The sequence below is a fragment of the Pseudoalteromonas piscicida genome (assembly GCF_000238315.3).
GTDB lineage: Bacteria > Pseudomonadota > Gammaproteobacteria > Enterobacterales > Alteromonadaceae > Pseudoalteromonas > Pseudoalteromonas piscicida.
This window is the reverse complement of the sequence record NZ_CP011924.1, coordinates 2,452,385-2,542,500: the sequence shown is the minus strand read 5'-3', so window position 1 is coordinate 2,542,500 and position 90,116 is coordinate 2,452,385. Positions and strand designations below refer to the sequence as shown.

71 protein-coding genes, 30 tRNA genes, 2 rRNA genes, 1 pseudogene and 1 other annotated feature (2 of these 105 running past the window's edge) are annotated in these 90,116 nt (G+C 43.6%); of the genes and pseudogenes, 58 read left to right on the top strand and 46 right to left on the bottom strand.

The window, feature by feature from the left end:
- Positions 1-327, top strand: a sequence feature (23S ribosomal RNA rRNA prediction is too short); it begins 40 nt to the left of the window's first position.
- Between the two features lie 467 nt (positions 328-794).
- Together PPIS_RS11835 and rrf are read left to right on the top strand one after the other, a co-directional pair.
- Positions 795-3,678: ribosomal RNA gene (locus tag PPIS_RS11835) — 23S ribosomal RNA — on the top strand.
- A gap of 115 nt (positions 3,679-3,793) precedes the next feature.
- Positions 3,794-3,907, top strand: a 5S ribosomal RNA gene (gene rrf / locus PPIS_RS11830).
- Between the two features lie 374 nt (positions 3,908-4,281).
- Here rrf and purU read toward each other — a convergent pair.
- Together purU and PPIS_RS11820 are read right to left on the bottom strand one after the other, a co-directional pair.
- On the bottom strand, positions 4,282-5,112 hold the full coding sequence (gene purU / locus PPIS_RS11825; protein ID WP_010378732.1) for a formyltetrahydrofolate deformylase: 831 nt from the start codon (positions 5,110-5,112) through the stop codon (positions 4,282-4,284).
- Between the two features lie 117 nt (positions 5,113-5,229).
- Positions 5,230-8,655: a PAS domain-containing hybrid sensor histidine kinase/response regulator gene (locus PPIS_RS11820; protein ID WP_010378734.1), complete on the bottom strand. Its 3,426-nt coding sequence runs from the start codon at positions 8,653-8,655 to the stop codon at positions 5,230-5,232.
- A 410-nt stretch (positions 8,656-9,065) separates the two neighbouring features.
- Between PPIS_RS11820 and PPIS_RS11815 the strand changes: the two genes are divergently transcribed.
- The 12 genes from PPIS_RS11815 to PPIS_RS11755 all read left to right on the top strand — a co-directional run bounded on the left by PPIS_RS11815 (position 9,066) and on the right by PPIS_RS11755 (position 24,032).
- Positions 9,066-9,329: a DUF4212 domain-containing protein gene (locus PPIS_RS11815; protein ID WP_010378736.1), complete on the top strand. Its 264-nt coding sequence runs from the start codon at positions 9,066-9,068 to the stop codon at positions 9,327-9,329.
- A gap of 11 nt (positions 9,330-9,340) precedes the next feature.
- Positions 9,341-11,065, top strand: coding sequence for a sodium:solute symporter family protein (locus tag PPIS_RS11810; protein ID WP_010378738.1), 1,725 nt, complete (start codon positions 9,341-9,343; stop codon positions 11,063-11,065).
- Between the two features lie 90 nt (positions 11,066-11,155).
- Positions 11,156-12,994, top strand: coding sequence for a DUF294 nucleotidyltransferase-like domain-containing protein (locus PPIS_RS11805; RefSeq protein WP_010378741.1), 1,839 nt, complete (start codon positions 11,156-11,158; stop codon positions 12,992-12,994).
- Between the two features lie 3 nt (positions 12,995-12,997).
- Positions 12,998-13,615 (top strand): 3'-5' exonuclease, encoded by a 618-nt coding sequence (locus PPIS_RS11800; protein WP_010378743.1) that lies wholly within the window; start codon positions 12,998-13,000, stop codon positions 13,613-13,615.
- Between the two features lie 109 nt (positions 13,616-13,724).
- Positions 13,725-14,735: an erythrose-4-phosphate dehydrogenase gene (epd, locus tag PPIS_RS11795; RefSeq protein WP_010378745.1), complete on the top strand. Its 1,011-nt coding sequence runs from the start codon at positions 13,725-13,727 to the stop codon at positions 14,733-14,735.
- A gap of 127 nt (positions 14,736-14,862) precedes the next feature.
- On the top strand, positions 14,863-16,041 hold the full coding sequence (locus tag PPIS_RS11790) for a phosphoglycerate kinase (RefSeq protein WP_010378747.1): 1,179 nt from the start codon (positions 14,863-14,865) through the stop codon (positions 16,039-16,041).
- A 198-nt stretch (positions 16,042-16,239) separates the two neighbouring features.
- Entirely contained in the window at positions 16,240-17,304 is a 1,065-nt protein-coding gene (gene fba, locus PPIS_RS11785; RefSeq protein ID WP_010378749.1) for a class II fructose-bisphosphate aldolase, read from the top strand.
- A 530-nt stretch (positions 17,305-17,834) separates the two neighbouring features.
- Positions 17,835-18,788, top strand: coding sequence for a porin (locus PPIS_RS11775; RefSeq protein WP_010378752.1), 954 nt, complete (start codon positions 17,835-17,837; stop codon positions 18,786-18,788).
- 295 nt (positions 18,789-19,083) lie between these two features.
- Positions 19,084-19,773, top strand: a complete 690-nt coding sequence (phoB, locus tag PPIS_RS11770) for a phosphate regulon transcriptional regulator PhoB (RefSeq protein ID WP_010378755.1) — start codon at positions 19,084-19,086, stop codon at positions 19,771-19,773.
- Positions 19,774-19,824: 51 nt separating this feature from the next.
- Complete coding sequence (gene phoR / locus PPIS_RS11765) at positions 19,825-21,153, top strand: phosphate regulon sensor histidine kinase PhoR (RefSeq protein ID WP_010378759.1); 1,329 nt, start codon at positions 19,825-19,827, stop codon at positions 21,151-21,153.
- A gap of 77 nt (positions 21,154-21,230) precedes the next feature.
- Positions 21,231-22,199, top strand: a complete 969-nt coding sequence (locus tag PPIS_RS11760; RefSeq protein ID WP_010378762.1) for a PstS family phosphate ABC transporter substrate-binding protein — start codon at positions 21,231-21,233, stop codon at positions 22,197-22,199.
- Between the two features lie 210 nt (positions 22,200-22,409).
- Positions 22,410-24,032 (top strand): methyl-accepting chemotaxis protein, encoded by a 1,623-nt coding sequence (locus PPIS_RS11755; RefSeq protein ID WP_010378764.1) that lies wholly within the window; start codon positions 22,410-22,412, stop codon positions 24,030-24,032.
- 77 nt (positions 24,033-24,109) lie between these two features.
- Here PPIS_RS11755 and PPIS_RS11750 read toward each other — a convergent pair whose 3' ends face one another.
- From PPIS_RS11750 to sfsA, 10 genes are all read right to left on the bottom strand, one after another.
- On the bottom strand, positions 24,110-24,517 hold the full coding sequence (locus PPIS_RS11750; protein WP_010378767.1) for a type 2 periplasmic-binding domain-containing protein: 408 nt from the start codon (positions 24,515-24,517) through the stop codon (positions 24,110-24,112).
- Positions 24,518-24,528: 11 nt separating this feature from the next.
- Entirely contained in the window at positions 24,529-25,722 is a 1,194-nt protein-coding gene (locus PPIS_RS11745; protein WP_010378770.1) for a porin, read from the bottom strand.
- A gap of 331 nt (positions 25,723-26,053) precedes the next feature.
- Positions 26,054-26,284 (bottom strand): hypothetical protein, encoded by a 231-nt coding sequence (locus PPIS_RS11740; protein WP_010378773.1) that lies wholly within the window; start codon positions 26,282-26,284, stop codon positions 26,054-26,056.
- Positions 26,285-26,293: 9 nt separating this feature from the next.
- Complete coding sequence (panC, locus tag PPIS_RS11735) at positions 26,294-27,142, bottom strand: pantoate--beta-alanine ligase (RefSeq protein ID WP_010378775.1); 849 nt, start codon at positions 27,140-27,142, stop codon at positions 26,294-26,296.
- Positions 27,143-27,227: 85 nt separating this feature from the next.
- On the bottom strand, positions 27,228-28,022 hold the full coding sequence (panB, locus tag PPIS_RS11730; protein WP_010378777.1) for a 3-methyl-2-oxobutanoate hydroxymethyltransferase: 795 nt from the start codon (positions 28,020-28,022) through the stop codon (positions 27,228-27,230).
- Positions 28,023-28,042: 20 nt separating this feature from the next.
- Positions 28,043-28,525, bottom strand: coding sequence for a 2-amino-4-hydroxy-6-hydroxymethyldihydropteridine diphosphokinase (folK, locus tag PPIS_RS11725; protein ID WP_010378779.1), 483 nt, complete (start codon positions 28,523-28,525; stop codon positions 28,043-28,045).
- A complete protein-coding gene (gene pcnB, locus PPIS_RS11720) occupies positions 28,526-29,842 on the bottom strand; it encodes a polynucleotide adenylyltransferase PcnB (protein ID WP_010378782.1) in 1,317 nt (438 codons plus the stop codon).
- A 173-nt stretch (positions 29,843-30,015) separates the two neighbouring features.
- Positions 30,016-30,963, bottom strand: coding sequence for a tRNA glutamyl-Q(34) synthetase GluQRS (gene gluQRS, locus PPIS_RS11715; RefSeq protein WP_010378784.1), 948 nt, complete (start codon positions 30,961-30,963; stop codon positions 30,016-30,018).
- Positions 30,964-30,973: 10 nt separating this feature from the next.
- Positions 30,974-31,417 carry an RNA polymerase-binding protein DksA gene (gene dksA, locus PPIS_RS11710; protein WP_010378786.1) on the bottom strand — a complete coding sequence of 148 codons (444 nt, stop codon included), beginning with the start codon at positions 31,415-31,417 and terminating at the stop codon, positions 30,974-30,976.
- A gap of 173 nt (positions 31,418-31,590) precedes the next feature.
- A complete protein-coding gene (gene sfsA / locus PPIS_RS11705; RefSeq protein WP_010378787.1) occupies positions 31,591-32,310 on the bottom strand; it encodes a DNA/RNA nuclease SfsA in 720 nt (239 codons plus the stop codon).
- A 76-nt stretch (positions 32,311-32,386) separates the two neighbouring features.
- On the opposite strand from sfsA, the gene pepB reads away from it, so the two are divergent.
- Complete coding sequence (gene pepB / locus PPIS_RS11700) at positions 32,387-33,682, top strand: aminopeptidase PepB (RefSeq protein WP_010378789.1); 1,296 nt, start codon at positions 32,387-32,389, stop codon at positions 33,680-33,682.
- Positions 33,683-33,742: 60 nt separating this feature from the next.
- Here pepB and PPIS_RS11695 read toward each other — a convergent pair whose 3' ends face one another.
- Positions 33,743-34,162 carry a CBS domain-containing protein gene (locus tag PPIS_RS11695; RefSeq protein WP_010378791.1) on the bottom strand — a complete coding sequence of 140 codons (420 nt, stop codon included), beginning with the start codon at positions 34,160-34,162 and terminating at the stop codon, positions 33,743-33,745.
- 137 nt (positions 34,163-34,299) lie between these two features.
- Between PPIS_RS11695 and PPIS_RS11690 the strand changes: the two genes are divergently transcribed.
- Positions 34,300-34,953: a DUF2987 domain-containing protein gene (locus tag PPIS_RS11690; protein WP_010378793.1), complete on the top strand. Its 654-nt coding sequence runs from the start codon at positions 34,300-34,302 to the stop codon at positions 34,951-34,953.
- 21 nt (positions 34,954-34,974) lie between these two features.
- Here the strand turns inward: PPIS_RS11690 and PPIS_RS11685 are convergent, their stop codons facing one another.
- The 5 genes from PPIS_RS11685 to gpmM all read right to left on the bottom strand — a co-directional run bounded on the left by PPIS_RS11685 (position 34,975) and on the right by gpmM (position 40,233).
- Positions 34,975-35,448 carry a GNAT family N-acetyltransferase gene (locus tag PPIS_RS11685; RefSeq protein ID WP_010378795.1) on the bottom strand — a complete coding sequence of 158 codons (474 nt, stop codon included), beginning with the start codon at positions 35,446-35,448 and terminating at the stop codon, positions 34,975-34,977.
- Between the two features lie 9 nt (positions 35,449-35,457).
- The gene (locus PPIS_RS11680; protein ID WP_010378797.1) at positions 35,458-36,201 is read right to left on the bottom strand and encodes a divergent polysaccharide deacetylase family protein; all 744 of its coding nucleotides are present in this window, start codon (positions 36,199-36,201) and stop codon (positions 35,458-35,460) included.
- An 82-nt stretch (positions 36,202-36,283) separates the two neighbouring features.
- Positions 36,284-37,495: a S41 family peptidase gene (locus tag PPIS_RS11675; protein WP_010378798.1), complete on the bottom strand. Its 1,212-nt coding sequence runs from the start codon at positions 37,493-37,495 to the stop codon at positions 36,284-36,286.
- A gap of 38 nt (positions 37,496-37,533) precedes the next feature.
- The gene (locus tag PPIS_RS11670; RefSeq protein ID WP_010378802.1) at positions 37,534-38,679 is read right to left on the bottom strand and encodes a murein hydrolase activator EnvC family protein; all 1,146 of its coding nucleotides are present in this window, start codon (positions 38,677-38,679) and stop codon (positions 37,534-37,536) included.
- A gap of 12 nt (positions 38,680-38,691) precedes the next feature.
- On the bottom strand, positions 38,692-40,233 hold the full coding sequence (gene gpmM / locus PPIS_RS11665) for a 2,3-bisphosphoglycerate-independent phosphoglycerate mutase (protein ID WP_010378803.1): 1,542 nt from the start codon (positions 40,231-40,233) through the stop codon (positions 38,692-38,694).
- Between the two features lie 277 nt (positions 40,234-40,510).
- On the opposite strand from gpmM, the gene PPIS_RS11660 reads away from it, so the two are divergent.
- The 5 genes from PPIS_RS11660 (at position 40,511) to PPIS_RS11640 (ending at position 43,329) form a co-directional block, all read left to right on the top strand.
- A complete protein-coding gene (locus PPIS_RS11660) occupies positions 40,511-40,942 on the top strand; it encodes a rhodanese-like domain-containing protein (protein WP_010378806.1) in 432 nt (143 codons plus the stop codon).
- 12 nt (positions 40,943-40,954) lie between these two features.
- A complete protein-coding gene (gene grxC, locus PPIS_RS11655) occupies positions 40,955-41,212 on the top strand; it encodes a glutaredoxin 3 (RefSeq protein WP_010378807.1) in 258 nt (85 codons plus the stop codon).
- A gap of 83 nt (positions 41,213-41,295) precedes the next feature.
- Entirely contained in the window at positions 41,296-41,784 is a 489-nt protein-coding gene (gene secB, locus PPIS_RS11650; protein WP_010378810.1) for a protein-export chaperone SecB, read from the top strand.
- Between the two features lie 3 nt (positions 41,785-41,787).
- Positions 41,788-42,795, top strand: a complete 1,008-nt coding sequence (gpsA, locus tag PPIS_RS11645; RefSeq protein ID WP_010378813.1) for an NAD(P)H-dependent glycerol-3-phosphate dehydrogenase — start codon at positions 41,788-41,790, stop codon at positions 42,793-42,795.
- A gap of 96 nt (positions 42,796-42,891) precedes the next feature.
- Positions 42,892-43,329 carry an energy transducer TonB gene (locus PPIS_RS11640; RefSeq protein WP_010378815.1) on the top strand — a complete coding sequence of 146 codons (438 nt, stop codon included), beginning with the start codon at positions 42,892-42,894 and terminating at the stop codon, positions 43,327-43,329.
- Between the two features lie 54 nt (positions 43,330-43,383).
- On the opposite strand, the gene PPIS_RS11635 is transcribed toward PPIS_RS11640, so the two are convergent.
- A complete protein-coding gene (locus PPIS_RS11635; protein ID WP_010378819.1) occupies positions 43,384-43,680 on the bottom strand; it encodes a hypothetical protein in 297 nt (98 codons plus the stop codon).
- Positions 43,681-43,807: 127 nt separating this feature from the next.
- Between PPIS_RS11635 and PPIS_RS11630 the strand changes: the two genes are divergently transcribed.
- From PPIS_RS11630 to msrB, 6 genes are all read left to right on the top strand, one after another.
- Complete coding sequence (locus PPIS_RS11630) at positions 43,808-44,542, top strand: TrmH family RNA methyltransferase (RefSeq protein WP_010378822.1); 735 nt, start codon at positions 43,808-43,810, stop codon at positions 44,540-44,542.
- A 64-nt stretch (positions 44,543-44,606) separates the two neighbouring features.
- Positions 44,607-47,996 carry an AAA family ATPase gene (locus tag PPIS_RS11625; protein WP_010378824.1) on the top strand — a complete coding sequence of 1,130 codons (3,390 nt, stop codon included), beginning with the start codon at positions 44,607-44,609 and terminating at the stop codon, positions 47,994-47,996.
- Positions 47,997-48,014: 18 nt separating this feature from the next.
- Positions 48,015-48,740 (top strand): cell division protein ZipA, encoded by a 726-nt coding sequence (zipA, locus tag PPIS_RS11620; protein WP_010378826.1) that lies wholly within the window; start codon positions 48,015-48,017, stop codon positions 48,738-48,740.
- A 66-nt stretch (positions 48,741-48,806) separates the two neighbouring features.
- Positions 48,807-50,825: an NAD-dependent DNA ligase LigA gene (gene ligA / locus PPIS_RS11615; protein ID WP_010378828.1), complete on the top strand. Its 2,019-nt coding sequence runs from the start codon at positions 48,807-48,809 to the stop codon at positions 50,823-50,825.
- A 4-nt stretch (positions 50,826-50,829) separates the two neighbouring features.
- Positions 50,830-51,342 carry a DUF2919 domain-containing protein gene (locus PPIS_RS11610; protein ID WP_010378830.1) on the top strand — a complete coding sequence of 171 codons (513 nt, stop codon included), beginning with the start codon at positions 50,830-50,832 and terminating at the stop codon, positions 51,340-51,342.
- A 1-nt stretch (position 51,343) separates the two neighbouring features.
- Positions 51,344-51,784 (top strand): peptide-methionine (R)-S-oxide reductase MsrB, encoded by a 441-nt coding sequence (msrB, locus tag PPIS_RS11605; protein WP_010378832.1) that lies wholly within the window; start codon positions 51,344-51,346, stop codon positions 51,782-51,784.
- A gap of 23 nt (positions 51,785-51,807) precedes the next feature.
- On the opposite strand, the gene PPIS_RS11600 is transcribed toward msrB, so the two are convergent.
- The 16 genes from PPIS_RS11600 to PPIS_RS11525 form a co-directional block, all read right to left on the bottom strand.
- The gene (locus PPIS_RS11600) at positions 51,808-53,439 is read right to left on the bottom strand and encodes a response regulator (protein WP_010378834.1); all 1,632 of its coding nucleotides are present in this window, start codon (positions 53,437-53,439) and stop codon (positions 51,808-51,810) included.
- Between the two features lie 388 nt (positions 53,440-53,827).
- Positions 53,828-53,903 (bottom strand) — tRNA-Val (locus tag PPIS_RS11595).
- Between the two features lie 65 nt (positions 53,904-53,968).
- Positions 53,969-54,044, bottom strand: a tRNA-Val gene (locus PPIS_RS11590).
- Positions 54,045-54,109: 65 nt separating this feature from the next.
- A tRNA-Val gene (locus PPIS_RS11585) sits at positions 54,110-54,185 on the bottom strand.
- A gap of 65 nt (positions 54,186-54,250) precedes the next feature.
- Positions 54,251-54,326: transfer RNA gene (locus PPIS_RS11580), tRNA-Val, on the bottom strand.
- 65 nt (positions 54,327-54,391) lie between these two features.
- A tRNA-Val gene (locus tag PPIS_RS11575) sits at positions 54,392-54,467 on the bottom strand.
- A gap of 65 nt (positions 54,468-54,532) precedes the next feature.
- A tRNA-Val gene (locus PPIS_RS11570) sits at positions 54,533-54,608 on the bottom strand.
- Between the two features lie 65 nt (positions 54,609-54,673).
- Positions 54,674-54,749, bottom strand: a tRNA-Val gene (locus tag PPIS_RS11565).
- A 65-nt stretch (positions 54,750-54,814) separates the two neighbouring features.
- Positions 54,815-54,890: transfer RNA gene (locus PPIS_RS11560), tRNA-Val, on the bottom strand.
- Between the two features lie 65 nt (positions 54,891-54,955).
- Positions 54,956-55,031, bottom strand: a tRNA-Val gene (locus PPIS_RS11555).
- A gap of 65 nt (positions 55,032-55,096) precedes the next feature.
- Positions 55,097-55,172 (bottom strand) — tRNA-Val (locus PPIS_RS11550).
- 65 nt (positions 55,173-55,237) lie between these two features.
- A tRNA-Val gene (locus PPIS_RS11545) sits at positions 55,238-55,313 on the bottom strand.
- A gap of 65 nt (positions 55,314-55,378) precedes the next feature.
- Positions 55,379-55,454: transfer RNA gene (locus tag PPIS_RS11540), tRNA-Val, on the bottom strand.
- A 65-nt stretch (positions 55,455-55,519) separates the two neighbouring features.
- Positions 55,520-55,595, bottom strand: a tRNA-Val gene (locus tag PPIS_RS11535).
- Positions 55,596-55,660: 65 nt separating this feature from the next.
- Positions 55,661-55,736 (bottom strand) — tRNA-Val (locus tag PPIS_RS11530).
- Between the two features lie 65 nt (positions 55,737-55,801).
- Positions 55,802-55,877: transfer RNA gene (locus PPIS_RS11525), tRNA-Val, on the bottom strand.
- Between the two features lie 519 nt (positions 55,878-56,396).
- Between PPIS_RS11525 and PPIS_RS11520 the strand changes: the two genes are divergently transcribed.
- The 16 genes from PPIS_RS11520 to PPIS_RS11445 all read left to right on the top strand — a co-directional run bounded on the left by PPIS_RS11520 (position 56,397) and on the right by PPIS_RS11445 (position 60,556).
- A tRNA-Ala gene (locus PPIS_RS11520) sits at positions 56,397-56,472 on the top strand.
- Positions 56,473-56,547: 75 nt separating this feature from the next.
- Positions 56,548-56,623: transfer RNA gene (locus PPIS_RS11515), tRNA-Glu, on the top strand.
- Between the two features lie 160 nt (positions 56,624-56,783).
- Positions 56,784-56,859, top strand: a tRNA-Glu gene (locus PPIS_RS11510).
- Between the two features lie 160 nt (positions 56,860-57,019).
- Positions 57,020-57,095 (top strand) — tRNA-Glu (locus tag PPIS_RS11505).
- A 69-nt stretch (positions 57,096-57,164) separates the two neighbouring features.
- Positions 57,165-57,239, top strand: a tRNA-Glu gene (locus PPIS_RS11500).
- 69 nt (positions 57,240-57,308) lie between these two features.
- Positions 57,309-57,383: transfer RNA gene (locus tag PPIS_RS11495), tRNA-Glu, on the top strand.
- 69 nt (positions 57,384-57,452) lie between these two features.
- A tRNA-Glu gene (locus PPIS_RS11490) sits at positions 57,453-57,527 on the top strand.
- A gap of 69 nt (positions 57,528-57,596) precedes the next feature.
- Positions 57,597-57,671 (top strand) — tRNA-Glu (locus tag PPIS_RS11485).
- Between the two features lie 69 nt (positions 57,672-57,740).
- Positions 57,741-57,815, top strand: a tRNA-Glu gene (locus tag PPIS_RS11480).
- Positions 57,816-57,884: 69 nt separating this feature from the next.
- Positions 57,885-57,959: transfer RNA gene (locus tag PPIS_RS11475), tRNA-Glu, on the top strand.
- 69 nt (positions 57,960-58,028) lie between these two features.
- Positions 58,029-58,103: transfer RNA gene (locus PPIS_RS11470), tRNA-Glu, on the top strand.
- A 69-nt stretch (positions 58,104-58,172) separates the two neighbouring features.
- Positions 58,173-58,247, top strand: a tRNA-Glu gene (locus PPIS_RS11465).
- A 69-nt stretch (positions 58,248-58,316) separates the two neighbouring features.
- Positions 58,317-58,391: transfer RNA gene (locus tag PPIS_RS11460), tRNA-Glu, on the top strand.
- Between the two features lie 69 nt (positions 58,392-58,460).
- Positions 58,461-58,535, top strand: a tRNA-Glu gene (locus PPIS_RS11455).
- A 69-nt stretch (positions 58,536-58,604) separates the two neighbouring features.
- Positions 58,605-58,679, top strand: a tRNA-Glu gene (locus PPIS_RS11450).
- A 287-nt stretch (positions 58,680-58,966) separates the two neighbouring features.
- Positions 58,967-60,556, top strand: a complete 1,590-nt coding sequence (locus tag PPIS_RS11445) for a methyl-accepting chemotaxis protein (protein WP_010379415.1) — start codon at positions 58,967-58,969, stop codon at positions 60,554-60,556.
- A gap of 195 nt (positions 60,557-60,751) precedes the next feature.
- Here PPIS_RS11445 and folE2 read toward each other — a convergent pair whose 3' ends face one another.
- Entirely contained in the window at positions 60,752-61,672 is a 921-nt protein-coding gene (gene folE2, locus PPIS_RS11440; RefSeq protein ID WP_010379414.1) for a GTP cyclohydrolase FolE2, read from the bottom strand.
- 321 nt (positions 61,673-61,993) lie between these two features.
- On the opposite strand from folE2, the gene arcB reads away from it, so the two are divergent.
- Complete coding sequence (gene arcB, locus PPIS_RS11435; RefSeq protein ID WP_010379412.1) at positions 61,994-64,312, top strand: aerobic respiration two-component sensor histidine kinase ArcB; 2,319 nt, start codon at positions 61,994-61,996, stop codon at positions 64,310-64,312.
- Positions 64,313-64,321: 9 nt separating this feature from the next.
- Here the strand turns inward: arcB and arcA are convergent, their stop codons facing one another.
- The 5 genes from arcA to trmB all read right to left on the bottom strand — a co-directional run bounded on the left by arcA (position 64,322) and on the right by trmB (position 69,288).
- Positions 64,322-65,041 (bottom strand): two-component system response regulator ArcA, encoded by a 720-nt coding sequence (gene arcA / locus PPIS_RS11430; RefSeq protein WP_010379411.1) that lies wholly within the window; start codon positions 65,039-65,041, stop codon positions 64,322-64,324.
- Positions 65,042-65,148: 107 nt separating this feature from the next.
- Positions 65,149-65,670, bottom strand: a complete 522-nt coding sequence (locus PPIS_RS11425; protein ID WP_010379409.1) for a YfiR family protein — start codon at positions 65,668-65,670, stop codon at positions 65,149-65,151.
- Positions 65,667-67,289: a sensor histidine kinase gene (locus tag PPIS_RS11420; RefSeq protein ID WP_010379408.1), complete on the bottom strand. Its 1,623-nt coding sequence runs from the start codon at positions 67,287-67,289 to the stop codon at positions 65,667-65,669. The genes PPIS_RS11425 and PPIS_RS11420 overlap by 4 nt, the downstream gene beginning before the upstream one ends.
- Positions 67,290-67,453: 164 nt before the next feature.
- Positions 67,454-68,482: a methyltransferase gene (locus PPIS_RS11415; RefSeq protein ID WP_010379406.1), complete on the bottom strand. Its 1,029-nt coding sequence runs from the start codon at positions 68,480-68,482 to the stop codon at positions 67,454-67,456.
- An 80-nt stretch (positions 68,483-68,562) separates the two neighbouring features.
- The gene (trmB, locus tag PPIS_RS11410; protein WP_010379403.1) at positions 68,563-69,288 is read right to left on the bottom strand and encodes a tRNA (guanosine(46)-N7)-methyltransferase TrmB; all 726 of its coding nucleotides are present in this window, start codon (positions 69,286-69,288) and stop codon (positions 68,563-68,565) included.
- Positions 69,289-69,432: 144 nt separating this feature from the next.
- On the opposite strand from trmB, the pseudogene mutY reads away from it, so the two are divergent.
- Both mutY and PPIS_RS11400 read left to right on the top strand, forming a co-directional pair.
- Positions 69,433-70,493: pseudogene (gene mutY, locus PPIS_RS11405) on the top strand (A/G-specific adenine glycosylase).
- A 65-nt stretch (positions 70,494-70,558) separates the two neighbouring features.
- On the top strand, positions 70,559-70,831 hold the full coding sequence (locus PPIS_RS11400; protein ID WP_010379401.1) for an oxidative damage protection protein: 273 nt from the start codon (positions 70,559-70,561) through the stop codon (positions 70,829-70,831).
- A gap of 194 nt (positions 70,832-71,025) precedes the next feature.
- Here PPIS_RS11400 and PPIS_RS11395 read toward each other — a convergent pair whose 3' ends face one another.
- Positions 71,026-72,372, bottom strand: a complete 1,347-nt coding sequence (locus PPIS_RS11395; protein WP_096040876.1) for an IS1182 family transposase — start codon at positions 72,370-72,372, stop codon at positions 71,026-71,028.
- A gap of 124 nt (positions 72,373-72,496) precedes the next feature.
- Positions 72,497-73,468, bottom strand: a complete 972-nt coding sequence (gene ispB, locus PPIS_RS11390) for an octaprenyl diphosphate synthase (RefSeq protein ID WP_010374573.1) — start codon at positions 73,466-73,468, stop codon at positions 72,497-72,499.
- A 417-nt stretch (positions 73,469-73,885) separates the two neighbouring features.
- On the opposite strand from ispB, the gene rplU reads away from it, so the two are divergent.
- The 9 genes from rplU to glsB all read left to right on the top strand — a co-directional run bounded on the left by rplU (position 73,886) and on the right by glsB (position 79,822).
- The gene (rplU, locus tag PPIS_RS11385; protein WP_010374575.1) at positions 73,886-74,197 is read left to right on the top strand and encodes a 50S ribosomal protein L21; all 312 of its coding nucleotides are present in this window, start codon (positions 73,886-73,888) and stop codon (positions 74,195-74,197) included.
- 19 nt (positions 74,198-74,216) lie between these two features.
- Positions 74,217-74,474, top strand: coding sequence for a 50S ribosomal protein L27 (gene rpmA / locus PPIS_RS11380; RefSeq protein ID WP_010374578.1), 258 nt, complete (start codon positions 74,217-74,219; stop codon positions 74,472-74,474).
- 169 nt (positions 74,475-74,643) lie between these two features.
- Positions 74,644-75,801: an Obg family GTPase CgtA gene (gene cgtA, locus PPIS_RS11375; RefSeq protein ID WP_010374580.1), complete on the top strand. Its 1,158-nt coding sequence runs from the start codon at positions 74,644-74,646 to the stop codon at positions 75,799-75,801.
- 378 nt (positions 75,802-76,179) lie between these two features.
- On the top strand, positions 76,180-76,671 hold the full coding sequence (gene folA / locus PPIS_RS11370) for a type 3 dihydrofolate reductase (RefSeq protein WP_026345589.1): 492 nt from the start codon (positions 76,180-76,182) through the stop codon (positions 76,669-76,671).
- A gap of 79 nt (positions 76,672-76,750) precedes the next feature.
- Positions 76,751-77,122 (top strand): DUF3718 domain-containing protein, encoded by a 372-nt coding sequence (locus PPIS_RS11365; protein WP_010374584.1) that lies wholly within the window; start codon positions 76,751-76,753, stop codon positions 77,120-77,122.
- 175 nt (positions 77,123-77,297) lie between these two features.
- Positions 77,298-77,789 (top strand): type 3 dihydrofolate reductase, encoded by a 492-nt coding sequence (gene folA, locus PPIS_RS11360; RefSeq protein WP_026345589.1) that lies wholly within the window; start codon positions 77,298-77,300, stop codon positions 77,787-77,789.
- 79 nt (positions 77,790-77,868) lie between these two features.
- Positions 77,869-78,240 (top strand): DUF3718 domain-containing protein, encoded by a 372-nt coding sequence (locus PPIS_RS11355; RefSeq protein WP_010374584.1) that lies wholly within the window; start codon positions 77,869-77,871, stop codon positions 78,238-78,240.
- Positions 78,241-78,461: 221 nt separating this feature from the next.
- Entirely contained in the window at positions 78,462-78,818 is a 357-nt protein-coding gene (gene hpf, locus PPIS_RS11350) for a ribosome hibernation-promoting factor, HPF/YfiA family (protein WP_010374586.1), read from the top strand.
- 86 nt (positions 78,819-78,904) lie between these two features.
- Positions 78,905-79,822 (top strand): glutaminase B, encoded by a 918-nt coding sequence (glsB, locus tag PPIS_RS11345; protein WP_010374588.1) that lies wholly within the window; start codon positions 78,905-78,907, stop codon positions 79,820-79,822.
- Between the two features lie 83 nt (positions 79,823-79,905).
- On the opposite strand, the gene PPIS_RS11340 is transcribed toward glsB, so the two are convergent.
- Positions 79,906-81,210: an inosine/guanosine kinase gene (locus PPIS_RS11340; RefSeq protein WP_010374590.1), complete on the bottom strand. Its 1,305-nt coding sequence runs from the start codon at positions 81,208-81,210 to the stop codon at positions 79,906-79,908.
- Between the two features lie 259 nt (positions 81,211-81,469).
- Between PPIS_RS11340 and tadA the strand changes: the two genes are divergently transcribed.
- Complete coding sequence (gene tadA, locus PPIS_RS11335) at positions 81,470-81,970, top strand: tRNA adenosine(34) deaminase TadA (protein WP_010374591.1); 501 nt, start codon at positions 81,470-81,472, stop codon at positions 81,968-81,970.
- Here the strand turns inward: tadA and PPIS_RS11330 are convergent.
- Together PPIS_RS11330 and mltF are read right to left on the bottom strand one after the other, a co-directional pair.
- On the bottom strand, positions 81,967-82,149 hold the full coding sequence (locus PPIS_RS11330) for a hypothetical protein (protein ID WP_010374594.1): 183 nt from the start codon (positions 82,147-82,149) through the stop codon (positions 81,967-81,969). The genes tadA and PPIS_RS11330 overlap by 4 nt on opposite strands.
- 129 nt (positions 82,150-82,278) lie before the next feature.
- Positions 82,279-83,709: a membrane-bound lytic murein transglycosylase MltF gene (mltF, locus tag PPIS_RS11325; RefSeq protein ID WP_010374596.1), complete on the bottom strand. Its 1,431-nt coding sequence runs from the start codon at positions 83,707-83,709 to the stop codon at positions 82,279-82,281.
- A 201-nt stretch (positions 83,710-83,910) separates the two neighbouring features.
- Here mltF and purL point away from each other — a divergent pair, with 201 nt between their 5' ends.
- A complete protein-coding gene (gene purL / locus PPIS_RS11320) occupies positions 83,911-87,795 on the top strand; it encodes a phosphoribosylformylglycinamidine synthase (RefSeq protein WP_010374598.1) in 3,885 nt (1,294 codons plus the stop codon).
- A 104-nt stretch (positions 87,796-87,899) separates the two neighbouring features.
- A protein-coding gene (locus PPIS_RS11315) for an intermembrane phospholipid transport protein YdbH family protein (RefSeq protein WP_010374600.1) crosses the window boundary here: on the top strand, positions 87,900-90,116 show its 5' portion. It continues 336 nt past the right edge of the window; only the first 2,217 of its 2,553 coding nucleotides appear in the window; it begins with the start codon at positions 87,900-87,902; its stop codon lies beyond the right edge, outside the window.

Below are 90,116 nucleotides of genomic sequence, written 5' to 3'. Positions count from 1 at the left end.
TGTAGGATAGGTGGGAGGCTTTGAAGCAGAGACGCTAGTTTCTGTGGAGCCGACCTTGAAATACCACCCTTGTAGTGTTGATGTTCTAACTTAGGCCCCTGAATCGGGGTTGAGGACAGTGCCTGGTGGGTAGTTTGACTGGGGCGGTCTCCTCCCAAAGAGTAACGGAGGAGCACGAAGGTTTGCTAAGTACGGTCGGACATCGTACGGTTAGTGTAATGGTAGAAGCAAGCTTAACTGCGAGACAGACACGTCGAGCAGGTACGAAAGTAGGTCATAGTGATCCGGTGGTTCTGAATGGAAGGGCCATCGCTCAACGGATAAGGTCAGCAGTTCGATCCTGCTTAGCTCCACCACTTTACTACTCCTTCTTATAGATAAACACTCTTGCTCAGGTTCAAGTAACTGAGAGTTTTTAACTCTGAGAAGTTATTCTCTTGCTCTTTAAAAATTTGGAAAAGCTGAAAAATTAAATTCTGATAGATAACGTAAAGTTATTTATCGAGTTTTCGAAAGAAAATGCCGATTAATCGTTTTAATGATTAATTAGCGTCTACTTTAGTATTCAATATTAACTTCTGGCGAAGTTAAATCAGTCTTTGATTGACAACGCAATGTGTCATAGAAAAATAAAGCAGTAGCTGACCTTTTTCTATTACGACGTGGATTTCGAGTTTAGACAATGCCGCAGAGAAATTTATCGACGGGAGCATAACGTGTTATGTGACCAAGTAAATTTATCTGATAAAGCAGTATAAACTTGAAAGACCGAGTAAGAGCACTTTGGGTTGTATGGTTAAGTGACTAAGCGTACACGGTGGATGCCTTGGCAGTTGGAGGCGATGAAGGACGTACTAACTTGCGATAAGCCTAGTCAAGCCAGTAAGAGGCGCTTGAGACTAGGATTTCCGAATGGGGAAACCCACCTGCTTGCAGGTATCGTTAACTGAATACATAGGTTAACGAGGCGAACGCGGAGAACTGAAACATCTAAGTACCCGTAGGAAAAGAAATCAACCGAGATTCCGAAAGTAGCGGCGAGCGAAATCGGACCAGCCCTTAAGCTTTAGTGTAGTTAGTGGAACATGCTGGAAAGCATGACGAAACAGGGTGATAGTCCCGTACACAAAAACTTATCTAAAGTGAAATCGAGTAGGTCGGAGCACGTGAAACTTTGACTGAATATGGGGGGACCATCCTCCAAGGCTAAATACTCCCAACTGACCGATAGTGAACCAGTACCGTGAGGGAAAGGCGAAAAGAACCCCTGTGAGGGGAGTGAAATAGAACCTGAAACCGTGTACGTACAAGCAGTAGGAGCCTACTTGTTGGGTGACTGCGTACCTTTTGTATAATGGGTCAGCGACTTATATTCTGTAGCGAGGTTAACCATTTAGGGGAGCCGTAGCGAAAGCGAGTCTTAACTGGGCGCTTAAGTTGCAGGGTATAGACCCGAAACCCGGTGATCTAGCCATGGGCAGGTTGAAGGTTGAGTAACATCAACTGGAGGACCGAACCCACTAACGTTGAAAAGTTAGGGGATGACCTGTGGCTAGGAGTGAAAGGCTAATCAAACCGGGAGATAGCTGGTTCTCCCCGAAATCTATTTAGGTAGAGCCTCGGACGAATACTTACGGGGGTAGAGCACTGTTAAGGCTAGGGGGTCATCCCGACTTACCAACCCTTTGCAAACTCCGAATACCGTAAAGTAATATCCGGGAGACACACGGCGGGTGCTAACGTCCGTCGTGGAGAGGGAAACAACCCAGACCGTCAGCTAAGGTCCCAAAGTGTATGTTAAGTGGGAAACGATGTGGGAAGGCTAAAACAGCTAGGAGGTTGGCTTAGAAGCAGCCACCCTTTAAAGAAAGCGTAATAGCTCACTAGTCGAGTCGGCCTGCGCGGAAGATGTAACGGGGCTAAACATACCACCGAAGCTACGGCTGCGAACTTAGTTCGCGGGGTAGGGGAGCGTTCTGTAAGTGGCTGAAGGTGTGCCGGGAGGCATGCTGGACATATCAGAAGTGCGAATGCTGACATGAGTAACGACAAGAGGAGTGAAAAACTCCTCCGCCGGAAGACCAAGGGTTCCTATCCCATGTTAATCAGGGTAGGGTGAGTCGACCCCTAAGGCGAGGCTGAAGAGCGTAGTCGATGGGAAACGGGTTAATATTCCCGTACTCGGTATGAATGCGATGGGGGGACGGAGCAGGCTAGGCAAGCATGGCGTTGGTTGTCCATGTGAAAGGCTGTAGGCTGGTGACTTAGGAAAATCCGGGTTGCCAAGGCTGAGAGTCGAGACGAGCCACTAAGGTGGTGAAGTTGTTGATGCCCTACTTCCAGGAAAAGCCTCTAAGCTTCAGTTCATACTGAATCGTACCCTAAACCGACACAGGTGGTCAGGTAGAGAATACTAAGGCGCTTGAGAGAACTCGGGTGAAGGAACTAGGCAAAATTGTACCGTAACTTCGGGAGAAGGTACGCTCTTGTTTGTGAAGGACTTGCTCTGTAAGCAAACGAGAGCCGCAGTGACCAGGTGGCTGGGACTGTTTATTAAAAACACAGCACTGTGCAAAATCGTAAGATGACGTATACGGTGTGACACCTGCCCGGTGCCGGAAGGTTAATTGATGGGGTTAGCTTAGGCGAAGCTCTTGATCGAAGCCCCGGTAAACGGCGGCCGTAACTATAACGGTCCTAAGGTAGCGAAATTCCTTGTCGGGTAAGTTCCGACCTGCACGAATGGTGTAACCATGGCCACGCTGTCTCCACCCGAGACTCAGTGAAATTGAAATCGCAGTGAAGATGCTGTGTACCCGCGGCTAGACGGAAAGACCCCGTGAACCTTTACTACAGCTTGGCACTGAACATTGACCCTACATGTGTAGGATAGGTGGGAGGCTTTGAAGCAGAGACGCTAGTTTCTGTGGAGCCGACCTTGAAATACCACCCTTGTAGTGTTGATGTTCTAACTTAGGCCCCTGAATCGGGGTTGAGGACAGTGCCTGGTGGGTAGTTTGACTGGGGCGGTCTCCTCCCAAAGAGTAACGGAGGAGCACGAAGGTTTGCTAAGTACGGTCGGACATCGTACGGTTAGTGTAATGGTAGAAGCAAGCTTAACTGCGAGACAGACACGTCGAGCAGGTACGAAAGTAGGTCATAGTGATCCGGTGGTTCTGAATGGAAGGGCCATCGCTCAACGGATAAAAGGTACTCCGGGGATAACAGGCTGATACCGCCCAAGAGTTCATATCGACGGCGGTGTTTGGCACCTCGATGTCGGCTCATCACATCCTGGGGCTGAAGTCGGTCCCAAGGGTATGGCTGTTCGCCATTTAAAGTGGTACGCGAGCTGGGTTTAGAACGTCGTGAGACAGTTCGGTCCCTATCTGCCGTGGGCGTTTGAGAATTGAGAGGGGCTGCTCCTAGTACGAGAGGACCGGAGTGGACGAACCGCTGGTGTTCGGGTTGTGATGCCAATTGCATTGCCCGGTAGCTACGTTCGGAACTGATAACCGCTGAAAGCATCTAAGCGGGAAGCAGGCCTCGAGATGAGTTCTCACTTTGACTTAGAGTCAACTGAAGGGCCGTTGAAGACTACAACGTTGATAGGCGAGATGTGGAAGTGCTGTGAGGCATTAAGCTAACTCGTACTAATTACCCGTGAGGCTTAACCATACAACGCCAAAGTGGTTTAAGTGACAGAAGTTAATAGACTAAAGTAGACAAAAGAATTTAATAGCTTTTTCCGGATTTACATTGATGAGGGAGACTTCATTGATGAACAGAATTTCCTGGTGACTATAGCGTTTTGGACCCACCTGACCCCATGCCGAACTCAGAAGTGAAACAAAACAGCGTCGATGATAGTGTGGATTACCCATGTGAAAGTAGAACATCGCCAGGGCCAAATAAGAGAAACCCGTTGCAGCAATGCGACGGGTTTTTTGCTGTTTGGGGTATAGGAAACCTCGCAAGCCAATTAAAACCTCTCGAGGTAAACTCGCTCCTACCACAGTATCAGCAAAGGGCAGTATGGTAGGGGGTGGTTTACCCGCCGATGGTTTGCAATGAAAATTTCGACCTAAAAATAGTATGGAACACCCATGTATAACAAAACCCGTTGCAGCAATGCGACGGGTTTTATATTGTTTGGGATATAGAAACCTCACGAGGTGAAATCGCTCCCACCATCAGATACACAGTACTGTGGGAGTCTCTCTTCTTCACGCATCCATGCTGTTCATTTCCTAAGTTGCTAAACTGCGGTTCTGAACTTGATTATGAAAAGACGACAGTTTTATTGCCGTTAATGAAAAGCTTATGCTCGCAGGCTAATTGTAACGCGTTACAAAATACTGTTTTTTCAATGTCTCTACCGATTTTTGCCATCTCTTCAGCATTTTGAGCATGGCTAACTTGTGTGACATTTTGGGCAATAATAGGTCCTTCATCTAATTCATCATTAACAAAGTGAGCGGTAGCGCCAATAATTTTCACGCCACGTTCAAATGCCTGATGGTAAGGTTTTGCACCGATAAAGGCAGGCAAGAATGAGTGGTGAATATTGATAATTTTTCCGTCAAAGCGTGAGACAAATTCCGGTGTTAAGATCCGCATATACTTTGCCAAGCCAACAATATCAGGATCATATTGTTCGATTAAATCGGCCATTGCACTGTCGTGTTCAGCTCTACTCAGCCCTTCATGTGATACTAGATGAAAAGGAATACCAAAGCCTTTAACAAGGGGCTCCAACGTATCATAGTTTGCGATAACTGCTTGTACTTCAATATTGAATGCTTGTTCGTATTGTTTAAGCAACACACCGCCTAAGCAGTGCGCTTCTTTCGTCGCAAGTAGCACTACTTTTGTTCGTTCTTGCCCGTATAGGTTTAACTTGGCGCCAGTTGGTAATGACTGACGAAGTTGTGCCAGAAAGTTATCACTGGGTGTGCCTGTGAGCTCTGTACGCATAAAGAAGCGCTGTCCTTCTTTATCTACAAACTCATTATTGCGCGTGATGTTTAGGTCGTGCTCATGACAAAGGCTAGTGATCTTCGCGATCAGTCCTATGTCATCTTTACACTCTGTTGTTAGTATGTAACTCATTTCCTCATTCCAATTCGTCTAAGCGAACTTTCAGAATACTGCGAATTGGCAGTGAGATAAATGCTTACCGACAAAAAACTTTGCGATTGCTATCGTATTCAACAGCTGTCTGTGTGCTCATCGCCTATGGTTGAGCAGAGCTTTGAGTTTTGCCGGTTTTACTGGCTTAGACAGGTAATGGATCTGCTCACTCTTAGCGGCGACTTTTACTTCTTCATCCCTCACGGCGGTGATTAAAATAGCTGGAACCGTATCTTGCCACACGGTGCGCAGCGATTTGATCAAAGAGATCCCATCACAGTTATCGTTAAGTTGGTAATCCATTAAAATAACATCAGGTGCGGGATTGTGTTTTGCGTAAGCAAGCGCGTCTTCTACTTTGTAAAACAGCTGATAGTGGCAATGCCATTTATCTAGCAAGCTCGCCATGGCTTCTAGATTTTTCGGGTCATCATCAACCGCGATGACATTAAGTTGAGTTTTACTTTGCGGTTTCTGGCTAATATCTTCTTTTACCTGGAGTAAATCCACATTGCCATAGGGTATGTCTATGGCAAAGCGGCTACCTTGATTGACAACTGAATTCACTGAAATTGTGATGGATAAAAGATCGCATAGACGTTTTACAACACCAAGCCCAAGCCCAATACCTTTATTATCACCCGCTTGAATACGATAAAAATCGTTAAATATCTTATTTTGCTCATGGTTTGAAATACCAGGACCGGTATCCCATACTTCAAGCCTCAAACTATGTTTACGGCGTCGACAGGCGATGAGCACTTTGCCACTGTCGGTATATTTAACGGCATTGGAAACCAGATTTTGAATGATCCGGCGTAGGTAAGTGGTGTCGCTGTGCACAATACTGTGGGAGCTTCTCACCTTAAGTTCGAGACCTTTCTCTTTTGAAATGATGGCATACTCATTTGCCAGTGGTAGTAAGATATCGTCAATGTTGAAGTGCCTAGGGGTGGGCTTCATTGCACCTTGCTCTAGTTTTGCAATATCTAAAAGCGCACTCATCAGATGTACGGTAGAGTCTAGGCTATCGGTGAGTTTTTCAAAGTTACCCTGATCTTTACTTATTAAATTGTGGGTATCAATCGCTGCTAAGTATAGGCGTGCGGCATTGAGTGGCTGCAAAATATCATGACTGGCAAGTGCTAAGAAGCGGGTTTTACTCTCATTCGCTTGTTCTGCTTCTTTTTTAGCGGCCATTAACGCCTGCTCTGTTTCGTGACGATTGGCTATTTCCGCTTTAAGATCCATATTAATGGTGCGGATCTCTTGGGTTCTGGCTTCAATACGGTTCTCTAGATCCATATTGATTTCTTCCAGTGCGTTTTGCGTCGCAATATGCGTGGTGATATCTGAAAAACTCGTCACAAACCCGCCTTCAGGCAGCGGGTTTCCCGTCATCTCAAATACTTGGCCATTACGACGGTGGCGAATAAAGTGGTGAGGGGTGCCATTTTTTAGATGTTGAACTCGTTTATCGACGTGTTTATCAATTTCTCCAGGACCGCACTCACCGCGCTCGGCGTTAAAGCGGATCACTTCCTCTATCGGTTGTCCTACTTCTAAGAAGCCGTCTGGGTAGGCGAACATCTCGTGATAACGCCTGTTCCATGCAACCAGTTTTAGATCTTTATCAACAACCGAAATCCCATGGCTTAGATTTTCTAATGAGGTATAAAGTAGGTTTTGGTTGAACTGTAGTGCTTGTGTGGTTTCATCAAAAAAGTTAACCACCTCTTCAAATGCCATTTGGCGACCCGATGACACGGTACGGATCAGAGCTTGGGCAGATGAAGCACCGAGCACCCCCGTGAGTGCGCGCTCGCAGAATGAGATAAATTCAGGGGCTGGGTATGCGTCATTATCTTCTAAAATATTATTTTGAGCATAATGTCCAAGCAGTTGCTGACTGCGCTGAACCCCCAAGAAGGTTTGTAGCAGCACTTTAAAGTCATACACGGTAGCGCGAACTTGTTTATTCAAGCGTTTAGAGAGAGCAGCCTGATCTTTAGGGTTTACGAATGCTGCGGCCTGAATACGGTCGATTAGGCGCTCCTGTGCACCGATAGAAAAGCTAATATAGCAACTAATGTTGGCGAGCAGTGCGAGTAAAGTTCCTCGGGTGATAAGGGTCTGGCGCATTTCATAATCAAGTAATCCACCGGCTTCCAGGATTGGAAACATAAGAAATAGCATCCAGCAGATAAAACCTGCGATGAGCCCCGCATACACGCCATACGCATGACCTTTACGCCAATAAAGTCCACCGACAATCGCAGGCAATAGCTGAGTCACTAATGAGAAGGCGACTAAGCCCATATTCGCGAGTGCTTCACCATGACCAAACCATTGCTGGTACATATATGAAAGTAATAAGATTGCGGCAATAACAAAGCGTCGGACTAAGAGTATTTGACTTTTAAAACTGCTGTTTAGAATGTTCTTCTTAAATTTACGCTTGAACAACAAAGGCAATACCACATCGTTTGATAACATGGTGCTAAGTGTGAGAGTCGCAACGACTATCATGGCCGTTGCCGCTGATAAACCGCCGATAAATACAAATGTAGCGAGGATCGGATGCTCCATCATGATAGGTAAAGCGAGTACGAAACTGTCCGGTGCAGCTCCATAGCCAATGTCGGGGTGGATAGCGGCGGTAGCGATTGGAATGATCATGGCAGCTATCAATAACAGGTAAAGCGTAAATGCCCAGCGTGCGGTTTTTAAGTGTGAAGTATTGTGGTTATCTACTACTACTACATGAAATTGTCGGGGCAAACAGACGATGGCAGCCGCTGCCATAAGCGTTTGTCCAACGAAGTTGAAGTTAAAAAAGTCAAAAGATTGCCAATGTTCGCTCAATGCATCAAATGAGTCTGGAACTTGAGCTAAAGATTGCCATGCAAGCACGGCAACAATACCGAGTGCGAGTAGCTTAACGATAGATTCAAAAGCAACAGCTAACATCAACCCTGAGCGATACTCAGTCACATCTACCTTTCTAGTGCCAAAGAAAATCGCAAATAATGCCATGATCAAGGTACCAGCTAATGCGAGCGCAGTGCCAGACACTTGCTCATCCTGCTGTAATAACAAAAAGCTACTACTCAAGGCTTTGAGCTGGAGCGCAATATATGGAATGGTTGCCAATAGGGCTATCATAGTTACCATGACGGCCGTAGTTTGGCGTTTACCGTATCGTGCTGAAATGAAGTCGGCAATGGTGGTGATATTCTGTTTTTTACTAACCAATATGAGTTTGCGTAAAAAACCCTGACCGAACAAAAACAGTAAAATGGGCCCCAAGAGAATAGGGAAGTAATGCCAGCTACTGGTGGCCGCAGTACCTACCGAGCCGTAATAAGTCCAAGAAGTACAATAAATCCCTAAGGAAAAGGCATAAACAAACGGATGATGACTAATTTTAAGTGCGCGGGGGGTGGTTTTATCTCCCCAGTTGGCGAGCCAAAAAAGTACACCAATATAAGCAGCGGCAACAAGGAGTAAAATGGCAGTCATAATGTTTGTTATAGTTTTTGGTATTAATATCGTCATACTTTAGCAAACAAATGGCACCCATAGTCTAGTTTACTCTATAATTTTATTTGAGATTTATATCTTATTTAAAATCAAAGTGTTAGGGTTTTGTTTGGTGAGTAAAGACGTTCATTCACCATTCAAGTTAGACTAATGTCTTACTGTCGTATCCACTCATTGAAAATACATCTTCATCCAACCTGTTTTGACTTATCTTTTTGTTTATAAAGACTTTTTAATTCTAATGAATATCACGTATCTGCAGTTTACGTAAACGTTAATTTGCCGTTACGACTAAGGTCTCAATTTCAACTTACCAAGCCGTTGCTACTCTCATTAAGGTCTATTAACACAACTTGCTCCATGTTGGAGCGGGTGATAGGAGATTTAAAATGGCTTTTAAAAGTGAAGAACAAGCGAAAGCATATTGGTCAGAAAATCTCGCCTTGATGTTTAAGCTACTCACTATTTGGTTTGTCGTCTCATTTGGATTCGGCATCCTGTTAGTTGATGTGCTCAACGAAGTTCGTTTTTTTGGATTTAAACTCGGATTTTGGTTTTCTCAGCAAGGCGCAATTTATACTTTTGTTGCGTTAATTTTTGTCTACGTTTCAAAAATGAATGCGTTAGATAAAAAATACGGCGTGGATGAGTGAGGAGCTAATCGATGGATGTTCAAATTTTAACTTTTATTATCGTCGGCCTTAGTTTTGCGCTTTATATCGGTATCGCTATCTGGGCGAGAGCTGGGTCCACGAATGAATTCTATGTTGCTGGCGGCGGTGTGCCTCCTGTTGCAAACGGTATGGCAACTGCTGCAGATTGGATGAGTGCAGCGTCCTTTATTTCAATGGCGGGGATTATTTCCTTCGCTGGTTACGACGGCGGTGTTTACCTTATGGGGTGGACCGGCGGTTATGTATTACTTGCCCTGTGTTTAGCACCTTATTTGCGTAAATTTGGTAAGTTCACGGTACCAGATTTTATCGGTGATCGTTACTATTCTCAGGTTGCACGTGTGGTTGCGATCCTGTGTGCTATCTTCATCTGTTTTACCTATATTGCTGGCCAAATGCGTGGTGTTGGTGTGGTGTTTTCTCGTTTCCTCGAAGTGGATATCGAAACGGGCGTTTACATCGGAATGGTGATTGTATTCTTCTACGCGGTACTTGGTGGTATGAAGGGGATCACTTATACACAGGTCGCTCAATATTGTGTACTTGTCTTTGCTTACTTAGTTCCTGCTATTTTCATCTCACTGATGATGACGGGCCATTTACTACCACAAACCGGTTTTGGTGCAACGTTGGTTGATGGCTCGGGCACCTATCTACTCGACAAGCTAGATGGACTCAGTACCGAACTCGGCTTTGCGCAGTACACTGAAGGCTCTAAGAGTATGGTTGATGTGTTCGCTATTACCGCTGCACTTATGGTTGGTACTGCTGGTCTGCCTCATGTAATCGTTCGCTTCTTCACCGTTCCTAGAGTAAAAGACACTCGTATTTCAGCCGCTTGGACCTTAGTGTTTATCGCTATCGTATATACAACTGCACCTGCTGTTGCGTCATTCGCTCGTGTGAATATGATCGACACGATTAACGGTAAAGATGGTAGTGGCACGGTATATGAAGAAGCACCACAGTGGGTGAAAAACTGGGAAAGAACGGGCCTTATCATATTCAATGATAAGAATGGTGACGGCAAAATGCAGTACTCTGCAGGCAAGATTGATGATCCTGCAAGTGCAAACGAAGTGAAGATTGACCGCGATATTATGGTATTGGCGAATCCAGATATTGCGAATCTGCCTGCGTGGGTGATTGCATTGGTCGCTGCGGGTGGTATTGCAGCAGCGCTATCGACAACCGCTGGTTTGCTACTGGTTATTTCAACATCGGTATCACATGATTTGTTGAAGCGTACCATTAAGCCGGATATCAACGATAAACAAGAATTGCTGGTGGCACGCTTAGCAGCGATGGTCGCTATCGCAATCTCGGCGTACTTTGGTATAAACCCACCTGGGTTTGTTGCCTCGGTGGTTGCATTTGCCTTCGGGTTGGCTGCGGCGAGTTTCTTCCCTGCAATTATCATGGGGATATTCTCTAAGCGAATGAATAAAGAAGGTGCGATTGCCGGCATGGTAACGGGTATTGGTTTCACTGCGGCTTATATTATTTACTTTAAGTTTGTCAGCCCTGAGCTAAATGCTCCTGCAAACTGGTTGTTTGGGATTTCTCCTGAAGGGATCGGTATTGTAGGTATGCTAGTGAACTTCGTTGTAGCTGCACTGGTTATGAAGGTAACCGCGGATACACCTGAAGAAGTTAAAGTGATGGTTGATGGGATCCGTAACCCTAAAGGATCTAGCGCTGCTCACGCACACTAAGCAATACTAATCGAATTTGCCCAGCCAGCGTGCTGGGCAAATTTGTTTTTGATAGTGCAAAATTGTAGACGATTAAAAGGACAGTTAGGTATGACGCCAGAAATTCAAGATGTCTTTCAGTTTGTTTATAAACAAGCCCCGTTTTCTGAATTACCCGAAGCGGCTGCCAGCTACTTTTCAAAACACATCGAAATTGTTTACCTTAGCCAGGCGAATCAACAAGATTGGCTTCAAGATGGCAAGCCAAATCTATATTTGCTGCGCTCTGGTGTGGTTGATCTGATCTCTGCTAAAGACGAAGTCATTGGTCGTATGAGTGAGGGAGACTACTTTGGTTATCCTTCTTTATTAACCGGTGATGCCATTCAAAATCGCATCGAAGTTCAAAAAGATGGCTTGGTTTACATTCTCAATGAGCAGAACTTTGATTTTTTGCGCCGAGAATACAAACCTTTTGAGCAATACTTTGTTAGAGCACACGCTAACCGACTACTTTCTTCTCGTTATAAACAGCAAAGCGAAACTTGGTCAGAACGGAAAATATCTGAGCTAATGACTAAAGACGCGGTTACTATCGCGCCGACAGCAAGTATTCGTGAAGCTGCCAAATTGATGAGCCTGCATCGTGTTTCATCAATTATGGTCACGGAGCAAGCGCGCTTGGTTGGCGTTGTGACGGATAGAGATCTGCGTAATCGAGTTCTAGCGCAAGACAAAGATCCTAGCGCTCCACTTGCTGAGATCATGACGGAAAAGCCAAAGCATATCTTTGAAAACAATCGTGTGTTTTCGGCCCTGCATTTAATGCTTAAGCACAATATTCATCATTTGCCAGTGTTAAATGAAGCATATAAACCACTGGGCATGCTGACCAGCACCGATCTGCTGAGACAGCAAAAAAGTGATCCGGTACAACTTATTGGCAGGATCTATAAAGCACAAAATCTTCTGGCTATCAAAAACTGCGCTCAGGAGATCCCGGATCTATTGCGTCAATTTTCCTATCATATTGAAGATATTTCACTGATTGGCAAGCTACTAAGTGGCCTCACTGATGCGCTAACATCAAGATTAATCTATTTATATCAACAGCAGCACGGTGCCGCGCCATGTCGCTTTGCGTGGATCTGTTTTGGCTCTCAGACACGAGAAGAGCAGACCTTACATTCAGATCAAGACAATGGTTTGTTGCTACCAGACAATATCAGCGAAAACGATCGTCGTTACTTTGCTGCTTTAGGCGCGTTTGTCTGTGAGCAACTCAACGAGTGCGGCATTCAATCTTGCCCAGGAAATATCATGGCCAGTAATGCCGATTGCCGTGGCACAGTTGCCCAGTGGACCGCCAAATTTAGCAAGTGGATCTTGTCTCCTACACCAAAAGCGATGCTTAATTGCAAGATCTACTTTGATATGCGTTTTATTGATGGCGCCAGCGATCTCTATGCAACTCTTCGCCAATCTTTGGATCAGATCAGTCGAAACGAGCTGTTTTATGCGGCAATGGCGACAGACATCAACGCAAATTCGGTACCGATCGGGATCTTTCAACAATTTAAGCTGGAAAAAGACAAGAGCAAACATAAGTATTTAGATCTGAAAAAGCGTGGGGTTGCCATTATCAATGATGTGGTTAGGTTGTATGCGCTAAAGGTTGGAGTTGCAAGAGCTAACACTTTAGAGCGCCTAGAGGCACTGACTAAAAGCCCATTGCTTGCTAAGTCGGATATCGACAATCTAAAAGACTGTTGGCGATTCTTAACACAGTTGCGGTTAAAGACCCAAATCAACCGTGAAGGATTACCAGGAAACTGTATAAACCCAGAAAACCTCTCTTCTCTTGAACGCCATCAGCTCAAAGAAGCATTTTATTTAGTAAAACAAGCACAGCAGGCGAGTGCGTTTAAGTTTGCTCGAGGGAGTTTATAAGCAATGAACTGGTTTTCTCACTCAGTTGCTAAGTGGCGCTATAAACATCTGCCGTTTGCGCAAGCCGAGTTGGTGGTGCTAGACCTTGAACTCACCGGGCTTGACCCTAAGCGCCATGAAATTGTGTCGGCTGGTTGGTTGCCAATTAAAAATATGCGGATCCAAGTGAAAGATGCGCAGTATCACTTGAACAGTGAAGTGCGAACGCTTGCACAAAGTCCAGTTTTCCACGGTATTGATAGTAGTCGATTGGCCGAAGGTGAGTCCTTACAAACTTTGTTGCTGGCGCTTCAGCGCGCGCTCCACGGTAAAGTGTTAGTATGTCACAACGTACAGATGGATTGGGCGTTTCTTAAGGCGGCATTTCAGCGCTTTGAGCTAAACGTAAGACCTGCCTTGCTGTTAGATACCATGCAGATAGATAAGCGTCGCGTGTTAAAGCAAGGCTATCCGTTGGCGCAGGATGCATTAACACTAAACGCTTGTAGAATGCGTTATGGTTTACCTCCTCATCAATTGCATGATGCGCTTAGTGATGCTTTAGCGACAGCGGAGCTACTGTTGGCGCAATCTCAGGCCATTTGTGCTGGTGGTAAATGTAAAATTGCGGATTTAACTTGAGTTAAAAAATTGCCCTAGCCCCTTACACATTTCACTCAGGTCGATTACAATAGCGCCATCAAAACGAAGGGGAACTTTCGTACTTGCGACTTCATGGATTTTCAATTTAATGACAATCAAGCTTGCAATTAATGGCTTTGGTCGAATAGGGCGTAATATCGTAAGAGCACTCTATGAGTCAGGTCGTCACCACGAAATACAAATTGTAGCCATCAATGAGTTGGCGGATCCTAAAGGGATCGCGCATCTTCTAAAATACGATACCTCACATGGGCGTTTTGCTTTTCCAGTTTCATTAACAGAATCTTTTTTGGAAGTAGCTGAGGATAAGATCCAGCTATTTTCAGAGCCGGATCCAAGTCACCTGCCTTGGCGTGCGCTGAATGTTGATGTGGTGCTCGATTGCACTGGCGTCTATCATTCTCGTCAGCACGCACTTGCGCATATTCAGGCAGGGGCGAAGAAAGTACTGTTTTCACATCCCGCGGATGCTGATGTTGATGCGACAGTGATCTTCGGTATCAACGAAGAGATACTGTTACCTGAGCACACCATTGTGTCTAACGGCTCATGTACAACAAACTGTATTGTTCCGGTAATTAAAGTGCTAGACGATAAGTTTGGTGTTGAGTCCGGTGCTATTACTACTATTCACGCCTCTATGCATGATCAACAAGTGATTGATGCTTATCACAGTGATTTGCGTCGTACGCGTGCGGCAAGCCAATCGATCATTCCTGTTGATACTAAGCTTGCTCGCGGTATTGAACGTATTTTACCTAAGTTCCAAGGTCGTTTTGAGGCGATCGCGGTACGGGTGCCAACAATCAATGTTACGGCGATGGATCTGAGCGTTACGCTCAATGAAAATGTCACAATTGATGCGGTAAACTCGGTTCTAAAACAGGCCGCTGGTGGTCGTTTAGAAGGGGTGCTGAGCTATACTGAAGAGCCGTTAGTGTCGGTTGATTTTAATCACGATCCACATTCTTGTATTATCGATGGTACGCAAACTCGAGTGAGTCACAAGCGCTTAGTTAAGCTGCTAGTTTGGTGTGATAACGAGTGGGGTTTTGCTAATCGTATGCTTGATACCGCTTGCGTGATGATGCGTGGCTAATCATTTGTTTCAGACGCTGTTATAATCAAATTGTCTGCACAAAATTAAAACAATAATTTAAACCGAGGTGGCAAACGATTGCTGCCTTGTAGATAACAAAATGTATCGTTCTTTAAGGAGATGTCCAATGTCAGTCATTAAGATGGCGGATTTAGATTTAAACGGCAAGCGTGTGTTGATCCGCGAAGACCTAAATGTGCCAATTAAAGATGGCAAAGTCGCGTCGGACGCGCGGATCCGTGCTGCACTACCTAGTATCAAATTAGCACTAGAAAAAGGCGCTAAAGTGATGGTGATGTCTCACCTTGGTCGTCCAACCGAGGGTGAGTATGATGCACAATACTCTATGCAGCCGGTTGTGGATTATCTTAATGATGCGTTATCTCAAGATGTACGTTTAGTGACTGACTATCTTGACGGCGTGGATGTACAAGACAATGAAGTTATCGTATTCGAAAACGTGCGTTTTAACGTTGGCGAGAAGAAAGATGATGAAGTACTTGCGAAAAAACTAGCAGCGCTTTGTGATGTCTACGTGATGGATGCCTTTGGTACTGCGCACCGCGCACAGGCTTCAACACATGGTGTTGGCTTGTACGCTGAGGTAGCTTGTGCAGGTCCATTGCTTGCAGCTGAACTCGACGCGCTTGGCAAAGCACTAGATAATCCAGCTCGTCCTTTGGTGGCCATCGTTGGCGGCTCTAAAGTATCAACCAAACTAACCGTGCTTGATTCATTGTCTAAGGTTGTTGATCAACTCGTGACTGGTGGCGGTATCGCGAATACTTTCATAGCTGCAGCGGGTAACCCTGTTGGTAAGTCGTTGTATGAAGCGGATTTGATCCCTGAAGCGAACAAGCTAGTGGCTGCTGCCAGAGCGAATGACGGCGATATTCCTGTTCCGACTGATGTGGTTGTAGGTAATGAGTTTTCAGAATCTGCAGTTGCTACTATTAAAGATGTAAGCGAAGTTTCAGACGAAGACATGATCTTCGACATCGGTCCTGATACTGCAACTCAGCTTGCTGAGATCATTGCGAGTGCTGGCACTGTGGTTTGGAATGGCCCTGTGGGCGTATTCGAATTTGATCAATTTGGTAATGGTACTGAGGCGATTGCCAATGCCATCGCTAAGTCGTCAGCATTCTCAATTGCTGGTGGTGGCGATACGTTAGCTGCTATCGATAAGTATGGCGTTGAGCAAGATATCTCTTATATTTCTACAGGTGGTGGTGCTTTCCTTGAATTCTTAGAAGGTAAAACGCTTCCTGCGGTCGCTATGCTTGAGCAGCGAGCTAGAGACTAAAATTGATTGAGGTAGCGCTAGGCTGCCTCTTAATATCAGGTAAACATCGCTCTCTCACATACTTGATGTTTGCTTGACGACGCGTAGCGTCTGGTTAGCCAACAAATAAAGTGGTTAACTTCATCAGCGTTGGCTGGTGTAAACATATTATCCGTTCAAACCGATAGCGGTGGCTATCAACAATTGGAGAAAAGCAATATGGCTTTAATCAGTATGCGTCAACTTCTCGATCATGCAGCTGAGCATGGTTATGGCGTTCCGGCATTTAACGTGAATAACCAAGAGCAAATGCGTGCGATCATGGAAGCTGCGGACAAGACAAATAGTCCGGTTATCGTGCAAGGTTCTGCTGGTGCACGCAAATATGCTGGTGCACCATTTATCCGCCACATGATTTTAGCGGCTGTAGAAGAATGGCCTCATATTCCAGTTGTAATGCACCAAGATCATGGTACTTCACCTGCTGTATGTCAGCGTTCTATTCAACTTGGTTTCTCATCAGTCATGATGGACGGCTCTCTAATGGAAGACGGTAAAACGCCTTCAAGCTACGAGTATAATGTGGACGTTACTCGCCGTACCGTTGAAATGGCGCACGCGTGTGGCGTGTCTGTTGAGGGTGAACTAGGTGTACTTGGTTCTCTTGAAACTGGTGAAGCTGGTGAAGAAGACGGTATTGGCGCTGAAGGTAAATTAACAGAAGATCAGCTACTGACAGATCCGGAAGAAGCTGCAGACTTCGTCAAGAAAACCAATGTAGATGCGCTTGCTATTGCATGTGGAACATCACACGGTGCTTATAAATTTACTCGTCCACCAACGGGCGATATTTTAGCAATTAACCGTATCAAAGAAATCCACGCTCGTATTCCTGATACTCACTTAGTAATGCATGGTTCGTCTTCAGTTCCGCAGGACTGGTTAGCAATCATCAATGAGTTTGGTGGTGAAATCCCTGAGACTTACGGTGTACCGGTTGAGCAAATTGTTGAAGGTATTAAATTCGGTGTTCGTAAAGTTAATATCGATACCGATTTACGTTTAGCATCAACAGGTGCTATTCGTCGCCACCTTGCGCAAAACCCAAGCAATTTCGATCCACGCAAATTCTTAGCTGAAGCGACGAAAGCGATGACTGAGATCTGTATTGCGCGCTACGAAGCGTTCGGTACAGCTGGTCAAGCGGCTAAGATCAAGCCAATTTCACTTGATGATATGCACTTGAGATATCTAACAGGTGAGTTAGATCCTAAAGTGAAATAACTTACCGGATCAAAATTTGACTAAGTAAAATTGTGCATCGCACTTTGATACTTCAAAAAGCCTCTGAAATAGAGGCTTTTTTTGTATCTGATCCTTGATTGGAAGCCAATGTTCAATAGGGCTTGCAAGGTGAAAATACACTTGGATCGCCATTTTACTAGCGAAGTAAATAGGGATCAGATCTTTACTAACAAAGATCATTGTTTGACTAAGTGGATATATTTCAAAACCTCAGATCAATAAGTTAGCTTCGCTTAGATCATTTTTATACCAACTTGATCGAGCGTGAAGTAGTAAGAGGTTAGTAAGAAAATGATCTTGGGGACGATCTTGTTAGTAAAAATCTGATCCTGACCGTGGATGATCCCCAGCAGTTAATAAAATACTGATCCCGGAGTCAGTTTCTTGATCTCCAGCTAAAAGTGTCTAACTTTAAAAATACGAGATCTGTTCGCTACCTCCTCTCTGTCTGGCTTCAGAATCTCAAACCTTGTTGTACTGCGCCCAAATACTATCCAAGGTGATCAAAGATGAAAATGAAATACCTACCATTTGTTGCTCTAAGCCTTTGCTCTATGAGTGTTTGTAGTTATGCAAACGAAGCTGTATCTCTATACGGTAGAGCTCATGTCGGTGTACAGAATTCTGATAATGATGGTGACAGCGATACTTCAATTGAAAGTTATAACTCTCGCATGGGATTAAAGGGAGCTGCAAAGCTGCAAGAAGGACTTGAGATTTTTTATAAATATGAATTCCAAGTTGAGATCACGGATCAAGACAAAGATGGTAAGTCAGGTGATAATCTTACAGCACGCTCTCAGTATCTTGGGGTTAAAGGTAGCTATGGTCAGCTCCTGATCGGCCGTGATGATACACCGATGAAAAAGTCGCAAGGCAAAGTGGACTTAATGAATGACTTTTCGGGTGATATTAATTCGTTCTTTGTTGGTGAAAATCGCCTTGGTGACACCGTGCAATATACAACTCCGGCTATTAATCATTTGCAGTTTACAGTGAGTTATATTGCCGACGACAACAGCAAACAAAACGGTGAAGATGGCTTATCTTTGTCGGCAAGTTACGGTGATAGCAAACTCAAGAAAACCAATGTATATGTTGCTGTTGCCCATGATAATAAAGTGGCGGGACAAGACATTAATCGCGTGACGGTACAAGGAAAGCTGGGGGACTTTAAACTCGGTGGTATGTATCAACAGAATGAAGCGATAGATAGCGATGAGGAAATAGACAGTTTTATGGTGAGCGCTGCTTACCAGATTGAGTCATATACCTTACTTGCCCAGTATCAAGATTCGGATGGGGCTGCAGGTAAGCTGAAAGACTCTGGCAATGCAGCCTCAGTAGGTGTGGAAAAAAGTTTAAGTAAACAAGCTCGTATGTATCTTTGGTATTCTAAATTTTCTTTGGATAACAACGAAGATCACAACACGATGGCAGTCACATTGAGATATGACTTCTAATTTACAAGGCGTAAGGCTACTTACAAAAGGCGTGCTGGTTGTGAATTGCAGCGTCGCTTTTGAAGTATAGCTTGGAGGTCTTAGTCCATATTTCGAAAACACTATTTTGAAACCAACGTTTTAGTATAAAGCACCATGAAAATCAGTTGATTATAAATAAATAAGGTATTCCCTTTGTAGCCAAAAAAGAGATTTTTTTGGCTTGTTTTGCGTTTACACGTTACACTTTCATAAAAATGTCACAGTTAGTCATAATAATGACATCAACAACGTCGGTAACGAGAGAACATTGGGAATGTCACGTAAAGTACTTGTAGTTGATGATGAAGCACCTATCAGAGAAATGTTGGTGTTCGTACTAGAGCAAAATGGTTTTCAAGCAATTGAAGCGGAAGACTATGATTCAGCAGTTGCTGCTATGGTAGAGCCTTATCCAGATATGGTGCTACTAGACTGGATGCTGCCAGGAGGCAGTGGTATTCAAATTGCTAAAAAGTTTAAGCAAAGTGAATATACCCGTCAGATCCCAATCATCATGCTAACGGCAAGAGGTGAAGAGGAAGACAAAGTTAAAGGATTAGAGGTTGGTGCGGATGATTATGTGACAAAGCCTTTCTCTCCCAAAGAGCTAATGGCTCGTATCAAAGCGGTAATGCGCCGAGTTTCGCCGACGTCGCTAGAAGAAGCGATAGAAGTTCACGGATTACGTTTAGACCCTATTTCTCACCGAGTGACATCTGCGGGCACTGAGTTAGATATGGGGCCAACAGAGTTTCGTTTATTACATTTCTTCATGACACACCCTGAACGTGTTTATAGCCGTGAACAGCTGTTAGATCACGTATGGGGTACTAACGTGTACGTTGAAGATCGCACTGTAGACGTTCATATTCGTCGCTTACGTAAAGCTATCGCACCGCTTGGTCACGATCGCTTAGTGCAAACCGTACGTGGTGCAGGTTACCGCTTTTCGAGTAAACTGTAATTAGTATTCCAAGAGGAACTGAATTATTTGGTTCCTAAATGGATTTAGTCTATGTATCGAGTGATTGATAAACAGGCGTTAACAAGACGCCTGTTTTTGTATTTCCTACCACTAGCCTTAATTGGCTATTTAGTCAGTGCACCTTTTCTGTTTCTTTTCATCGGTGCTTTCGTCTTATTAGTTTGGCATTACAAACAACTCTATCGTTTGAGCGACTGGCTGCTCAACCAACGTAGTTTTAATCCACCTGAAGGTAAGGGCGCTTGGGAACAAGTGTTTGAAGGGATCTATCAACTTCAGCAACGTAATCGCAAAAAGCGTAATGAACTCGCTGAACTGATCCGACGCTTTCGTGAGGGGGCTGAAGCTATCCCTGACGCTGTCGTTGTACTGCAACAAGATCTCAGTATTGTGTGGTGTAACCAATTAGCCTTGAAAGTGTTAGGTTTGCAATGGCCTACAGATCATGGTCAAAGATTGGATAACCTTATCCGAGACCCTAAATTTGTAAAGTACATGCATGAACATCGCTTTGATGAAGCATTAGAGCTTGAGACTGGGCTTGCACATGAGCAAGTGTTGGAAATACGAGTAATGCCTTATGCCGAACAGCTTATGCTAGTGGCGCGTGATGTTAGCCGACTAAAGCAATTAGAGCAGATGCGCAAAGACTTTGTCGCAAACGTATCTCATGAACTAAGGACGCCCCTAACCGTCATGGCTGGCTACCTAGAGATGATGGATAGCGATAATATGCCACCCCCTGCGATGTGGGCTAAAGCACATGGCACTATGATAGATCAGTGTAAACGGATGGATAGTCTGGTAAATCAACTTCTTTCCTTGTCTCGAATCGAAGGGGCGAGAAAGCAAGACAATGACAAAGCCGTAAATATCCCCGCCATGCTTGATCTCATTCATACCGAAGCGAAGTCACTTAATCAGGAGAAGGGCCATGAGCTCATTTTTGATATTGATCCGACTTTGGATATCAAAGGGGCTGGGGATGAGTTACGTAGTGCTTACTCAAATTTAATTTTTAATGCTATTCATTACACCAAACCCGGTGGGCACATTCATGTACGTTGGTATTTAGAAAACGACTTGCCGACGTTTAGTGTTGTCGATAATGGCGATGGTATCGCGCCTGAACACATTAACCGACTAACTGAACGTTTTTACCGTGTGGATAAAGCACGAAGTCGAAAAACAGGTGGCTCGGGTCTTGGTTTAGCAATTACTAAACATGTGTTGTCTCGCCATGACTCAGCTTTACATATTGAAAGCAAAGTGGGTGAAGGCTCTCGTTTTTGGTTTGCTTTCCCCAAACAAAAGCGAATTTTTATGACAAATGATGAAAGTCATAAAAGTGTAATTTAAGAGTAATTTTATTGTCATTTTATCGCTGCACAATGAGCTGCGTAAAATAACTGGGACCAACAACTGGAGTGACCCCAATGAAATTTAAAAGCTTAGTTGCCGCAATGGGTGTGGCTATTACTACATTAGTTTCTACTCAACTATCTGCTTTAGACGAAAAGTTACCAGAGTATAATAAAACCAGCGGTATCTCAGGAAACTTCTCTTCTGTAGGTTCTGATACGCTTGCCAACATGATGACGTTTTGGGCAGAAGAATATAAAAGAATTTACCCTAACGTAAATATCCAAATCCAAGCTGCTGGTTCTTCTACTGCGCCACCAGCACTAACGGAAGCAACGGCAAACTTCGGCCCAATGAGCCGTAAGATGAAGTCAAAAGAAATTGAAGCTTTTGAAAAGCGTTATGGTTATAAGCCAACAGAAATCCGCGTAGCAATTGATGCGCTGGCGGTATTTGTACACAAAGATAACCCAATTGAAGGCTTAACAATTGAACAGGTTGATTCAATCTTCTCTTCAACACGCAAATGTGGTTCGGCAGCACAGGCAAATCGCTGGAGTGATGTTGGTCTAACGGGTGATTGGGCTGCAAAAGATATTCAGCTTTATGGTCGTAACTCAGTATCTGGTACTTATGGTTACTTCAAGAAAAAAGCACTGTGTAAAGGCGACTTCCGCAATAATGTTAATGAGCAGCCAGGTTCTGCGTCTGTAGTACAGTCTATCTCGTCTTCAGTGAATGCGATTGGTTACTCTGGTATCGGTTATAAAACGTCAGGCGTACGTACCGTACCACTAGCGAAAAAAGGCACGAACTACGTTGATGCAACATTAGAAAATGTGGCACAGGGTAAATACCCACTGTCTCGATTCCTATACCTATATGTGAACAAGCACCCTAATAAAGAATTAGCACCTATCGAGGCTGAATTCTTGAAGATGGTGTTGTCTAAAGAAGGTCAAAAGATTGTTGAGAAAGACGGTTATGTTCCTCTTTCTAGCGAAATGGCGACACGCGAATTGAAAAAGTTAGGTTTACTTTAATCAATTACTCAACCCACTAATTACTTGTTGTTATTGATGCCGCTCATTGAGCGGCATTTTTTTATTTTCACACTTCTATGTTCCCAGATTGAATAATTTGTTTAAATTTTCATCCTCAAGCGGCAAAAAAGCTGGAAATATTCTATATTTAGTTAAAATTTATAATAAATCAGTCGATAATGAACTCGTCTTACTTCAAAAGGTGTATATATGAGTCTAGGTACTGCTTTTGCTGATCTTAGTATCACCAAAAAGATCCACGCAATTACGCTCGTTGCGGTTGTCGCTTTTGTGGTTATCGTGTTTGTTAATTACAACGCTATTAGTTCTAACCAAAGGGCCTTAAATGAATTAGAGGAGCAGACATATAAAATTCTTAACCTCGCCACAGAAAACGCAAATAAGCTGCAGAATTTAGATGAACTATTCACTCAAGCTGTAACCTTCGGGGATGCTGAATTATTAGATAAAGCAAAAGAATATCAACAGCAAATCCAGGCTAACTTGCAAAAAATTGAGTCGGTACAAAGTGGCTTTATGCCCTCAGATAATAGCGACGAACTTGCACAATACGGCAAAATTGCGCAACAAATTGCTGGAGGAATGATAGATGGTACAGCTGATTTTTCCCGTATCCAAGAAGATGCCAAAAAGAAAACTGAAATCTACGAAGGCTTAGTCGCAGATTTTACCAAGGCTAAAACGAACGCGAATGATCGTTTTGTTGAATTACTTCAAAATACCGAAGAGCGCTCAGCAAACGCGCTCACGATAATGTTGATTGTGGCCGTTATTTCTTTACTTGTGCTGGTTTTCTTAGCGGTTGTGATTGCAAGAGGTATTGGTAACTCAGCTAAGGATGCGGCGCAAAATCTGAAACTATTAGCTCAAGGGCAAGGCTCCTTGTCCACCACGCTCAATGTACGCTCTCACGATGAAATTGGCCAAGTATCCATAAACTTCAATGAATTTGTTGCGTTACTAAAAGGGGCGGTTGTCGAGGTGATGAGTGTCGTCGAGCCTTTGATGAAAGACTCAAGTCGTCTTGTTCAGGGGATGGAAAAAGCTGAAGGGGCAACGAATCAACAAACGCACGACGCGGAAGTGGTACGTCAATCTATGGAAGAAATGCGGTTAAGTGTGGGTGATATCTCTCACTCGGCGTCACAGGCGTCTGATGCTGCGCAGCTGGCCGAACAGGAAGTTGAGCAGAGTAAGCGCCAAATTCAGGTGTCAGTTAACGAGTCACAAGCATTAAGTGAAGAAATTAATCATGCAGCAGAGACGATCAATAAGTTAGCTGATGATACGCAGAACGTGACGCAAATCTTAAATGTGATCACATCAATTGCTGAGCAAACCAATTTACTTGCCTTGAATGCTGCGATTGAGGCGGCTCGTGCTGGTGAGCAAGGTCGAGGTTTTGCGGTGGTTGCCGATGAAGTCCGCGAATTAGCCTCAAGAACAGCAAAGTCGACCAACGAGATAAGAGAGCTTTTAAATGTGCTAACAGAAGCGGCAAATCAAGCGGTGAAAGCAATGACAAGTGCAAGCAGTATGGCAATTAATAACGCTGAAGCTGCAGCACAAACCGGGCAGTCGATTGAGCAGATAGCAGCACAAATCCTGTCAATTAATAGCATGAATGGTCAAATTGCTGCGGCAACGGAAGAGCAGACTTCCGTGGCGGCTATGGTAGTAAATAATGTGACATCTATGCACCAGTCTTTCCAAGACACAATGCAAGCGTTGAATGAAGTACAAGACGTTGCAGAGAATCTCCATGTATTGTCCGACAACTTGAAAGATGCAACCTCAAAATTTAGAGTCTAGGACTTTATCAAAGAGAAATCATAAACGATAAATAAAAACAGCCACATTAAGTGGCTGTTTTTATTTGATAAGGAATATTAGTATTTACCTATCACTTTGACGGCACTGGTTACTTTACTTGCATCAATATAACCAATTGCGTCTGCATTGCTCGAAACAAAATCGATTACCGCTTGGTCGCTATCTAGCTTCTTCGGAGGTGTTCCCTTTCCGGTGAATACTAATTTAGACCAATGAGCATTTAGCTGAGAGCTCGATTTACCAATCACTTTGTCGTTAAATTCGTCAAATACAGCATTGCCATCCTGATTCACAGGGGTCGCACTACTACCATCGGCAAATGATTTGCTTTTGCCAAGGAATAACTTTTTGATAGTACCGTCATCCACAGTAGATGCATTTGCTGAGTTCACGATAACAGCAACATCTGCTAAAGTTGCCTGGCTGGCTAACAGTAGCCCTAAGGTCATTATTTTTTTGATCATATTAGCCTCCATTAGAATACTAAATCGATACCGAAGCTCAACAGCTCAACTTTTTGATCTGTTAGCGTGTTATTGAATTGGTTTAGTTCAATTTTGAACGCAGCTGATGGATGGAAGTCATAACGAGCACCAATACTCCACGTTTCTGATTCTGCACGAGCGCCTGCAAGCGCACCATTAACAAGTGTTCTTAAATAAGGTGCATTTGGATTGGTTGGATCGGTCGTGACAGGAATGGTTACACCATTTGGAGCGGTGATGGTGAGTGGGACAGAGTTAAACTCGTCGTTCTCATTCTTATCTTCATTGTGTTCGTAGGTTAGGTGAAGTGTCCACGTATCAATCCGATAACCGATAGATGCATAGTACTGTTGCTGTTTAGCAAGTATGCTGTTGTCTACGTCGAACTGAGTGTATTCTGCATCGAACAAGATATCATTATAGTCGATAGAAATACCAATTGCGGCAAAGTAAGCATCATCTTTGTCGACTGCGATGTCATCCGCTTGTTGAGTTAGTCCATAACCAGTCAACCCCGCTAACAATCCAGATAGTTCAGGACTATTAGCTGCGCTAATGCTCGCTTCGGTAGCAAAGTAGGCCGCACGTGCACTAAACCAATCTCTGCTCAGTGTCCAGTTAATACCGACTGTGTTGTTTAACTCTGCTTCATCTGAGTAGGTGATAGCAACAATGTCGTCATCTACGCTACCTAAAGCCAGCTGTACTGTGCTTTCCCATTCGCCTAATGTTGAGTTGTGGATATAGCTCAATCCATTATAGGTGCTAAAGCTTAGGTTATATACAGATTGAGGTGGTTTAACCCAACGGTATGCATAACCCACATCTAAAAAGTCAGAATAGCGATAGAATGGTATACGCATTTTACCTGCGCTTATCTGTGAAGAATCTGAAATCGCATAGGTTAAGTATGCCCATTCAAACTCGGCATCAAAGTCATTCTGACCACGGCCCACGATCTGTGCTGTGGCAGTTAGACTTTCTTGTAGATCGGCGGAAAGTTGTAGGGCGAATAAGCTACGGTTTTCCATATCAAAATCATTGTCATAGCCATATAGTGTGTCGTCACTATCTAGCGTTTGACCACCAATAATGGAAGCAAAACCATTAATTCTGATTTCAGCGGCGCTGTGAAAACTCACTGTCCCAAGCGCTATCGCTAATGCAATTGCTGACTTTTTCATATTGATCCCCATTTTCTTTGCAAAGAGTCGTGTCGGTAACGCTAATTCAAAGCGCTGATATGAGCACAAAAATAGCGTTACTTTTGTCTTAGAGATTAGAATAAAAACCAGAAATAACAAGTTATTAAGAAAAGTTAGTGCTCACTGCTCACATTATTTAGTAAACCAAGTATTGAGCCAAGTTAAGCTGGTGCTGTACGTCTATCTCATCAGACCAGTTTATTGTATCGCAAAATATTCTAAAAAGGTGAATAAAAAATAACAGCGGGAGTTAGAAAGTGTTTGTATTTAAAAGAATATTAAGGGGTCAAGTTGCTAAAAAAAGAGCAAACTATCCTTTGCTCTCGGTAATTTTTTCAGCCTGTACTTTGCAGGCATTATACTGCTCAATACATTTATCAGTGCATATCTGTAAAGACATTGTCTCTGGTGTGTTTTGCATCTCACAGCTGCGTTCGCATTGATAATTCTGTTGTGCGCACTGATTCAACTCAGGTGAGATAGAGTTACTGCACCCCAATAGGGTGGTAGAAAGTACTAACAAGGCGAACGCATTTTTCATTATTATTCCTTAGACTGTGACTTGAATATTATCAATCAGTCTGACTTTACCGAGAAAAGCTGCGGCAAGAATGACGAGTTGATTATCTTCGAGTGTAGCAGGTTTCAAGCTATCTTTTTGACAAATGTTAAAATAATCCAACTTTAAACCGGCATTATGCAGCATTTCTGTTGCATTTTTTGTTACCTTCGAAAAATCTTTTTCGCCATTTTCTAAAGCGCCAGCTGCTGCTTTTAGCGCTTGAAAGAGTACTTTAGCAGTATCTTTTTCAGATTCAGAGAGGTAACCATTACGTGAACTCATCGCCAGTCCAGAAACTTCTCTTTGAGTCGCAACACCAATCACTTCAACGGGAATAGACAGGTCTTTCACCATTGTTTTGATGACCTGTAACTGTTGAAAGTCTTTCTCACCAAAGCAGGCAAAATCAGGTTGTACTAAGTTAAACAGTTTTGTGACAACCGTTGCAACGCCACGAAAGTGCCCAGGGCGTGTGCCACCGCAGTGTCCTTCGGATACTCCCGGTACATCAACAAAACTTTGCGCATTTAGTCCGTTTGGATATATGGTTTCAACGGTAGGCGTAAACACAATATCGGTTTCTAGTTCTGCAAGGCCTTGCTTGTCTTGCTCAAGCGTACGTGGGTAGCTGTCGAGGTCTTCGTTCGCACCAAATTGCATTGGGTTTACAAAGATACTGACAACGACTTTATCCGCTAGGGTTTTTGCTTTTTCTACTAAGGAAAAATGACCGCGGTGAAGGTTGCCCATCGTTGGTACGAAGGCAATGCTTAATCCTTGTTGGCGCCAAGCTTTAATCTGGCTTCGTAACGATTTAATCTCAGTAACTGATTGCATGTTGTACTCTAACTCAATAATAACAATACCAACTCAAACAAAACGCTTGAATCGGACTTAGCGATAAGTATTGCTCATCGCAAATTTAATTAAATTCGTGATCAGGCCCCGGGAAGTCACCTGATTGCACGTCTGCACAAAACTTTTTCACCGCATCTGGCATGTTGCCGGTTTCGAGCAGGAAGTTCTTCGAAAACTTAGGAATATAGCCTGCGGAAATACCAACTAAGTCGTGCATAACCAAAATTTGGCCATCGGTCTCTTTACCAGCGCCAATACCAATGACCGGAATTGCCACGGCATCGGTAATACGTTTAGCCAATGCTGAAGGCACACATTCAATCACAATCATTTGTGCACCAGCACGTTCTAACGCTTGTGCATCGGCTATCATTTTTTGCGCCTGTGCTTCTTCACGACCTTGAATTTTAAAGCCGCCAAACACGTGCACTGATTGTGGTGTTAAACCTAAATGACCACAAACAGGGATCCCTTGCTGAGTAAGCAGTGCAATGCTGTCGTAAAGCCATTCACCACCTTCAAGCTTAACCATATTAGCACCAGAGCGCATCAAGGTAGCTGCATTCTGACAGGCTGACTGCGGATCTGAATAGCTCATAAAAGGCATATCGGCGATAACGAATAGCTCTTTACTACCAGCTCTGACACAACGGGTGTGATAGGCAATGTTATCCGTGGTAACGGCTAAAGTGTCTTCACCACCTTGTAAAACCATACCCAGAGAATCACCCACTAAGATGACATCTACGCCATTGTCGTGAAATAACTTTGCAAAACTTGCATCGTATGCGGTGAGGGCTGTTATTTTTGTTCCTTCACGCTTCATTTTGGCAAGTGTTGAGACGGAAATTTTTGCCATGGTAAACCCCTTGGATTGGTTTATTTGAGGATTGCTAATCCGTTAAGTGGTAACTTTTGTGTTAAAGAGTCAAGCTCAGTGCCATCAGGTAATTTGAGTTCTGGCGTTATCTCTAATAGTGGATAGACGACAAATTCTCTTTCTTTCAAGCCGTAATGTGGCACCATAAGTCTATCACTGTTAATGGTGTCGGTATTAAAAAGCAGAATATCTAAATCGAGCGTGCGCGGTCCCCAGCGCTCAGCTTTGCGTACACGACCATGTTCAAGCTCTATTTGTTGCAACACATCGAGTAAAGACTCTGCTGTTAATGATGTCGCCAGTTTTGCTACGGCATTCACATAATCAGGTTGATCTTGAGGGCCCATAGGTTTTGAGCCATACAGGCTAGAGTGCTGGACAAGCGAGAGGTCTGGATGGGCGGCGAGCACATCGAGTGCTCGCTGTATTTGTGCCATCGGTTCGGATAGGTTTGCACCCAATCCAATGTACGCAATATTCATTTAATCTTCTTTTGGTTTTCTTTTTGGCTTACGTCTATTATAACGACGCTTAGGTTTGCTTTGGTTACCTAAGTTGCGCACCATGTCTTTTTGGCCGGTGACGTCATTCTTTAGGTAATCAGTCCACCAAGCTGCAAGTTCTTCTTGCTCTTGCTCACCACTTTCAACACGCAATAATAGGAAATCATATGCGGCTTTGAATCTCGGCTGCAAGCTTAGGCGATATGCACGCTGGCCTGAACGTTTATCTAGGCGTTGTTGAATATGCCAGATATCTCGGGCACCTAAAGTAAAGCGTTTAGGCACTGCAACGTGTTTAGCATTTTCAGCAAGGACGTGATTAATGGCTTGCATAAAGGCATCATATTCATTCATACCTTCGGCCGCGAGCGCTTCGCTTTTAGCTAAAATAGGGAACCATAAAAGTGCTGCATAGATAAATGCAGGGGTTACTTTTTTATCCGCGTTGATACGGCTATCCGTATTGGCAAACATTTGCTGAATAAAGCGACGTTCAAAGTCATTATCAGGCTGTGCTAGGATTTTATCGAGCGCGGGGAATAATTGTGCAAATAAGCCGTATTCACGCATTTGAAGAAAATTTTCTTCCGCTTTACCATTTAAAAATAGCTTTAGCGTTTCTTCGAACAAGCGTGCAGCTGGGATGTGCCCAAGTAACGGCGCTAATGCTTTAATTGGAGTGCGGGTCGGGGTAGCAATCTCCATATCCAGTTTAGTTGCAAAGCGGATAGCTCTCAGCATACATACCGGATCTTCGCGATAGCGAGTTTCAGGATCGCCAATCAGCTCAATTTTACGCGCTTTAATGTCAGCAACACCGCCGGCAAAGTCGCGTAAGGTAAAGTCATTGATCGAATAATATAGCGCATTGATAGTAAAGTCGCGGCGCTCGGCGTCTTCTTCAATACTGCCGTAGACATTGTCGCGTAATAGCTGCCCGTGTTCACTGGCTTGACTTGTCGTGGCACAAGAGTCATCACTTTGGTGGTGACCACGCATGGTGGCAACTTCAATAATTTCCCGTCCAAAGACAATGTGCGCAAGACGGAAGCGACGACCTATTAAGCGACAGTTACGGAAGAGCTTTTTGATTTGTTCAGGTGTCGCATTAGTAACGACATCAAAGTCTTTAGGCTCTATTCCTAGCATGATATCGCGTATACAACCACCAACTAGGTAGGCATCATAGCCTCCGTCTTTTAAGCGATAGAGCACTTTGATAGCGTTAGGGCTAAATTGTTTACGAGATATACCATGCTCGCTGCGAGGAATTATCGCAGGTGTCGGGCTGGCCATTTTCACCGTCTCATCGCCTTTTCCAGTTACAAACTGGCGGCAAAAGTTTACAAGCTTGGAAATAATAACTCGTCTCCTGAGCAATCAAGTTTTCTATTCTAGTCGTTGTGAACCACTGCTTTTGTCTTAAAACAGGTCGCATTTAAGGCTCGCTATCATATACTCAAATGAGACTAAATTGAAGTACTTGAAAACAGTGGGCGAAAAGCAAAATCACCATTTTCTAGAGAGTCTAGTTGAATTTCCTGTACTTTAGGAACGCTATCTAGACTAAAAATATCAATAGCGTGAGTCAGTAATGCGTCAACATCTTGATAATTATGGAGAGAATCAACTGGCACATGCAAATAACGCAGCGCGGCATAAAGGGTTGGTAACGGGTTGCGGTTATCAATAGCTGGAGCATGATTCTGCTTAGACAACTTAAATCCGGGCTCTGCGACAGCCAGTGGCACGTGAGCGTACTCAGGTGATGGCTGATTGAGTTGCCGAAATAAACTAATTTGTCTTGCTGTGGGTTCTAGCAGATCGGCACCACGCACGATATGACTAATCTTTTGCTCTATGTCGTCAACGACCACCACCAATTGATAAGCAAATAAGCCGTCGCGGCGTTTAACGATGTAATCTTCATGCGCAATTGCAGGGGGAATGACAACCATGCCTTGTATTGCATCATTAAATTCAGTAACTGGACAGCGCTGCTGTAGGCGCAAAGCATTATCTTGCCAACTTAGCGCTAAAGCTCGGCAATGATTGTTATAAAACCCACCCATTGCTTTAATTTGCTTTCTAGTACATTGACACGCATACACAAGGGAGTCTGATTTTAGTGTCGTCAAATAGGCTTGGTATAGGGCATGGCGCTGCGATTGATAGACAACGTCTTCATCCCAGTAAAGGCCATATGCTTCAAGTGTGGTTAATATATTGTCGGCAGCACCCGCAACTACGCGCGGTGTATCAATGTCTTCGATGCGAACGAGCCATTTACCTTGATTGACTTTTGCATCTAAATAGCTACTCAAAGCGGCCACAAGAGAGCCGAAATGAAGCGGTCCGGAAGGCGAGGGAGCAAATCGACCGCGATAGCTCCCAGTTTGCTTTAAGCTTGGGGACACAGGGCTGAGATTATCCTCTGCCTTGTTGTTTTTCTTTGATTTCTGCGAGAGATTTACAATCAACACAAAGATCAGCTGTTGGACGTGCTTCTAAACGGCGAATGCCGATTTCAATACCGCACGACTCACAAAAGCCGAAGTCATCATCTTCGATAAGTTGAAGTGTTTTCTCAATTTTCTTGATTAGCTTACGCTCGCGGTCGCGAGTACACAGTTCAAGAGAAAACTCTTCTTCTTGCGCTGCACGGTCCACAGGATCAGGAAAGTTTGCCGCTTCGTCTTGCATGTGTGTCTTAGTACGATCTACTTCATTACGTAGATCGGCACGCCATGCTTCTAATATCGCTTTGAAATGAGCACGTTGTGCTTCATTCATGTATTCTTCGCCTGGCTTTTCTTGATAAGGTTCTACACCGGCTTGAGCCAATAACCCTAGTTTTTTCTGGTCTGGCATACCATTCTCCTAAATCCTTAATACATAACCCCAGCTTTCGCCGGCGGGTATAAATAGCAAAATCTTTACCCCTTAGCAAACACTTTTTTGCTGCAAATGTCAGCCACTTTTTCAATGTTTAACTATTTGGGGGAGAAAACTATCACGGCTATATGTGGGCAGCATGAAAAAAGTCAAGCGTAATCAAAAGGAATTTCTTCAATTAATTGTACTTGGTTGTCATCAATATGCGCTCGGTAAGCAATGACTTCTACTCCGTGGGAAATTGCTTCTTTCACTAACGCAGCATATTTTTGATCGATATGACTGGCTGGTTTGACGCAATTAATCCCTGTATGGAGCGCGGCAAACAGTAACACCGCACGGTGACCTTGCTGTTTAATGTGGGTTAATTCTCTAAGATGTTTTTGACCTCTTAAGGTTTCAGCATCAGGGAAAAAACCTTGCTGTTGCTCGAGCAACGTCACCGACTTTACTTCAACGTAGCAGAATTGCGAGGATTGTCCATTTTCGAGGTTGCTCAACAAAATATCAATTCGGCTATTTTCAGCCCTGTATTTCACCTCAGTTTGAAGTGTTTTGTAGCCTTGCAGTTGCGTTATTCTTCCTTGCTCAATGGCCTCAACAGATACTTTATTGGCCACCGCTGTATTTACACAAATAAAATGACCATCATTATCTTGCGTCAGCTCCAACGAATGCATGTACTTTCGTTTGGGGTTATCGCTGGTGGAATAATAGGCTGTAAATCCCGGGTCTGCACAGTTGGTCATTCTACCCGTATTGGCGCAGTGTACGGTGAATTCGTCACCACTTGGGGCGCGTAAATCGACAAGAAAGCGTTTATATCGTTTGAGCAAGGTTGCTTGCTGTAATTGCCTAGAAAACTTCATTGGTCGCTTTAGGTTGGGTGTATTTAGTGGCTAGTGTACACTTAACCACACTTACAAGCACAAGAGTGAAAAGAGAATGTCAGAGAAATTTATTGTACGACTGAGTGAAGACGCAAAACCAGAGTATTTATCTGCTGGTGCTGCATTGTCGTTTGAAAAGGACGGTGCTTTTATCCATTTACAACAAGACGAAACGCTGAAAAATATTCAAAAAGCGGCTCGTAGCATCGCACAACAAGGGATTAAACAAGTTCATCTAGAAGGTGACTTGTGGTGTACTGAATCTCAATGGGCTTTTTATCAAGGTTTTGTGTCACCAAAGGCATTAGATGGTGTGGTGTTTGTTGACAACGACCAGTCAGATCTAAAAGAGCTTGATGCATTAAAAGCGTCGGCAACATGGATGCGTCAGATGATCAACGGCACGGCCGAAGATATTTATCCTGAAAGCCTTGCTGGAAAAGCGGCTGAGTTTATTCAGTCATTGGCACCTGAGCATGTTAGCTATCAAATCATTAAAGGCGACGCGCTGTTGGAGCAGCAATGGATTGGTATCCACGAAGTGGGACGCGGCAGTGAGCGTCCTCCTGTGTTGCTTGAGCTTGACTACAACCCAACAGGTAATGATGACGCACCAGTTAGTGCGGCACTTGTGGGTAAAGGGATCACGTTTGACTCAGGTGGGTACTCGATTAAGCCAAGCGAAGGCATGCTTACGATGAAGTGTGATATGGGTGGTGCGGCAACCGTAACGGCTGGTTTAGCGCTGGCTATTCAACGTGGTTTTGACCGTCGTGTTAAGTTGTTCCTATGTTGTGCTGAGAACCTTATCTCAGGCCATGCCTATAAGTTAGGTGATATTCTTACCTACAAAAATGGTACCACAGTTGAAATCGTAAATACCGATGCAGAGGGTCGCTTGGTGCTTGCTGATGGCTTGATGGCTGCCGGTGAAACAGGCGCAGAGCTTATCATTGATGCCGCGACATTAACGGGCGCCGCGCTCGTTGCTGTAGGCCAAGAGTACAACGCATTATTTGGTTTAGACAAAACACTTGTCGGTGATGTACAGCAGTTCGCGAGTGACGAATTTGAAGCCGCGTGGCCATTGCCTCTAGAAAAGTGGCACCAAAATAACTGTCCATCGCCTTATGCGGATACAGCTAACAGCCGAGCGCAAAAAGGTGGCGGCTTTGGTGGTGCATCAAATGCAGCGGGTTTCCTGTCTCGCTTTGTACCAAACGAAGGTCAAGGTTGGGTGCATATCGACCTTGCGGCTTCTTTCCAAAATAGCGCTAGTGGTCAATGGGCCGCAGGTGCAACGACCTTAGGCATGAGAACCGTAGCGAGAACGCTTCAAGAAAAAGCGTAATCATGCAGTTAGCTGAGTGTATTCCGCGAGACAGTGGAATACACTCGCTTGTTACCACGTTTAAGACAAGAGTGCAGCAGCGAGTCGCACAAAGTCTGATGAAGTCAGTATTCCAACCAATTTGTTTTGCTCGTCTACCACAGGCATACAGCCATGGCGATTATCGACAAAAAAGCGCACCACATCTTGTAGTGATTGGCTTGGGCGCACGCTCGCAAAATCGGTCGCCATAATATCTTGTACTTTTGTTTGCTTTTCTTTTCTGGCAAGCGCATTTGCGCCATAGGTTGCCATTATTCCCATTACCTTGGCGATCATAATCTTTTGCGTGAGCATACCAACTAGGGCTCCTGCTTCGTCAATCACTGGAATGTGACGAACATTTTTTTCTTTCATTAAATTGTGCGCATCTTGCAAGGTATTTTCAGCAATCACTGCGAACGGATCTGGGGTCATTAAATCAGCTACGGTTTGGGTCATCTGCTACTCCTTTTCACTCCATATGCTTATGTTGAGTTTAGCTTGATCTATTTGGCATGTATGGAATTGAGATCAAGTTTTGAACTATTTCTCGAAGAGCTCCTCATATGAAGACAACAATAAGAAAGGATAACCCAATGAAAAAGTTACTGATGTTAGGTGCTGTTGCGAGCTTACTTTGCAACTCTGTTTTCGCCGCTGAGCGAAGTGTTGAATATGGTGAGATTAATCAAATTCTAGATTTAATCGCCAACAAAGCGCAGTCGCAATATATCTTGTCTAAATTTACAGTGGAAGTGAAGCAGCCTGATATCGCGCTTGAGGATGTTAAACTTTGGCTGGAGCAAGATGACAAGATCATTGCCAACGGTATCATAGACAAAGACGGCAATATTGATTTACCTATTCTCCCGCAGTCTCGTGCAGATCAAGTTAATTTAGTGATCAATCAAGAAAAAGGTGCCGTTGCGATTCTGGTCAATACCGATATAGCGCCGTTGACTAAGCAGCAGGTTTTGTATCGCGATTTGTTTATTCTTTTAGAGGATATGGACGCTTTTGTTGAGTTGATGGCAGGTAGCTTGTCTTGGTTTGCTCCAAGCTTTGATGAACTAGAGTTTACATTTACCGAGCCTGCATCAATTCAGTTTGTGGATGCCAAGGGTAAAACCCAAAAGTTTGTGACGGATGATGAGTTTAAGATCCAAATCCCTAATAAGAAAAAGTGGATGAAGCAAAATCCATCCTTGCAATTTAGTGCCTTACCCACGCGGTTTGCGCCCATAGATTAGGGAAGAAAGTTCGTATGCCTGCTAGCAGGCAGGCATACTCTTTTCCATCAGGTAATTAGTTAACACTTCGCCACGAACCGTCACTTGTTGTTCCTTTATCACTTGGAAACCAAAATATTCAAAGAAAGGTTTAGCCGTTTTACTAACATGGGAAAATAAGCGCGTTGTGTTGGTTATTTTGCTGTGTTCTAAGAGTGCGAGCATAAGTGCTTTACCTATGCCTTGGCCTTGATGTTCTGCATGGCAAAAAAAGTGATCAATAAGACCGTCAGCTTGGATATCGGCAAAGCCAACAATTTTACCATTTAGTACGGCGACAAGGGGCTGATTGCTCCTTAATCGGTCTTGCCAGCCTTTATCGACAACGTCGCTATGTGCCCATGCATTAACTTGGCTATTGGAGTAATGCTGTATATTTACCGAGCGTATTGTGTCAAACATAAGCTTGCGTAGCACGGCTTCTTCGCCGTTTTGAAACTGTCTGATGATAATCATTGTTAATCTTTATTCTTGGAGTCTTAATTGTCCGGAAATAGCATGCTGCTCAGCAATTTCTGCAAGTCGTACGTATTTTTGTTCAACCAGTTGAGACACGGGTACCAGTTTGGCATCAATACTTTCAAGCTCAGCTAACTTGGCTGCAAGAAAGGCGGCGGTTTCCTTATATGGGTGCGCAATGATAATAACATGCTCGTGATTATCAAGTAGCTTAAGCATATGTTGCCACTGCTTGTTGAGCGCCTCAGTGGATATATCATTATCTAGAAAGACCTGTCGAGCGACGTTTTTTACGCCGTAAAGGTTGGCCGCATATTGGGCTTGACTGTGGCTAGTGGTACGGCTATCCAAAAAGTATAATCCGCGCTTTTTTAGTATTTCCATTGTCCATTTCATTGGCTCTATTTGTTCGGTTAATGCTGAGCCCATGTGATTATTTACGCCTTTAACCTGAGGTAGCGTCGATAGCGCATTGCCAAGTGTCATTTGCAACTGCCACTTTTCCATATCGATAGTTAATGCGCCCGGGCCAAGGACCTTTTCCGTGTCTTGTGCCTGCATTGGCACATGTAATAAAAGCTCGCGTTGTTGGCGGCTGGCTGCAAAGGCAAATTGTTGAGAAAAAGGGGTGTGGGGCAGGATCGAAAAGGTGATCCCACCCGGTAAAGACAGCAACTCTAAGTCACGTTGGTGATTGCCAATGTCGTCTATAACAATGGCAAACTGTTTTGCTGGCACTGCAAAAGTCATGCAGGTCAGTATTATCCCGATTATTTTTTTTAGCACACAAATTATTATTATAGTTTACAGCCCTACAGGACCGTTTTTTAATTTACTGTGATTGAACTAACGCTAGCGCCTTAGGCCAATGCGAGGCTAGCTGTTCAATACCTGTTGTTTTGATTGATTCTTCACCAGTGATTATAGCGCTTTTATCCAACAGGGAAAGCGCTTGTTTGGTAAAATATACATCGGGCTCTATGCCTTTACCTTCAATTGATGTACCCGCAGGTGTGTAGTATCTCGCTGTCGTTAACTTTAATGCTGTAGTACCATTGCCAATCGGGATCAAGGATTGCACTGAACCTTTACCATAGGAACGTAAGCCAACGACTAAGGCACGTTTATTATCCTTGAGTGCGGCCGCTAAAATCTCGGCAGCTGAAGCGGAATTATTGTTGATTAATACCAAAATAGGCGCACCATTTAAAATATCTCCCCGCTTTGCAATGTAAGCCTGATTGGCGTCATAGAAGCGGCCTTTGGTCGTGACGATTGTGCCACTATCTAAAAAAAGATCTGAGATTGCCACTGCACTATTAAGTGTGCCGCCGGGGTTGTCACGTAAATCAATAACCAGCTTTTTCAATGGACTGCCTAACTGTACTTGTAGTCGGTTTATGTGTCTTGCAACATCATGATAGGTGTGGTGGTTAAAACTGTTGACACTCAAAAAACCGGTACCGTCGTTTAAGAGTTTACTGGCGACACTTTCAATGACTATCTCTTGACGTTTAAGCTCAAGTGCAACTAACTCGTCTTGTCTTAATACCACTAAATTGATGAGGTTTTTATTTGCAGCTTTGAGTAGGGCAGACACTTCTTCTATCGATTTGCCCGCGACATTAGCGCCATTGATTGCGTGGAGTTTATCACCGCTCTCTATTCCTGCTTGAGCTGCAGGTGAGTTGGGCAGGGTATCCAAGATAATCACGTAATTATCTTGCTCTTCGACTTCAATACCAAGCCCTGTGTAGCGCCCATTTGCTGCACTGAAGATGGATTCCAAGTCTTCCTCGTTGAGGTATTTAGAGTAGGGATCTAAATTGTCAAAGAGACTCGACAAGTTGCCCGCGTTGTAGCGACTCAGAGGCAAGTCTTCAACATAATAGGTGTGGATATGATACAGGATTTCATCGATTTCTTGAGCCGAAAACTTTTGTGTAGACGCGTGACTAAAAGCGCTAAAACTTAACAAAAGCAGGAAGCTTAATAATGCAACATAGCGCGCTGCAAGCGCGTAAAAACGGGTTTGTCTATTCATGTGCTGCTCCTCATCAAGGTGCAGCACGGGTTATTCAGTTAACTGGATCTGCACCATTTTATCGGATCTACAGCGCTTCCCTTATGCCGTATTTCAAAGTATAGACCAGGATCTCTTTGTCCGCCGCTTTGTCCTACCAAAGCGATCACTTCACCACTGCGAACTTGATCGCCAACATCGCGAAGCAGTGTTTGAGCGTGGCCGTATAGGCTCATAAAACCATGCCCATGATCAAGCACAATAACCCAGCCAAAGCCATTTAACCAATCTGCATACACAACTTGACCGGGAGCGACACTCGCAATTTCAGCCCCTTCTTTTGCGCCAATGAGGACGCCCTTCCAATTCATGCCTGCATGCTTGCTTTGGCCGAATTTATGCTTAATTCGACCTTTGGCCGGTAAACTCATTTTGCCTTTGAGTTTGGCTAGTCCATCTAAGCGTACTTCGGCTTCTCTTTGTGCCTTGGCAAGCTCTTCTAAAGTTTGGATTAAGGTTTGCTCATTTTCTTTTAAATATGCGATAGCAGAGCGTGTTTCACTGAGTTTGTTATTTAGGTTTGCAAGCTGGTTTTGGCGTTCTTTCTGCGCCTTCTTGAGCGCATCTAAGCGTTCATTCTGATGGTTTTGTAGCGCTTCTAAGCGTGCTTGTGTTCTTGCTAACTCAACTTGAGTCTGTGCCAATTCTTGGCCGATAGATTTGAGCTGTTCAAGTTGTTTAATGCGTGCTTTATTTAGGTAATCATAATAGGCAATGGTGCGCTCGAGCTTTGTTGCATGCTCTTGATTAAGTAACATTCTAGAATAATCATGAGAGCCCGTCATGTAGGCACTTTTTAGCTGAGCCGCAAGGATCTTTTCAAATTTTTTCTTGTCGTTTAACAGCGTGCTTTCTTGCTTTTTAAGTTCGGCCTGCTCGGTTTGGTTTTCTTTGATCCCGATTTCTGTGAGTGAGATAGCTTTGGCACTTTTGGCAATATCAAGTTCGAAGGCTTTGAGCTTTGCTTCGTGACTGTTAATTTCACCGCGCTGCTTTTCTAATGCTTGTTGGCTAGCTTTAAGCTGTTGCTGAACTTCGCTTAAGTCTTGTTTGGTTCTAGATTCGTTGGCAACAGCGGGCGCTGTTGTCATGAGTAACGCCGCACCGAGAAGTGCGGCATAGTGAAATGTCGTTTTTAACGGCATACAGGCAGGCCGTTATTTTAAACGCATAATTGGAGTGCCTGTCATCTCGCTAGGCTGCTCCATACCAAGTAAATGCAGCATCGTTGGTGCAACATCGCTTAGTGCTTTTCCTGCTTGTGGCTCTGCATCACGACCTACATAAATAAATGGTACAGGCTCACTAGTGTGTGCTGTGTGAGCTTGGCCCGTTTTCGGGTTTTGCATTTGCTCAGCATTGCCGTGGTCTGCTGTGATCAGAGCTTCACCACCGGTTTCTTTTAACGCTGCAACCACACGACCGATACACTTATCAACGGCTTCACATGCTTTTACTGCGGCTTCGAATACACCAGAGTGTCCAACCATATCACCATTCGGGTAGTTACAGATAATGACGTCAAACTCACCGCTATGAATGGCTTCAACTAACTTATCCGTTAGCATTTCTGAGTTCATCTCTGGCTGCAAGTCGTAAGTGGCGACTTGTGGAGAAGGAATAAGCTCACGTTTTTCACCTTCAAAGAGATCTTCGCGACCGCCGCTAAAGAAGAAAGTGACATGGGCATATTTTTCCGTTTCTGAAATACGCAGCTGAGTTTTGTTGTGCTTAGCTAGCCATTCACCTAGCACATTTACAAGTGCTTCAGGCGCGAAAGCGATAGGGGCTTTAATGTCGGCAGCGTACTCAGTCATCATAACAAACGCACTTAGGTCCGGTGCTTTGCGTTTTTCGAAGCCATTAAAGTCAGCATCGACAAAAGCACGGGTCATCTGGCGCGCTCGGTCTGCACGGAAGTTCATAAAGATAACCGTATCACCATCATTGATAGTTGCGGCAGGTTGCCCAGCTTCGGTGATCACTGATGCTTTAACAAACTCATCATTTTCATCACGCGCGTAAGCTGCTTGTAGCGCTTCAACGCCATTACGATAAGTAAAATCAGCGTCGCCACTTACCATCAGGTTATAAGCAAACTCGACACGGTCCCAGCGATTGTCACGGTCCATAGCATAGTAGCGACCAATAATAGACGCTAGGCGGCCACAATTGAGTGACTGCATCAAGGCTTCCATTTTCTCAATTGACGCTTGTGCGCTACGAGGTGGTGTATCGCGGCCATCCAAAAATGCGTGCAAATAGACGGTTGCACCGCGCTCAGCCGCTAATTTAATCGCTGCAACAATGTGATCTTCATGACTGTGAACACCACCTGGGCTCAATAATCCCATTAGGTGAACGGCTTTGCCCTTTGCCACTGCTTTGTCGATATTCTCAACCAGAGCTGGATTGTGCTCAAACTCACCATCGTCAATCGCTTTAGTGATCCGCGTGAAGTCTTGATAAACCACACGTCCCGCACCGAGGTTAACGTGGCCAACTTCGGAATTCCCCATTTGTCCATCCGGTAGACCAACATCAAGGCCTGAGCCTGAAATCAAGGTGTGTGGAGCAGAGCGCCATAGTTCATCTAATACTGGGGTATTGGCTGCTAAAATAGCATTGCTCTCGCTTTCTTCGCGATAGCCCCAACCGTCTAAAATCATTAATACCAATGGCTTTTTCTTAGCTGTCATTTGCGCTCCTGAAATCCTGAATTAGGCACGATGTTGATGTCTTATAGCAAACGCTACAAGGTTAGATTTACTAACTTGGGCTGCAGCGCTTCGATAAGCTTGCTCTGGTTGCTGGTAAGTAGAATACCTGTTTTTGTATGAATATTCAGCCCCACAGTGATGAATTATCAACTTTGAGATTGATATTTGCTCATGTTGAACAAGTCTGTTTTGTCGAGAATAAAGCAGGTATACTTGCTGCCACTTTATCGTTTAATAATTTTTGGTTGATAAATTAATGGAACAATACGTTGCGTTTTTAGGTAACCATCCGGTACTTAGCATCATTTGGGTTGTGTTAGCCGCGATGTTAGTGAGTAGTTGGTTTAAAAGTCAGTTTTCTAAAATTAGACAAATTAATCCTCAGCAGTTGACTATGCTTGTTAACCGCCAAGATGGTCAGGTACTCGATATGCGTGCAGCAAAAGAGTTTAACCAAGGTCACATTGCAGGTTCTGAGCAGGTGAATGCGGAAAAACTCAAGCAAAAAGATTTTGCTGGTCTTGAAAAACATAAATCTAAGCCCATTATATTGGTCTGTAACACAGGTATGACGGCATCTGCTGTTGCTGATAACATGCACAAAGCTGGATTCGAGCAAGTGTACGTATTATCAGGTGGTATTGGCGCATGGCAAAGTGCGGGTTTACCAATCTCTAACGGAAAATAACTGAGGTCTATGATGAGCCAAGTCGTAATTTATACCAAAGACTATTGTCCATTTTGTCATCGTGCAAAAGCACTATTAGATGCAAAAGGTGTCACATACACTGAGTATGATATTGGCGCACAGCCTGAGCTTCGTGACGAGATGATCGAAAAAGCCAACGGTGGCTATACCGTGCCACAAATCTTTATCGCTGAGCGCCATATTGGTGGTTGCGACGATATGATGGCGCTTGAAGCGCAAGGCGAACTCGATAAGCTATTACAAGCATAAAATTGATTGAGCTTTGGCTCAGCTTATTTTTTATAATGACTGCTAGGAATTAGCAGGATCACAACAGAATTTAGGAAATTATCATGGCAGAACAAAACCAAGCAGCAGAACAACAACAAGAAGGCGCTCAGTTCAACATTCAACGTATCTACACTAAAGATGTATCGTTTGAAACGCCAAACTCACCAGGTATCTTCCAAAAAGAGTGGGCACCAGAAGTTAAACTAGACATGGACACTCGTTCAGCAAAGCTTGATGACAACGTTTTTGAAGTTGTTCTAGCGCTAACGGTAACGGCAACTATTGGTGAAGAAACTGCATTCCTATGTGAAATCCAACAAGCTGGTATCTTTGCAATTGCAGATCTTGAAGAAATGCAAATGGCACACATGCTAGGCGCATTCTGCCCTAACATTCTATTCCCATATGCGCGTGAAGCGGTAGCTAGCCTAGTTAACCGTGGTACTTTCCCACAGTTAAACCTTGCGCCAGTTAACTTTGACGCATTATTCGCTCAGTATATGCAGCAACGTGCGGCTCAAGCGCAGCCTGAGCAAACTGCTGACGCATAATTGATGAGTACAGCAAAATCAGCTGTAACTGTATTAGGGGCGGGGTCTTATGGCACCGCCCTTGCTATTTGTTTCGCCCGAAATGGTCACCAAGTGACACTGTGGGGACGCAATAGCGAACACGTTGAGGCGCTAGCAGCTGAGCGTAAAAACCAACGTTATCTTCCTGACACCCAGTTTCCAAACACGCTTGAACTTGAGGCCGATTTAGAAACGGCTGTTAAGTCTAGCGAGCGTATTTTGGTGGTTGTGCCAAGTCATGCGTTTGCAGACACCTTGAAGAAGATTAAACCTATGCTACTTGAGAATGCAAAAGTAGCTTGGGCAACCAAGGGGCTGGAACCGAATACTGGGCGATTATTGCAAGAGGTTGCACTGGACGTGTTAGGTGACGATGTGCCGCTGGCGGTGCTAAGTGGACCTACTTTTGCAAAAGAAATGGCAGCAGGGTTACCTACTGCTATTTCAGTGTCTTCGATTTGTGCAAAGTTTCGTGAAGAGCTTGCAGAGCTGTTGCATTGCGGTCGCTCGTTTCGGGTGTATAGCAATGAAGACTTTATTGGTATTCAGCTCGGTGGCGCGGTCAAAAACGTTATCGCAATTGGCGCGGGCATGTCTGACGGCTTTGGTTTTGGTGCCAATGCCAGAACGGCGCTTATTACCCGAGGACTTGCTGAACTTTGTCGTTTAGGATGTGCTTTAGGCGCGCGTTCTGAAACCTTTATGGGTATGGCAGGACTGGGTGACCTGATTCTCACTTGTACGGATAACCAGTCGCGTAATCGCCGCTTTGGTCTTGCACTTGGCTCGGGAAAGTCGGTCGATGAGGCGATGTCGAGTATAGGTCAGGTGGTCGAAGGCTATCGCAATACCAAAGAAGTTTATCTACTTGCCAAACGCACAGGTATTGAAATGCCGATCACCGAGCAGATCTATCTAGTGCTTTATGAGCAAAAAGATGTGAAAGAAGCCGCGATGGCATTGCTTGGTCGCGAAAAGCGAGCTGAGTGAGTTGCCTATGGAAGCCAAAGCAACTATTGCTTTGGTTTTTCAATGAATAAGAAGTAGAGTGGAACCTCTATTTGATAAGTATAAAAAGGAGTATTTATGAAAATTCAATTATTGATTGGTTTGCTGATTTTAGGCAGCTGTTGGGGAGCTGCAGCAAAGACAGTATATGCTGATATAAAGTCAACCCAGTTAAGTCCATCTATAGAAACTTCCATTTGGCAAAAGAAAGGTAATAGCACACCTAAATATCCACTAGCATTAGCAAAGCGCAAGCTTGCTGGATGTACCGTATTCAAGGTGATGATTGGTGCTGATGGCAAAACTGATGATATAGTACAAATTGCTAGCATTCCATCCACAAAATTGGCTAAGCACGCTAAACAACTTATTAAAAGTTGGCAATGGTCTCCTGTTGATACGCAGCACCTTGGGCGAGAAGAAAAGTTGATGAGAATTGATTTTTGCCTGGGCGGTGCCGATTTAGCTGACGCGCAAATGCGTTGTGAAGCTCAAGCTAAATTGGACTGTGAATAAATAAAAATCCGTTAGCTTAAACTTCAAATTAAGTAAATTTGGGGAGTGTGATACTTACTCTCCAAACTTAATGTTATAGCGACGTTTAAACCACAGTAAAAATGGGATTTCAATCACGCTAAATGCGACAATCGTAAACACCACCCAATTACTCTTAAAAAACACTAACGAAAATTCGATATCCTTGCCATAGTACAAACTTCCAGACACAACTAAAGAAACCGCAGTAACCAATAAATCTTGTTTGCTGATACTGGCGAGGCTTTTCTCTTTTAACTTTGGGTAAACGAATACATAGGCCACAAAAAGTAGAATAAAGTTGAGTAAAATAAGCGTTAGCTCAGGTGACATGATTACCTCTATGCCTTGTGTATCATTCGGCACAAGATAACATAATTTCTTAGCTTAATGCCTCATTGAAACGCTTTTTATCTGATACTGAACAGGTATAATGGTAAATCCAACTTTTGAGGTGCACATGATCTCCAAGAATCAACAAAAACTACTTCGTGCTTTAGGGCAAAAAAAATATCGCAAACAACATGGCCTGTATTTAGTACAAGGCGAGAAGAATGTGATTGAGTTAGTTGATGCTGGGTTGGCTGTTGAACAGTTGTTCGCGACCAATGAGTTCATGACAAAGTATAAATCCAAACTCGTTAATATTACCTGTGTAGAAGCAGAAGAGGAAATGCTGAGCAAGGTGAGTACTTTGGTATCAAATAATGCGGCGATAGCGGTCGTTGCAATGTCGCCGGCAGAAGAAATCAATACAGCTGGGTTGGTGTTAGCATTAGATGGAGTCTCAGACCCGGGTAATCTCGGTACCATTATTCGTCTTGCTGATTGGTATGGATTAACGCAGCTTGTGGTAAGCGAAAACTGCGCGGATCAATTTAACCCTAAAGTGATCAGCGCCACCATGGGCTCATTTGTGCGTGTTAATGTGGTAAGAACCGATCTCGAGGCCTTTTTAAAGCAATATCAAGGCGAATGCTATGGAGCATTTCTTGGTGGTGAAAGTGTGCATCAGTGCCAATTTAGTCGTAATGCCGTGTTGGTCATGGGCAGCGAGTCCCATGGTATTAGCGATACCATAGCGGCTCACATCAATAAAAAGGTGACTATTCCTGCGTTTGGCGGTGCTGAGTCATTGAATGTGGCGATGGCTACTGGGATCATTTTGGATAATATTAAACGCTGTCATTGCTAACTCATAGATCTTACTAATGAATTGCCTTATTCTCAAAAGTAACCGCGAACAACAATAATAAGCTATGCGACTGAGTAGCATCAAACTGGCCGGCTTTAAATCTTTCGTAGAGCCAACCAAGATCCCGTTTCCTGACCAGATGACATGTGTGGTTGGGCCAAACGGCTGTGGTAAGTCTAATGTTATTGATGCGGTTCGCTGGGTACTGGGTGAAAGCTCTGCGAAAAATCTCCGTGGCGATGCCATGACGGACGTTATTTTTAACGGTTCGACCAAACGTAAACCTATCTCGCAAGCTTCTGTAGAACTGATTTTTGATAATACTCAAGGCCGGTTGCCCGGCACGTTTGCAGATCGTAATCAAATTGCCATTAAGCGCTTAGTAACGCGAGATGGCCAATCTCTTTATTTTTTAAATGGGAGTAAGTGCCGTAAGCGCGATATCACGGATATCTTTTTGGGTACTGGCCTAGGTCCTCGCAGTTACGCAATTATAGAGCAAGGGATGATCTCTCGCTTGATTGAGAGTAAGCCGCAAGAGTTAAGAGTTTTTTTAGAAGAAGCCGCCGGGATTTCAAAATATAAAGAGCGTAGACGAGAAACCCAAACTCGGATCAAGAGTACCCGCGAAAACATGGAGCGTTTGCTCGATGTTAGGCAAGAGCTACAGAGTCAGCTAGATAAACTGGCACTTCAAGCACAACAGGCGAGCGAATATAAGTCTTTAAAGTCGCAAGAGCGTGACTTAAAGTCTTGGATAGCGATTTTAAAGTGGCAAAGCCTTGAGCAAAAGCAGGCAATCAAAGCCAAAGAAATTGCCAAACTCAATGAAAAATTAGCATTTTTTAATGAAGCTCACAGTGGTCATGACAGCATTTTAGCGACGTTAGAACATGAAATTAAGCATTGCAATGATGGCTATGAGCAAGCACAACATAGCGTGCACCGAATTGAAACCCAGTTGGCAACGCTTGAGCAACAGAAAGTCAATCTAACTGATAAAAAGCGTCAGCTTATTGAGCAGTCTCAAATACTGAAATCACAACAGCAAGAAGTGATTGAGGCGCAAGACGAGCAAGCCGAGTATGTGGCGAGCAGCGCTGAAAAAGTCGCTGAAGTTTCTGAACGACTTGAAATTGCGCTATTGCAACTGGAAGAAATTCAACTCACAAATGAGCAAAGTGACACAGAGCAGGCTCAGTTAGAAGCGCAGTTTAGTGGCGCACAGAAGCAGTACCAACAAATACATGCTCAGGTACAGCAAGGGGCAAGCCAATTAGCGCAACAACAGCAAGCTAAACTGCACATAGACAAGCGTCAGGCTGAACTGCTGGAACAGGCAGACGCGCATCACGCATCTATGTTGGAAAATGACTTGGCTGAAGCTCAGGATGCACATCATCAGCTGGTTCAAGCGATGGCTAAATTACAAAGCCAAGCTGGTAAGTTGCAAGACCAAGAGCAAGCCAATAAAGAGGAAATCTTACTGGCACAGGCTCATGCTCAAAAATCGATCCAGGTGTTACAAGAAGTGCAATCTGAAATAAAAGCGTTATCACGCTGGGCAGAGGAAACATCGGAGGCTTCATCTGCGACTATGTTATCGCAACTTGTTGTCGAGTCTGGGTATGAAGAATGCGTGGAAGCGGCACTGCTTGGGTTGACGCATTTGGTCGTTGAGCAAAGCGAAATGAATACGCTATGGCCCATCGAACTCGAAGTTCCCGTTGATTCCGTCGCGACAAAAATAAGCTCAGGACTATTCCCCAGCTTTTTAACGAAAATAAAATTATGCGCTGAACCTACAGACTTTAAATCGTGTGAACAATTTCTTCTCGGCGTGACGGTCGGTGGCGTTATTGTGGGAGATAACTTCAAGGCCAAGGCGAAAAGCAATGAAGAGAGTGGCGCGTTAAAACGCTATGCCCAATTGCAGTCATGCCAATCTCAGCTTCCTCATTTACAACAACTCACCGAAGAGGCCGAGCAGGCTGTAGCACAAAAACGTATTGCCCTTGAAGACACGCAAGCTGGCTTATTGGAAACACAGCAATGCGTTCACGAAAAGGCCCAAGCAATCGCCAGCCATAAAACCAAAATTGAAATGCTGGATGAGAATCTGAGCATTTGGCGTGAGCAAGGACAGAAAATTCAAGAACAACTTGATGCCATTGCTCAAGAACGAGCTGAGGTCATCGAACAACTTGAACTTTATACTGAACAGCAATTACAACGTGATGAGTTGCTAGCGCAAGCACAACAAACACAACAACTGGCCGAGGCTAAGTTGGCCGAGTTTAAACAACATAGTCAATCTCGACGCGCCGCATTACAAGAAGCACAGCAATTAGTTCATACCACTAAACTTGCATCACAGCAGGCTGAAAGTGAACTACAGCTCAGCAATTCTAAATTTGAACACTTGCAACATCGTCGCGATGAAATAAACCAGCGCATCGAGCAAACACAAGCAGATATTTTGCTTTGTGAAGAGCCGCTCGCGGAGGCGCATGAAGACATTGAATTATTGCTCGCCCAACATCTAGAAGCCAAGGCGCAAAAGCAAACGATGTTGGATACGCTCAACCAAGCCAAGGAAAACCTTTCCCAAAAACAAGCGGCATTAAAAGATGCGCAAGGCGAAGTGGGTAAACTCAATGAGTCTTTGCAACAAGTGAAACTTGAAGAGCAAAGCTTGATGATAAAGGCGCAAGCGGCACTTGAACCTTTGCAGGAGCTTGGCCGGACGCTAAAAGCGGAGCTGGCGCAATTACCTGAGAATGCAAATTTGGGGCAGTATCAAGCTAATTTGAGTCGAGTCAGTAATGATCTTGGCAAGTTAGGGGCTGTGAACTTAGCTGCAATTGAAGAGTTTGAAGAAGCGAAGGCACGTAAAACCTATTTAGATACACAGCTGGATGATCTCACTAATGCGTTAGAAACGTTAGAAGCGGTGATCAGAAAAATTGATAAAGAGACCAAAACCCGCTTCAGCGCCACCTTTAATCAAGTGAATGAAGACTTAGCTGAGCTGTTTCCTAAAGTGTTTGGTGGGGGGAATGCATATCTAGAATTAACTAGCGATGACCTGCTAGAAAGTGGTGTTTCTATCATGGCAAGGCCGCCTGGTAAGAAAAACTCTACAATTCATCTGTTAAGTGGTGGAGAAAAAGCGCTGACCGCATTATCATTGGTGTTTTCAATATTCAGGCTTAATCCAGCCCCATTCTGTATGCTGGATGAAGTAGATGCACCGCTTGATGACGCAAACGTAGGGCGATTTTGTCGTTTGGTTGAAGAGATGTCGCAAACAGTGCAATTTATTTATATCAGTCATAATAAGGTCGCTATGGAAATGGCGGGTAGACTGACGGGGGTAACCATGGCAGAACCCGGGGTGTCGCGTATGGTTGCCGTAGATATAGAACAAGCGGTGCAAATGGCACAGGCATAACAACAAAAAAGGTGAGCAATGGCCACAGAGTTAAGATGGGCATTAATCGTGATCAGTGCGTTGGTCATAGGCGGGTTACTCATACATGGACTTTGGTCTGTTCGTAAGAAGAACAGCGATAAAGCTTCAAAAAAGGAGCCCAATGAACTCAAAGAGCAAACGCCGAGTCACGATAAAGAGCCTGACGAACCTGAAATTGGAGAGATGACCTTTAGTGCGGTGGATGACGAGCCTGCGACTGAGGGCATTTTAGCGACGGAAGAGCCTGAAACTGAGGTGCAAACCGAGAACAGTGGATCTGAAGAGGCTGAGCTTGAAGAGAGTGCAATAGAGCCACAAGACTTTATTATTCTTCACGTTGATATGCCTGAAGGCCTGAAAATGGCAGGTTCAAGGTTGTTACCAACCGTGTTAAGCCTTGGATTTAAATATTCTGATGAGGGCTTCTTCAATCGCCATTTAGAGCCGTCCGGAAACGGTCCTGTGTTATTTAGATTGGTAAACATGTACAACCCAGGTACGTTTGACATCGATAACATGGAACAATTTAGCACAGCTGGCATTAGCCTATTTATGACCTTACCTTGTGAAGGCGATAACTTGGCTGCATTTAATATGCTTCACAGTGCATCGAAAAAACTAGCTGAAGAGTTTGGCGCAACGGTACTTGATAAAGACCGCGAACCGTTAACGGTTGAAGCCGTGCGCGGTTATGTTGAAAAAGTGCGTGAATTCGCCGCTTAATCGCTACTTAGAATCATTTTTAAGCCACTGGCATCTGCTGGTGGCTTTTTACGTTTAGAGGTTTAAATGTCAGACAACATTGAAAGCCAAGTTGCAGCTCTTAGGCAGCAACTCGAAGATTACAATTACCAATATTATGTTCTAGATAACCCAAGTGTGCCTGATGCGGAATATGATCGTGTAATGCGCCAGTTGATGGCGCTTGAGCAGCAGCATCCTGAGTTACAAAGTCCTGATTCCCCATCGCAGAAAGTGGGTGGTGAAGCGCTTAGCAAGTTTGAGCAAGTAACACACAGAGTACCTATGTTGTCGCTTGATAATGCCTTCGACGAGAGTGAATTTACGGCATTTAATCGCCGTCTAAAAGAGCGCCTACTGACAAGTAAAGATGTTACTTTTTGCTGTGAACCAAAGCTCGATGGCTTGGCGGTGTCTATTTTGTATCGTGATAGTGTGCTCGTTCAAGCGGCGACAAGGGGAGACGGTCAAGTTGGGGAAAACATCACTGAGAACGTCAAAACCATTCGCAATATTCCGCTGAAACTGCGTGGAGAACATATTCCGCATGAAGTAGAAGTGCGTGGTGAAGTTTTTATGGATACTGCGGGTTTCATTAAGCTAAATGAAACGGCGCAAGCGAAAGGTGATAAGACCTTTGCAAACCCAAGAAATGCGGCAGCAGGAAGTCTGCGTCAGTTAGACTCAAAAATCACCGCTAAGCGTCCGTTGATGTTTTATGCTTATTCTATGGGCTTGGTTGAAGGCGGTGAGCTGGCCAACGAGCATTATGCGCAGCTACAGCAATTACAAGGTTGGGGATTGCCAATGAGCCCTGAGACAAAGCTTGTCGATAATGCACAGCAAGCTTTGGCTTATTATCAAGATATCATGACGCGCCGTGCTGAGCTTCCCTATGAAATCGACGGCGTAGTGATCAAAGTGAATGATAAAGCGCAGCAAGAGCAGCTTGGCTTTGTTGCTCGCGCGCCGCGCTGGGCGATTGCATTTAAGTTTCCAGCACAAGAAGAGATCACTCAGCTGCTTGATGTTGAGTTTCAGGTTGGTCGTACTGGTGCGATCACGCCCGTTGCACGCTTAGAGCCTGTTTTTGTTGGTGGTGTTACGGTATCGAATGCCACGCTTCATAATGGTGATGAAATTGCGCGTTTAGGTGTAAAGATTGGTGATACCGTTATTGTACGCCGAGCTGGGGATGTGATCCCTCAGGTAACTCAGGTCGTTTTAGATAGGCGTCCAGATGATGCCAAAGAGATTGAGTTCCCAGATACTTGTCCGGTGTGTGATTCTCATGTTGAGCGCGTTGAAGGGGAAGCGGTTGCGCGTTGTACTGGCGGTTTAGTGTGCCGTGCACAACGTAAAGAAGCAATTAAGCACTTTGCATCGAGAAAGGCCCTCGACATAGATGGCCTTGGCGACAAAATAGTTGAGCAGTTAGTTGAGCGCGAGCTAATCAAAACCCCTGCCGATCTGTTTATCTTAAGACAAGGGCATTTTGAGTCTCTTGAACGTATGGGACCAAAGTCTGCTAAAAACTTGGTTGCGGCGCTTGAGGAAGCAAAGCAAACAACGTTAGCCAAATTTTTGTATTCCCTTGGGATCAGAGAAGTTGGTGAAGCGACAGCACAAAACTTGGCAAATCACTTCCTGACGCTTGAAAAAGTGATGGTCGCCTCCATTGATACTCTACAGCAAGTAAGTGATGTTGGTGTTGTTGTTGCGCAGCACATTCATAGCTTTTTTGCCGAGCAGCACAATCAAGAAGTGGTAACTGCATTGATTGAAGTGGGTGTAACTTGGCAAGATGTGGCAGCACCGTCAGAGGATGCACAGCCTTTAGCAGGGCTAACTTATGTGTTGACTGGAACCTTGAGCCAACTGAACCGCAACGATGCTAAAGCGAGATTGCAAGCGCTTGGCGCTAAGGTCGCGGGTAGTGTGTCGAAAAATACGGATGCAGTTTATGCCGGCGAAAAAGCAGGCTCTAAGCTCACTAAGGCACAAGAGCTAGGTGTTGAGGTGTTCGATGAAGAGGCGCTGATCGCACTGTTAAACAAATACGAGTAGTAAAATGAAATCAGTAACACGATACGGCCCTGAATACTGGGATAAATATGGCGTTTATCGTACGCCAATCGCTTTTAATTTAGCGCTGGTCGTGTTGCTCCGCCCGTTGCTTATTTGGGTGTTTTCTGCACTAGCGAGACGCCCAGACTTGGATTTGATGTCGCTATTCTTTGAGTCTAAGTTTCACTTTTTTGTCGCGACAGGGATCGCTTGTATCGCGCTCATACCAACCGTTGTGTTTTCTCTTAGGCGGCCAACAAGCTCTCCAAAGCTCGCAGTCGTCTGGCGTTATATGCGTTTGCCACTTATATTAACAGCGGTACTCGATTTGGCGTGGTTAACCCTGCAAGCTGGGAAAACCCATTATAGTTTTTCTCCTTATATTGCCGTACAAATTGTATTGGTGAGTTGGGTACTTTTATATTTAATTAAAAGTCGCTATCTAAGCTGCTTTTTTGGCGATTGGCCACTTCCTGTTGAAGAGCAAAAAACAGAAGTAAACAAGAGAGAGAATTGAGATGTTAAAGTGGTTAGATATACTAAACTTTGCCAGAAATGGTAATCCTGTTGCTCCTCGCAGAGTTGATAAATCGGACCAGCAATGGCAATCAGAGCTTGCTCCAGAAACTTACATGATCACCAGGAAAAAGGGGACTGAACGCCCGTTTAGCTCACAAAGTTGTCAGCTTTTTGAACCTGGTAAATACTACTGTGTATGCTGTGGCGAGCTGTTATTCGATGCCGAAGAAAAGTTTGATAGTGGCTCTGGTTGGCCCTCGTTTACACAGCCTGCAGCAGTGGAAGCGGTGGCATATCATGGCGATAAGAGCCATGGAATGACGCGCGTCGAAATCACTTGTAATGTGTGTGATAGCCACTTAGGTCACGTATTCCCTGATGGCCCTGAACCAAGTGGACTGCGTTATTGTGTTAATGCCCTTGCAATGGAAAAGAAATAACTCAATTGCGATAAAACAAGTGATTACTCAAAGTCGAGTTTCATTTCATTTAGTTTAGCTTTGAGTTTACCGTAGCGGATCTGCTGTTCACTATCCAACTCAGACTGATTTAGCAAGGTAGTACAACGCTTTGCTAAATTGGAATTAAAAGTACTTCCTGACTTAGCACAACTATCACTCATACATTGCAGTAAATTTAGCGCTATTCCTGAGTTTTTAGGCATAATTCTAAAGGCTTGAGTGAATGCCTCCAAAGCGGTTTCATACTGTCCTTTGTTAAACTGTGTGACCGCATGGTTATTCAGCTCTCTAGGACCCATGGTGATCTCTTTTTTCTCTTGCTGCTGCTGATATAGATAGTGCATTGTGATGGGATCTGCGCTTGAGTTGTGGCGCTCACAGTGGGCAATAACTTGACTAAATAGCTCCTGAGCTTTGTGGTTTAATCCCACCTCATGTAGTGCTTTTGCTTTGTCTAAAGTGGAATCTACCGAGCGAATAACGGGTTCATCTTCTAACTGTTCTAGCAGTTGTTTCGCTTTTTTATGCTCATCTTTTAGATAATGGACGCGGGCGTTGAGGACATCGATTTGCGCTTGGGTTTGTGCGTTTGGAAATTGTTGTTTTAAATCACTCAGGTATTGTTGCGTTTGTCTTGTGAGACGAGTGACTTGGTCTGATTGATCGGTACTCAGAGCAAAATCTATTCCTGCTCGTGCGGCGTTCAAATACACTTCTGGTTTGTCATGGATAGAGTAGCGCGCGAAACTTGCGATATCTTTATGCGCTTTATAGCTGGCTTCATAGTCGTGATTAATTTGCGCAACTCGACCAAGTGACTGTTGCCTATTTATGTTTCTGGGTGCCATCTCAATTGCTTGCTCTAACAATTGTTGGGCATTCTCATATTGATTTAGCTTTATTTCGAGTTTGCTCAATAAATCGAGCGCAGGAAGACGAGTTTCTGGTCGCTCTATTAAGGTTTTCAACATCTTTTGAGCGATAACATCTTCATTGTTGGTAATGAGCGCCTCGACCAAGCCTAGCTTTGCCCATGTAAACTTTTGTAGAGCCAAAACCGACTTGTAAAAAGACTTAGCTTCTTCTAATTGATTGAGCCTGAGTAGAAGTTCTCCTTTTAGCTTTAGGAGTAGGGAAGTGTAGTTATGATCTTTGTTATCTAGTTCTAGATCTAGCGCTTTCAAGGCCTTTGAGTAGTTCTTATCGTCTACAAGCAAGTTTATATGCCTTAAAGCCTGTTTACGCTTTAAAACTCGTTCTATACGGTTTTGTAGTTCTTTTATTGAAAAGGGCTTAACTAAAAAGTCATCAGGTTGGAGTTCAATAATACTATGGACTAACTCGGGGCTAGTTTCAGAAGAAATAAAAATAAAAGCGGTACTTGAGCGAATTAACTGTTTGGAGCGCAACTCTTCATAAAATTGATAGCCATTTTGTTTTTTTGCTAAACCAAAAGAGCATACGATGAGATCAAACTTATTGATGGTACAAAGCTCTTTTGCACTGTCTGCACTTTCTGCAAATTTTAAATTTCTGAAATCTAACTGTTCTAAAGATTGTTTCATATAGCTCAATGCTAATGGTTGATCTTCAACGATTAACATTTTGGCATTTTGAATAGATGGAGCTGACATAGAAACAATTTTTAGACAATGGCTTTGCTTCTAGTCTAGTACTTAGGTGTAGTTTTGAAAACAAAAATTAACTCATTTTTAGTAGGTTAGTCTATTTAGCTTATCCCAACTATTTACTGAGGTTAGTGGCAAAATAGTTAAGGGTATAACAAAAATTTGGGAGGCTTAGTAGAGTAATTAATTAGTTAATCAATGAGAAAAGTGGGTTGTTTCTGTGGACTTAATGGCAGGTTTAAACTTATTCATTTTGATGTGATTTTTGAGTATGTGATAAGTAACAACGACAGTACGGAAAGTGAAGTGGTATACTGAATTTAAAGTTGTGGTTTTAGCCTTGCTTAGGCTTAGTGCGATGTTTTGAATCGACCACTATATCTAGAAAATAAAGTGGTGGGTTGTACTGGACTTGAACCAGTGACCCTCGCCTTGTAAGGGCGATGCTCTCCCAACTGAGCTAACAACCCAAATTGTGTTTCAATTTATACTCTCGAATAGAGTTTAATGTCCAATTCTAATCTAAGAGTAGAAGTGGTGGGTTGTACTGGACTTGAACCAGTGACCCTCGCCTTGTAAGGGCGATACTCTCCCAACTGAGCTAACAACCCAAATTGTGTTTCAATTTATACTCTCGAATAGAGTTTAATGTCCAATTCTAATCTAAGAGTAGAAGTGGTGGGTTGTACTGGACTTGAACCAGTGACCCTCGCCTTGTAAGGGCGATACTCTCCCAACTGAGCTAACAACCCAAATTGTGTTTCAATTTATACTCTCGAATAGAGTTTAATGTCCAATTCTAATCTAAGAGTAGAAGTGGTGGGTTGTACTGGACTTGAACCAGTGACCCTCGCCTTGTAAGGGCGATACTCTCCCAACTGAGCTAACAACCCAAATTGTGTTTCAATTTATACTCTCGAATAGAGTTTAATGTCCAATTCTAATCTAAGAGTAGAAGTGGTGGGTTGTACTGGACTTGAACCAGTGACCCTCGCCTTGTAAGGGCGATACTCTCCCAACTGAGCTAACAACCCAAATTGTGTTTCAATTTATACTCTCGAATAGAGTTTAATGTCCAATTCTAATCTAAGAGTAGAAGTGGTGGGTTGTACTGGACTTGAACCAGTGACCCTCGCCTTGTAAGGGCGATACTCTCCCAACTGAGCTAACAACCCAAATTGTGTTTCAATTTATACTCTCGAATAGAGTTTAATGTCCAATTCTAATCTAAGAGTAGAAGTGGTGGGTTGTACTGGACTTGAACCAGTGACCCTCGCCTTGTAAGGGCGATACTCTCCCAACTGAGCTAACAACCCAAATTGTGTTTCAATTTATACTCTCGAATAGAGTTTAATGTCCAATTCTAATCTAAGAGTAGAAGTGGTGGGTTGTACTGGACTTGAACCAGTGACCCTCGCCTTGTAAGGGCGATACTCTCCCAACTGAGCTAACAACCCAAATTGTGTTTCAATTTATACTCTCGAATAGAGTTTAATGTCCAATTCTAATCTAAGAGTAGAAGTGGTGGGTTGTACTGGACTTGAACCAGTGACCCTCGCCTTGTAAGGGCGATACTCTCCCAACTGAGCTAACAACCCAAATTGTGTTTCAATTTATACTCTCGAATAGAGTTTAATGTCCAATTCTAATCTAAGAGTAGAAGTGGTGGGTTGTACTGGACTTGAACCAGTGACCCTCGCCTTGTAAGGGCGATACTCTCCCAACTGAGCTAACAACCCAAATTGTGTTTCAATTTATACTCTCGAATAGAGTTTAATGTCCAATTCTAATCTAAGAGTAGAAGTGGTGGGTTGTACTGGACTTGAACCAGTGACCCTCGCCTTGTAAGGGCGATACTCTCCCAACTGAGCTAACAACCCAAATTGTGTTTCAATTTATACTCTCGAATAGAGTTTAATGTCCAATTCTAATCTAAGAGTAGAAGTGGTGGGTTGTACTGGACTTGAACCAGTGACCCTCGCCTTGTAAGGGCGATACTCTCCCAACTGAGCTAACAACCCAAATTGTGTTTCAATTTATACTCTCGAATAGAGTTTAATGTCCAATTCTAATCTAAGAGTAGAAGTGGTGGGTTGTACTGGACTTGAACCAGTGACCCTCGCCTTGTAAGGGCGATACTCTCCCAACTGAGCTAACAACCCAAATTGTGTTTCAATTTATACTCTCGAATAGAGTTTAATGTCCAATTCTAATCTAAGAGTAGAAGTGGTGGGTTGTACTGGACTTGAACCAGTGACCCTCGCCTTGTAAGGGCGATACTCTCCCAACTGAGCTAACAACCCAAATTGTGTTTCAATTTATACTCTCGAATAGAGTTTAATGTCCAATTCTAATCTAAGAGTAGAAGTGGTGGGTTGTACTGGACTTGAACCAGTGACCCTCGCCTTGTAAGGGCGATGCTCTCCCAACTGAGCTAACAACCCAAATTGTATTACAACGTCTGCCGTTGTGGGGCGGTATTATAGGTTTAGTTTGAAAAGAGTCAACACTTAACTTTAAAAAACTATGCTGTGTGATGTTTTTATGCTCAATGCTTTAAGCTCTTCATTATAGAAGAGGTGAGGGGGCTTATATTTTTGTCCTAGAACCATCTTATTTTGGGGGAAATAAGTTGCTGTGCTTTGCATGTTATAGCGCGAAATTAAGCAGGGTTGGATACCATTCGGAAAAAGAAAAGAGCCGTAAATCACTCTGGCCTAATTGGATTTAAAACAAAAAGGCAGAGATGCGGTAACTATGCGTTTTAAATTGTGTAATAAATAATCCAATTCAAGGTGTTAGGCTTGCAAAGGGGAGTCATTTGGTTATATTCTACGCTTCTTGATTTAAAATGAATCAGTTAGAAAAAACTTTCATAAAAGTTGTTGACTTTATTTTTGCTCCTGCATAGAATGCGCCCCGCACTCAGCGATACAGGCTAGCAGTTCAGGTCTGACTATTATGGGGCTATAGCTCAGCTGGGAGAGCGCTTGCATGGCATGCAAGAGGTCGACGGTTCGATCCCGTCTAGCTCCACCAATTTATCGTTAGTGCATATGTCCTAGTACATAATTCAAATGGCAACGCCTCGAGTGCGAAGTTGTTTGTTATTGTGTCCCCTTCGTCTAGAGGCCTAGGACACCGCCCTTTCACGGCGGTAACAGGGGTTCGAATCCCCTAGGGGACGCCACTTACTTTGGTAGGTAACTCGGTTAGCAAGAGAATAAACAGCTAAATAAAGTCCTAGTGACACAGAAAACTTTCTGTTTTTGATAGGCCCATTCGCCTCCCAGGCTCGGTCTCGTCTAACACAGAAATAGCAAATCAATGATTTGCAAAACAATTTCTGCGTCCCCTTCGTCTAGAGGCCTAGGACACCGCCCTTTCACGGCGGTAACAGGGGTTCGAATCCCCTAGGGGACGCCACTTACTTCGGTAAGTAACTCGGTTAGCAAGAGATTAAACAGCTAAACAAAGTCCTAGTGACACAGAAAACTTTCTGTTTTTAATAAGGTCATTCGCCTCGCAGGCTCGGTCTCATCTAACACAGAAATAGCAAATCGGTGATTTGCAAAACAATTTCTGCGTCCCCTTCGTCTAGAGGCCTAGGACTCCGCCCTTTCACGGCGGTAACCGGGGGTCGAATCCCCTAGGGGACGCCACTTACTTCGGTAAGTAACTCGGTTAGCAAGAGATTAAACAGCTAAATAAAGTCCTAGTGACACATCCGTGTCCCTTCGTCTAGAGGCCTAGGACTCCGCCCTTTCACGGCGGTAACCGGGGGTCGAATCCCCTAGGGGACGCCACTTACTTCGGTAAGTAACTCGGTTAGCAAGAGATTAAACAGCTAAATAAAGTCCTAGTGACACATCCGTGTCCCTTCGTCTAGAGGCCTAGGACTCCGCCCTTTCACGGCGGTAACCGGGGGTCGAATCCCCTAGGGGACGCCACTTACTTCGGTAAGTAACTCGGTTAGCAAGAGATTAAACAGCTAAATAAAGTCCTAGTGACACATCCGTGTCCCTTCGTCTAGAGGCCTAGGACTCCGCCCTTTCACGGCGGTAACCGGGGGTCGAATCCCCTAGGGGACGCCACTTACTTCGGTAAGTAACTCGGTTAGCAAGAGATTAAACAGCTAAATAAAGTCCTAGTGACACATCCGTGTCCCTTCGTCTAGAGGCCTAGGACTCCGCCCTTTCACGGCGGTAACCGGGGGTCGAATCCCCTAGGGGACGCCACTTACTTCGGTAAGTAACTCGGTTAGCAAGAGATTAAACAGCTAAATAAAGTCCTAGTGACACATCCGTGTCCCTTCGTCTAGAGGCCTAGGACTCCGCCCTTTCACGGCGGTAACCGGGGGTCGAATCCCCTAGGGGACGCCACTTACTTCGGTAAGTAACTCGGTTAGCAAGAGATTAAACAGCTAAATAAAGTCCTAGTGACACATCCGTGTCCCTTCGTCTAGAGGCCTAGGACTCCGCCCTTTCACGGCGGTAACCGGGGGTCGAATCCCCTAGGGGACGCCACTTACTTCGGTAAGTAACTCGGTTAGCAAGAGATTAAACAGCTAAATAAAGTCCTAGTGACACATCCGTGTCCCTTCGTCTAGAGGCCTAGGACTCCGCCCTTTCACGGCGGTAACCGGGGGTCGAATCCCCTAGGGGACGCCACTTACTTCGGTAAGTAACTCGGTTAGCAAGAGATTAAACAGCTAAATAAAGTCCTAGTGACACATCCGTGTCCCTTCGTCTAGAGGCCTAGGACTCCGCCCTTTCACGGCGGTAACCGGGGGTCGAATCCCCTAGGGGACGCCACTTACTTCGGTAAGTAACTCGGTTAGCAAGAGATTAAACAGCTAAATAAAGTCCTAGTGACACATCCGTGTCCCTTCGTCTAGAGGCCTAGGACTCCGCCCTTTCACGGCGGTAACCGGGGGTCGAATCCCCTAGGGGACGCCACTTACTTCGGTAAGTAACTCGGTTAGCAAGAGATTAAACAGCTAAATAAAGTCCTAGTGACACATCCGTGTCCCTTCGTCTAGAGGCCTAGGACTCCGCCCTTTCACGGCGGTAACCGGGGGTCGAATCCCCTAGGGGACGCCACTTACTTCGGTAAGTAACTCGGTTAGCAAGAGATTAAACAGCTAAATAAAGTCCTAGTGACACATCCGTGTCCCTTCGTCTAGAGGCCTAGGACACCGCCCTTTCACGGCGGTAACAGGGGTTCGAATCCCCTAGGGGACGCCACTTACTTTCCATATTCTATTCCTCATCTTATTGATATTTATATTTACCTTTCTTAGTTGTTTAAGCTCAGAACTCTGCTAGCTTTTATATTAACTTTCTGTAGTTCGTTAAGTATTCATACCAATTTTTCTTAATACTTGATCCTTCAAAATAGAACACTTAATTGTGTAAATTGGTATCAAATCATATTTCACTATGATCTCAATCAGTCTTTCGGTGAAATTTCTTACGATTTTTAAGAAAGTAATAATTTATTATCTATTGCCCTTTTTAATCGAGAGCGAGCTATGACAAAAGGTAGAGCTGATTACACAGGAAAAGAGAATGATTATCCAAGTTCTTACAATCTACTTTCAACGACAAACGTAAAAGGTCAGATAAAATATGCGAATTCGCAGTTTTGTGAAGTTGCAGGGTTTTCACTTAGTGAGTTAGAGGGGAAGCCCCATAATATCGTTAGGCATCCAACAATGCCTAAAGCCGCTTTCAAGAACCTATGGGATTATATCGAAGCGGGCAAACCTTGGATGGGAATGGTTAAAAACCGCTGCAAGAATGGCGATCACTATTGGGTTAATGCTTTTGTCACTCCTATTAAAGATGCATCTGGTAAGACTGTCGAATATCAATCAGTGAGGACAAAGCCGAGCCGGGAGGTCGTTAACCGTGCAGAGGAAATCTACACTGATTTAAATAATGGTGTGTCACCAAGTAAATTTACTCGTGCCTCTTGGTCTTTGTCAGCTCAAATGATGGCAATAATCATTGTTTTCTATGCCCTAACCATGTTGATCTCAACTTTATCATCACCTTGGAATTACCTCGCTGAAACTTTGCTTACTCTTGCTGTATTATTTATTACTTATTCTCGCCTTGCTCCAGTGCGGTCGCTCAGCGAAAAGGCAAAAAAAATATACGATAACCCTCTGATGCAAAAAGTGTATCTTAATAAGGTTAATGATGTCGCTTCTATAGAGCTTGCTTTACTCGCTAGAGAATCCGAGCTTCGGGCTGTGCTTGGGCGTGTTAAAGATGCTAGCGCTACCGTTTCAGAGTACGCAACCAAAACGATGCAAGAATGCAAAACGAGTTCTGATATTTTAAATCGACAGCAAGCGCAAACCGGCTCCTTAGCAACAGCCATTAATCAGATGTCGGTGTTGATTGGTGAAATCGCCTCTAATACTAATAATGCAGCGCAGCAATCCGAAGCGGCGCTTGAATCCGTTGTGAAAGGCAACAAAGCCGTTGATGACAATATGGAAAATAATTATGCCTTATCGGAAGAGTTATCTCGCACGCAAAAAGATATAGAAGATCTTAATGCGCAAACAGTTAACATCGAAGGGGTTGTTGACGTGATCCGTGGGATCTCCGAGCAAACCAACTTACTTGCTTTAAATGCCGCTATAGAGGCTGCTCGTGCAGGTGAACAAGGTAGAGGATTTGCGGTTGTTGCTGATGAGGTGAGAGCGCTTGCGCAAAGGACACAAGATTCGACAGCCGAGATTAATGGTATTATTGCCGATCTGAGGCAACGAGCAGAGCGGGCGGTTACTGCCATTCAAAGTGGAGTAGAGCGCTCCTCTGAATGTGTAGTAAAGGCAGAGGGAACGAAAGTGAGCCTTGAAACGATCAACACAATAGTAAATGAAATATCAGGTTTGAACTATCAAATTGCGACATCGACAGAAGAAATGTCGAGTGTTTCTAATGAGCTTAACGCAAATGCAGTGACAATTTCAGGTCTTGCGGATGAGTCTATGGAAAGTGCGCGTAAAACGCATGAAACGATGAAAAATACAGAGCAGGCTTTAGAAAATCAAGAGGTGCTTGTCGAGCAGTTTATTCGAAAATTAAACAGTGCCCACCGTTGAGTAGATAACTTAAAGTAATACAGTACTTACCTTGTTGTGTATGGGAGAAGTGTAATCAGAGCTATCTAGCTCTGATTAATAATAGTAGTAAACGGAGCGGACCTAATACCAATTGCATTAATTCTCCAGCCAATTTGAAGGGGGAGATGCCATATTAGTGCCGTCAAAAATAGCTCTGTTAATTAATTGGTATAATTAAACGCTGTAGCCGTCTTCAACCCCTTTCACAGCATAGGCTACTGCGTCATGAGCATGAAGAGATTCGTAATGGTTTATCTTCACATAGAAATCTAAATAAGTTTGCTGGTTTAGCAATGCTTTTAACTTCCTAGCTGCATCTTCACAAAACATTAGGTTTTGGCCATTTAGGCGCGCAAACTCTTGCTCATCTTCTCGTTTTACGGCGGCTTGAACGGGAGTTTTCAACTCGTTTTCAACCAACTCGATCAGATCTAAAATTTCAAACTCAGCACTATTATCTGTAAGCTTAACTTTTACATTTGCAATCGAGCGCTGAGAATGGGGTGTTGCAACGATCCCTTCTGTGCTACCTAGCCAGTTATGCACACTATGGAAATCTAATTGTTTACCATCGAAAGCTTGTTGGAAAGCGTTTTGGATCAGTTGACGAGACAGTGCTGCCGAACAGGGGCAAGTCGATGAGTAAGCAACGTCAAGCGCCAGTTCTAGCTTGTAAATACCGTTTATCAGCGTCGCATCAAGGGTAATTGGGTATGATTTCCATCCCATTTTTTTACTTAAAAGCGAAGGGCGTCTGATAGGCAATTCAAACTGCAGGGTTACTTTTGCACCTGTACTTAAGTCGCTATGCGTACTTAAAAAGTTATCTAACAACTGCTTTAGAGTTTTTGGTGTAAGTACTTGCTCACAAGAAAGCGTGTCAAGAGCAAGAAAGAGGCGTGACATGTGAATGCCTTTTGCGTCTTCTTTTTGCAAATTAACAAAAGCATCGGCTTTGGCTGTAACAGTAACTTGATTTAGGCCTTTGCTTTCTAATACTAAAGGCAACTCTATGTTACCCATGCCTACCCAGTCTAAAGTTCCTGTTTGTAACGCACTAGCACTGTGTGCAATGTCTGGCATGTTATTTTGCATCGACGCTCTCTTTTCTCACGACTTAAAAAACGGGCATATTACACGAAATCAGATTAAGTTGGGATGGTGAGCTTAAATCTATCCGCACTAAATTAGATGATTTGTGCATTTAGTGATACAGAGTCTCATGTCCGTTATCTATCGTTCTGCTTAGTGTGTATGAAAATGAGTGAATGATCTGACCTCGCAATTTCTATACTCGCTTATTACTAGGGCTTTTGTATAATATTTACTTTGAGGGCTTGAAAAGCAATTCAGTCAGGCTCAAGCGGTAGAATATAAACTTGCCTGACAAGTGTTTAATAATGGTGAAGTAATAATATGACAGAAAATTCGTTTGGCTCATGGGCTCGAATTTTATCAAACTTGGTAGAAAAATACGGTAACAAGCGGGCGTTTGCCATCGCTTATGCTTTTACGCTCTTCGTTGCAGTTATTCTATCTTGCATGTTTTACTATGTTGCATTAGGTGTAGTTGAAATTGTTGATATATCGGCACTCTTTTTCTTAACCGCTGTTATTGCGCCCGCTCTCATCATGATGTCCGTCGCAGCAATGCGAGAGGTACACTCATCTAAGGCCTATTTGGAGTCGGCAACACAACAAGAAAAGATGCTGAATCAAACACTAAAAGACAATATTAATCGTTTAAATAGTGAGATTGACGAGCGTAAAATTGCTTTGCATGCTAAACACCGTGCGATAGATGAATTAAGAAAAGAAATTGCAGAACGTAAAAAGACCCAACAAGAACTTGCGCAGCAAGGTATGTTACTGCGAAGCATTGTTGATTCATCTCCTGATCTGTTCTATTACCGCGATGAAAACGGTGTATTCGCAGGCTGTAACAAGATGTTCGAATTAGTGATGGGCAAAAGCAGTGAAGAACTAATTGGTAAATCAGTCGAACAAATATATTCAGAGCAATATCTTCCAAAAGTACTTGAAACAGATAGCCAGGTATCAGAAACACAGCAACCATTAACACTTGACGTAGAGTATCCTGTTGAAGGCGAACCTCGTTGGTTTGAAATGCGCAAGCTGCCATTTATCAATGATAAAGGTGAATATATAGGCTTGTTGGCCTTTGGCCGTGATATTACTAGTCGTAAAGAAGCCGAGCAGGCGTTAGAAACTGCGTATAAGGATAAAGGTAAGTTTATTGCTACGCTAAGTCATGAATTAAGAACCCCGCTCAATGGTATTGTGGGTCTGACGCGCATGATGTTAGACACCGATCTGACTGCGCAACAAAAAAGCTGGTGTAATACCGTGTTTTCAAGCGCGGAGACGCTTGGCAATATTTTTAACGACATCATTGATTTAGATAAAATTGATAGGGAGCAGCTAGATATAGCAACGGACAGTATCAATGTCTCTGATTTTATAAACGATGTAGTCAACTTTGCAGGTCTAATTGCCGACCAGAAGGGCTTAGAATTTACTATTAATCGTTCTGGAATCTTAGACGTTTATGCGTTACTCGATCCGACACGTCTACGTCAGGTACTCTGGAATCTAATTAATAATGCAGTGAAGTTTACCCACAAGGGGAATGTTACGCTGGAATGCCGCCGCGAGAATCGAGATGATGGACCATGGCTGACAATTAGCGTTATAGATACAGGTATGGGAATATCTGAAGATCAGCTTGAGCGGATCTTTGAGATGTATTACAAGGCTCCTGATGCGTCGGGCAGCAATGCGATTGGCTCGGGCATTGGCCTTGCGGTTACTAAAGCCCTAGTTCAGGCTATGAAAGGAACGATAGCGGTTACTAGCCAAGAAGGTAAGGGGAGTCGTTTTGATGTTGAGATCCCGTTACAGCTATGTAATGCACCGAAAGAACAAAGTTACGCTGGTAGAAGCTTGTACATTTTACTTGTTGAGGATGTGCCGTTAAACGCTGAAATTGCAACAAATCTATTAGAACAGCGAGGGCATGAAGTTATTTGGGCTGAAACTGGCGAGGACGCTCTCTCGTTTGTTGAAACTGAGGATGACCTAGATCTCATTCTTTTGGATATGCAGTTACCAGATATCAATGGTGATGTTGTCGCGCGCCAAATAAGAGAAGACAGCCACTTTGATCACTTACCAATTGTTGCCTTAACTGCAAACGTCAGAAGCGCCAAGCAAGAGCTTGAGGGGATTAATGTCCAGGGAGCTTTGGCCAAACCAATAAATACTACTAAGCTCGACAAAATGCTCGCTGAGTTATTTGGAATTGAGGCACAGAAAAACAAACAAAGTATCGATATTCGAGAAGCGTTATCACAACCTGAGTACTCCGATTTAGATATAGAGACCATTTGCGACTTTGTTGAGTCTATGGGGGCTGCTGCATTTCAAAGAAGCTGTGACCTATTTACTAAGCTCAGTCCTAAGTACTGTCAAGAGCTCAGAGAAGCTGTTGCACAAAATGATATCGAGGAATATGGTGCGGTTGCACATAAAGTTAAAGGTGCTGCTGGTTCGGTAGGGTTGCAACTTGCACAATTACAAGCAAAGAAAATGGAATTAGAATCAGAAGGGAAAGAGGAAGAGACGCTATTGAATTGGGTTTCTGAGTTAGAGGCAAAAATAGAAGAAGGGCAAGAAGCCCTTCATCCATTAATTGCAAAACTCGCTGAAGATTAGTAAAAACGATTATTGAGCGTCGAGTTTACCAATGAAACGGTAACCTTCACCGTGAATTGTACTAATTAATTCAGGCGTATTGTTATCAGTTTCGAAATGCTTACGAATACGACGAATAGTAACGTCAACAGTACGGTCATTTGCACGAAGTTCACGACCAGTCATGTGCTTGATAAGCTGCTCACGGCTAAAGATGCGGCCAGGCGAATCTAGCATTAGACGAAGTGCACGATATTCACCTTTTGGTAGACGCTTCGAGTCACCTGTTGGAGATGTTAAACAGCGACTGTTTTCATCTAACTCCCAACCATTAAAAGTAATAACGCCGTTGCTATCAATTGTTGACTCTTCTGCAGACGTGCCAGTACGAGAGATTAGGTTGCGAGCACGAATTGTTAGTTCACGCGGGTTAAATGGTTTTGTGATGTAATCATCAGCACCAATCTCAAGACCAAGAATGCGGTCAACATCATTGTCACGACCTGTTAGGAAAATAAGGCCGATGTTTTTCTTCTGGCGTAATTCACGCGCCAAAATTAAACCATTTTTACCAGGAAGGTTGATATCCATGATTACAAGGTTTACATCATCATTTGATGTCAACTTGTCATGCATGTCATCGCCATCAATGGCTTCGATTACTTTGTAACCTTCCGCTTCAAATAAACTAACGAGGTTCAGTCGAGTTACGTCTTCATCCTCTACAATTAGAATGACTGGCGTTTGCATTATTAATTAACCTTTTCGGAATATATAATTTACAATGTGTCCGGACTTATATAATAAATCCGAATATTTACGATTATAGGAGCTTATCCAATTGTTAACAAGTAAAATCAGTTGGGATGAAACTTGGATACGGCAAGCAGCCTTGAGCGCACGATGAAGTACTGTTTTTCTAGTGCTTGCTTATTTATATACAGTCGAATTTTGCTCCCTTCTTGGACCAAAGAAGCAATCCCGCCTCTTTCTAAAAACTCAATACTTTCGCCCACGGTCAACATGTTTGACTCTATTGTATCGGTCCAAGCGGACAGTATATCATTTTCGCTAGTTTCATCAATGTATGTGATATCGCAAGCGCTGGAAAGTTCCCTATAGCTCCACGTTTTTTTTGCTTCTACGAGCTCAATGGGTTTACCTCGCACATTTAGCTTTGTTGCACTTTTTAGTTCAGCAGCTGGCCCTGATTCAAGTGAGTAGAAGCAAAATTGAATACTGGTTTTTGTGTTTTCGTCGGGAAACTCGACGAATTTTGCCATCTGATAGAGAAAAGCAGAACGAACCTGATCTGGTGATTTTGCAGTTGTATTTAAGGAGACAAATAAAAGCAAAATAACTAGATTAATCAACCTCATTTTAGATTACCCGACAGAGGAAGAGTTATAATAAATTTAGCACCTTGGCTAAATTCTTCATCTAAAGTGATCGAGCCTCCAAGTGCTTGGGTTACCAAGTTATAAACCAAATGCATACCTAGGCCGCTTCCGCCCTCACCTCTACGAGTTGTGATAAACGGATCGAAGATGCGCTTTTTAATTGCTTTGGGTACACCCATTCCGTTGTCGGCATACTCAATAGCAAGTTGCCCCATTGATGGTTTCACAGTAATTGCAATGCTATTGTTTTGTTGATCTTTAAAACCATGGAGTAAGGAATTGGATATAAGCTGCTCTAATACTTGTTGTAATGGTCCCGCTTTACTTTCGATTGCAAGTCCAGAGTCACAGTCAATAGTCACTTCAGGTTGTTTTGTGGAGAGTTCAGCTCGCATAGATGCTACGACTTCAGTAAGCAGGTTTGACAAATCTATTTGTGAATTCACTTCTAGATCCTGGCTTACGGCAAGGCGCTTAAAGCTAGAAACCAGCTCAGCCGCTCGGTTCAGGTTGCGGTAGATGAGATCAAGATTTTCAATTCCATCGTTAACAAAGCGCTCTAACTGCTTGGAGGTCAGAGACTTTGTTTGAAACGCTTCGCGAATATCGGATAATTTGTCTCTTAACAACGTAGAGCCTGTGATACCCAAACCGATAGGGGTATTTACCTCGTGGGCAACACCTGCCACCATTTGCCCCAGCGAAGCCATTTTCTCGTTCTCGATGATTTGGTTCTGGTATTGATGCATACGCTCTAAAGCGTTCAGCAGTTCTTGGTTAGCCTCTCTCAGCGCAATTGTGCGTTGATTCACTTTTTCTTCCAAGCTCTGGTTGAGCTGTTTTATTTCTTGTTTATCCGCTTTATGACGCTCAAGTTGATTTTCGGTGCGAGCTAACATGATATTTAAGTTATTTGCTAATACGTTTAGTTCAGAAATATTGCTGCCAGGCGCTCTTGCACTGTAATTATGATTTTTTGAAACGTCCTGCAATAGTGCTGAGAGTTCTTCAATTGGCGTCGCTATACGCTTTTGGATCCCCCTTGAAACTAGCAATACGAGGAGGAGTACGAATAAGGTGAGCGCGATATCTACCAAGATTTTTTTATTTATATAGTTTGAGAGCCTTTCTAAGCCACCGCGGACATAAACATAACCTTCAATATTCCCCTCATAAATTACAGGTTTAATCAATTCAATGTAGTCTTCTGAGACCTTCGGGGTTTTTAACTCTTCAATTTGATTAACCTTTAGCGGTACTGGTGGTGTTCGACTGGCGTTGTAACTGGTAAAAAATACAGGACTGTTGGTTACGTCATCCATGGCATAGATATGGATGTTTTTGATGATATCCACTTGTTGAAAAGACTTTAGACGTGCATCTTCAGTTTTTCGATCATCGAATAAAATTGTGATCTGAGAATTGAACGCAACGATGTCGGCTATCATCTCTATTTTATTGATGATCAGTTGTTTTTGCTCTTTTACATCAAGGTAAGTGGAAATAGATATGGATAAAGAGAGGCACAGCGCGGTTACAAGCATCACTGCGCTGATCAATACTTTTCTTATGCTTGTTTTGGTTAATTGCTTACTCATTCTTATTCCAGCTGTATGATCAGCCTTAGCTGCGGCTACAGAGCTTTTGAGATCCAATAACTCATTATAATAAAGTAGAGCAAATCTTTGAAAATGAAAAGATAAAAGGTGGGTTTGAGTTAAGGTTTACTTGATATAAGCAAGTAAACCTTAAGGTTAGTAAACTACTGCGCTTTATAGATGGCGAATTTAGTGTTTTTAGTGACAACTTCAAACTGTTCAAACTGAGCTTCTAAAATAGGTGGGTATTTTAAGAAGCTATTTGCTACTAACTGAATATTAGACTTGGTATCCATATGACGCTTAATGTTATGTAGAAATTGCTCAGCGATGTCATAGTCTGTTGAAAGGCCTGTATGAAATGGTGGATTGCTTAAAATAAGGTTAAATTTACCATTCAATTCACTTAAACCATCACTAAGCAACAAAGTTGCACTAAGGTTGTTTAAAGCTAAAGTCTGCTGTGTGGCAAACAGCGCAAGCGCATTGACATCTAAACAGGTGAATTTAAGTGTTGGGCTGTTCAATAAGGCGTAGCAGGCAATAAGCCCAGCACCGCAGCCAAAATCTAACACTTTACCTTTATAGGGAAGGGTGACATTTTCTAGTAATAGTCGAGTACCAGCATCGAGCTTCCCATGATTAAATACACCAGGCAAACTTGCTGCAGTAAACTCGGTCTTGGCGATACGCACTGAAAATGTCTGTACATAATGGCTTACGTCAAAACTTGGGTTGGCAGTAAGCTGATCAAACTCATACAAAATGCAGTGTTTTGCGCTTTCTAATTTATAACAGTGTGCAGCGTGTTCTTTAAGTTGCTTTTCTGCACTTTTCACCCCACTTTTGTTTTCGCCAACAACGAGTAACCTAGTTTCAGCCGTGCTCAAGTGACGAATATTGTCAAACACCATTTGCGCTTCAGGTTTTGACTTAGGGTAATAATAAATAACTAAATCAATATCTTGCAATTGCGGTAGTTGATGATCTACATAGTTCTTAACATCGGCGATTTTATCGGCGTGAAGGTGGTTTGCAAAATCGAAACTAAACACATGAATTGCCGAACTTGGATTGAGCGCTTTTAATTCACGTAGGAAGCCATCGCGCTGATGGTTAATAACCAGAATATTGTTGGCAATAAGCTCTTCTTCATTACGAAGTAGTAATAAACTCGGGTTGGTAAACTGCAACGCTAGCTCCTAGTGAATGTACTCAAATAGATGGGCAATGAAGCAGCCTGATGAGCCGCTCCATTATAAAGAGGGGTTGTTTAGCTAATACGCTCGAACATTAAGTCCCAAACGCCATGTCCTAAACGATGGCCTCGTTGCTCAAACTTAGTAAGCGGTCTAAAGTCTGGGCGAGGAACATAGTCATTGCTTTGCGACTGGTTTTTATAACCAGGTGCTGCACTCATCACTTCAAGCATATGTTCGGCATAGTTTTCCCAGTCAGTTGCCATATGGAACACACCACCGACTTTAAGCTTTTGGCGTATTTTGTCAGCAAATTCAAGTTGTACAATGCGGCGTTTGTGGTGACGCTTTTTATGCCATGGATCTGGAAAGAATAGCTGTAATTTAGCAAGGCTGCCATCAGCGATACAATCCGCTAAGATTTCAACTGCATCATGTTCAAAAACACGTAAGTTAGTGATGCCTTGCTCATCTGCATCCATCAAACAAGCACCTACACCTGGACGGTGTACTTCTATGCCAATAAAGTTTTGTTGTGGGTTATTTTTTGCCATCTCAACGAGAGATTTACCCATACCAAATCCAATCTCAAGAACGACTTCATTGCTGTTACCAAAAACTTCAGTAAAGTCTAGCAAACCTTGTTGGTGTTCCAGTCCCATTGTTGGCCAGCATTTTTCTAGCGATGCTGCTTGGCCTTTTGTAAGACGTCCTTCACGCTTAACAAAGCTACGCACTTTTCTGATGTACTTGCCTTCTTCCTGCGCCTGTTCGAGCGCACTTTTGCTTGATTCGTTCATGGTCATTTCTATGCTCGTGAAAATGGTCGCACATTATCGTCATTCAGTTGGCAATAAACAAGTATAGAGTGAAATTTTACGTGGTGACTATTAAAGCAATTGTGATTACACTGGCGGCTTTTGTAGCAAGTACTAGTCAAGTTTATGAAAGTTAGCCAGCAACAAGCTAAGTGGTTTGGTGAGCAAGTTGTGTCTTGGTATCACCTTCATGGTAGAAAAACACTGCCGTGGCAACTCGGAAAAACACCGTATAAAGTATGGATTTCTGAGGTGATGTTACAGCAGACTCAAGTCACTACAGTTATTCCTTATTTTGAGCGCTTTATGGCGCGCTTCCCAACGGTAATTGCGTTGGCCGATGCACCGGAAGATGAAGTGTTACACCATTGGACTGGGCTTGGTTATTACGCCAGAGCAAGAAATCTTCATAAAGCTGCAAAGGTGATCAGAGATAGCTATAAGGGTGAATTCCCACAAACATTAGAAGCGGTGATGGACTTACCGGGCATTGGTCGCTCTACCGCAGGTGCGATACTCTCTCTTGCGCTTGGTCAGCATCATCCAATACTCGATGGTAATGTTAAGCGAGTACTGGCTAGGTTTTATATGGTTGAGGGCTGGTACGGAGTAAAGAAGGTCGAAAATCAGTTATGGTCTTTGAGTGATGCCGTCACGCCAAGCGGTGATGTAAGAGCGTTTAATCAGGCTATGATGGATTTAGGTTCAGGCGTATGTACCAGAAGTAAGCCCAACTGTGATGTTTGCCCACTTGTTGAGGAATGTTCAGCGTTCAAAAATAATCGGGTTAAAGAGTTTCCGAACCCTAAACCCAAAAAAGAGAAACCAAAAAAGCGTACTCACCACTTAATTATTAAATGTGATGGTAAAGTGCTGATGGAGAAGCGCCCTTCGAGTGGAATATGGGGGGGTTATTCGGCTTTTTTGAGTTTGCAGAGCAAGATGAGTTAGACGCGTTTATTAAACAGCAAGAACTTAAACTTGAATGTACAAATACACTTGAACCCTTTGTGCATATTTTTACGCATTTTGAGTTAACTATTACCCCCGTGGTTGTAGAAGTAAAAAGCATGCCAGATTGTGTGCATGATCAGCAATTGCTGTGGTTCGATACTCATAATCCACCAGAGGTTGGGCTTGCTGCGCCGACTAAAAAGTTGGTTAAAGTATTAACCGCAATAGGGTAAACTGACGCTATCACTGGTGCTGACTCTCATTGAGTGCACGATTAAAATTGAAGAGGTAGATACTCATGGCACGTACGGTATTTTGTCAAAAGTTACAAAAGGAAGCGCCTGGACTGGATTTTCAACTGTATCCAGGAGAAGTTGGTGAACGTATATTTAATAACATCTCTAAAGAAGCTTGGCAGCAATGGCAACACAAGCAAACCATGCTAATTAACGAAAAGCATCTTAATATGATGGATCCTGAGCATAGGCAAATGCTTGAAGAGCAGATGGTCGGCTTTTTGTTTGAAGATAAAGAAGTCGAAATTGAAGGCTACAGGCCACCAGAAAAATAAAGGTCGCATCAGCGACCTCAGATTGATGATAAACCCCGCTTTTTTAAGCGGGGTTTATTTTTCCCAGTTGTTGGAGCAGTTTTCTCTGCCGTAAGTTTCAGCGTTGGTTTTTTGTGTTGGCTAGGCTAATTATTGTGATTTGGTGTGTCCAAGATCGTTTTGAGGGCTTTTAGGGGGAGTTTTCGAGGTTTTTGCTAGTGTGCAGCCATGAGCGCCATTTTCTTCATATTTTGACATGCCGCTGCTAACAAGCACTGCGCGGTCACTTTTGACAGACCTCTATATCTGCAGTAGCGATGTCCATGATGTTGTTTCGCATCAGCGAAGCTTCTTTCCACCGTTTCGGCTCGTCGTCGATAGAGCTTTTTACCCCAGTCGCTCAGCCTAATCGCATTGGCGTTTTCTACGCTCGATTGCCAAACATGCCGCGTTATAACTTTGGTTTGATTTTTACTGGCTGTACATTGATTTCTGACTGGACAGCGTCCACATTTGCTCGGGTCGGAATGATAGTGACGATAGCCTGTTCGGCTTGTTGTTTTGTAGATTAGAGTTTCACCTTGCGGGCACAGGTAAGTATCTGTATCGGCTTGATATTGATACTCACGTTTGGCGAAGTAGCCTTTCTTTTTATTTGGTCTTCGATACCCCAGCACGCCAACTAATTGCCTTTCTTCCAGATTGTGGCATACCGCGGCGGTAAAATAGCCTGCATCTAGCCCAACCGCGATAGGGTTGAGTGCAAAGGTATCGAGCGCTCTGTCGAGTCGACTGATAATAGGTTGTGAGTCATGGACATTGCCTGCGGTGGCGTGTGTATCAACAATAATGCCGTGTTTACCATCCACAATTCGATGGTCTAGATAGAAGAACCCTTTTGGCTTTTCATCCCGTACCATAAACCCGCTATCTGGGTCGGTGCGGCTGACTTTGGTTGGTTTTGTGCAAGTTGTTTCTTCCTTACACTTCAGGGGCTTTTTTCCTTCATCCTCCCGGTCTTGCAGTACTGCTTCGTTCAATTGCTCTACATACACTGAAGGACTGACTTTTAAGTCTTCTATGTCATAGCGCTTTTTATTGGCATTGGCTTTGAGGTGTGTACTGTCAGCAAATAAGCTATAGCCACCTATGAGTTTTTGTTTCATCGCTTGGCGGACAATGTTATCGAAGATGGATTGATAAATATTGCTGTCTTTAAAGCGCTTTATGCGGTTTTGGCTTAGCGTCGAGTGGTGGATGACATCTTCAGTTAGTCCCATACCTAAAAACCAACGATATGCGACATTGACTTGGATTTCCTTAATCAAGCGACGCTCGCTTTGAATGCCAAACAGGTATCCAAGAAATAAAATCTTGAACATTCGCACTGGGTCAACCGCTGGGCGACCATTGTTTTTACAGTAGAGATGGGCGACTTCATCGCGGATGAATTCGAAATCAATCGCAAGGTCAATCAGGCGAACTAAATGGTCTTTTGGAACCAATTGGTCGATAGCGACCATTTCTAGTTCATATTGCTGAGGGGTTTTGTCTTTAAGCATGGTGAACTCCCTAAACTCACTACGCTTATTAGATCAAAGGGCTAGATCTGTGTCCAGCCCTTTTTCAACAGTCTGAGGTCGCATCAGCGACCTTTTTATAGCTCATAAACTGGCTAGGGGACGATTAATACTCTCTATCCACTGAAAGTTTAGCAAGTCCTATCAGTGCTTCTTTGTGCACTGAGTCAGGTAAAATGCTCAATTGTGCAATCGCTTTTTGGGCTTCTTCTTGGGCTTTAGCCATCGTGAAGTCAAGTGCTTTGGTCTCGGCTAGTGTTGCTAAAATATCTTCAAGATAATCAAGTCCATTACCACTTTCTATTGCAGTTCTGATCTGAGCTGTTTGCTGAGCATTTGCATGCTGCATTGCATAAATAAGCGGAAGCGTAGGTTTACCCTCGGCGAGATCATCGCCAATATTCTTGCCCAGCAATTCTGCGTTAGCACTGTAGTCAAGAATATCGTCTACAAGTTGGAAGGCTGTGCCTAAATGCATACCGTAAAGCTTAAGTGCAGTTTTAATTTCGTCTGATTGCTCTAACACTACAGCGGGTAGTAAAGTTGCAGCTTCAAAAAGCTTTGCCGTTTTGCTGTAGATAACCTGCATATAACTCTTTTCAGTTGTATCTGGGTCATTACAGTTCATTAGCTGTAACACTTCGCCCTCAGCGATAATATTGGTTGCATCCGCTAGGATCTGCATGACTTCCATATTGCCAAGACCAACCATCAACTGGAATGAACGAGTGTAGATAAAGTCACCGACTAATACGCTTGCGGCATTTCCAAATTCAGCATTTGCAGTCGGTTCTCCACGGCGCAGTAATGACTCATCAACCACGTCATCGTGGAGTAAGGTTGCTGTGTGAATAAACTCTACAATTGTCGCTAGTGTGATGTGTTTATCACCTTCGTAACCTAATGCTCGTGCAGCCAAAAGGGCTAACATTGGGCGGATGCGTTTTCCTCCGCTATTTACAATGTATAAACCTAGCTGTTTTACAAGTGCAACATCAGATTGCATTTGTTGATGTATAAGTTGGTTGACGTCAAGCATATCTTGCTCAACCAAATTTTGGATAGTTTTTATATCCATTGCGCTCCGAGCCAATCTATTAACCGAAAATGAATAAACTCGGCGATTGTACTACAAAAAAATCATCGACTCGATAAATTGTCGTAGTTGCTTATAAAAAAACGTTTTTATGCTTACTTTTTGTGCTTTTAATGGTCGCGTAATGGGTGAAATAGGTACAGTGAAATCTCATTTGGCACTGTATTAGGTAAACTATAGATTCGCCTTTTGTCTGATGAATTGAGAGAAAAAAGAGCTTGGCTTTGACATTTTTTTGACTAGAATAGGGGAAAATATTTGATTGCCCTCATACGAGCTAAATTTTATTCACTTTCTTCAAATTTGCTCTTGCGCCAAGATACGCATTAGCGTAAACTTCGCGCCCTATTGAAGAATATTAAGTTGCGTCGATTTGAGGGCGCACAGACGGAGTTAATTATGTACGCGGTTTTCCAAAGTGGTGGTAAACAGCACCGTGTGACTGAAGGTCAAACAATTCGTTTAGAAAAGCTAAACGTTGAAACTGGTGCAGCAGTTGAATTTGATTCAGTACTTCTAATTGCTGATGGTGAAAAGATCGAGATCGGTGCACCGTTTGTTAACGGTGGTAAAATTACAGCTGAAGTTGTATCTCACGGTCGTGGCGAGAAGATTAAGATTGTTAAGTTTAGACGTCGTAAGCATTCTCGTAAGCAGATGGGCCACCGTCAGTGGTTCACTGAAGTTAAAATCACTGGCATTAGCGCTTAATTTTTAGAGGTACAGAAAGATGGCACATAAGAAGGCAGCTGGTAGTACTCGTAACGGTCGCGATTCAGAAAGTAAACGCTTAGGTGTTAAACGTTTTGGTGGCGAATCAGTTCTAGCGGGTAGCATCATCGTTCGTCAACGTGGTACTAAGTTCCACGCTGGTTCTAACGCAGGTATCGGTAAAGACCACACAATCTTCGCAAAAGCAGACGGTAAAGTTGTTTTTGAGCAGAAAGGTCCTTTAAACCGTAAATACGTTAGCATCGTTGCTGAGTAATCGGTATTAAATACTAAAAAACCCCGCTTAGGCGGGGTTTTTTGTTTTCAGCACATCAATTACCAAATTAGCTATATCAAGGCGTATTAATACAATTGGTATTAGGAGCGATTTGTCGCTGCTGCTATAATGGTGTAGTGAATTCAGACAGAGTTAAAGAGTTTAAACCATGAAGTTTGTCGATGAAGTAGAGATTAGAGCGGAAGCCGGAGATGGGGGCAGTGGTGTCGTTTCATTCCGCCGCGAAAAGTTTGTGCCAGATGGTGGCCCAGACGGTGGTGATGGTGGCGATGGCGGTAGTGTATTCCTGCAGGCTGATGAAAATTTAAATACGCTTATCGACTATCAGTTTGAACGCTTTCACAGGGCTGAGCGTGGTACCAACGGTCAAGGCCGTAATTGTACCGGTAAAAAGGGTCAGGACTTAGTACTTAAGGTACCAGTTGGTACAAGAGTTACAGATGTCGATACTGAAGAGTGTTTAGGTGATTTGACCAAAAATGGACAAAAGCTGATCGTGGCGAAAGGTGGGTATCATGGCCTTGGTAATACGCGTTTTAAGTCAAGTACTAATCGCGCACCAAGACAGAAAACGCTGGGTACTCAAGGTGAAGTTCGTAACCTTCGCTTAGAATTAATGCTGCTTGCAGACGTCGGTTTGTTAGGTCTGCCAAATGCTGGTAAATCTACGTTTATCCGCAGTGTATCTGCTGCTAAACCAAAAGTCGCTGACTATCCATTTACCACGCTAGTGCCCAATTTAGGTGTTGTAAGACCTGAAGCGAGCAAGTCATTTGTAATTGCTGATATCCCAGGCCTAATTGAAGGTGCAGCTGACGGTGCAGGCCTTGGTATTCGTTTCTTAAAGCACTTAGAGCGCTGTCGAGTGTTATTGCACATTATTGATGTGATGCCGGTTGACGGTAGTGATCCTGTTGAGAATGGCTTCGCTATTATTAACGAACTGCATCAATACAGCCCTAAATTAGCGGAAAAGCCTCGTTGGTTAGTGCTAAATAAAGTGGATTTATTGCTTGAAGAAGAAAGAGAAGAAGTATGCGCTCGTATTGCTGAAGAGCTAGACGCAGAAAACTTTTATATGATCTCTGCTGCAAACAAGTTAAATACGCAACCTTTGTGCTTTGATATCATGAACCTTCTTGAAAGCATGCCAAAAGATAAATTCGAAGAAGAGCAGCAAGAAGAAGTTGAATTTAAGTGGGACACATACCACAGACATGCAACTAAAAATGATAAGAGCGACGATGATGACTGGGATGATTGGGATGACGACGACTACGATGTTGAAGTTATTTACGAGCGTTAAGTTACATTGAATTTATTCTAAGAGGCCCATATATGGGCCTTTTTTATGTCTATTTAAGCGGTATATTACTTCAACTCAGTATTCTCGCCGCAATTGTGTTGAAGATGATATACTAATCAACCTGAACTCGGGATAACAACTTGTTCTCTAGCAGCTGTTATCCCTTACTACTGCGTTAAATTTGCTTGCAATAGGCCAGCTATTGACGCACAAATTTGCCTTGTATTAAGAAATAACTTCTGGCTAGAGTGATACTACGCTTTTGAGCTTAGTGATTTTAGTGGATTAACTTACTTCTTATCCCGAGTCAGGTTAACCAAACATCTTACATGCTAATTGTGTGTATAAACTAATACTAAAATACTATAAAGGTGCGTTGTGGTAATTTCAATGATAGCTGCGATGGCAAATAACCGTGTTATCGGAAAAGATAACGATATGCCGTGGCACTTACCTGCAGATCTTCAACATTTCAAAAAGGTTACGCTAGGTAAACCTGTGATTATGGGCCGAAAGACATTTGAGTCTATTGGTAGGCCTCTTCCTGGTCGTAGAAACATAGTGATATCCAGAAATCTTGACTATACTCAAGAAGGTATTGAAGTCCTCGCTTCACCTGAAGCCGCACTTAGTGCTGTTAGGGGTTGTGACGAAATTATGATAATTGGCGGTGGTCATATATATGACATATTTCTGCCTTATGCTCAGCGGCTCTATTTGACCTTCATCGATTTAGAAGTTGAAGGAGATACTCAATTTCCGGACTACGAGCAAGTTGCTGAATGGGAAGTGCTTGAAACTGAGTGTAACGAACCTGATGAAAGAAATAACCATAGTTATAAATTCGTAACTCTGAACAAAAAACTATGAGTTTCTTGCTAACAATTGTTTAGGTTGCTAAAATATAGCCAGTTATATGCTACGAATAAAGTATTAAAGGGTCTGTGTAATGAAATTAACTACCGTGCTACTGTCAGCTTCTATCGCTGTTGCAGCTTTTTCTTTCAGCAAACCAGTAAGTGCAAACGATCAGTTGGCGCTTTCTATATGTGAATATATCGCAGCGGACGATAAAAATCGCATTCGTAACGCTTTGAAAACATCACGCCTTAAAATGCGTAATGTTTACGATGCAATCCAGTGTAACGGTAACAACTTACTTAGACATGCAATTGCTAGCAACGCTGTCGATTCGGGCGAGTACATTATTAAAAGTATTCCAAAAAGCGCGTTAGAAGATGGTAAAGATTTAGCGTGGGCTGAGTCAAACCACGGTGGTTCAGCATTGATTGCTGTCATCAAAGAGCGTGCAGGCCTTTAATTGTAAAGTTTACGCAATTGTATTAAGAAATAACTTCTGGCTAGAGTGATACTACGCTTTTGAGCTTAGTGATTTTAGTGGATTAACTTACTTCTTATCCCGAGTCAGGTTAACCAAACATCTTACATGCTAATTGTGTGTATAAACTAATACTAAAATACTATAAAGGTGCGTTGTGGTAATTTCAATGATAGCTGCGATGGCAAATAACCGTGTTATCGGAAAAGATAACGATATGCCGTGGCACTTACCTGCAGATCTTCAACATTTCAAAAAGGTTACGCTAGGTAAACCTGTGATTATGGGCCGAAAGACATTTGAGTCTATTGGTAGGCCTCTTCCTGGTCGTAGAAACATAGTGATATCCAGAAATCTTGACTATACTCAAGAAGGTATTGAAGTCCTCGCTTCACCTGAAGCCGCACTTAGTGCTGTTAGGGGTTGTGACGAAATTATGATAATTGGCGGTGGTCATATATATGACATATTTCTGCCTTATGCTCAGCGGCTCTATTTGACCTTCATCGATTTAGAAGTTGAAGGAGATACTCAATTTCCGGACTACGAGCAAGTTGCTGAATGGGAAGTGCTTGAAACTGAGTGTAACGAACCTGATGAAAGAAATAACCATAGTTATAAATTCGTAACTCTGAACAAAAAACTATGAGTTTCTTGCTAACAATTGTTTAGGTTGCTAAAATATAGCCAGTTATATGCTACGAATAAAGTATTAAAGGGTCTGTGTAATGAAATTAACTACCGTGCTACTGTCAGCTTCTATCGCTGTTGCAGCTTTTTCTTTCAGCAAACCAGTAAGTGCAAACGATCAGTTGGCGCTTTCTATATGTGAATATATCGCAGCGGACGATAAAAATCGCATTCGTAACGCTTTGAAAACATCACGCCTTAAAATGCGTAATGTTTACGATGCAATCCAGTGTAACGGTAACAACTTACTTAGACATGCAATTGCTAGCAACGCTGTCGATTCGGGCGAGTACATTATTAAAAGTATTCCAAAAAGCGCGTTAGAAGATGGTAAAGATTTAGCGTGGGCTGAGTCAAACCACGGTGGTTCAGCATTGATTGCTGTCATCAAAGAGCGTGCAGGCCTTTAATTGTAAAGTTTACGCAATATGAAAAGAGCCCTTTCTAGGGCTTTTTTTATGCCTGAGTTTTCTAACAATCCTAATTAGCGCGTAATTTTTCTACCAATCTATTTTTTGATTAGAATCAGCTTCCTTCCAATTTTTGTAATAAATTTCTGCTAAGGCTCTTGAGAAATCGAGCAATCGTGCCAATACTATTGTTAAGGGTAAACGCAAAAGAAGGATTGCATATGAAGATTAATTTATCTGGCCATCACGTAGATGTAACCGATGCTGTTAAAAACCACGTTCATGAAAAGTTTGCCAAGATCGCTAACCATTTTCCGTCGTTGTTATCCCTAGACATCATCGTCAGCAAAGAACACAAACAATTTTACACGGAGATAAGTACAAACTACGCAGGTAGCCGAATATCAGTAAAAGGTGAAGACGAAGTGATGTATCCTGCTATTGCTAAAGCGTCTAAAAAGCTGGATGCAGCTTTGAAGCACCGAAAAGGTCAGTTAAAAGCCAATAAACATCAAAAGCCGGTGAGTACAACGCCACCTATTGCGCACGAGATTATTCAAGAAATGGAACTGAAATAACCTTAGTTTCAGATAAACATCAGGCCCTACGGGGCCTTTTTTGATACACTTCTCCAATCACCCTAGCTAGCCTTAATTACGAGCATATGCCAAATTACCAAGAAATTTTAGAGCAGGCTGCACAGCGAGTTCAACCGTTGTTACGCCAAGGCAAAGTTGCTAACTATATTCCCGCTTTAGCTGAGCAGCCGTTAGAACAATTTTCTGTTTCACTTCACACGGTAGATGGCGAAACATTTAGTGCTGGAGATACTGAAGCCAGATTTACAATTCAATCAGTATCTAAAGTAATGACATTGACGCTAGCATTGCAGCGCTATGGTGACGAGCTTTGGAGTCGGGTAGGGAAAGAGCCTTCGGGTACTGCTTTTAATTCCTTAACTCAGCTTGAGTTCGAAAATGGCATTCCAAGAAATCCCTTTATAAATGCAGGTGCCATTGTAACTTGTGATGCGCTGTACTCTCGTTTATCTGCTCCAATTCATACCATGCTAGAAAGCTATAGAGCGATGTCTGGTAATGATAAGCTGTGTATTAATAAGGTTGTGGCGCAGTCTGAGTATGATCACAGGTATAGAAATGCAGCGATGGCTTATTTGATGAAGTCATTTGGCAATTTTAATAATGAAGTCGAGGATGTGTTGTGGTCATATTTCAATTTTTGTGCAATAGAAATGAATACCACTGAGTTGGCGAAGTCATTTTCCTATCTGTCTAGTCAGGGTTACTGCAACTTATCAAAACAGCGGATACTAACCAAAAAACAAACCAAGCAAATGAACTCGCTGTTGTTTACGAGTGGTCTTTACGATGCAGCAGGTGACTTCGGTTATCGAGTAGGAATGCCTGGCAAGTCGGGTGTCGGGGGGGCAATAATCGCTATTGTGCCGAATCGTTTTACAATTTCGGTATGGTCGCCAGGGCTTGATAAAGTAGGTAACTCTTTGGCTGGGATCGCGGCATTAGAATACCTATCCAACGAACTTGGTACTGCTATTTTTTGATGCCAAGCTATATACACACTAGATGATATAAAAATAGCGACCGTAGTCGCTATTTTTACCAATCCTAAACAAGCTAAGAACCGTTATTGTTCCCAGTATGATTGCTCTAGTGAGTCTTCACGCTCAGGTAAGCCTCGAGATAGCCTTGGTGAATGCTGAACGAGTACCTCATAGCTTGCACGATTTGCATATTTGCTTATCTGTGCCAAAGATGAATAGGTAATTGCACTTTGTTCATGTTTTGCTGAGTTTGGTACATTCAGTTTATGGTATTCATTAGCACAAATATCATGCAGAACAGCGGCAAGGGCACAGTCACCGGCACCATTTGTGTTCTTGATGATGTCTGGTCCACCCATATAAGGAGCGGTATGGCTGTATGCTCTGATCGGCTGTTCACACTGGGCTTTTTTCATTGCGCGTGAGAATTCGTAGCGATTAAATTCAGGAATAGCGCCAGGCAGCAACGGGTATTCAGTCACACGCTTGCAGCTGTCATCAACATAACCCGCCATAAACAGCCCTTTAGGGCCAGCGGTACAAATGACCAAATCAACCCAGTCCAGTGCTTTATCTGCGGCAAGAAGTGGATCGCTAAAGCCTGTGATCGCCTCACCTTCTTCTTCGTTCATCGCAAGGATATCAACATGTTTAGCAACGAAGTCAGCCCACCATTTGGGGTCTTGTTCAATTAAGAACTTAGTGCCAAGCGTCAATACTACGGGTATGCCAGCATTATTGGCATACTCAACCGCCTGCATCGTTGCTTGTGTCATGGTTTCGTCGCCACTCGTGCGCATCAAATAAGCGCTGATCACTAACGCCGATGATTCTTCGATAAGCGTTTGGCAAATAGACTCAGGACGTAGGTGATTCATTAATCCTGCGCTGATAGCAAAAGTTCGCTCACCACTGTCATCGATAAGTGTAAAACAACGACCGATGGGGCCATCAACTGGCTGCAAGTAGTCTAGATCAACTCGGCTTGAGGTGTTACATAAAAATTTGTAGGCGTAGCTGCCAATCTTTATGTTTTCACTCATCACTCCAAGTAGTACTGAGCGGTCATCTGCTAGCACTGAATAGTTGTGCATGGTGTTACCTATGGTACCGCCGGCAAATTCATAGTCGATCATGTCATCACGTTTTAGCCTATCATAAAGGGCGTTGGTGACATCATTGTCTATCACTTGTGACATACCACGCTGTAAGTGGAATTCATCAAGAAAAGCTTGATCCACTTTCGCTTCGATATCAACGACGATTTGATCTATACCACAGATATAGCTCCTTTTTAGCCGATCATCAGCGTGTAACTGGTTAATAAGCGGATCTTTATCTTCCACCGGAAAATAGTGTTTATGCCTACGGCGTCCCGGAAATTTCATATTCTACCCGTGTGTTTTTGAGCTTACGAAATAAAAAAAGCGGCGAATTATAGCGTAAATCCAACCCTGTGAGCCACGGCAAAATTGCGAAAATTATCAATAATGTCCGCAAAATATTAAAAAGATGTTGGTAACATCCTGAGTTTGCTTATAAAAGCAGCTGTTATGGTGACTATGATTATTTAAGAATAGCAGCTTAACCAGAGCTCTGCTGGAGGTGATATACTCCATTTTAGGTGAGGACGACAATAAAATTATCATGTCAGAAGTAAAAGATGATCAATATTGGATGAGAATGGCGTTAGCATTTGCTGACAAAGCTGAAGCCGAAAACGAAATTCCAGTCGGTGCTGTTGTAGTGAAAGATGGTGAAATGATAGCTGCGGGTTGGAACCGTTCAATTACCTGTCATGATCCTTCGGCTCACGCTGAAATGATGGCTATTAGAGAAGCTGGCAAAGTCGTTGAAAATTATCGGCTGATTGATTGCACTTTATATGTGACGCTTGAGCCATGTCCTATGTGTGCCGGTTTACTGGTTCATAGCCGCTTGAGCCGAGTGGTGTTTGGTGCCTCTGATGCAAAAACGGGTGCGGCTGGTTCGATAATGAACTTGTTACAGCACGAAAAGCTGAACCACCAACTAGAAGTTACATCGGGCGTATTGGGTGAAGTATGTGGCGAAAAGCTGTCTGCATTTTTTAAGCGCAGACGCCAAGAGATTAAAGCAGCAAAAAAGTTGAAAAACGGTAGTACTTAAGGCTGTACTACCGCTGTGGCTGTTTTTGCGTCCCTTTGCTCTTCCATTTGAATTAGCGCAAAAATACGATGGCGCAAGAGCATTTTACGGTGTGCATTTTTCATCATTACACGACGGCGATTTGGCGACGTGTATTTGGTGTTACGTTTAAATTGATGATTCCGACGTCTTCTCAACATAGAACCTCCGAATGTGAGAGATTAGGTGGGGGTAATGCCCCCAAATATTAATTTAGTATAAATACGCTATGCCTATGACAGATTTATGACCTTTTGAAGCATTTATCAAGCCAGTTTAGTAAATATAAATTACTGTTGCTTCTCGACTTCACTGGCTTTGTCCGAATTATCAACCGGAGTCGTTTGCGAAGAGGCTTTACTGCTATCAGGTAGGAGTGCACCGTTGTCTTCCAACCACACAAGTGCATCATAATAGCGGCGAATATTATCTACATACGTTACCGCAACATCACCACGAGCATATCCATATCTTGTATTTCGATAGTAGCGCTTTTTAGTAAGTAGCGGTAGTCGTTTTTTAACATCTGCCCAGTTATTCGGATCGCCACCTTGATCCGCAGTAATGTTGCGTGCATCTCGTACATGGCCCCAGCCTACATTGTAAGAAGCAAGGGCAAGCCAAGTACTATCGGGTTGCTGTATTTCTTCAGGCATACGGTCAAATAAAATACGTAGATATTTGGCACCACCTTCAATATTTTGTTGGGCATTGAGGCGGTTTGTCACGCCAACTTTTTTAGCTGTGGGTTGCGTTAGCATCATAATGCCACGAACCCCAGTTGGAGATTTAGCTCTGGGATCCCACATCGATTCTTGATAGCTGACTGCAGCCAGCAAACGCCAATCGATATTGTGCTGTTTCGAATAACTTTTAAACCACTTGAGATAGGTTGGTAAGGTACTATGTACGGCTTCGACAAAGGCTAAGGTGTTTACATAGTTAAACTCTTCGATATGACCAAAATACTTCTCTTCGAGCGTGGCCAAAAAGTTGTTTTGTTGTACTCGAGCGAAAAATGCAGGCAGCAACGCATATAACGAGTCGTCTTTTTCGTTACGCATCATCCACGCCACATGTTCATCTTTTGTAACTGAAAACGCAATACTGACGGTCGGGTGGTAGCGTCTAAATAGGGCCAGTGAATGTGAGTCTGTAATGGTGTAGTCAATCTCTCCATCAATGATGGCCTGAAGCAGTTCTTCCTCACCTTTATCTGAGACAACCTCCCAACTCAAATGAGGATGGCTTGTTTTAGCCTCTTCAAGCGCGATAACATGATTGCTGTGTGCAAGTACGGTAATTGGCGCTTTAATATCATCAAAGTCTCTTGGCCACTCTCTCCCTTGTTTGTACACGAGCTTTTGACTGATCATTCTATACGTTGGGCCAAAACGATATTGCGCTGTTCTTGATGGGTGGAAGCTCACCGCGGAGGCGACGATATCTAAGTCCCCAGCATCTAGCCTTGCAAATAACTCATCTAAGTTAAAGTAAGGAACGATGTGTAATTCAACACCAAGCTCATTGGCAAATTCACTCGCCAGTTCATATTCGAACCCTTGTTCTCCAGTGGTGCCTTGGTAGTAGTTTCCCGGACCCGCGAGCGTGCCAACACGTAATACCTTATTTTGTTTTACATGTTGCAACTGATTAAGAGGGGCTTTGTCGCACCCAATTAAACAGATGACAACAAAGCACATAAAGACGTATTTAAACATGACCTAGGTTCTCTTTTGCGCTCGAAATCCCAACTTACCGCAGCAAAATCATAATTGCAAAAGCCGAATTAACTTAAGGTAATGATAGATTTGCATGATATTTTCTAGTTTTGACAAATTAGTGTTAATTCCGCGCGCTATTTCCACTATAATGAGCGCCCAAAGATATCGTTCAATCCTTAACCCCGGATGAAAATACCTATGTTAATCCTACGTGGTGCACCTGCACTTTCAGATTTCAAAGTCCAAAAGATCCTTAAAACCTGCGCTGCAGCTCAATTACCAGTTACCAATGTTTATGCCGAGTTCATGCATTTTGCTGATCTAACGGCTGAGCTTTCAGAGACTGAGTTAACTAAGCTAAACAGCCTGTTAAAGTATGGACCGACTATTACGGAGCACACGCCAGAGGGCAAACTGATCTTGGTAACACCAAGGATCGGAACTATCTCTCCTTGGGCTTCTAAAGCGACAGATATTGCAAACAACTGTGGTCTTACGCAAGTACACCGTGTTGAGCGTGGTATTGCTTATTATGTTGAGGGTGAACTAACACAAGCTCAGTTCGACGAAGTTGCACAGTTACTTCATGACCGCATGACCGAATCTGTTCATGCAGAGCTTGATGATGCAGCTAAATTATTCCGCACGGAAACGCCTCGCCCAATGTCTTCAGTAGATATTCTTGGCGGCGGCCGTGAAGCACTCGCGGTTGCGAATGTTGAGCAAGGCTTTGCACTTGCCGATGACGAAATTGACTACTTAGTTGAAAGCTTTGAAAAGCTTGGCCGTAACCCTAATGACATCGAACTGTTCATGTTCGCTCAAGCAAACTCTGAGCACTGTCGTCACAAAATTTTCAACGCTGATTGGACTATCGATGGTGTAGAGCAGCCTAAGTCGCTGTTTAAAATGATTAAAAACACCTACGAAACCAATAGCGACAACGTGCTGTCGGCGTATAAAGATAACGCTGCGGTAATGGTTGGCTCTAAAGCTGGTCGTTTCTTCCCAAATACAGACGGCGAATATGCTTACCACGAGGAAGATATCCACATTCTGATGAAAGTGGAAACGCACAACCACCCAACGGCGATTGCCCCATTTTCTGGCGCATCAACAGGTTCTGGTGGTGAGATCCGCGATGAAGGTGCAACCGGTCGTGGTTCTAAGCCAAAAGCAGGTTTAGTTGGCTTCACGGTTTCTAACCTTCGTATTCCTGGTTTCGAGCAACCTTGGGAAACAAACTTTGGTAAACCAGGACGCATTGTTAATGCATTAGACATCATGCTTGATGGCCCACTTGGTGGCGCTGCATTTAACAACGAATTTGGTCGTCCAAACCTATTGGGTTACTTCCGTACTTACGAAGAAAAAGTAGAAAGCCACAATGGCGCTGAAGTACGTGGTTATCACAAGCCAATCATGATCGCTGGTGGTTTAGGCAATATCCGTGAAGATCATGTGCAAAAAGGCTCAATCCCTGTAGGTGCTAAGCTAATCGCACTTGGTGGTCCGGCAATGAACATCGGTCTTGGCGGCGGTGCAGCTTCATCAATGGCATCTGGCCAATCAAACGAAGATTTAGACTTTGCTTCTGTTCAGCGTGAAAACCCTGAGATGGAACGTCGTTGTCAGGAAGTGATCGACAAATGTTGGCAGCTTGGTGATGATAACCCAATAGCGTTTATTCACGATGTGGGCGCAGGTGGTTTATCAAATGCATTCCCTGAGCTTGTCGACGACGGCGGCCGTGGTGGTAAATTCCAGCTGCGTAACATCCCGAACGATGAACCAGGCATGGCACCACACGAAATCTGGTGTAACGAGTCGCAAGAGCGTTATGTATTGGCAGTTGCAGCGGAAGACTTTGCTCGCTTTGAAGCAATTTGTAAGCGTGAGCGCGCACAATATGCGGTAATTGGTGAAGCGACAGAAGAGCGTCACCTAACAGTAGCTGATAGCCACTTTGATAATAATCCTGTGGACCTGCCACTAGACGTATTACTTGGCAAGCCACCTAAAATGCATCGTGACGTTGAGTCAAAGCGTGTAGTGGGTACAGCATTAGATACAGCGGGTATTGAGCTTGAAGATGCAGCTAAGCGTTTACTTCGCCTACCAACGATTGCTGAGAAAACATTCCTTATCACGATTGGTGACAGAACTGTAACAGGTTTGGTTGCACGTGACCAAATGGTTGGTCCTTGGCAGGTACCTGTTGCTAACTGCGCGGTAACAGCGGCAACTTACGATACTTACCACGGTGAAGCGATGTCTATGGGTGAGCGCACGCCAGCGGCACTACTTAACTATGGAGCCTCTGCTCGTCTAGCGGTAGCTGAAGCGTTAACCAATATCGCTGGTGCTAATATCGGTAGCCTAAACAACATTAAGCTTTCGGCAAACTGGATGGCGGCTGCGGGTCACCCAGGCGAAGATGCGGGTCTTTACGAAGCGGTTAAAGCGGTTGGTGAAGAATTATGTCCTGCATTAGGCCTTACAATCCCAGTTGGTAAAGATTCAATGTCGATGAAGACTCAGTGGGATGAGAATGGCGAAGAAAAGTCAGTGACTGCGCCATTATCACTCATCATCACTGCATTTGGTCGTGTTGAGGATATTCGCAAAACAGTCACGCCTGAGCTTCGTACTGATAAGGGTGAAACCAGCCTATTCCTACTTGACTTAGGTGCTGGTCAAAACCGTCTTGGTGCCTCAAGCCTAGCCCAAGTGTACAAGCAACTTGGCGACAAGACACCTGATGTTGACAGCCCAGAGCTGTTAAAAGGCTTCTACAATGCGGTACAAGCATTAGTTGAGTCAGGCAAGCTTATCGCTTACCACGACCGCTCTGACGGTGGTCTATTCACCACTGCTGCGGAAATGGCGTTCGCAGGCCACACAGGTGTGAGCATCGAATTAGATGCGCTGCAAGGTACTGACTTAGAAGTGCTATTTAATGAAGAGCTTGGCGCAGTATTGCAAGTTCGCAATGACGATATCGCTGCGGTTGAAGCGATATTTGCCGAGCACGGTATTGCTGATATTGCACATCGCATCGGTACGCTAAACGGTGAAGACAAGGTTATCTTTACTCGTGGCGGTCAGGCAGTACTTGAAAATACTCGCACTGAGCTTCGCACTATCTGGGCTGAGACAACTTACCAGATGCAAGCACTACGTGATAACCCAGATTGCGCGAAGCAAGAGTTTGACGCTAAGTTCGATGACAAAGATCCGGGCCTTAACGTTAAACTAAGCTTTGATCTAAACGAAGATATCGCAGCGCCTTACATTGCAAAAGGGGTGAAGCCTCAAGTTGCCATCTTGCGTGAGCAAGGCGTTAACTCACATATCGAAATGGCGGCAGCATTTAACCGTGCTGGTTTTGCGGCAATCGACGTACACATGAGCGATATCCTTGAAGGTCGCTTAACGCTAGAACAATTCAAAGGCCTAGTGGCATGTGGTGGCTTCTCATACGGTGACGTTTTAGGTGCTGGTGAAGGCTGGGCTAAATCAATCCTATTCCATGACTCAGCACGTGAGCAATTCCAAGGCTTCTTCCAACGCCAAGATACTTTCAGCTTAGGTGTGTGTAATGGTTGTCAGATGCTTTCTACATTAAAAGAGCTGATCCCAGGCACGGAAAACTGGCCACGTTTTGTCACCAACAAGTCAGAGCGCTTTGAAGCGCGTTTCAGCTTAGTTGAAGTACAGCAAAGCCCGTCAATCTTCTTTGATGGTATGGCTGGCTCTCGTATGCCAATCGCGGTATCACATGGTGAAGGTCACGCTGAGTTTGCAAGCGAAGCGGCGGTACAAACTGCACTGAATTCAGGTTCAGTTGCTGTGAAGTTTGTTAATAACTACGGTGATCCAACCACTCAGTATCCAGCTAACCCGAATGGCTCTCCTGCTGGTATTACGGGCATGACGTCAACAGACGGTCGTGCAACTGTGATGATGCCGCACCCTGAGCGTGTATTCAGAGCAGTAGCAAACTCTTGGCACCCAGATGAGTGGCAAGAAGATAGCCCTTGGATGCGTATGTTCCGCAATGCGCGTAAGCTAGTAGGCTAACGAAATTAAAAAAGGTCACTTCGGTGACCTTTTTTATTCATGGCTCGATAATTATCTATCGGGTACACTGAAAAGGAAATACCAATCATATTTTAGGGATACGAATGAAAAAATGGCTTTGGAGCTTAGTGTTGATACTCAGTGTTTTCGTGGGTGTTTACCTTGCCAGAGTTCCTTTGTCGCTCTGGGCCATTAAACATTTTATACCCCTTAATGAACTTCAGGTCAGTTGTCTTGACTGGCGTTTGTCGGGCTTCAATCGTATCCATATTACAAAAGCATGTGTGCAGACAGATGCGTTTAATGCCCAGCTTTTTGATGCGCAACTAAGCATGCGCCAAGTCAATATTGAAAAAGCAGATATTCAACTTCTTCCGCCCAAAAAGTCAAATGCAACTCAGCCACAGCGCCTTGCATTGCCACTCGACATCACCAGACCCAAAACGCATATTGCCAAGCTGTCTGTATCTGGCGAGCCATTACCAAAGCCATTAGTTGTGTCGATTTCGGAGTCCGAGCTGAATCAATTTGTAATAGCAGGTGACATCGATGCAGAAGTTACGTTGCAGCCAGAGCGTATTGCTGCAAATATTGACCTTAATGGCGAGTACCTCAGCGCTTTATTACCTCCTCAGATCCAAGCCCTTTCAGGAACTAGCCAACTTGAATTCGATGGTCTGGCTATGGACGCAGAGCTAGAACTTGAAACTTTAGTGGCGCTTGAACAGGCTGAATGTAAAGGTACCGTTGCGTATATAGGCGCTTTGTCCGGGCGCTATGATTTAGCAACGCAGCAGGGGAAGGTAGCACTTGCCGAGCCGATTTCAGCGAAATCAGCGCTTGATTGTCTTACTTCTGAATATAGTAAACTGTTACCGACCACTTGGCAGGTCCATTTACCGAGAGAAATTACTATTTCTGCGGATTCAATTGCGACAGATTTACTTGAAGTGACGGGTAAAGATAAACCGTTACAACTTGAAGTTAACGAGCTGGCAGTCGACTTAACTGAGCCTTTCGTCAATGGTGATATTCGCCTTGAATTTTTCGATGATAAGTGGGGCGCGCATACACTCTCTGGAGCGCTGAGTGCGCGACCAAATTTTGTTAATATGAGCGGGGAAATCACAACTGACCTTCAAAAGCTTACACTACAAGATGTTATTGCTGAGAATCTCGAGCTCAATAGCCGCTTCAAAATATCGGGTAACCCAACCGAGCTAATTACAATTGAGGCTCAGCCGAGCATATTCTCAACCCAGTTATCGACATCAGGTTTGGTGATCGATAATCCATCTCTGACGCTTGACTTACATGCGCAGCTAGATGTGCCAAAACTCAAAAGTGGGCATCTACTACACAGAGTCTTACCTGAAGGGATGAGTTTTGCGATAACGCTTGATTCAAAACTGCAAAACCTGAGTGTTGAGAATGTAACAGCAAAACAGAGTGCGTTGAGCGGGCGAGTTGTGCTTGAGCCTACACATGATTTTGATATCAATCTCAACTTAACCAGTGCACAGATACAACAGCAGAGTTATAAACTGAATGAGTTTGCGCAGACACTGCACTGGCAAGGCTCAGTCGCGACCGGAGAAATCTTTTCAACCTTGTCGGGCAATACTAAGGTAGCAGAAGTTAACTTAGCTGAACTCAGTTTGAAAAACGTGAGCATTGACAGCAAAGGGCAGCAAAGCCGCGGATTGATGGCGTCACATGTGATTAATATTGATGGTGTAAAGGCGTTGCTTGAACATCAATATTCAAGCTTAAAACATCCAGCCCAAATACACGTGCCCACGCAGCAGCTCACTCAACTTCAGCCATATATTGACGCGTTTTTACCGAACTTAAACATTACCCATGGTAACTTCTATGCAGTAGTCGAAGGGGATTTATCCACGCGCATATTTACCCTAGACGGGGGCATTCAAAACGGCTCTGCGTTATTTAATGAACGGCTTATTCAAAATGCAGTGATTGATGTCTCTGGTCTATTAAGTTCAGCTAATATTCAACTCAAGCCAACCACACTGAGTGTTGAAGAGTTGAGAGCTGGTGTTATCGTTCAAGCCATAACAGGCCAACTATTCAGCGAAGCTGGCGTGGCTAAACTGAAAGATATTAACGTACAGGTTTTTGCCGGTAACGTGGGGATTGATGAAGTTAGTTTGGTTTCAACGCCGCAGGTTGTTCAGGTATCGCTAGATAAACTGAGTTTAGACCTTATTGCCGCCTCTGGGCATGATGCAGGCGTTGAGCTGAGAGGACTGATCTCAGGCAAGTTACCAGTACAAGTATCTTCATCTGGGGTGCGTATT

Coding starts and splice junctions, on each gene's coding strand:
- PPIS_RS11775 (WP_010378752.1), top strand. CDS start 17,835: ATGAAAATGAAATACCTACCATTTGTTGCTCTAAGCCTTTGCTCTATG.
- purU (WP_010378732.1), bottom strand. CDS start 5,112: ATGAGTTACATACTAACAACAGAGTGTAAAGATGACATAGGACTGATC.
- PPIS_RS11670 (WP_010378802.1), bottom strand. CDS start 38,679: ATGCCGTTAAAAACGACATTTCACTATGCCGCACTTCTCGGTGCGGCG.
- PPIS_RS11630 (WP_010378822.1), top strand. CDS start 43,808: ATGATCTCCAAGAATCAACAAAAACTACTTCGTGCTTTAGGGCAAAAA.
- PPIS_RS11635 (WP_010378819.1), bottom strand. CDS start 43,680: ATGTCACCTGAGCTAACGCTTATTTTACTCAACTTTATTCTACTTTTT.
- PPIS_RS11685 (WP_010378795.1), bottom strand. CDS start 35,448: ATGATTATCATCAGACAGTTTCAAAACGGCGAAGAAGCCGTGCTACGC.
- tadA (WP_010374591.1), top strand. CDS start 81,470: ATGTCAGAAGTAAAAGATGATCAATATTGGATGAGAATGGCGTTAGCA.
- rpmA (WP_010374578.1), top strand. CDS start 74,217: ATGGCACATAAGAAGGCAGCTGGTAGTACTCGTAACGGTCGCGATTCA.
- epd (WP_010378745.1), top strand. CDS start 13,725: ATGACAATCAAGCTTGCAATTAATGGCTTTGGTCGAATAGGGCGTAAT.
- cgtA (WP_010374580.1), top strand. CDS start 74,644: ATGAAGTTTGTCGATGAAGTAGAGATTAGAGCGGAAGCCGGAGATGGG.
- PPIS_RS11395 (WP_096040876.1), bottom strand. CDS start 72,372: ATGCTTAAAGACAAAACCCCTCAGCAATATGAACTAGAAATGGTCGCT.
- PPIS_RS11400 (WP_010379401.1), top strand. CDS start 70,559: ATGGCACGTACGGTATTTTGTCAAAAGTTACAAAAGGAAGCGCCTGGA.
- pepB (WP_010378789.1), top strand. CDS start 32,387: ATGTCAGAGAAATTTATTGTACGACTGAGTGAAGACGCAAAACCAGAG.
- phoR (WP_010378759.1), top strand. CDS start 19,825: ATGTATCGAGTGATTGATAAACAGGCGTTAACAAGACGCCTGTTTTTG.
- PPIS_RS11805 (WP_010378741.1), top strand. CDS start 11,156: ATGACGCCAGAAATTCAAGATGTCTTTCAGTTTGTTTATAAACAAGCC.
- glsB (WP_010374588.1), top strand. CDS start 78,905: ATGCCAAATTACCAAGAAATTTTAGAGCAGGCTGCACAGCGAGTTCAA.
- hpf (WP_010374586.1), top strand. CDS start 78,462: ATGAAGATTAATTTATCTGGCCATCACGTAGATGTAACCGATGCTGTT.
- secB (WP_010378810.1), top strand. CDS start 41,296: ATGGCAGAACAAAACCAAGCAGCAGAACAACAACAAGAAGGCGCTCAG.
- PPIS_RS11660 (WP_010378806.1), top strand. CDS start 40,511: ATGGAACAATACGTTGCGTTTTTAGGTAACCATCCGGTACTTAGCATC.
- PPIS_RS11690 (WP_010378793.1), top strand. CDS start 34,300: ATGAAAAAGTTACTGATGTTAGGTGCTGTTGCGAGCTTACTTTGCAAC.
- trmB (WP_010379403.1), bottom strand. CDS start 69,288: ATGAACGAATCAAGCAAAAGTGCGCTCGAACAGGCGCAGGAAGAAGGC.
- ligA (WP_010378828.1), top strand. CDS start 48,807: ATGTCAGACAACATTGAAAGCCAAGTTGCAGCTCTTAGGCAGCAACTC.
- pcnB (WP_010378782.1), bottom strand. CDS start 29,842: ATGGCCAGCCCGACACCTGCGATAATTCCTCGCAGCGAGCATGGTATA.
- gpsA (WP_010378813.1), top strand. CDS start 41,788: ATGAGTACAGCAAAATCAGCTGTAACTGTATTAGGGGCGGGGTCTTAT.
- grxC (WP_010378807.1), top strand. CDS start 40,955: ATGAGCCAAGTCGTAATTTATACCAAAGACTATTGTCCATTTTGTCAT.
- mltF (WP_010374596.1), bottom strand. CDS start 83,709: ATGTTTAAATACGTCTTTATGTGCTTTGTTGTCATCTGTTTAATTGGG.
- PPIS_RS11625 (WP_010378824.1), top strand. CDS start 44,607: ATGCGACTGAGTAGCATCAAACTGGCCGGCTTTAAATCTTTCGTAGAG.
- dksA (WP_010378786.1), bottom strand. CDS start 31,417: ATGCCAGACCAGAAAAAACTAGGGTTATTGGCTCAAGCCGGTGTAGAA.
- PPIS_RS11790 (WP_010378747.1), top strand. CDS start 14,863: ATGTCAGTCATTAAGATGGCGGATTTAGATTTAAACGGCAAGCGTGTG.
- folE2 (WP_010379414.1), bottom strand. CDS start 61,672: ATGCAAAATAACATGCCAGACATTGCACACAGTGCTAGTGCGTTACAA.
- PPIS_RS11425 (WP_010379409.1), bottom strand. CDS start 65,670: ATGAGGTTGATTAATCTAGTTATTTTGCTTTTATTTGTCTCCTTAAAT.
- arcA (WP_010379411.1), bottom strand. CDS start 65,041: ATGCAAACGCCAGTCATTCTAATTGTAGAGGATGAAGACGTAACTCGA.
- PPIS_RS11675 (WP_010378798.1), bottom strand. CDS start 37,495: ATGAATAGACAAACCCGTTTTTACGCGCTTGCAGCGCGCTATGTTGCA.
- panC (WP_010378775.1), bottom strand. CDS start 27,142: ATGCAATCAGTTACTGAGATTAAATCGTTACGAAGCCAGATTAAAGCT.
- PPIS_RS11815 (WP_010378736.1), top strand. CDS start 9,066: ATGGCTTTTAAAAGTGAAGAACAAGCGAAAGCATATTGGTCAGAAAAT.
- PPIS_RS11340 (WP_010374590.1), bottom strand. CDS start 81,210: ATGAAATTTCCGGGACGCCGTAGGCATAAACACTATTTTCCGGTGGAA.
- PPIS_RS11745 (WP_010378770.1), bottom strand. CDS start 25,722: ATGAAAAAGTCAGCAATTGCATTAGCGATAGCGCTTGGGACAGTGAGT.
- rplU (WP_010374575.1), top strand. CDS start 73,886: ATGTACGCGGTTTTCCAAAGTGGTGGTAAACAGCACCGTGTGACTGAA.
- purL (WP_010374598.1), top strand. CDS start 83,911: ATGTTAATCCTACGTGGTGCACCTGCACTTTCAGATTTCAAAGTCCAA.
- folK (WP_010378779.1), bottom strand. CDS start 28,525: ATGAATATTGCGTACATTGGATTGGGTGCAAACCTATCCGAACCGATG.
- PPIS_RS11820 (WP_010378734.1), bottom strand. CDS start 8,655: ATGACTGCCATTTTACTCCTTGTTGCCGCTGCTTATATTGGTGTACTT.
- fba (WP_010378749.1), top strand. CDS start 16,240: ATGGCTTTAATCAGTATGCGTCAACTTCTCGATCATGCAGCTGAGCAT.
- zipA (WP_010378826.1), top strand. CDS start 48,015: ATGGCCACAGAGTTAAGATGGGCATTAATCGTGATCAGTGCGTTGGTC.
- PPIS_RS11330 (WP_010374594.1), bottom strand. CDS start 82,149: ATGTTGAGAAGACGTCGGAATCATCAATTTAAACGTAACACCAAATAC.
- phoB (WP_010378755.1), top strand. CDS start 19,084: ATGTCACGTAAAGTACTTGTAGTTGATGATGAAGCACCTATCAGAGAA.
- arcB (WP_010379412.1), top strand. CDS start 61,994: ATGACAGAAAATTCGTTTGGCTCATGGGCTCGAATTTTATCAAACTTG.
- PPIS_RS11365 (WP_010374584.1), top strand. CDS start 76,751: ATGAAATTAACTACCGTGCTACTGTCAGCTTCTATCGCTGTTGCAGCT.
- PPIS_RS11640 (WP_010378815.1), top strand. CDS start 42,892: ATGAAAATTCAATTATTGATTGGTTTGCTGATTTTAGGCAGCTGTTGG.
- PPIS_RS11740 (WP_010378773.1), bottom strand. CDS start 26,284: ATGAAAAATGCGTTCGCCTTGTTAGTACTTTCTACCACCCTATTGGGG.
- ispB (WP_010374573.1), bottom strand. CDS start 73,468: ATGGATATAAAAACTATCCAAAATTTGGTTGAGCAAGATATGCTTGAC.
- PPIS_RS11600 (WP_010378834.1), bottom strand. CDS start 53,439: ATGTCAGCTCCATCTATTCAAAATGCCAAAATGTTAATCGTTGAAGAT.
- msrB (WP_010378832.1), top strand. CDS start 51,344: ATGTTAAAGTGGTTAGATATACTAAACTTTGCCAGAAATGGTAATCCT.
- PPIS_RS11355 (WP_010374584.1), top strand. CDS start 77,869: ATGAAATTAACTACCGTGCTACTGTCAGCTTCTATCGCTGTTGCAGCT.
- panB (WP_010378777.1), bottom strand. CDS start 28,022: ATGGCAAAAATTTCCGTCTCAACACTTGCCAAAATGAAGCGTGAAGGA.
- PPIS_RS11750 (WP_010378767.1), bottom strand. CDS start 24,517: ATGATCAAAAAAATAATGACCTTAGGGCTACTGTTAGCCAGCCAGGCA.
- PPIS_RS11810 (WP_010378738.1), top strand. CDS start 9,341: ATGGATGTTCAAATTTTAACTTTTATTATCGTCGGCCTTAGTTTTGCG.
- PPIS_RS11680 (WP_010378797.1), bottom strand. CDS start 36,201: ATGACTTTTGCAGTGCCAGCAAAACAGTTTGCCATTGTTATAGACGAC.
- gpmM (WP_010378803.1), bottom strand. CDS start 40,233: ATGACAGCTAAGAAAAAGCCATTGGTATTAATGATTTTAGACGGTTGG.
- PPIS_RS11755 (WP_010378764.1), top strand. CDS start 22,410: ATGAGTCTAGGTACTGCTTTTGCTGATCTTAGTATCACCAAAAAGATC.
- PPIS_RS11800 (WP_010378743.1), top strand. CDS start 12,998: ATGAACTGGTTTTCTCACTCAGTTGCTAAGTGGCGCTATAAACATCTG.
- PPIS_RS11445 (WP_010379415.1), top strand. CDS start 58,967: ATGACAAAAGGTAGAGCTGATTACACAGGAAAAGAGAATGATTATCCA.
- PPIS_RS11760 (WP_010378762.1), top strand. CDS start 21,231: ATGAAATTTAAAAGCTTAGTTGCCGCAATGGGTGTGGCTATTACTACA.
- PPIS_RS11420 (WP_010379408.1), bottom strand. CDS start 67,289: ATGAGTAAGCAATTAACCAAAACAAGCATAAGAAAAGTATTGATCAGC.
- PPIS_RS11610 (WP_010378830.1), top strand. CDS start 50,830: ATGAAATCAGTAACACGATACGGCCCTGAATACTGGGATAAATATGGC.
- PPIS_RS11695 (WP_010378791.1), bottom strand. CDS start 34,162: ATGACCCAAACCGTAGCTGATTTAATGACCCCAGATCCGTTCGCAGTG.
- sfsA (WP_010378787.1), bottom strand. CDS start 32,310: ATGAAGTTTTCTAGGCAATTACAGCAAGCAACCTTGCTCAAACGATAT.